Source organism: Qipengyuania algicola, assembly GCF_042492175.1.
Lineage (GTDB): Bacteria > Pseudomonadota > Alphaproteobacteria > Sphingomonadales > Sphingomonadaceae > CAJXSN01.
The window spans coordinates 1,877,095-1,989,781 of record NZ_CP170453.1 but is presented as its reverse complement, the minus strand read 5'-3'; the positions used below and the strand labels follow the sequence as shown (position 1 = coordinate 1,989,781).

General features: G+C 62.1%; 111 protein-coding genes and 3 tRNA genes (2 of these 114 running past the window's edge). 57 read left to right on the top strand and 57 right to left on the bottom strand.

From position 1 onward, the window contains the following. The 3 genes in view from edd to ppc are tightly spaced (each overlapping or abutting the next) and all read left to right on the top strand, a layout consistent with a single transcriptional unit that may run on beyond the window. Positions 1-96 carry the end of a phosphogluconate dehydratase gene (edd, locus tag ACFCW2_RS09430; protein ID WP_379548960.1) on the top strand. It extends 1,743 nt beyond the left edge of the window, so 96 of the gene's 1,839 nt are visible here — the last part of the coding sequence; its start codon lies off the left edge, out of view; its stop codon occupies positions 94-96. Next, positions 93-1,070: a glucokinase gene (locus tag ACFCW2_RS09425; RefSeq protein ID WP_379545900.1), complete on the top strand. Its 978-nt coding sequence runs from the start codon at positions 93-95 to the stop codon at positions 1,068-1,070. The genes edd and ACFCW2_RS09425 overlap by 4 nt, the downstream gene beginning before the upstream one ends. Next, the gene (gene ppc, locus ACFCW2_RS09420) at positions 1,067-3,748 is read left to right on the top strand and encodes a phosphoenolpyruvate carboxylase (RefSeq protein WP_379545898.1); all 2,682 of its coding nucleotides are present in this window, start codon (positions 1,067-1,069) and stop codon (positions 3,746-3,748) included. The genes ACFCW2_RS09425 and ppc overlap by 4 nt, the downstream gene beginning before the upstream one ends. Here ppc and ACFCW2_RS09415 read toward each other — a convergent pair. Beyond that, positions 3,745-3,981, bottom strand: a complete 237-nt coding sequence (locus ACFCW2_RS09415) for a DUF6356 family protein (protein ID WP_379545897.1) — start codon at positions 3,979-3,981, stop codon at positions 3,745-3,747. The two genes, ppc and ACFCW2_RS09415, sit on opposite strands and share 4 nt — an antisense overlap. 117 nt (positions 3,982-4,098) lie before the next feature. On the opposite strand from ACFCW2_RS09415, the gene ACFCW2_RS09410 reads away from it, so the two are divergent. Continuing rightward, positions 4,099-4,563, top strand: a complete 465-nt coding sequence (locus tag ACFCW2_RS09410; RefSeq protein WP_379545896.1) for an Lrp/AsnC family transcriptional regulator — start codon at positions 4,099-4,101, stop codon at positions 4,561-4,563. A 13-nt stretch (positions 4,564-4,576) separates the two neighbouring features. On the opposite strand, the gene ACFCW2_RS09405 is transcribed toward ACFCW2_RS09410, so the two are convergent. Further along, positions 4,577-5,641 carry a YeiH family protein gene (locus tag ACFCW2_RS09405; protein ID WP_379545895.1) on the bottom strand — a complete coding sequence of 355 codons (1,065 nt, stop codon included), beginning with the start codon at positions 5,639-5,641 and terminating at the stop codon, positions 4,577-4,579. Between the two features lie 96 nt (positions 5,642-5,737). Then, a tRNA-Ser gene (locus ACFCW2_RS09400) sits at positions 5,738-5,826 on the bottom strand. A 197-nt stretch (positions 5,827-6,023) separates the two neighbouring features. On the opposite strand from ACFCW2_RS09400, the gene hspQ reads away from it, so the two are divergent. Next, positions 6,024-6,404 (top strand): heat shock protein HspQ, encoded by a 381-nt coding sequence (gene hspQ, locus ACFCW2_RS09395; protein ID WP_379545894.1) that lies wholly within the window; start codon positions 6,024-6,026, stop codon positions 6,402-6,404. 28 nt (positions 6,405-6,432) lie between these two features. Here the strand turns inward: hspQ and ACFCW2_RS09390 are convergent, their stop codons facing one another. Further along, positions 6,433-7,284, bottom strand: a complete 852-nt coding sequence (locus tag ACFCW2_RS09390; RefSeq protein WP_379545893.1) for an ABC transporter permease — start codon at positions 7,282-7,284, stop codon at positions 6,433-6,435. 132 nt (positions 7,285-7,416) lie between these two features. Here ACFCW2_RS09390 and ACFCW2_RS09385 point away from each other — a divergent pair, with 132 nt between their 5' ends. Both ACFCW2_RS09385 and ACFCW2_RS09380 read left to right on the top strand, forming a co-directional pair. Continuing rightward, the gene (locus ACFCW2_RS09385) at positions 7,417-8,106 is read left to right on the top strand and encodes a GcrA family cell cycle regulator (protein WP_379545892.1); all 690 of its coding nucleotides are present in this window, start codon (positions 7,417-7,419) and stop codon (positions 8,104-8,106) included. A gap of 83 nt (positions 8,107-8,189) precedes the next feature. Then, entirely contained in the window at positions 8,190-8,711 is a 522-nt protein-coding gene (locus ACFCW2_RS09380; protein WP_379545891.1) for a DUF1993 domain-containing protein, read from the top strand. Here the strand turns inward: ACFCW2_RS09380 and ACFCW2_RS09375 are convergent. The 8 genes from ACFCW2_RS09375 to ACFCW2_RS09340 all read right to left on the bottom strand — a co-directional run bounded on the left by ACFCW2_RS09375 (position 8,708) and on the right by ACFCW2_RS09340 (position 19,981). Then, positions 8,708-9,391, bottom strand: coding sequence for a spermidine synthase (locus ACFCW2_RS09375; protein ID WP_379545890.1), 684 nt, complete (start codon positions 9,389-9,391; stop codon positions 8,708-8,710). The two genes, ACFCW2_RS09380 and ACFCW2_RS09375, sit on opposite strands and share 4 nt — an antisense overlap. Before the next feature lies 1 nt (position 9,392). Next, positions 9,393-10,469 carry a succinylglutamate desuccinylase/aspartoacylase family protein gene (locus ACFCW2_RS09370; protein ID WP_379545888.1) on the bottom strand — a complete coding sequence of 359 codons (1,077 nt, stop codon included), beginning with the start codon at positions 10,467-10,469 and terminating at the stop codon, positions 9,393-9,395. A gap of 92 nt (positions 10,470-10,561) precedes the next feature. Beyond that, positions 10,562-12,844, bottom strand: coding sequence for a polyribonucleotide nucleotidyltransferase (gene pnp, locus ACFCW2_RS09365; RefSeq protein ID WP_379545887.1), 2,283 nt, complete (start codon positions 12,842-12,844; stop codon positions 10,562-10,564). A 264-nt stretch (positions 12,845-13,108) separates the two neighbouring features. Then, positions 13,109-13,378, bottom strand: a complete 270-nt coding sequence (rpsO, locus tag ACFCW2_RS09360; protein WP_379545885.1) for a 30S ribosomal protein S15 — start codon at positions 13,376-13,378, stop codon at positions 13,109-13,111. Between the two features lie 12 nt (positions 13,379-13,390). Further along, positions 13,391-14,398, bottom strand: a complete 1,008-nt coding sequence (gene truB, locus ACFCW2_RS09355) for a tRNA pseudouridine(55) synthase TruB (RefSeq protein ID WP_379545883.1) — start codon at positions 14,396-14,398, stop codon at positions 13,391-13,393. Positions 14,399-14,403: 5 nt separating this feature from the next. Then, positions 14,404-15,864 (bottom strand): SLC5 family protein, encoded by a 1,461-nt coding sequence (locus ACFCW2_RS09350; protein WP_379545881.1) that lies wholly within the window; start codon positions 15,862-15,864, stop codon positions 14,404-14,406. Between the two features lie 251 nt (positions 15,865-16,115). Further along, positions 16,116-19,016, bottom strand: a complete 2,901-nt coding sequence (locus ACFCW2_RS09345) for a TonB-dependent receptor (protein ID WP_379545879.1) — start codon at positions 19,014-19,016, stop codon at positions 16,116-16,118. A gap of 248 nt (positions 19,017-19,264) precedes the next feature. After that, positions 19,265-19,981: an AraC family transcriptional regulator gene (locus ACFCW2_RS09340; protein WP_379545878.1), complete on the bottom strand. Its 717-nt coding sequence runs from the start codon at positions 19,979-19,981 to the stop codon at positions 19,265-19,267. A 297-nt stretch (positions 19,982-20,278) separates the two neighbouring features. Between ACFCW2_RS09340 and ACFCW2_RS09335 the strand changes: the two genes are divergently transcribed. From ACFCW2_RS09335 to galK, 4 genes are read left to right on the top strand one after another with little or no spacing between them, the layout of a single operon-like run. Beyond that, positions 20,279-22,507: an alpha-galactosidase gene (locus ACFCW2_RS09335; protein ID WP_379545877.1), complete on the top strand. Its 2,229-nt coding sequence runs from the start codon at positions 20,279-20,281 to the stop codon at positions 22,505-22,507. A gap of 2 nt (positions 22,508-22,509) precedes the next feature. Continuing rightward, positions 22,510-24,000 carry a glycerol-3-phosphate dehydrogenase gene (glpD, locus tag ACFCW2_RS09330; RefSeq protein WP_379545876.1) on the top strand — a complete coding sequence of 497 codons (1,491 nt, stop codon included), beginning with the start codon at positions 22,510-22,512 and terminating at the stop codon, positions 23,998-24,000. Further along, positions 24,000-25,079, top strand: a complete 1,080-nt coding sequence (locus ACFCW2_RS09325; RefSeq protein ID WP_379545875.1) for a galactose-1-phosphate uridylyltransferase — start codon at positions 24,000-24,002, stop codon at positions 25,077-25,079. The genes glpD and ACFCW2_RS09325 overlap by 1 nt, the downstream gene beginning before the upstream one ends. Continuing rightward, complete coding sequence (galK, locus tag ACFCW2_RS09320) at positions 25,072-26,115, top strand: galactokinase (protein ID WP_379545873.1); 1,044 nt, start codon at positions 25,072-25,074, stop codon at positions 26,113-26,115. The genes ACFCW2_RS09325 and galK overlap by 8 nt, the downstream gene beginning before the upstream one ends. Before the next feature lie 12 nt (positions 26,116-26,127). On the opposite strand, the gene ACFCW2_RS09315 is transcribed toward galK, so the two are convergent. Next, positions 26,128-26,808 carry a site-2 protease family protein gene (locus ACFCW2_RS09315; protein WP_379548959.1) on the bottom strand — a complete coding sequence of 227 codons (681 nt, stop codon included), beginning with the start codon at positions 26,806-26,808 and terminating at the stop codon, positions 26,128-26,130. An 8-nt stretch (positions 26,809-26,816) separates the two neighbouring features. Further along, positions 26,817-27,398 carry a thymidine kinase gene (locus tag ACFCW2_RS09310; protein ID WP_379545872.1) on the bottom strand — a complete coding sequence of 194 codons (582 nt, stop codon included), beginning with the start codon at positions 27,396-27,398 and terminating at the stop codon, positions 26,817-26,819. A gap of 119 nt (positions 27,399-27,517) precedes the next feature. On the opposite strand from ACFCW2_RS09310, the gene ACFCW2_RS09305 reads away from it, so the two are divergent. Both ACFCW2_RS09305 and ACFCW2_RS09300 read left to right on the top strand, forming a co-directional pair. After that, positions 27,518-29,125 carry an AbgT family transporter gene (locus ACFCW2_RS09305; protein WP_379545870.1) on the top strand — a complete coding sequence of 536 codons (1,608 nt, stop codon included), beginning with the start codon at positions 27,518-27,520 and terminating at the stop codon, positions 29,123-29,125. A 44-nt stretch (positions 29,126-29,169) separates the two neighbouring features. Then, positions 29,170-29,766 carry a YceI family protein gene (locus ACFCW2_RS09300; RefSeq protein ID WP_379545869.1) on the top strand — a complete coding sequence of 199 codons (597 nt, stop codon included), beginning with the start codon at positions 29,170-29,172 and terminating at the stop codon, positions 29,764-29,766. A 21-nt stretch (positions 29,767-29,787) separates the two neighbouring features. Here the strand turns inward: ACFCW2_RS09300 and rbfA are convergent, their stop codons facing one another. The 13 genes from rbfA to pspF form a co-directional block, all read right to left on the bottom strand. Next, positions 29,788-30,186, bottom strand: a complete 399-nt coding sequence (gene rbfA, locus ACFCW2_RS09295; protein WP_379545867.1) for a 30S ribosome-binding factor RbfA — start codon at positions 30,184-30,186, stop codon at positions 29,788-29,790. 7 nt (positions 30,187-30,193) lie between these two features. Further along, positions 30,194-30,739 (bottom strand): DUF1697 domain-containing protein, encoded by a 546-nt coding sequence (locus ACFCW2_RS09290; protein ID WP_379545866.1) that lies wholly within the window; start codon positions 30,737-30,739, stop codon positions 30,194-30,196. A gap of 5 nt (positions 30,740-30,744) precedes the next feature. Beyond that, a complete protein-coding gene (locus ACFCW2_RS09285) occupies positions 30,745-31,182 on the bottom strand; it encodes a PaaI family thioesterase (RefSeq protein ID WP_379545864.1) in 438 nt (145 codons plus the stop codon). Continuing rightward, the gene (locus ACFCW2_RS09280; RefSeq protein WP_379545862.1) at positions 31,179-31,604 is read right to left on the bottom strand and encodes a PaaI family thioesterase; all 426 of its coding nucleotides are present in this window, start codon (positions 31,602-31,604) and stop codon (positions 31,179-31,181) included. Before ACFCW2_RS09280 ends, ACFCW2_RS09285 begins: the two co-directional genes overlap by 4 nt. An 18-nt stretch (positions 31,605-31,622) precedes the next feature. Then, positions 31,623-34,172, bottom strand: coding sequence for a translation initiation factor IF-2 (gene infB / locus ACFCW2_RS09275; RefSeq protein ID WP_379545860.1), 2,550 nt, complete (start codon positions 34,170-34,172; stop codon positions 31,623-31,625). 78 nt (positions 34,173-34,250) lie between these two features. Beyond that, positions 34,251-34,973 carry a DUF448 domain-containing protein gene (locus ACFCW2_RS09270; RefSeq protein ID WP_379545858.1) on the bottom strand — a complete coding sequence of 241 codons (723 nt, stop codon included), beginning with the start codon at positions 34,971-34,973 and terminating at the stop codon, positions 34,251-34,253. Further along, positions 34,954-36,624: a transcription termination factor NusA gene (nusA, locus tag ACFCW2_RS09265; RefSeq protein ID WP_379545857.1), complete on the bottom strand. Its 1,671-nt coding sequence runs from the start codon at positions 36,622-36,624 to the stop codon at positions 34,954-34,956. The genes ACFCW2_RS09270 and nusA overlap by 20 nt, the downstream gene beginning before the upstream one ends. Further along, positions 36,624-37,193 (bottom strand): ribosome maturation protein RimP, encoded by a 570-nt coding sequence (rimP, locus tag ACFCW2_RS09260; RefSeq protein WP_379545855.1) that lies wholly within the window; start codon positions 37,191-37,193, stop codon positions 36,624-36,626. The genes nusA and rimP overlap by 1 nt, the downstream gene beginning before the upstream one ends. Positions 37,194-37,380: 187 nt before the next feature. Then, positions 37,381-38,493: a S8 family serine peptidase gene (locus ACFCW2_RS09255; RefSeq protein ID WP_379545854.1), complete on the bottom strand. Its 1,113-nt coding sequence runs from the start codon at positions 38,491-38,493 to the stop codon at positions 37,381-37,383. Between the two features lie 213 nt (positions 38,494-38,706). Beyond that, on the bottom strand, positions 38,707-40,134 hold the full coding sequence (locus tag ACFCW2_RS09250; RefSeq protein WP_379545853.1) for a type II secretion system protein GspD: 1,428 nt from the start codon (positions 40,132-40,134) through the stop codon (positions 38,707-38,709). A 255-nt stretch (positions 40,135-40,389) separates the two neighbouring features. Beyond that, entirely contained in the window at positions 40,390-40,998 is a 609-nt protein-coding gene (locus ACFCW2_RS09245) for an SOS response-associated peptidase (RefSeq protein WP_379545851.1), read from the bottom strand. Between the two features lie 66 nt (positions 40,999-41,064). After that, entirely contained in the window at positions 41,065-41,373 is a 309-nt protein-coding gene (locus ACFCW2_RS09240; RefSeq protein WP_379545850.1) for a hypothetical protein, read from the bottom strand. A 78-nt stretch (positions 41,374-41,451) separates the two neighbouring features. Further along, a complete protein-coding gene (pspF, locus tag ACFCW2_RS09235; RefSeq protein ID WP_379545849.1) occupies positions 41,452-42,507 on the bottom strand; it encodes a phage shock protein operon transcriptional activator in 1,056 nt (351 codons plus the stop codon). Positions 42,508-42,667: 160 nt separating this feature from the next. Here pspF and ACFCW2_RS09230 point away from each other — a divergent pair, with 160 nt between their 5' ends. The 14 genes from ACFCW2_RS09230 to ACFCW2_RS09165 all read left to right on the top strand — a co-directional run bounded on the left by ACFCW2_RS09230 (position 42,668) and on the right by ACFCW2_RS09165 (position 49,183). After that, the gene (locus tag ACFCW2_RS09230; protein WP_379545848.1) at positions 42,668-42,820 is read left to right on the top strand and encodes a hypothetical protein; all 153 of its coding nucleotides are present in this window, start codon (positions 42,668-42,670) and stop codon (positions 42,818-42,820) included. Further along, entirely contained in the window at positions 42,817-43,707 is an 891-nt protein-coding gene (pspA, locus tag ACFCW2_RS09225; protein WP_379545847.1) for a phage shock protein PspA, read from the top strand. The genes ACFCW2_RS09230 and pspA overlap by 4 nt, the downstream gene beginning before the upstream one ends. Before the next feature lie 3 nt (positions 43,708-43,710). After that, positions 43,711-44,013: an envelope stress response membrane protein PspB gene (pspB, locus tag ACFCW2_RS09220; protein ID WP_379545846.1), complete on the top strand. Its 303-nt coding sequence runs from the start codon at positions 43,711-43,713 to the stop codon at positions 44,011-44,013. After that, a complete protein-coding gene (gene pspC / locus ACFCW2_RS09215) occupies positions 44,010-44,387 on the top strand; it encodes an envelope stress response membrane protein PspC (protein WP_379545845.1) in 378 nt (125 codons plus the stop codon). The genes pspB and pspC overlap by 4 nt, the downstream gene beginning before the upstream one ends. A gap of 26 nt (positions 44,388-44,413) precedes the next feature. Beyond that, positions 44,414-44,719: a hypothetical protein gene (locus ACFCW2_RS09210; protein ID WP_379545843.1), complete on the top strand. Its 306-nt coding sequence runs from the start codon at positions 44,414-44,416 to the stop codon at positions 44,717-44,719. Continuing rightward, the gene (locus ACFCW2_RS09205; RefSeq protein ID WP_379545842.1) at positions 44,719-45,024 is read left to right on the top strand and encodes a hypothetical protein; all 306 of its coding nucleotides are present in this window, start codon (positions 44,719-44,721) and stop codon (positions 45,022-45,024) included. The genes ACFCW2_RS09210 and ACFCW2_RS09205 overlap by 1 nt, the downstream gene beginning before the upstream one ends. Beyond that, a complete protein-coding gene (locus ACFCW2_RS09200) occupies positions 45,024-45,377 on the top strand; it encodes a hypothetical protein (RefSeq protein WP_379545841.1) in 354 nt (117 codons plus the stop codon). Before ACFCW2_RS09205 ends, ACFCW2_RS09200 begins: the two co-directional genes overlap by 1 nt. Beyond that, on the top strand, positions 45,377-45,688 hold the full coding sequence (locus ACFCW2_RS09195; RefSeq protein ID WP_379545840.1) for a hypothetical protein: 312 nt from the start codon (positions 45,377-45,379) through the stop codon (positions 45,686-45,688). Before ACFCW2_RS09200 ends, ACFCW2_RS09195 begins: the two co-directional genes overlap by 1 nt. Further along, the gene (locus tag ACFCW2_RS09190; RefSeq protein WP_379545839.1) at positions 45,688-45,975 is read left to right on the top strand and encodes a hypothetical protein; all 288 of its coding nucleotides are present in this window, start codon (positions 45,688-45,690) and stop codon (positions 45,973-45,975) included. The genes ACFCW2_RS09195 and ACFCW2_RS09190 overlap by 1 nt, the downstream gene beginning before the upstream one ends. Then, positions 45,972-46,223, top strand: coding sequence for a hypothetical protein (locus ACFCW2_RS09185; protein WP_379545837.1), 252 nt, complete (start codon positions 45,972-45,974; stop codon positions 46,221-46,223). Before ACFCW2_RS09190 ends, ACFCW2_RS09185 begins: the two co-directional genes overlap by 4 nt. Positions 46,224-46,254: 31 nt before the next feature. After that, the gene (locus tag ACFCW2_RS09180) at positions 46,255-46,503 is read left to right on the top strand and encodes a hypothetical protein (protein ID WP_379545836.1); all 249 of its coding nucleotides are present in this window, start codon (positions 46,255-46,257) and stop codon (positions 46,501-46,503) included. Positions 46,504-46,527: 24 nt separating this feature from the next. Further along, on the top strand, positions 46,528-46,932 hold the full coding sequence (locus ACFCW2_RS09175; protein WP_379545835.1) for a SufE family protein: 405 nt from the start codon (positions 46,528-46,530) through the stop codon (positions 46,930-46,932). A gap of 55 nt (positions 46,933-46,987) precedes the next feature. Further along, on the top strand, positions 46,988-48,928 hold the full coding sequence (locus tag ACFCW2_RS09170; protein ID WP_379545833.1) for an acyltransferase family protein: 1,941 nt from the start codon (positions 46,988-46,990) through the stop codon (positions 48,926-48,928). 96 nt (positions 48,929-49,024) lie between these two features. After that, positions 49,025-49,183, top strand: coding sequence for a YqaE/Pmp3 family membrane protein (locus tag ACFCW2_RS09165; RefSeq protein ID WP_379545831.1), 159 nt, complete (start codon positions 49,025-49,027; stop codon positions 49,181-49,183). 17 nt (positions 49,184-49,200) lie between these two features. Here the strand turns inward: ACFCW2_RS09165 and ACFCW2_RS09160 are convergent, their stop codons facing one another. The 4 genes from ACFCW2_RS09160 to ACFCW2_RS09145 all read right to left on the bottom strand — a co-directional run bounded on the left by ACFCW2_RS09160 (position 49,201) and on the right by ACFCW2_RS09145 (position 51,354). Further along, complete coding sequence (locus tag ACFCW2_RS09160) at positions 49,201-49,599, bottom strand: hypothetical protein (protein WP_379545829.1); 399 nt, start codon at positions 49,597-49,599, stop codon at positions 49,201-49,203. Positions 49,600-49,609: 10 nt separating this feature from the next. Further along, positions 49,610-50,110 carry a sterol desaturase family protein gene (locus ACFCW2_RS09155; RefSeq protein WP_379545827.1) on the bottom strand — a complete coding sequence of 167 codons (501 nt, stop codon included), beginning with the start codon at positions 50,108-50,110 and terminating at the stop codon, positions 49,610-49,612. Then, positions 50,107-50,832, bottom strand: coding sequence for a fatty acid desaturase (locus tag ACFCW2_RS09150; protein WP_379545825.1), 726 nt, complete (start codon positions 50,830-50,832; stop codon positions 50,107-50,109). Before ACFCW2_RS09150 ends, ACFCW2_RS09155 begins: the two co-directional genes overlap by 4 nt. A gap of 102 nt (positions 50,833-50,934) precedes the next feature. Then, complete coding sequence (locus tag ACFCW2_RS09145) at positions 50,935-51,354, bottom strand: acyl-CoA thioesterase (protein WP_379545824.1); 420 nt, start codon at positions 51,352-51,354, stop codon at positions 50,935-50,937. Positions 51,355-51,458: 104 nt separating this feature from the next. Between ACFCW2_RS09145 and leuC the strand changes: the two genes are divergently transcribed. The 9 genes from leuC (at position 51,459) to ACFCW2_RS09100 (ending at position 57,548) form a co-directional block, all read left to right on the top strand. Then, the gene (gene leuC / locus ACFCW2_RS09140) at positions 51,459-52,889 is read left to right on the top strand and encodes a 3-isopropylmalate dehydratase large subunit (RefSeq protein WP_379548958.1); all 1,431 of its coding nucleotides are present in this window, start codon (positions 51,459-51,461) and stop codon (positions 52,887-52,889) included. Then, positions 52,890-53,483 (top strand): DUF2199 domain-containing protein, encoded by a 594-nt coding sequence (locus ACFCW2_RS09135; protein WP_379545822.1) that lies wholly within the window; start codon positions 52,890-52,892, stop codon positions 53,481-53,483. It begins immediately after the preceding gene. 123 nt (positions 53,484-53,606) lie between these two features. Beyond that, positions 53,607-53,780, top strand: coding sequence for an isopropylmalate isomerase (locus ACFCW2_RS09130; protein ID WP_379545820.1), 174 nt, complete (start codon positions 53,607-53,609; stop codon positions 53,778-53,780). Further along, positions 53,780-54,385, top strand: a complete 606-nt coding sequence (gene leuD, locus ACFCW2_RS09125; protein ID WP_379545818.1) for a 3-isopropylmalate dehydratase small subunit — start codon at positions 53,780-53,782, stop codon at positions 54,383-54,385. Before ACFCW2_RS09130 ends, leuD begins: the two co-directional genes overlap by 1 nt. Continuing rightward, positions 54,382-55,380 carry an NADPH:quinone oxidoreductase family protein gene (locus ACFCW2_RS09120; protein WP_379545817.1) on the top strand — a complete coding sequence of 333 codons (999 nt, stop codon included), beginning with the start codon at positions 54,382-54,384 and terminating at the stop codon, positions 55,378-55,380. Before leuD ends, ACFCW2_RS09120 begins: the two co-directional genes overlap by 4 nt. Before the next feature lie 81 nt (positions 55,381-55,461). Next, on the top strand, positions 55,462-55,785 hold the full coding sequence (locus ACFCW2_RS09115; protein ID WP_379545815.1) for a DUF1476 domain-containing protein: 324 nt from the start codon (positions 55,462-55,464) through the stop codon (positions 55,783-55,785). Positions 55,786-55,798: 13 nt separating this feature from the next. Continuing rightward, complete coding sequence (locus ACFCW2_RS09110) at positions 55,799-56,032, top strand: BolA family protein (RefSeq protein WP_379545813.1); 234 nt, start codon at positions 55,799-55,801, stop codon at positions 56,030-56,032. A gap of 45 nt (positions 56,033-56,077) precedes the next feature. Then, complete coding sequence (grxD, locus tag ACFCW2_RS09105) at positions 56,078-56,407, top strand: Grx4 family monothiol glutaredoxin (RefSeq protein WP_379545811.1); 330 nt, start codon at positions 56,078-56,080, stop codon at positions 56,405-56,407. A gap of 343 nt (positions 56,408-56,750) precedes the next feature. Next, entirely contained in the window at positions 56,751-57,548 is a 798-nt protein-coding gene (locus ACFCW2_RS09100; RefSeq protein WP_379548957.1) for an NUDIX hydrolase, read from the top strand. 412 nt (positions 57,549-57,960) lie between these two features. Here the strand turns inward: ACFCW2_RS09100 and ACFCW2_RS09095 are convergent. Continuing rightward, positions 57,961-58,037 (bottom strand) — tRNA-Arg (locus tag ACFCW2_RS09095). A 61-nt stretch (positions 58,038-58,098) separates the two neighbouring features. Here ACFCW2_RS09095 and ACFCW2_RS09090 point away from each other — a divergent pair. After that, complete coding sequence (locus ACFCW2_RS09090; protein WP_379545810.1) at positions 58,099-58,851, top strand: queuosine precursor transporter; 753 nt, start codon at positions 58,099-58,101, stop codon at positions 58,849-58,851. Here the strand turns inward: ACFCW2_RS09090 and ACFCW2_RS09085 are convergent. Both ACFCW2_RS09085 and ACFCW2_RS09080 read right to left on the bottom strand, forming a co-directional pair. Further along, positions 58,848-60,398 (bottom strand): Ppx/GppA family phosphatase, encoded by a 1,551-nt coding sequence (locus tag ACFCW2_RS09085; RefSeq protein WP_379545809.1) that lies wholly within the window; start codon positions 60,396-60,398, stop codon positions 58,848-58,850. The two genes, ACFCW2_RS09090 and ACFCW2_RS09085, sit on opposite strands and share 4 nt — an antisense overlap. Continuing rightward, the gene (locus ACFCW2_RS09080; RefSeq protein WP_379548956.1) at positions 60,395-62,548 is read right to left on the bottom strand and encodes an RNA degradosome polyphosphate kinase; all 2,154 of its coding nucleotides are present in this window, start codon (positions 62,546-62,548) and stop codon (positions 60,395-60,397) included. Before ACFCW2_RS09080 ends, ACFCW2_RS09085 begins: the two co-directional genes overlap by 4 nt. A 235-nt stretch (positions 62,549-62,783) precedes the next feature. Here ACFCW2_RS09080 and acs point away from each other — a divergent pair, with 235 nt between their 5' ends. Together acs and ACFCW2_RS09070 are read left to right on the top strand one after the other, a co-directional pair. After that, positions 62,784-64,670, top strand: coding sequence for an acetate--CoA ligase (gene acs / locus ACFCW2_RS09075; protein WP_379548955.1), 1,887 nt, complete (start codon positions 62,784-62,786; stop codon positions 64,668-64,670). After that, positions 64,667-65,869 carry a molybdopterin molybdotransferase MoeA gene (locus tag ACFCW2_RS09070; protein WP_379545808.1) on the top strand — a complete coding sequence of 401 codons (1,203 nt, stop codon included), beginning with the start codon at positions 64,667-64,669 and terminating at the stop codon, positions 65,867-65,869. Before acs ends, ACFCW2_RS09070 begins: the two co-directional genes overlap by 4 nt. 15 nt (positions 65,870-65,884) lie before the next feature. Here ACFCW2_RS09070 and ACFCW2_RS09065 read toward each other — a convergent pair whose 3' ends face one another. Then, positions 65,885-67,309 (bottom strand): aldehyde dehydrogenase family protein, encoded by a 1,425-nt coding sequence (locus ACFCW2_RS09065; protein ID WP_379545807.1) that lies wholly within the window; start codon positions 67,307-67,309, stop codon positions 65,885-65,887. Between the two features lie 200 nt (positions 67,310-67,509). Here ACFCW2_RS09065 and ACFCW2_RS09060 point away from each other — a divergent pair, with 200 nt between their 5' ends. After that, on the top strand, positions 67,510-68,214 hold the full coding sequence (locus tag ACFCW2_RS09060; protein ID WP_379545805.1) for a glutathione S-transferase family protein: 705 nt from the start codon (positions 67,510-67,512) through the stop codon (positions 68,212-68,214). Positions 68,215-68,244: 30 nt separating this feature from the next. Here the strand turns inward: ACFCW2_RS09060 and ACFCW2_RS09055 are convergent, their stop codons facing one another. The 6 genes from ACFCW2_RS09055 to ACFCW2_RS09030 form a co-directional block, all read right to left on the bottom strand. Next, positions 68,245-69,828: a sodium/sugar symporter gene (locus tag ACFCW2_RS09055; protein WP_379545804.1), complete on the bottom strand. Its 1,584-nt coding sequence runs from the start codon at positions 69,826-69,828 to the stop codon at positions 68,245-68,247. Positions 69,829-69,937: 109 nt separating this feature from the next. Continuing rightward, positions 69,938-72,262 carry a glycoside hydrolase family 3 protein gene (locus ACFCW2_RS09050; protein WP_379545802.1) on the bottom strand — a complete coding sequence of 775 codons (2,325 nt, stop codon included), beginning with the start codon at positions 72,260-72,262 and terminating at the stop codon, positions 69,938-69,940. A 194-nt stretch (positions 72,263-72,456) separates the two neighbouring features. Beyond that, positions 72,457-73,653 carry an MFS transporter gene (locus ACFCW2_RS09045; RefSeq protein WP_379545800.1) on the bottom strand — a complete coding sequence of 399 codons (1,197 nt, stop codon included), beginning with the start codon at positions 73,651-73,653 and terminating at the stop codon, positions 72,457-72,459. After that, a complete protein-coding gene (locus tag ACFCW2_RS09040) occupies positions 73,650-74,735 on the bottom strand; it encodes a LacI family DNA-binding transcriptional regulator (RefSeq protein WP_379545798.1) in 1,086 nt (361 codons plus the stop codon). The genes ACFCW2_RS09045 and ACFCW2_RS09040 overlap by 4 nt, the downstream gene beginning before the upstream one ends. A gap of 6 nt (positions 74,736-74,741) precedes the next feature. Further along, positions 74,742-75,761, bottom strand: coding sequence for a glycoside hydrolase family 16 protein (locus ACFCW2_RS09035; protein ID WP_379545796.1), 1,020 nt, complete (start codon positions 75,759-75,761; stop codon positions 74,742-74,744). 96 nt (positions 75,762-75,857) lie between these two features. After that, a complete protein-coding gene (locus tag ACFCW2_RS09030; protein WP_379545795.1) occupies positions 75,858-79,187 on the bottom strand; it encodes a TonB-dependent receptor in 3,330 nt (1,109 codons plus the stop codon). Positions 79,188-79,473: 286 nt separating this feature from the next. Between ACFCW2_RS09030 and ACFCW2_RS09025 the strand changes: the two genes are divergently transcribed. Beyond that, positions 79,474-80,985, top strand: a complete 1,512-nt coding sequence (locus ACFCW2_RS09025; protein ID WP_379545793.1) for a tryptophan halogenase family protein — start codon at positions 79,474-79,476, stop codon at positions 80,983-80,985. Between the two features lie 13 nt (positions 80,986-80,998). Here ACFCW2_RS09025 and ACFCW2_RS09020 read toward each other — a convergent pair whose 3' ends face one another. Next, a complete protein-coding gene (locus tag ACFCW2_RS09020) occupies positions 80,999-82,960 on the bottom strand; it encodes a sensor histidine kinase (protein WP_379545791.1) in 1,962 nt (653 codons plus the stop codon). Between the two features lie 50 nt (positions 82,961-83,010). Between ACFCW2_RS09020 and ACFCW2_RS09015 the strand changes: the two genes are divergently transcribed. Further along, complete coding sequence (locus tag ACFCW2_RS09015; protein WP_379545789.1) at positions 83,011-83,670, top strand: LuxR C-terminal-related transcriptional regulator; 660 nt, start codon at positions 83,011-83,013, stop codon at positions 83,668-83,670. Between the two features lie 129 nt (positions 83,671-83,799). On the opposite strand, the gene ACFCW2_RS09010 is transcribed toward ACFCW2_RS09015, so the two are convergent. Beyond that, entirely contained in the window at positions 83,800-85,299 is a 1,500-nt protein-coding gene (locus ACFCW2_RS09010; RefSeq protein WP_379545787.1) for a hypothetical protein, read from the bottom strand. A gap of 116 nt (positions 85,300-85,415) precedes the next feature. Beyond that, positions 85,416-85,997 (bottom strand): hypothetical protein, encoded by a 582-nt coding sequence (locus ACFCW2_RS09005; protein ID WP_379545785.1) that lies wholly within the window; start codon positions 85,995-85,997, stop codon positions 85,416-85,418. 193 nt (positions 85,998-86,190) lie between these two features. Here ACFCW2_RS09005 and ACFCW2_RS09000 point away from each other — a divergent pair, with 193 nt between their 5' ends. Together ACFCW2_RS09000 and ACFCW2_RS08995 are read left to right on the top strand one after the other, a co-directional pair. Further along, on the top strand, positions 86,191-87,018 hold the full coding sequence (locus ACFCW2_RS09000) for a hypothetical protein (RefSeq protein WP_379545784.1): 828 nt from the start codon (positions 86,191-86,193) through the stop codon (positions 87,016-87,018). A 54-nt stretch (positions 87,019-87,072) separates the two neighbouring features. After that, positions 87,073-87,888: a zinc-dependent peptidase gene (locus ACFCW2_RS08995; RefSeq protein ID WP_379545783.1), complete on the top strand. Its 816-nt coding sequence runs from the start codon at positions 87,073-87,075 to the stop codon at positions 87,886-87,888. Positions 87,889-87,901: 13 nt separating this feature from the next. Here the strand turns inward: ACFCW2_RS08995 and ACFCW2_RS08990 are convergent. Beyond that, positions 87,902-87,991: transfer RNA gene (locus ACFCW2_RS08990), tRNA-Ser, on the bottom strand. 113 nt (positions 87,992-88,104) lie between these two features. Between ACFCW2_RS08990 and ACFCW2_RS08985 the strand changes: the two genes are divergently transcribed. The 3 genes from ACFCW2_RS08985 (at position 88,105) to ACFCW2_RS08975 (ending at position 90,140) form a co-directional block, all read left to right on the top strand. Further along, entirely contained in the window at positions 88,105-88,506 is a 402-nt protein-coding gene (locus ACFCW2_RS08985; RefSeq protein ID WP_379545781.1) for a metallopeptidase family protein, read from the top strand. A 312-nt stretch (positions 88,507-88,818) separates the two neighbouring features. After that, on the top strand, positions 88,819-89,826 hold the full coding sequence (locus tag ACFCW2_RS08980; protein WP_379545779.1) for a peptidylprolyl isomerase: 1,008 nt from the start codon (positions 88,819-88,821) through the stop codon (positions 89,824-89,826). Then, positions 89,823-90,140: a DUF1905 domain-containing protein gene (locus ACFCW2_RS08975; protein ID WP_379545777.1), complete on the top strand. Its 318-nt coding sequence runs from the start codon at positions 89,823-89,825 to the stop codon at positions 90,138-90,140. Before ACFCW2_RS08980 ends, ACFCW2_RS08975 begins: the two co-directional genes overlap by 4 nt. 205 nt (positions 90,141-90,345) lie before the next feature. On the opposite strand, the gene ACFCW2_RS08970 is transcribed toward ACFCW2_RS08975, so the two are convergent. Continuing rightward, positions 90,346-90,705 (bottom strand): VOC family protein, encoded by a 360-nt coding sequence (locus tag ACFCW2_RS08970; protein ID WP_379545776.1) that lies wholly within the window; start codon positions 90,703-90,705, stop codon positions 90,346-90,348. Further along, positions 90,702-92,795 carry a RelA/SpoT family protein gene (locus ACFCW2_RS08965; protein ID WP_379545774.1) on the bottom strand — a complete coding sequence of 698 codons (2,094 nt, stop codon included), beginning with the start codon at positions 92,793-92,795 and terminating at the stop codon, positions 90,702-90,704. The genes ACFCW2_RS08970 and ACFCW2_RS08965 overlap by 4 nt, the downstream gene beginning before the upstream one ends. A 135-nt stretch (positions 92,796-92,930) precedes the next feature. Here ACFCW2_RS08965 and ACFCW2_RS08960 point away from each other — a divergent pair, with 135 nt between their 5' ends. Beyond that, entirely contained in the window at positions 92,931-94,565 is a 1,635-nt protein-coding gene (locus tag ACFCW2_RS08960) for a patatin-like phospholipase family protein (protein WP_379545773.1), read from the top strand. Positions 94,566-94,655: 90 nt separating this feature from the next. Then, positions 94,656-95,486 (top strand): hypothetical protein, encoded by an 831-nt coding sequence (locus ACFCW2_RS08955; protein WP_379545772.1) that lies wholly within the window; start codon positions 94,656-94,658, stop codon positions 95,484-95,486. A 43-nt stretch (positions 95,487-95,529) separates the two neighbouring features. On the opposite strand, the gene ACFCW2_RS08950 is transcribed toward ACFCW2_RS08955, so the two are convergent. Further along, entirely contained in the window at positions 95,530-96,399 is an 870-nt protein-coding gene (locus ACFCW2_RS08950) for a Rieske (2Fe-2S) protein (RefSeq protein WP_379545771.1), read from the bottom strand. A gap of 7 nt (positions 96,400-96,406) precedes the next feature. Beyond that, complete coding sequence (hemF, locus tag ACFCW2_RS08945) at positions 96,407-97,264, bottom strand: oxygen-dependent coproporphyrinogen oxidase (RefSeq protein ID WP_379545770.1); 858 nt, start codon at positions 97,262-97,264, stop codon at positions 96,407-96,409. 44 nt (positions 97,265-97,308) lie between these two features. On the opposite strand from hemF, the gene pdeM reads away from it, so the two are divergent. Both pdeM and infC read left to right on the top strand, forming a co-directional pair. Beyond that, on the top strand, positions 97,309-98,028 hold the full coding sequence (gene pdeM / locus ACFCW2_RS08940; protein WP_379545768.1) for a ligase-associated DNA damage response endonuclease PdeM: 720 nt from the start codon (positions 97,309-97,311) through the stop codon (positions 98,026-98,028). A 112-nt stretch (positions 98,029-98,140) separates the two neighbouring features. Next, complete coding sequence (gene infC / locus ACFCW2_RS08935; protein WP_379548954.1) at positions 98,141-98,659, top strand: translation initiation factor IF-3; 519 nt, start codon at positions 98,141-98,143, stop codon at positions 98,657-98,659. A gap of 259 nt (positions 98,660-98,918) precedes the next feature. On the opposite strand, the gene ACFCW2_RS08930 is transcribed toward infC, so the two are convergent. Further along, the gene (locus tag ACFCW2_RS08930; RefSeq protein ID WP_379545767.1) at positions 98,919-99,683 is read right to left on the bottom strand and encodes a hypothetical protein; all 765 of its coding nucleotides are present in this window, start codon (positions 99,681-99,683) and stop codon (positions 98,919-98,921) included. Between the two features lie 127 nt (positions 99,684-99,810). On the opposite strand from ACFCW2_RS08930, the gene ACFCW2_RS08925 reads away from it, so the two are divergent. The 4 genes from ACFCW2_RS08925 (at position 99,811) to purT (ending at position 104,629) form a co-directional block, all read left to right on the top strand. Beyond that, the gene (locus tag ACFCW2_RS08925) at positions 99,811-101,223 is read left to right on the top strand and encodes an SLC13 family permease (RefSeq protein ID WP_379545765.1); all 1,413 of its coding nucleotides are present in this window, start codon (positions 99,811-99,813) and stop codon (positions 101,221-101,223) included. A gap of 145 nt (positions 101,224-101,368) precedes the next feature. Next, on the top strand, positions 101,369-102,700 hold the full coding sequence (locus tag ACFCW2_RS08920; RefSeq protein ID WP_379545763.1) for a cystathionine gamma-synthase family protein: 1,332 nt from the start codon (positions 101,369-101,371) through the stop codon (positions 102,698-102,700). Position 102,701: 1 nt separating this feature from the next. Then, a complete protein-coding gene (locus ACFCW2_RS08915; protein ID WP_379545761.1) occupies positions 102,702-103,469 on the top strand; it encodes an SDR family NAD(P)-dependent oxidoreductase in 768 nt (255 codons plus the stop codon). After that, positions 103,469-104,629 (top strand): formate-dependent phosphoribosylglycinamide formyltransferase, encoded by a 1,161-nt coding sequence (gene purT / locus ACFCW2_RS08910; protein WP_379548953.1) that lies wholly within the window; start codon positions 103,469-103,471, stop codon positions 104,627-104,629. Before ACFCW2_RS08915 ends, purT begins: the two co-directional genes overlap by 1 nt. On the opposite strand, the gene ACFCW2_RS08905 is transcribed toward purT, so the two are convergent. Further along, the gene (locus ACFCW2_RS08905) at positions 104,626-105,684 is read right to left on the bottom strand and encodes a fatty acid desaturase (protein ID WP_379545760.1); all 1,059 of its coding nucleotides are present in this window, start codon (positions 105,682-105,684) and stop codon (positions 104,626-104,628) included. The genes purT and ACFCW2_RS08905 overlap by 4 nt on opposite strands. Positions 105,685-105,825: 141 nt before the next feature. Here ACFCW2_RS08905 and ACFCW2_RS08900 point away from each other — a divergent pair, with 141 nt between their 5' ends. Continuing rightward, complete coding sequence (locus tag ACFCW2_RS08900) at positions 105,826-107,670, top strand: DUF1963 domain-containing protein (protein WP_379545758.1); 1,845 nt, start codon at positions 105,826-105,828, stop codon at positions 107,668-107,670. A gap of 7 nt (positions 107,671-107,677) precedes the next feature. Here ACFCW2_RS08900 and ACFCW2_RS08895 read toward each other — a convergent pair whose 3' ends face one another. Further along, a complete protein-coding gene (locus tag ACFCW2_RS08895; protein ID WP_379545756.1) occupies positions 107,678-108,214 on the bottom strand; it encodes a J domain-containing protein in 537 nt (178 codons plus the stop codon). A gap of 124 nt (positions 108,215-108,338) precedes the next feature. On the opposite strand from ACFCW2_RS08895, the gene ACFCW2_RS08890 reads away from it, so the two are divergent. Then, on the top strand, positions 108,339-108,542 hold the full coding sequence (locus tag ACFCW2_RS08890) for a hypothetical protein (RefSeq protein ID WP_379545754.1): 204 nt from the start codon (positions 108,339-108,341) through the stop codon (positions 108,540-108,542). Positions 108,543-108,604: 62 nt separating this feature from the next. Here the strand turns inward: ACFCW2_RS08890 and pal are convergent, their stop codons facing one another. From pal to tolQ, 5 genes are all read right to left on the bottom strand, one after another. Then, on the bottom strand, positions 108,605-109,120 hold the full coding sequence (gene pal, locus ACFCW2_RS08885) for a peptidoglycan-associated lipoprotein Pal (RefSeq protein WP_379545753.1): 516 nt from the start codon (positions 109,118-109,120) through the stop codon (positions 108,605-108,607). 111 nt (positions 109,121-109,231) lie between these two features. Next, complete coding sequence (gene tolB, locus ACFCW2_RS08880; protein WP_379545752.1) at positions 109,232-110,656, bottom strand: Tol-Pal system beta propeller repeat protein TolB; 1,425 nt, start codon at positions 110,654-110,656, stop codon at positions 109,232-109,234. 4 nt (positions 110,657-110,660) lie between these two features. Beyond that, entirely contained in the window at positions 110,661-111,521 is an 861-nt protein-coding gene (locus ACFCW2_RS08875) for an energy transducer TonB (RefSeq protein ID WP_379545750.1), read from the bottom strand. A gap of 10 nt (positions 111,522-111,531) precedes the next feature. After that, positions 111,532-111,969 (bottom strand): ExbD/TolR family protein, encoded by a 438-nt coding sequence (locus tag ACFCW2_RS08870; protein ID WP_379545749.1) that lies wholly within the window; start codon positions 111,967-111,969, stop codon positions 111,532-111,534. Between the two features lie 202 nt (positions 111,970-112,171). Continuing rightward, a protein-coding gene (gene tolQ / locus ACFCW2_RS08865) for a protein TolQ (RefSeq protein WP_379545748.1) crosses the window boundary here: on the bottom strand, positions 112,172-112,687 show its 3' portion. 192 nt of this gene lie beyond the right edge of the window; 516 of the gene's 708 nt are visible here — the last part of the coding sequence; the start codon falls outside the window, past its right edge; the stop codon is at positions 112,172-112,174.

The window sequence follows — 112,687 nt, the reverse complement described above, 5'->3', positions numbered from 1 at the left end:
TGGGGCACTGGCCGCGAACTGTTCGCCATGATGCGCCGCCACAGCGACCCGGCAGAAATGGGCGGCAGCGCTATGCTGAAAGAGGCAGGACTTTGACCACGGATACGCTCGTCGCAGTCGATATTGGCGGGACCCACGCCCGCTTCGCCATCGCCACGCGTAGCGCGGACGGTGCCATCGAGCTGGACGAGCCGGTCACGCTGGCGACCGAGGACCATGCCAGTTTCCAGACCGCGTGGGAGGATTTCGAGCGGCGCCAAGGCGGCAGCCTGCCGGATGCCGTCAGCATGGCGGTGGCGGGGCCAGTGAAGCAGGACATCATCCGGTTCACCAACAACCCGTGGATCATCCGCCCGCCGCTGATCGCCGAGAAGTTGGGCTGCTCGAAATACAAGATCGTCAACGATTTCGAAGCTGTCGGCCACGCCGCAGCGCGCGCGCCAGAGGACCAGTTCCTGCATCTCGCAGGGCCCGATGCGCCCCTGCCCGCCAGCGGCACGGTCAGCGTTCTGGGACCCGGCACCGGCCTTGGCGTGACTCATTTCTGGCGCGATGGCTCAGGCGCATACCGGGTCCAGGCAACCGAGGGCGGGCACGGAGATTTTGCGCCGGTCGATGCGATTGAAGACGCGATCCTCGCGCGATTGCGGAAGCGGCATAACCGCGTGTCGGACGAACGAATCGTCTCGGGCCCGGCCATTGTCGACATCTACCAGACGCTCGCCGCGATGGAAAAACGCGCCGTCCCCGATGTGGATGATCGCACGCTTTGGCAAATGGGCACGAGCGGGGAAGACAGCCTGGCCGCCGCAGCTGTCGACCGGTTCTGCCTCGCACTGGGCAGCGTTGCAGGCGATATCGCCCTGATACAGGGCGCCAGCGGCGTGGTGGTGGCAGGCGGCCTCGGCTACCGCATCCGAGACACGCTGCTGGCCTCCGGCTTTGCCGACCGGTTCTGCGCCAAGGGGCGGTTCTCAGGGCTTATGGCCAGCCTTCCCGTCAAGCTTATCATTCACCCCCAGCCGGGCCTGTTCGGCGCCGCAGCGGCATTCTGGAACGACCAGCCATGAACGATACCTCCACACCGTCCCGCCCGGCTATCCAGCAAAACCCGGACATCCGCTATCTTGGCAAGCTGCTGGGCGACGTGATCCGCGAGCATGGCGGCGACGCGCTGTTCGAGCATACCGAGCGCATTCGCTCCGCCAGCGTAGAGCGGCACCGCGGCGAGAGCCCGCAGGACCTTGGCCTCGAGCAATTGGGCCTCGACGATACGCTGTCCTTCGTGCGCGGATTCGGCCTGTTCTCCATGCTCGCCAATCTGGCCGAGGACCGTGACGGAGTGATGGGCGATACCAAAGTGGATTTCGCCACGGCGGTCGCCGGTCTCAAAGAGCACGGCGTATCGTCCAAAGACATCCTTGCGATGCTCGACAATGCGCTGATCGCGCCTGTGCTGACAGCGCACCCGACGGAGGTCCGGCGCAAGAGCATCATCGATCACCGCGCCCGGATCGCGGACCTTATGGCCATGCGCGACACCGGCGCCACGACCACGCCCGAAGGCGACGATGTTGCCGAGGCCATCGTGCGTCAGATCGCTCTCCTTTGGCTTACCCGCACATTGCGGCGCGAAAAACTGGGCGTCACGGACGAAGTGGACAATGCGCTGGCTTTCATGCGCGATGTGTTCCTGCCCGTCCTGCCGGGGCTTTACGGGCAATGGGAACAGGCGCTGGGCGAGAGGCCACGCAGCTTTGTGAAGCTGGGCAGCTGGATCGGCGGCGACCGCGACGGCAACCCTTACGTGACAGACGCCTCGCTCCGCTATGCGCAAGGCCGGGCTGCTGAAACCGTTCTCAGCCATTATCTCGATGCCCTGCACCAGCTTGGCGGCGAGCTTTCGATCTCCAGCGAGCTCACCGATGTTGCGCCCGAAGTCGTGGCTCTGGCCGAGGCCAGCCAGGACCCTTCTCCCCACCGCGCGGACGAGCCCTACCGCCGGGCCATAATTGGCATCTACAACCGACTGGCCGCGACCTTCGAGCAGCTGGTCGGCCACAAACCCTCCCGCCCGGCGTTGGACGAAGGGGAGCCCTATGCAGGGCCGGACGCGTTCAATGCAGACCTGCGCACCGTAGCGCGCGCGCTTGCCGGCCTCGGCGGTGAAACGCTCGCCTCGCAAGGCGCATTGGGCCGTCTGATCCGCAGCGTGCGGACATTTGGCTTCCACCTCGCAACTCTCGACATGCGGCAGAACAGCGCCGTGCACGAACGCGTGGTGGCAGAGTTGCTCGCCTCCGTCGGGATTGAGAGCGATTACCTCGCATTGGATGAGGATGCCCGTATCTCGCTGCTGCGCAAGGAACTGTCCGGCGGGCGGCCGCTGCGCTCGCCGTGGAGCACCTATTCGGACGAAACCAACGGCGAGCTTGCCATTATCGATGCGGCGGCAGAAGCGCACCGCACCTTGGGGCCGGAGTGCATCACGCAATATGTCGTCTCGATGGCGGAAACCGTTTCGGACCTGCTGGAAGTGCACATCATGCTGCGCGAAGCGGGTCTCTACCGCGCGGGCGACGAACCCCACGCCGCGATCATGGCGGTTCCTCTGTTCGAAACCATCGGCGATCTGGAGAACGCACCCGGTGTCATGGCGGACTATTTCGCCCTGCCCGAAGTGGCCCATATCGCCCGGGCGCGCGGCCATCAGGAAGTAATGATCGGCTATTCCGACAGCAACAAGGATGGCGGATATCTGACCTCCTGCTGGAACCTCGCCAAGGCGAGCGAGGCGCTGGCCCCTGTTTTTGCCAAGGCCGGGGTCGGGATGCAGCTGTTCCATGGCCGCGGCGGTTCCGTGGGCCGCGGCGGCGGATCGGCCTTCGAAGCCATTCGCGGCCAACCGCCTGGCACTGTGCAGGGGCGCATCCGCATTACCGAGCAGGGCGAAGTCATCGCCGCGAAATTCGGCACGGCCGACAGCGCGAGCGCCAATCTGGAAGCCATGGCCACCGCCAGCATGCTCGCCACGCTAGAGCCGCAGCGACTGCCGGATGCACAGTACAAGGCGTTTTGCGCCACCATGGACGGGCTGTCTTCCGCCGCCTTCGATGCCTATCGCGGGATGGTCTACGGAACGGACGGCTTCGTTGATTTCTTCCGCCAGATGACTCCGATCGCGGAGATCGCCACGCTGAAGATCGGCTCGCGACCCGCGAGCCGTAAGGCGACCAACGCCATTGAGGATTTACGCGCCATTCCGTGGGTGTTTTCGTGGGCTCAGGCCCGTGTGATGCTGCCCGGCTGGTTCGGCGTAGGACAGGCGCTGACATCGCATTCCGACACAGCAGAGCTGAAGGACATGGCGCAAAGCTGGCCGTTCTTCGCCAACACGCTGGCCAATCTCGAAATGGTTCTCGCCAAATCGGACATGGCACTGGCCGCCAAATATGCAGGACTGGTCGAAGATCAGGCACTTGCCGGTCGCATCTTCCCGCAAATCCGCGACGGCTGGCACCGCACGCATGACGCCTTGCTGGAGGTGACGGGACAGTCGTACCTGCTCGAGAACTCGCCCAAGCTGGACGCCTCGATCCGCCTGCGCCTGCCCTATATCGAGCCGCTCAACCTGTTGCAGGTGGAGCTGCTCAAGCGCCACCGCGCGGGCGAGACGGACGAGCGGATTGCCGAGGGCATCAAGCTATCGATCAACGCGATCGCGACGGCCCTGAGGAACAGCGGCTAGATCACGAAATCGAGCGGCTGCGGCATCTTGCTGCGATTGACCACCATTTTGCCGTGCAGCGTTTCGATCTGCCTGCTGCCTGTTTTGACGAACAGGAACGGCAGGATACCATGCAGCACGCAGGCCATTCCGCCCAGCATCATGCGAAATCCGAAGCTGCTGGCATGGACCAGATGCTGGCCATAGCTCTCGCCGACAGAGGCGGGATGGCTGGTGAAAGCGTCGCGGATCATGAGGGTGCCCTTCGATTGGTGTAGGCACCTTCTACACCGATGGGAATGCAAAATTCTCCCAAAGATGATTGCATGTCGGGAAAATTCAGTCAATCTATCCCAATGAACAGCTCAGAATTGCAAATTGATTCCACCGACCACCGAATCCTCGGTGCATTACAGGAAGACGCCACACTCTCGGTACAGGCGATCGGAGACAAGGTCGGCTTGTCCGCCAATCCGTGTTGGCGCCGGATCAAGCGGCTGGAGGAGGCAGGCATCATTGCCGGGCGGGTTGCCATTGTGGACCCGCGCCGCGTCGGGCTGGCGACCACTGTCTTCGTCTCCATCCGCACGCGGCGCCACGATCCGGACTGGGTGGAGGCATTTTCGCAGGCTGTTGCCTCGCTGGACGAGATTACCGAATGCCACAGGATGGCGGGCGACGTGGATTATCTGGTTAAGGTGCGCGTGCGCGATATCGCGGATTATGACCGGATCTATCAGCGCCTGATCGCGCGCATTCCCGATCTGGCCGATGTCACCGCGACTTTCTCCATGGAGGAGATGAAATACACCACGGCATTGCCACTAAGAGCTTAAGTCAGAATCTGGCTCACGCGACAGCGACCCAAGCAATCGCCAGCGCCACGACGAATGACACCACGCTGGCTGCGCCCATCGGAACCAGCGCCCGCCATCCCGCATCGACCAGCAACCCCAATTGCGAACGCATGGCCGTGGCCACCACCGCCAGCAGCAGCAACGCCTTGGACAGAGCCAGAGCCGGGCCGGTCACGGCTTCGGGAAAGCTCATCAGGCTGTTGATAGCCAGCAGCACGAAGAACCCGGCAATAAACCAAGGCATCGCCACTTTACGCCATGCAGAGCCTGCACCGCCCTGCCCACGCCCCAGCCACAGGGCCACCAGCGCGACAATCGGCCCAAGCATGGCGACCCGTGCCAGCTTCACCACCGTCGCATCCGCGCCCGCTGCATCGGAATAGCTATAGGCTCCGCCAATCGCCTGCGCCGCGTCGTGGACCGAGGCACCGATCAGGAACCCCGCCTGTTTGTCGCTCATCCCGATAGCCTGAGCGATGGCCGGATAGGCCGACATGGCAATGGCGCTGGCCAGAGCCACGCCCACAAGCGCGACCGAAAAGCGCGCCTGATCCAGCCGGTCGCGCCCGATCACGCCATACAGAGCCAGCGCCGCGGAGGCCCCGCAGATGGCGGTTGCCCCGCCCGCCAGAATGCCGGATTCCTGCCCCTCGCCCACCCAGCGGGCCGCGAGAATGGCCGCAGCAAAGGCGCTGACCATCACCACAAGCAATCCGGCAAAGGCCAGCCAGCCCAGTGCAGCGACTTGCGCGAATGTCACTTGTAACCCAAGCAACACGATGCCTGCGCGCAGGAAATGGCGCGAGGCAAAGTCGAGGCCGGCTGCGGTGATTTCGATGGTCGAGACAAAACTCATTGCCAGCCCGATCAGCAGGCCCAGCAGGATGATCGGAAACCCGTAATGCTCTGCCAGCCATGCCGCCGCCAACGACGCAACGCCGCACACGATGAGACCGGGCAGATAATCCGCAAGCCGCGGCCTGACCGGCTCTGCATCCGCCTGATGCAGTTCCCCGAACAGATCGCCGGAGTAAAAACTGTCGCTTTGGCGGCTCATAGGCGGCGCATTCCCCTCTGCCACATCTGTAGCGGATAGGTGGGCTCAGGCAATGGCGAGGACACTAGGCAACCGGACCTTGCAGGCCCGGCCCCGTGGCGGAGAGGGTGGGATTCGAACCCACGGAACCCATAAGGCTCAACAGTTTTCGAGACTGCCCCGTTCGACCACTCCGGCACCTCTCCGCATCAGGGTATCGCTTGGACGCGTGAACGCCCCCGGTCGATTGGACGCGCGCCGGTTAGCCCAAGGCCTGCCCCTTGCCAAGCTCTTTTGCCCGCTATCGACAAGGTCGTTCGGAATAGCGGCAATCACGATAGCACGGTGGGCACAGCCCTATGGCGCATTGTCGCGGCGGCCTTGCACGCCTATATCGCGCGTCATGGACAACAGTGTTTATTTCTCCCAGACCGCCGGACGCGAAATCGAAGTACCGCGCGAGGCCAGCTCCAACTTCGCAATTGGCGATGTGGTGCGGCACAAGATGTTCGATTTTCGCGGTGTGATCTTCGATATCGATCCGGTGTTCGCGAATAGCGAGGAATGGTACGAGTCCATCCCCAAGGAAATCCGGCCGCGCCGCGACCAGCCCTTTTACCATCTGTTCGCCGAGAACGACGAGTCCAACTACGTCGCCTATGTCAGCCAGCAAAACCTGTTGCCCGATCCCGAAGGCGGCCCGGTGGAGCATCCCGAAGTGCGCCAGCTGTTCGATGCGTTCAGCCAGGGCCGCTACCGGATGCGCCGCAAGCTGACGCATTGATTGCGAGTGCCCGCTGGACCGGTCTGGATCAGTCCTTGATCTTCCAGCCCGATTTCAGAACGCGGTAGACGATCAATCCGCAGACCAGATTGAAAATGCCGAGGCCGATCGCGGCCTGCACCACGGCGCCCGCCCCCTCGCCGATATCGCTTTCACCGAGGAAACCATAGCGGAAGCCCGAAATCACGTAGAAAAACGGATTGGCGCGGCTGACCGTCTGGAAAATCGGGGCGAGATTGTCGATCACATAGAATGTGCCCGAAAGCAGGCTAAGCGGTGCGACCACGAAATTGGTGATCATCGCATTATGATCGAATTTCTCCGACCAGATCGAGGTCATCAGCCCCATCAGAGCAAGCAGCGTCGTGCCCATCAGGCCGAACCAGATGATTGCCCACGGTGCAGCGGGGCTGAGATCGACCCCCGGCCACAGCACCATCGCCAGCGCCACAGCGCAGCCGACCGCGACGCCGCGCGTGATGGCCGCGCCGATGATGCCTGCCATCATTTCGCCTTCAGACAAAGGCGGCATCAGCAGATCGATGATCGTGCCCTGAATCTTGCCCGACAGCAGGCTGAAACTGGAGTTGGCGAAGGAGTTTTGCATCATCCCCATCACGATCAGCCCCGGTGCGACGAAGCTGGCAAAGGGCACGCCCAGCACCTCGCGCCCACCGCGCCCCAGAGCCACGCTGAAGATGATCAGAAACAGCAGCGTGGTTACCGCCGGAGCCCACACCGTCTGCGTCTGCACCTTGAGAAAACGGCGCACTTCCTTTAAGTAAAGCGACCATAATCCGATGCGGTTGATACCGGTGATGACCGGTTGGCCACGCGGGGAAAATCGCTGGTTTCTGGATGGCGCTGCAGGGTCGTTCATGGCTCTGTCGCCTAGGCGCTGGGCACTACACGTGCAAGGGCTGGCCAAGCAGGGCTGGCAAACAGCGCTGCGCACACTATGTGCACACGTAGAAATTCCCGAATCCGGGCAAATGATAATGACAGGGTATCCATGAGCTGGACCGAAGAACGCACTGCCACGCTGAAAACGATGTGGGAGAAAGGCTCCACCGCGAGCCAGATTGCCGAGGAGCTGGGCGGTGTCAGCCGCAATGCCGTGATTGGCAAGGCGCACCGGCTGGGCCTGAAATCGCGCCCTTCCCCGGTGAAGTCCAACGACAAGAAGAAAGCGCCCGCGAAAGCAGCCGCCAAACCGGCTGCCAAGAAAGCGGCACCAGCGTCGAAGCCGGCTGCAAAGCCTGCTCCTGCCGCCGCCGCCAAACCCGCCCCGGCCCCCGCTACGGCGGCGCAGCCCAAGGCTGGCAGCAACCCGCAGACGCCGCTGCCGAACAAGCGCGAGGATCTGCCCAAGATCGTCTCGGTCGGCCCCGGCGGTTTCCTGCGACAGGGCCCCGGCGATCAGCAACCGCCGATCCCCCCTGCCCCGCCGCGCCGTCTGGTACCGCAAAAGCCGAGCCCGGAAATTGCCGGCAAGACCACACTGCTGGATCTGTCGGAGAAAGTGTGTCGCTGGCCGATGGGTCATCCCGGCGAAGCGGATTTCCATTTCTGCGGTGCGGATGTGAACCCGGGCTTCCCTTATTGCGTGGAACATTGTGGCCGGGCCTATCAGGCACAGCTGCCACGCGGTGCCCGCAGACCCCCTCCACCGCTGCCATTTGGCGGTCCGCGCGTCCGCTAAGCCAAACCATTTTCGAAGGCCCGGCAGTCACCCGATCGCCGGGCCTTTTTATTGCCGATAGATTGCCAAGAGAAAGCCCGACTATGCCCCTGTCCCTCCACGCCGCCTACATCCCCAGCGCCCTGCAGATGCTGGGCACCGCCCATCACCTGATCGACAAGGCCGAGGGGTGGGCCGCCGAGAAAAACCTCTCCGAAGGCGAGATGATCGGGGCGCGGATTATCGAGGACATGCTGCCCTTCACCTATCAGGTGAAATGCGTTGCCGAGCATACGCAAGGGTCGATCGAGGGCGTGCGCACCGGTGTGTATTCGCCGGACCTTAACCCGCCGCCTGCAGACTTTGCGGGTCTGCGCGCCAAGATCGACGGTGCAATCGCGTTCCTGAAGGGCGTGGACGAAGCAGAGATGGAAAGCTTCATCGGCCAGCCAATGCGGTTCGAGTTCAAGGATCGCGGCATGGATTTCACCGCCGACCAGTTCCTTCTCAGCTTCAGCCAGCCGAACTTCTATTTCCACGCGGCAACCGCTTACGACATCCTGCGGATGCAGGGCGTGTCAGTGGGCAAGATGGACTTTATGGGCCGGGTGCGGATCAAGACCTAAGGCTTACGCGCAAACCAGATCGTGTGGCGCGGCCCCTTATTATTGGGCCGCGCACGCACAGCCCGCACTTCCACATCGAAGCCTGCATCTTTCAGGCGCCCGGTGAATTTGAAGTCATCGGCAGCGGACCAGATGGCCAGAATACCGCCGGAGTTCAGCGCATCGCGTGATCGGGCAATGCCTGTGCGTGTGTACAGGCGCTCGTTCCCCTCACGCACGATGCCATCGGGGCCGTTGTCCACGTCCAGCAGGATAGCGTCGTAGCGCGGCGTGGTGTCGTCCACTGCATCGTCGATTAAAGCAGCGACATCGGCCAATACAACCTCTCCGCGCGGGTCGTCCAACGTGTCGCCGGTCAAATGCTTCAGCGGCCCCTTCGCCCATTCCAGAATGCCCGGCACCACCTCGGCCACCACCACCCTGCCGCTCGTTTCCGGCAAAGCCTCAAGCGCAGCCCTATAGGTAAAGCCCATGCCATAGCCGCCGATCAGGACCCGAGGACGCGGCACGGCGATCTGCTCCATGGTCAACTGCGCCAACTGCTCCTCGCTGAACTGCATGCGCGTGCCCATCAGCTCCTCGCGGCCCAGCATGATGATGAAGTCGCGGCCGTGGCTGACCAGAGTCAGCTCATCGCCCTGGGGTATTTGCGCGGTGGCTATGGTTTCTCGTGGTAGCATTTCACATGATCTCGTCTTCATCGAACAAGGGATCGTCCGCTGCGGCTTCTTCAATGGCGGTCAGACGGGCATCGGCAGTGCCAGGCACTTTCACCCGCGCGATGTGTGCCAGCGCATCGCCCTGATTGACCACCGGCATCACGCTGCGGCCGATGATCAGGCCTGTCAGGGGCGCGGTAACGGGGATATCGTGATCGCCAAAGGGGTCGCTGATCGATCCGATCTCTTCGCCCTCCTGAACCATGCTGCCGGTTGTCTTGTTGGCGCGGAAGATGCCGCCCTGCGCCGCGCGCACCCAGCGGCTGCCATCGCTGCGCACGGCTGGCGCGGCGGGTGCAGGCTGTTTGCGCACGCCCATCCCCAGATGCGACATGACCCGCAAGATACCGCGCACACCGACACGGATGGCAAATTCGTCGAACCGCAACGCCTCGCCCGATTCCATCAGTAACATGGTGCAGCCTGCTTCATCGGCTGTCTGACGCAGGGAACCAGCGCGCAAGGGCGATTCCACGATAGCCGGGGCACCGAAGATATCGGCCAGTTCCGACGCCTTGTCATTGCCCGGGCTGTAGCGGATCTGCGGCAGGTTCTCGCGATTGGTGCCTGCCGAATGCAGGTCGATCCCGTAATCGCTTCGGGCAATAATCTCCTCGGTGAAGACATTGGCCAATTGCGCCGCGAGCGATCCGCGCTCGCTGCCCGGAAACACCCGGTTGAGGTCGCGCCCATCAGGCAGATAGCGGCTGTGCGCAGTAAATCCGTAGGCGTTGACCACCGGCACACACAGCAGCGTGCCCGCCAGCCGTTTCACAGAGACGTTCTTCAAGAGCCGCCGGATCATCTCCACGCCGACAATCTCGTTGCCATGCACGGCGGCGCTGACAAACAACGTCGATCCCGGCTTGCTGCCATGCAGCACCCGGACCGGCATCGTGATCTCGGTGCGGGTGGAGAGACGGCTGATTGGCAGGTCGATGGTCGCCGACGTGCCAGCCTCCACGGTCTCACCGCCAAGCGCAAACGCCTCGCGTCCGGGCGCGCGTTTACGAGACGGTTTGGGTACGGCGTCGCTCATGGCGCGTCAGTTCCAGATTAGCGGGGATAGGACAAGAAAAAGGGCCGCAACGTCTCCGCTGCAGCCCTTTCCCTATTGGTTGGCGTGAAGGATTAGTCCTTCAGGAAGTCCGGCACGTGGGCTTCGCCGCCGCCGCCATCACGGTTTCCACCGCGACCGCCACCGCCGCCGCGTGGGCCGCGATCACGGCCACCACCGCCGCCACGGGGACGACGATCGCCGCCACCACCGCCGCTACGGGGCTTGTTTTCGCGCGGAGGACGGGTGTCTTCCAGCTCTTCACCAGTTTCCTGATCGACAACGCGCATCGACAGGCGGACCTTGCCGCGCTGATCGATCTCGAGAACCTTGACCTTAACTTCCTGTCCTTCGGACACGACGTCGGTCACCTTCTCGACCCGCTCGTTCTTCATTTCCGACACGTGGACGAGACCGTCCTTGCCGCCCATGAAGTTCACGAATGCACCGAAATCAACGATGTTGACGACCTTGCCTTCGTAGATTTTGCCGACTTCGGCCTCTTCGGTGATGCCTTCGATCCACTTGCGTGCAGCAGCGATCTGATCGGCGTCCGAGGAGCTGATCTTGATCGTGCCCTCGTCGTCGATGTCGACCTTGGCGCCGGTCTCTGCGACGATTTCGCGGATGACCTTGCCGCCCGTGCCGATAACGTCACGGATCTTCGACTTGTCGATCTGCATCGTTTCGATACGCGGAGCGTGCTTGGAAACCTCGCCGCGGGCATTGCCCAGCGCCTTGGTCATTTCACCCAGGATGTGCGTACGGCCGGCTTTCGCCTGTTCCATGGCCGTCTGCATGATTTCCTTGGTGATCCCGGCAACCTTGATGTCCATCTGCAGCGAGGTGATCCCGCTTTCCGAACCAGCTACCTTGAAGTCCATGTCGCCCAGGTGATCTTCGTCACCCAGAATGTCGGACAGCACGGTAAACTCATCGCCTTCGAGAATCAGACCCATGGCGATACCGGATACAGGGCGTTCGATCGGAACGCCTGCATCCATCATCGACAGGCAGCCACCGCAGACCGTTGCCATCGAGGACGAGCCGTTGGACTCGGTGATGTCGGACAGGATGCGGATGGTGTAGGGGAAGTCTTCCTTCGAGGGCAGCACAGGGTGCAGCGCGCGATAGGCCAGCTTACCATGGCCGGTTTCCCGGCGGCTGGTAAAGCCGAAACGACCAACTTCGCCAACCGAATATGGAGGGAAGTTATAGTGCAGCATGAAGTTGTTGTACGAGAGGCCTTCCAGCCCGTCGATCATCTGCTCTGCATCCTTCGTGCCCAGCGTGGTGGTGCAGATTGCCTGCGTTTCACCGCGCGTAAACAGGGCCGAACCGTGGGTCCGGGGCAGCAGGCCAACCATCGCCTCGATCGGGCGAACTTCGTCGGTCTTTCGTCCGTCGATCCGCTGGCCGTCCTTGAGGATGGCACCGCGAACGATTTCAGCTTCCAGCTTCTTGACCGCCTTGTTGGCAGTCATCTGCGTCTGGCCGTCTTCCTCGGCGTAGGCTTCCTTCGCCTTCGCACGGGCAGCGTTCAGCGCGTCGGAACGCTCGGACTTGTCGGTCAGCTTGTAAGCCGCCGCAATATCGTCGCCGACGATGCCGCGCAACTTTTCCTTGATCGCGCTGGTGTCGTCGCTGGTATCGATGACCCATGGATCCTTGGCAGCTTGCTCGGCCAGATCGATGATCGCGCCGATAACCTTGCGGCTCTCGTCATGCGCAAACATGATCGCGCCGAGCATTTCTTCCTCGGTCAGTTCCTTGGCTTCGGATTCGACCATCATCACAGCGTCGTTGGTTGCTGCAACGACCAGATCGAGGCGGCCTTCTTCGCCCAAGGCATCGGTGATGCTGGGGTTAAGGACGTATTCGCCATCGTTGAAGCCGACGCGTGCTGCGCCGATCGGACCCATGAAGGGCAGGCCGGAAATCGTCAGGGCAGCGGAGGCTGCAACCATCGCAACGATGTCGGGCTCGGTCTCGCCATCATAGGAAAGAACCTGGCATATAACGTTGATTTCGTTGTAGAAACCTTCGGGGAACAGCGGACGAACCGGACGGTCGATCAAACGGCTGGTCAGCGTTTCTTTTTCAGTGGCGCGGCCTTCGCGCTTGAAAAAGCCACCGGGGATACGGCCGGCGGAGGAGAATTTTTCCTGATAGTGGACGGTCAGCGGGAAGAAGTCCTGCCCTTCACGTACACTCTTGGCGGCGGTCACGGCGCACAGCACCACGGTTTCGCCATAGGTGGCCAGCACGGCGCCGTCGGCTTGACGGGCAATCTGACCGGTTTCGAGGGTGAGGGTCTTGCCGCCCCACTCCAGCGATACGGTTTTCTTGTCGAACATGTATTTTCCTTATGAACCCGCACCGCCACATTGCGCGTGCGGGGCCTCTTGTTTCCGGGAAATCCGCCCGGATCGGGTTGGGGCCTAGTTGCAGTCCCAGAGGGTTCACGCACCGAATTGTGAGGGAAACCCATTTCGTCATCCCAGCGAAAGCTGGGACCTTTTTCCGCCCGCCCGGAGCCAGTGGCCCGAGGTCCCAGCATTCGCTGGGATGACGGAAGATAGACAAAGGGGCGACCTGCTGGCCGCCCCTTTGAGAAACTCTTATTTACGAAGGCCCAGCTTCGCGATCAGGGCGTTATAGCGCTCGACGTCTTTCTTCTTGAGATAGGCGAGGAGGCTGCGACGCTTGTTGACCATGGCGAGCAGGCCGCGACGCGAGTGGTTATCTTTGTGATTGGCCTTGAAGTGGTCGGTCAGATTGCGGATGCGCTCCGTCAAGATCGCGACTTGTACTTCGGGGCTGCCCGTGTCGTTTTCTTCGCGGGCGTTCTCTTTGATAACTTCGGCTTTTTTCTCAGCGGTAATCGTCATGCTTAAACTCTTTCACTCAGCGACATCTGGCAGGTTAAAGCCCCGGACGACTTTCGCCGATCCACCATCGAGTTCCACCAGCGCCACCGGAACACCGCCCAGCGTCGCACAGTAAAGCCCATCAGGTTGGGGCAACCCCGAAATGATCCGGCCTTGGCGGGCCGCCTGCGCACTCTCGGGATTGAGGGAAAGAGCCGGGATGTCGTCCAGCCCTGCCTCCAGTGGCAAGATCCGATCTTGAAGGCCCGCGCCTTTACCGATTTCGTTCAAACTGTCCAGCGAAATCGCTTGGGATTCGGTGAACGGACCGGCCCTCGTACGCCTTAGATAGGTAACGTGCCCCACAGTGCCAAGCGCGCGTGCGATATCCCGTGCAAGGGAGCGGATATATGTCCCCTTGCTCACATGCGCGACCAGTGTGACGCTGTCTGCCAATTCCAGCGGCGCGGCGGGGTCATAGGGGTCGGGACGGCCCTTTGTGGTGGCGAAGGCGGATTGCGCTTCCTCGTCCACCAAGGCACCCGGAAATGTCAGCGAATGGATCGTCACCTCACGCGTTTTCATCTCGACCTGCTCACCAGCCCTCGCCCGGTCATAGGCGCGCTTGCCGTCGATCATCAGCGCAGAATACGCAGGCGGGACCTGCTCTATACTGCCGGTGAAGTACTCCAGTACAGCGGGGATCGCCGCCATGGGCGGTCTGTGGCTGGAGGTCTGCGTAACCTCTCCTTCCGTATCCAGCGTCGAGGTTTCTTCGCCGAACTGGATGGTGAACTCGTAAATCTTGGACGCATCCAGCATCCGCCCGGCCAGCTTGGTCGCCTCGCCCAGCGCAATCGGCAACACACCTTCAGCCAGCGGGTCCAGCGTGCCGCCATGCCCCACCTTGGTCTTGGCATAACTGCCCTCACGCAGATTGCGCTTCACCGCGCCCACCGCCTGCGTCGAGCCGAGTCCGCGCGGTTTGTCGAGTATCAGCCAGCCGGAAAGCGGGCGTTTGGGCCTGGAAGTGTCGGTCATAACCCCTAAGGGTGGGGTTCCCCGTCACCAATCGCAAGCTGCGCGCTCTGACCGAATACCAGTTTGTTTACCGCCAGCGACACGGCTATCGACAGCAACAGCGTTACCGCCATGCCGTGGATATAGTGCGCAGGCTCCCACACCATGCTCCAGAAGCCGTAGAAAATCACGCCGGCAACCACCCCGACCATCGCAGCCATCGCGCTGACATTGCGGAAGGCGAGACCGACGATGAAGGCCGATAGGATCGGCATGGAAAGCAGACCGTAAAGCTGCTGCACGGTGTTGATCAGGCTTTCCTGGCTGGCGAAAAACGGCACCAGAGCGAGCGCCAGCACGGACATCACGATGGAGACCATTGCCCCCAGCCGCCCGACGCTGCGTGTCTTGCCGATATACGCCTCGTGCAAATCGCACACATACAGCGCGGCAGAGGCGTTAAGAATCGAATTGAAGGTGGTCAGCACCGCTGCGAACAGCGCCGCAGCGAAAGCTCCGCTGAGCCATGTCGGCAGGATCTCCGCCACGATCATCCCATACGCGCCATCGGACGGCACATCGCCAAACAGTTTGTAGGCCACGATGCCGGGCACAACCACGATCACCGGAACGATCATCAGCCGGATCGCGGCGGCAGCCATCACGCCCTTCTGCGCCTCACGGATATTCGGCGATGCCATCGCCCGCTGGGTGATGGTCTGGTTGGTGGACCAGTAGAATGTCTGGATGAAGATCATTCCGGTCAGCAAAGTGTGCCAAGGAATATCGGAGTCATTATCCCCGATCAGAGTGAGCCGGTCTGCCGGTATGCCGCTGAAATCGAAATCGATCGCCTGCATCGCCAGAAACGCGACCAGCAATGCCAGCCCCAAGATCAGCACGCCGGAATAGGTGTCCGACACGGCAACCGCTCGCAGGCCGCCAAACACGGCATACCCCGCCCCGATGACAGCCAGAATGACAGAGCAGATCAGCAGGTTCTCGATCCCCCCGTCTATGCCCAGCATCGACAGGAAGAACCGCGAACCGCCGTAGAGAATGGCGGGCAGGAAGATGAACATATTGCCGGCGAGAAACAGAATGCTGATTAGCGCGCGGATATGTTTGTCGCCGTATTTCTTCTGCAGCAGCTCGGTCGTCGTGGTGCAGTTGTTCTTGTAGTAGATCGGCAGGAAAACGAAGGCGAGAATGAACAGGCCGAACACGGCGGCGAATTCCCACCATGCGATCAGCAGCATCTGGTTGCCATTCATGCTCACCAGCTGGTCGGTCGACAGGTTGGTCAGCGTGATGGAACCGGCCACGAAATACCACGACAGCCCGCCGTTTGCGAGGAAGTAGTCGCGTTCCTGCCCTTTGGCGTCCTGCGCTCCGGTTCCGCGCTTGCCGCGGCAATGCAGATAGGTCGCCAAGGCAATCAGCGACGTGATGAGCAAAAAGACTGCAACCTGAACCGGATCGGCCATCTAAAACTCCCTATTGCAGAACGCGCCCGGCGCGCCTGCCTTCCCCATTTGCGCTGCCTAGGGCGTGAAAGAGCCTTTGGCGAGAGGCGTTGAGCATGACCCCTGCGCACGCGCTCGTGCCGCTCCCCTGCCCATGCAGTGCTGTGCATGCCTGGCCGAGACAGCGCGAAAACAAATGGGGGCGGAAACCCTCATCAGGTTACCGCCCCCATAATGCCGATCCCCCCTTTATTTGACCCGGGGACCGTGCATCAGAACTTCGCCCGGACGCCTGCGGTGTAGCGGGCACCAGTGCGGGTGTAGGTCAGCAAACGGTTCGGGAAGCGCGAGAAGTCCCGCGTGTCTTCGCCCAGCACGTTCAGCCCTTCGACAAAGAACTGGAACTGGTCGTTGAACTCGTAGCTGGCCGAGAAATCGAGCTGGCCGAAGCTTTCCCGCTGGCGCGGCTCGGCGAATTCGGCCTGTCCCAGAACCAGGAACCCGTCGCGGTAATTGTAGCTGACCCGCGCCGAGATCGGCCCGTCTTCATAGAAACCGGTGACGTTGACCGTGTGCGGGGTGAAGCCGTTGAACCCCAGATCGCCAGCGGGCGCATTGTCCCGGCTGCTGGTGACATAGGTGTAATTGGCCGACGCGCCAAAACCGTTCTGGAACGTCTTCTGGAAAGCAATTTCCAGACCGCTGATGCTGCCTGACAGGCCGTTGCGCTGGCGCGTATCGTTAAAGACGACATCGTCAACCACATCGGGAATCGCCGGGTTCGGATTGATCAGACGGACTTGCCCCGGAATCTGGATCGTTTCGCTCTGAATGAAATTCCCCAGTTCCTTGTGGAAGCCGGCAATGCTGACATAGCTAAGCGGCTCGAAATACCATTCGAAGGAAATGTCGAAATTGTCGGCTTCAAACGCCCGTAGGTTCGGGTTGCCTCCTCCGCTCAAAGGCGCGTCGGAACGGCCGCCGAAGGTGTTGGCCACGCCAAGCGCCGTCAGCGTCGGGCGTGTTACCGTTTTTGCATAGCTCAGACGCACAACCGTGTCGGGGCTCGGCTCGATCTTGATGTTCGCCGACGGCAACCAGTTGGTGTAGCCATTGTCAACCGAGGTAGCGGTCAGCGGCCCGAATATCGGATCAAGCTGGCTGTCCGAAGTCGATGCGGTGAATTCGATCACCGGAGCATCGAACCCGCGCGAGACAACATCGGTGGATGCCACGCGCACGCCCAGATTGGCCGACCACGGGATATTGCCGCCGAATTCGCCTGCCCAGCTGGTATTGACGAAAGCCGAGAAGATTTCCTCGTCGACTTCAAAACTGCCGGTCGAATTGAATGTTGGCGTGTAGATGCCGAAGGTGGGATCGATGCCCGCACTCGTCGAATAGGCCACCAGAGCATCCGTGTTGCCGCCGGTACGGCTTGGATTCCGCAGGTTTGCCACATTGTTGAGTTCGCGGAATGCATCCGCGAAGCTCGCCGTAAGAATAGTGGACGGGATCGTGTCCGAACCATTCACGCCGGACAGGAAATTATCGAGCCCGAATTCGCTCAGAATGCTGGTGTCGAATGGCACCGTATATCCGCAATAGGCACAGAAAATGTCAGACGCCGAAAGCGGTCCTGCTCCGTCCGGATCGGCAAAATTGTCGAACAGGTCGCGCGTTTTTGTCCGGTCGGTGTAGAGCACGCCTGCCGAGATTGTTTCGAGCGGACCTGCAAAGACATCCAGCTCTCCGTTAAGACGGAATTCCTTCACCTCGTCTTCCACCCGCGTGCGGGCAACATTGACGAAGTGCAGGCGCTGGATGCTGGTGTCGGTCAGTCCTGACAGATTGGTGATGGTCGACAAACCGTCTTCGCGAGTGCTGTCGATGAAGGGCGAAGTTGGTGCGAGTGCGCCGAGAACAACAAACGGGTTCGTGCCGTCGCGCGTTGCTTTCGACCACGAGATATCCGCATCGAAGCGCAGTGCATCACTCGCTTCGAACTGTATGTTGCCGCCGAATGCAAAAGTCTCTGCCTCACGATTGTTCGAGGTCAGAACATTGTCGTTCTGGGAGAACCCGACATCGGTGTCGTTGGGATCCGCTGTCAATTCGGAATCGCCTACGGCCAATTGCGGGTTGCGCGCACGGAATGCCGCGCTCGGGCGGAAGAAGGAAACGACCGTCCCGTTCGCATCCAGCTGCGGATTGATGAACGGCGGGCTGAAGAAGCCGGAGAACTGCTGGTCGAATGAGTCGATCTCGAATTTCGAGTACAGTCCGTCGACCGTGAAAGTGAACCGGTCGGTCGGGGCAAACTGTAACGCTCCGTTCAGCGTCAGACGCTCACGATCCTGAATGTCGCGGCTGAAGATTACCTGCTGCTGCACGCGCGCGCCTGCAGGCAGAGCGCCGATATCGGTCGCGTCCAGACCGCTGGCACCTTCGTCCACAAACAACGCGGCATCGCCTTGCCGCAGCGCAAAGCCGTTGGTCAGGTTGCGGTCAATCTGAGCGTTACGCTTGTTGTAAGACACGCCGAGCAGAGCGCCGACAACGCCATTGGACCACGATGCAACGCCGCCGATATCAGTGCCGATTTCCCCGCTCAGTTCTTCGTAGATGCCGGCAGCCGAAACGCTGGCGTTAAAGCCCATCCGGTCCAGCGGCTTGGCTGTGGTGATGTTGACCACCGCGCCAATCCCGCCCGATTGCAGGCTGGGTGCTGCGGATTTGTAGACCTCTGCTGTCTGAATGATGTCGGAGGACAGCACGTCGAATGAAAACTCGCGGCCGTCATTGTCTGTGGCAATTGTCCGCCCGTTGAGAAGCACCGCGTTGAATTCCGGGCCGAGGCCGCGAACGGTGATGAACTGCCCTTCGCCGCCCGAACGGTCGATGGCGACGCCGGTGATGCGCTGGAGCGATTCTGCGACGTTGTTGTCGGGGAACTTGCCCACATCTTCGGCGGAGACAGCATCGACGATAACAGCGGAATCGCGTTTGAGATCGATCGATTCCCTCAGGCTGGCGCGGATACCGGTGACCACGATCACATCGTCGGGAGTGGCTGCTTCTGCGCCGTCGGCATCCTGCGCAAAGGCAGGCTGCGCGGCAACCATGGCGGCAAGACCAGCAGATGCAGTGAGCATCACACGGAAGTTCTTCATAAATTACTCCTCTCCAGAGCCGGATTGCGCTCCTGCGAGGCAGTGTTTCTACCTTCGCCACCCCACAATGAGGGCGCATCCGAACACACCGAAAAGACCCGCTAAGGCCCAATCAAATCCATGGGTGGATTGGCGGAGGATGTGTTTTTTGGGAAATCGAGGGCTAATCAGAGTGCGATATGTCACTTTTGCAACACTAATCGAGGCCGGCAAAGCAGCGCTGCGGTTTCGCGGAAGTTTCGCCGGGTCTACCGCATCCGTGACCGATACTCACTGGGGGACCAGCCTATGGTTTTGCTGAATTGCCTGCTGAAATGGTACTCGTCGCAGAATCCCAACGCGTCGGAGATATCGCGCATCAGCAGATCGGTCTCCGTCAGCATCGCGCAGGCCTGTTCCATCACCAGAGTGGATCTATACTTGCCCGGTGAGAGTCCGGACAACCGCTTGAATTTTTTACGGAATGCCTCGTAGGATTGTTGCATCGCGCGTGCTGCGTCATGCACGTCCATGGCCTTGCGAAGGGCGGACTGTGCATCTTCCAGCCAGACGATATCGCTTTCGACATCCTCGTGCAGCGCCTGCTGGATATCGGCCAACAGCAGCTGAACCCGCACTGCCTCATGCAGCAAGCCATCCTCGGTCTTTTCCTCGCCGGATCCGACAGCTTGCATGATCTTGTCGCGCCAGAATTCCTGTGGATGCAGGCTGACGACCGGTTTGGCCGTGTCGATGCATCCTGACTGACGCCACACGTCGAATACCGGGCCTTCGAATACCAAATAGATCTCGTCCCAGCTTTCGCCGGAGGGCGGCCCATACCAGTGTTCGATACCCGGCATGACCAGAATGGCATCGCCGGCGGAAACCGGGCAGCTCACACCGTTGGCATCGCGGTACTCTCCGCCCCCGCGCACGACATAGACCAGTGTAAAATGGGGCAGAACCCGGCGGGAGGTGAGCACACCGATCCCGTTTTTTACGAAGCAGGCGATTCGAATACCGCCGAGCGGAGATGTTTGCATATTGCGCTTGAAAAACCGCTCTTCCCACATGCTCTTGCCCCCTCAGCGCACGCCCATTACCCCGAGTGCATTACCAAAAAGCACATCGCTTGCCAAAAGCGCACTTCACATATCCCCCTGCAATGACAGAAACAGCTGTCTATTGGATCGGCAAAGGCCGCGCCCCGTGCTTGTGCCGGCCATGACAGGTCGCCAATAAGTTCTGCGGGCGAGACCGCATCGGGAAAGCTGGACTGGATGTCAGATTACGAAGCAATGCCGCATTCGGGCGCAGCCGTGACTGGCCACCCGGACGAATGCGCGACCGGGCCCGGCGATCCCTCCTTCGCACAGCTGAAAAGCGCTGGTCTCGATGCGCACGCCGTCTCGCTGATTGTAGAGACGACGATCGGCGCGCGGCCCCGCATTGTGCATTGGGGCGAGAGCCTGCCCGGTTCGACTCCCGAAGAGCTGTCTCTGTTGGCATTTGCGCAATCGCCGCTGGGGTCGGCCACGCGGCTGATCCACGGTTCGCTTTCCAACGAGCCGGGCACCGGTATCGCCACCGCGCCGGGGCTTCTGGTCCAACGCGAAGGCACTGCGTGGACAGTCGACCTGAGAGTCCATTCGGTCGCCAAAGAAGGACAGGCGACGCTGGTCATCACTTGTACCGATCCACGCTGCGGCATCACTGCCACCTATCGCTTTACGCTGTGTCCGGTCACTGGCGTCCTTTCTGCGCAGACAGTTCTGGAGAACACCGGCGAAAGCGATCTCGCTGTCGAGTGGTGCGCCGCGCCGGTTCTGCCAGTGGACCGGCGGCTGGAGCAGGTCACAGGGTTTTCGGGCCGCTGGGCCGGCGAATTCCAGCAGGAAACCACCGAACGCTTCCGCGGGACCTATATGCGCGAAAACCGCGCAGGCCGTACCAGCCATGATATGTTTCCCGCCATCCTGCTGAGCGGGCCCTGCACATCCGAGACCCACGGACCAGCGAGCGCTGTACATCTGGCATGGAGCGGCAACGCACGCCTGAGGATCGACACCGCGCAGGACGGACGTGCATTTCTGCAGGCCGGGGAATTGCTGCTCCCCGGCGAGATCGCCCTTCAGCCGGGCGAGAGCTATGCCAGTCCCCTGCTGGTTGCGGCCACGAGCGAAGGCGGGGTCGGCACGACCAGCCACGCGCTCCACGCACATGTCCGCCGCAATATTCTGGACCCGCGAACGAACGACAAGCCCCGCCCCGTCCATTACAATACCTGGGAAGCAGTCTATTTCGATCATGACGAGGCGCGCCTGAAAGATTTGGCGAACCGCGCAGCCGAGGTCGGCGCGGAACGTTTTGTGCTGGACGATGGCTGGTTCGGTTCGCGTCGCAGCGATGCGGCAGGTCTGGGCGACTGGTTCGTATCGAAGGATATCTATCCCGGCGGCCTGCGACCGCTGGCCGATCATGTCCGGTCGCTGGGCATGGAATTCGGGCTTTGGTTCGAACCGGAGATGGTCAATCCGGACAGCGATCTGTTCCGCGCGCACCCGGACTGGGTTCTTGGCGCCGAAGGGATCGAGCACGTGCCCTTCCGCAACCAGTTGACGCTCGATCTGACCAAGCCCGAAGTCACCGATTATCTCTACCGCTGCATCGCGGACATCGTGGAAGAGGCGCAGGTCGATTACATCAAGTGGGACATGAACCGAGACACGGTGCATCCCGCCAGCGGCGAACGCGGGGCCATGCACCGGCAGACCCATGCCGTTTACGCGTTGATCGATGCGCTGAGAGAGCGCTTCCCCGATCTGGAAATCGAAAGCTGCGCCTCAGGCGGCGCGCGCGCCGATTACGGGGTCCTCCAGCATACCGACCGGGTCTGGACATCGGACAATAACGATGCGCTCGACCGGCAGGCGATCCAGCGCAGCGCCAGCCATTTCCTGCCGCTTTCGATCATGGGCAGCCATGTCGGCCCGCGCCGGTGTCATATTACCGGGCGCGTTCTGTCGATGGATATGCGGGTGGCCAGTGCCATCATCGGTCATATGGGTATGGAGCTGGATCTCGAAGACGAGACAGCGGAAGATCGCGCCACGCTGGCTGCCGGGATCGCGCTTTACAAGCAGCATCGCGGCCTGCTCCATTCGGGCCGCTTTCACCGGATCGCCATGCCTCATCCCTTTAATGCCGTATCTGTCTCGGCGGTTGACGGGGATGAAGCCATCGTCTCGTGCGCCATGCTTGGATCACTCCCCACCAGCCTGCCTCCGCGCTTGCCGATACCGGCTCTCTTACCGGATCGCAGGTACCGGGTAAAACTGGTCTGGCCGCAAGCGCCCGAATTTCCCGGCACACGGTCGATTTACGAGGAGGCCGACCTTGCGGGCGAGGGATTGCAGGTGCAAGGCGCTGCTCTGGGCAGGCTTGGCATCCAGCTTCCCCTGATGCACCCCGAAACCTGCATACTCCTGCATTGCAAGGCCGAATACTGACGATGAACGACACCTACGACCTGCTTGTCATTGGCGGCGGCATCAATGGCGCGGGGATTGCGCGAGACGCGGCGGGGCGCGGCTTGTCCGTCCTGCTGGTGGAGAAGGAGGATCTGGCGCAGGCGACCTCCAGTGCCAGCACCAAGCTGGTCCATGGGGGCCTGCGCTATCTGGAGCATTATGAATTCCGGCTGGTCCGCGAAAGCCTGAAAGAGCGCGAGGTTCTGCTGAAGAACGCCCCGCATATCATCTGGCCGCTGCGCTTTGTTTTGCCGCATGACACCGGCCTGCGTCCGGCGTGGCTGCTGCGGCTGGGGCTGTTCCTTTACGACCATATCGGGGGCCGCAAACTGTTGCCTGCCACCAAGCGGGTCGATCTGCGCAAGCCCCCGCATGCCGGCGTGCTGGAGCCGCGGCTGACCAAGGGATTTGAATATTCCGATTGCTGGGTCGAGGATTCGCGGCTGGTCGTCCTCAACGCGGTGGATGCGAGGGAGCGCGGGGCCGATGTCCTGACCCGCACCGCCTGCACCGAGCTGGAGCGCAAGGAGGACCACTGGGCAGCGACCCTTTCCGATGGCCAGACGGTCACGGCCAAGGCTGTGGTCAATGCCGCCGGCCCGTGGGTCGATGATGTGCTGGGCCGCGCCCTTCCCGGCGAAGCGCACGAAAACCTGCGTCTGGTGAAAGGCAGCCATCTCGTCGTCCCGAAACTGTATGACGGCGAGCATTGCTACATTTTCCAGAATGGCGACGGACGCATTGTCTTTGCGATTCCCTATGAGCGTGACTTCACCCTGCTGGGCACCACCGATGTCAGCTATGAGGGCGACCCCGATCAGGTGGCGATCGACGAAGACGAGCGTGCCTATATCTGCGACGCAGTGAACGAATATCTGAGCGCGGATATCGAGCCGGAAGACGCGGTCTGGAGCTATTCCGGCGTGCGCCCGCTCTATGACGACAAGGCGTCGAGCAATTCCACCGTCACCCGGGACTATATGTTTGAACTGGATGGGGGCGGCGACACCCCGCCGATCCTCTCCATCTTCGGCGGCAAGATCACCACTTACCGCAAATTGGCGGAGCACGCGCTGCAAAGGCTGGAGCAAACGGGGCTGAGCATGGGCGGCGCGTGGACCCGCGATGCGCATTTGCCCGGCGGGCGGATGGACCCTGCCTATGTCGATGACTTCATGCGCGAATGGGAGCAGCGCCTGCCCGGCTTCCCGCAAGCAGGCATCGCCCGCATGGTTCGCGCCTACGGGACACGGATAGAACGCATTCTGGGCGGCAAGGGCGGCGTGGGCGATTGCGGAGCGCATCTGGGCGGCGATCTGTATGCCGCAGAACTCGCCTATCTGGTGGAGCATGAGTTTGCCCGCAGTGCCGAAGATGTCCTGTGGCGGCGTAGCAAGCTGGGCCTGCATCTGGACGAGGCGGGGCGGCAGGCGGTGGCCGACTGGTTCGCGCGCAACCGGATCGCCGCCTGATGGATGAGTTGGCCACTCTTGGTAACACCGTCCAAGGCGCAGCGGTGCATCGCCGCAGCTTTCGCAAGGCAGACGGACGCATGCTGCATCTCTACGGACTCTCGGCCCATGACGAAGCCCCGCAGCCGCAGGACACAGACGCTATTGCCAAGGGCGGCGAGTTGCGATTTCACCCGCTGCGCCAGGAATGGAATGTCTATGCCGCGCATCGCCAGAACCGGACCTTCAAACCAGCTGCCAGCGACGATCCGCTGAGCCCCACAATGCCGCGCGGCCCCGCGACCGAAATCCCCTTCACCGATTTCGAAGTGGCGGTGTTCGACAACAAATTTGCCGCCTTCCATCCTGATGCGCCCAAGCCTCCTGAGCTGCAGGGCCTCGACACGCAGCCCGCTACCGGTGCGTGCGAGGTGGTGGTCTACACGTCCGAGGCGACAGGCAATCTCCACAGCATCGGGCAGGAGCGCCGCTGCGTGCTGCTGGCAACGTGGATCGACCGGTATGCGGCGCTGCATGATGCAGGCTGCGCCTATGTGATGCCGTTTGAAAACCGGGGCGATGCGGTGGGTGTCACCCTGCCCCACCCGCACGGCCAGATTTACGGCTTTACCGAAGTGCCACGCGTTCAAAAGCGTGCCGCAGAAGCCTTCGCCGCAGGGTATGATCTGTCCGCGGAAATCGCAGCTTGTGAAGCCGAGTATGGGATCGCAGACGCGGGCGGGATGCTCGCATTCGCGCCGCGTTTTGCCCGCTTCCCTTACGAATTATGGATTGCCCCGCGCACATTGCGCCATGGCCCGTGGGATCTGACAAAGGAAGAGGCTGACGGCTTCGCTCATCTGCTGGGCGATGTGACCCGCCGCTACGACACGATGTTCGGCGAACCTACACCTTATATGATGGCGCTTCATGCGGCTCCGGGCGGAGAGGCCAAAGGCTGGCACTTCACCGCGCAATTCTATCCGCTGATGCGCTCGCCCGGACGGATCAAGTATCTCGCCTCGGTGGAACAGCATTCGGGCGTGTTCACCGTGGATGTGATGCCCGAGGATGCCGCGAAGACCCTGCGCGATGTCTGACACGGTATTTGCTGCGCGCGCTCCCGGACGGGTCAATTTGATTGGCGAGCACACCGATTATAATGGCGGCTGGGTGCTGCCTGCCGCGCTTTCCGTCGGCCTCGAAGTGGAACTGAAACCGCGCAGCGACGACACCGCCAGTATCGCCACGGACGGATTTGACGGTCCTGTCACCCGGTCGCTGGATGAGGCCGCGTGCGATCACTGGTCCGACACGGCTCTGGGCGCTTTGCGGGAGGCGCGCTCGATGGGCCTGCTGCAAGGCGGCGATCTGTCGGTACACTCCACCATTCCCGCCGGGGCCGGTCTGTCATCGTCTGCGGCGATCAGCGTCGCGATCCTGAAGGCAGCGCGCGATGCAGCGGGCGCTGCCTTCAGCGACACCGAAATCGCGGTCGCCGCGCGCCGGGTGGAGACCGATTATATCGGGGTGCCTGTGGGCATCATGGACCAGATGGCCGTGGCCATCGCCCGGCCCGGGCAAGCCATCGCGCTCGATACGCAGTCGCTGGATTATACAGTGGTGAAGCTGCCCGCCGGATACTCGGTCGAAATTATCCATTCGGGTGTCGTGCGGCAATTGTCCGAAGGGCGCTATCGCATCCGCAAGGAAGAATGCGACGCAGCGCGTGAGGCATTTGGCCAAGACGCGCTGTGCCTGCTGGACCCACAGGCCATCGAGTCAAAACCGGATTTGGACGACACAATCCGCCGCCGCGCCCGTCACTGCGCCACCGAGCATCGGCGCGTGCTCGCTGCTGTGGACGCTCTGGCAGCGGGCGATGCCCCCGCGCTAGGCGTGCTGATGCAGGATAGCCACGTTTCCATGCGCGATGATTTCGCAATGTCGGTGCCCGCTATCGATGCTCTGGTGGCCGATGCGATGGAACTGGGCGCTACCGGCGCGCGGCTGACGGGCGGCGGCTTTGGCGGGTGCATTGTTGCGCTGGTGCCCGAGGAGCATCGCGCCGACTGGCTAGCCAAGCTGCTGAAACGCCAAGCCGATGCGTGGTTCGTCGACCGTATCGCGGGCTAAGCGAACCTGCGCCTAGCCTGCAATCCCCTGCGCAAGACCGATATATTGATCCATCGCCCAGTTCACCGGCGGACCAATCGTGTTTTCCAGCACGCCCAGATCGGGCGCGAACCACGTGAGCGCGATCAGGCCGAAAAACAGCAGCATCCCCAGAGGGCGCAACTTGTCATAGGCGCGTGCCATGCTGGGCGGCAGCAGTCCTTCCAGAATATGCGAGCCGTCGAAAGGCGGGATCGGCAGCATGTTGAAAGTCGCCAGGAACACATTGATCAGGATAAAATAGAACAGTCCCGTGGTCAGCAGCCCCTGCTCCTCTCCCGCAACGGCCAGACCTGCCGCCGCCGCAATGCCAAGCAGTACGGCGCCTATGGCGGCCAGTATCAGATTGGTGCCCGGCCCTGCCGCCGCCACCGCCATCATGCCGAAACGAGGATTGTTCAGCCGGTCCTTGCGCACCGGCACGGGCTTCGCCCAGCCGAACACCGGACCACCGGCCAGCGCCAGCATGCCCGGCACCAGCAATGTGCCTACCGGATCGACATGGCGAATAGGATTGAGGCTCAGCCGGTTCAGTTCCTTCGCGGTCGGATCGCCCAGCATTAGCGCGGTCCAGCCATGCGCGACCTCGTGGAACACAATTGCCACGATCAGCGCGGGGACAAGCACCACCGCCAGCATCAGGGTTTCGCTCATTTCGCCCATCAGGTTTTTCCGATCGCTTCACGGAAATGCCGACGGCACAGCGCGACATAACGCTCGTTCCCGCCGATTTCGGTCTGCGCGCCCTCGGCCACGGGATTGCCCGCGCCATCAACCCGCAGATTCATGCTCGCCTTGCGCCCGCAATGGCACACTGCTTTGAGTTCCACCAGCGCGTCGGCAATGCCCAGCAGCGCCGCAGATCCGGCGAAGAGCTCGCCCTGAAAATCCGTGCGCAGGCCGTAGCACAGCACTGGAATACCCGCCTGATCCGCCAGCCGCGCGCATTGCCAAACCTGTTCCTTGGTCAGGAACTGCGCCTCGTCGATCAGAATGCAATCGAGCGGAGTGTCGGCATGGGCCCGCGAAACCTCGGCCCACAAATCGGTCGCCGCGTCGAAGCGATGCGCCTCGGCCTCAAGCCCGATCCGGCTGGCAATCGGCTTGCCCACAGCGCGATCATCCAGCGCGGCCGTCCACAGCATCGTGCGCATGCCCCGCTCGCGGTAGTTGAAATCGGCCTGCAGAAGCGTGGTCGATTTGCCCGCATTCATGCTGGCATAGTAGAAATAGAGCTTGGCCATCGCACCGGGACGCTAGCCGCAGCCGTGCGCCGATACCAGCATTCATCCCTGCGACACGAACCGGTTGCAATGCTGGCCCCAATCGATACCAACCAGCCTGCAATATTTACGGGGCAAAGATGACTTCAGCGACCACCGCAAGCGAGCAATCAGGCATTTTGGGCTGGATCGAGAGGAGCGGCAACAAGCTGCCCGATCCAGTTTTCCTGTTCTTCTGGCTGATCGCCATTCTTGTGGTCATTTCGATTGTCGCGAGCATGGCGGGCCTCTCCGCCGCGCATCCGACGGAGATTGACGAAGCGACCGGCGCGGCGCGAATCATTACGGCGGAAAGCCTGCTCTCAGCAGACAATATCCGCCAGTTGTGGGTCGATATGCCCAAGACATTCACCCACTTCCACCCGCTGGGATACGTGTTGGTTGTGATGCTGGGCGCAGGCGTGGCCGAGCGAGCAGGCCTGTTCGGCACCGCGATGCGCGCCGGCGTGCGCAATGCGCCCAAGGCGCTGCTGACACCTATCGTCGTGCTGGTCGGCATGCTCGGCAATCTGGCGGCGGATGCTGCCTATGTGGTGCTGATCCCGCTGGCAGGGATAATCTTCCACGCCGCTGGTCGTCACCCGATTGCGGGCATTGCCGCCGCTTTCGCGGGCGTTTCGGGCGGCTTTTCGGCGAACCTGCTGCCCGGCCAGCTGGATGCCCTGCTGTTCGGCATCACCGAGGCTGCGGTCGAAACGGTGTTCGGTGATTTCACCGCCAACATAGCGGGCAACTGGTTCTTCATCGTCGCGATGACCTTCGTCTTCTTGCCGGTGATCTGGTTCGTGACCGACAAGATGATCGAGCCGCGTCTGGGCACATGGGATCCGGCGAAGGCAGGCAATGCCACTGCGGAGGAACAGACCGACCGCGAGCTTTCAGGCGAGGAGAAGAAGGGCCTGCGCTGGGCCGGGTTGGCCGTGCTGTTCGTGATCGGCCTGTGGCTCGCCTTCACCTTCGGCCCCGGCACGCCGCTGATCGACGAGGAAGCCTCGGCTGAGGCGCAGTTGACCCCGTTCTACCAAAGCCTTGTTGCAGGGTTCTTCATCCTCTTTTTGCTGGCGGGCTGGGCTTACGGCAAAGCCGCCGGAACCATCGGCGATCACCGCGATCTGGTGAAGATGATGGCAGGCGCGATGGAGGATCTGGCCTATTATCTGGTGCTGGCCTTTGCCGCTGCGCATTTCGTGGCGATGTTCGCATGGTCCAATTTGGGACTAATCCTCGCCGTTCAAGGCGCGGATTTCCTTGGCGGATCGGGCCTGCCCGCTTGGGCGCTGCTGGTCGCCATCGTTCTGGTGTCGGCTTTGCTGAACATTTTCGTCGGCTCGGCCAGCGCTAAATGGGCGCTCCTTGCCCCGGTGCTGGTTCCGATGCTGATGCTGTTGGGCATCACGCCGGAAATGGCCACCGCAGCCTACCGTGTGGGTGACGGGGCAACCAATATCATCACGCCGCTGATGGTCTATTTCCCGCTGATCCTGATTTTCTGCCAGCGTTGGCAAGAGGATTTCGGGCTGGGCAGTCTGGCCGCAACGATGCTGCCCTATTCCATCGGTTTGCTGCTGGCGGGTCTGGTGATGACGGGCGCATGGGTCGCACTCGATCTCCCGCTTGGGCCGGGTGCCGGCGTGTTTATGGAGGTGCCGACCGCTGCCGATCCGACAGCTCCGGCGAGTGCACAATAGGGCCTTTTGCCGGAACCGAAGGCAGGATGGGCAGTAAACAGTCTATGCTTACAGCCCTCTCTCGCTTGCGCGGCATTCGAATTGGCGTAGTCGCGCTTGGCGCATTGCTGTTGGGCGCGGCAAGTCCTTCCGGCACTGCTTATGCGATCGACGATGCGGGCAGCAGTGTCTCCGCCAAGGTCAGCTTTCTCGGCATCGGCAAGCGCACTGCCGGCTTCCCGCAAGTATCCGGCACTGTCCGGCTCTCGCCCGACCGGCCCGACAGCATTGCACTGGACGTGAAGCTCGATGCCCGCGCTCTGACGGCGTCGGATGGCCTCACCAGAGACCGGTTGCGCGGCGAGGATTTCTTCTGGGTAGCGAAATATCCGGTCGTGCGGTTTCGCGGCGATCAACTGACCATGCGCAGCGCCACTTCGGGCACGGTTCGCGGTCAATTGCAGGCTCGGGGCGTTTCCCGGCCCGTGGTGCTGAATGTCACGTTCGACAAGGCCCCGGCGAATCTGGCACCCGATGAAAGCGTCACACTATCGGGATCGACAACCATCAACCGGCGCGATTTCGGCATGACGGCCTATTCGCTGATTGTCGGCAAGAACGTGACGATCGACCTGACGGCAAAACTTCGCCCGCGCAGATAGTCAGGCCAACGGGCCAGCCGGTCAGTCGCCGCCTTCCAGATCCCGCGCCACTTTAGGATCGTCCAGGAGCTTCTCGATCCGCTCCGCCTCGTCGAAGCTTTCGTCGGGCTTGAATTTCAGTTTGGGCGCGAATTTCAGGCCCAGTCGCTTGGCGACCTCGCGCTGGAGATAGGCGGTGTTCTTGCGCAGCGCCGCGATCACTTGATCTTCGTCCGTGCCCAGCAGCGGCTTCACATAGGCAGTCGCATTGCGCAGATCGGGGGTCATGCGCACTTCTGTCACCGCGATATTGGCCGCCGACACAATCTCGTCATGCACTTCCTGCCGCGCGAGCAGCTCGGACAGGATATGCCGCACCCGCTCGCCCACTTTCAGGACGCGGACCGATTGCTGTTCGGCGGTAAATTGCTGGCGGGCCATTGTCTGATCAGTCCATCTTGGAGAGAATATTCTTGAGCGAATTCATGTTGCGCGCGGTTCCCTTGCAGCCAAGCCGCCGTTCCAGAACCTTGTTCGACAGGTCGGACACGCCGACACCGTGCACATAGTCCAGAAACAGCACGCGGTCACCCAGCGCCAGCCGCTCGCTGCCTTTGCTGCGGTGTTCCTCGATCAACGCATCCACCGCAGCGGTGTTCGGTTGCTGGCTCAGAAAGATCGAATGCACCATCTTGTCCGACCCATGCTCCGGCCCAGTGCCGTGGAACGGGTTATCGTCGATTGCCGCGCGCACGTCCTCGCGGCTGCGCACCATGGCGCAGGATTTAAAGCCGAACGCGTTTTGTACCGCGCTTTCGAGCTGGATTTCCAGCATGGCCGGGTCGCTCGCGCTGTCCAGAATGACATTCCCGCTGGCCGCGACGGTCTGAACTTCGCCTAAGCCCGCCCCGGCAAGAGCGTCCTTCAGATCGACCATCTTGATCCGGTTGCCACCAACATTGATGCTGCCCAGCAGGGCAAGATAGCGGGTCATCGGCTTCAGCCTTCCGGCCGTGTTTCTGGCTGCGGCTTGGGCGTGGGGATTGCCGTGGAGGAGGAGCGTGCCAGCAGCCGCCCTTCCTCGTCATGCAACTCGCCTTCGAGGAAGATCACCCGCCGCCCGGCCTTCACCACGCGGCCCGTGCCGGTGATCACCGCACCAGCCGGGACCAGCCGAATGAGCGACATCGACAGGTCGAGGTTGAGCGGCGCTTCCTTGCCATCGGTCGCGGCAACATAGGCATAGCCCATCACATCATCGAGATAGCCGGCCACCAGTCCGCCCTGCACGCCTCCACGCCAGGTGCACATCTGCTCCTGAACGGTAAACCGCATAGTCGCGGTCTGCGTTGCTTCATCCCAGCCCACAAACTCCGAAGCGAGCAGGGCGGAATGCGGCGAGGCCGTTTCGTGGCCGAAATATTTGTCGGTGGTCATGCACGGGGCTCCGGCAGATCTGTCGGCAGCGCAGTTGAAGTCGCGCGGGCCAGCAAACGCCCTTCCTCATCAAACAGCTCGCCTTCCAAGAACGCAACCCGGCGACCATGCTTCACCACCCTCCCTTTCGCGATGATGGGCGCGAGCGGCACCATCGCAACGAAGGTCATTGTCATATCGAGGTTCAGCGGCAATTTCTGGCCATGCTCCGATCCCTCGGTAACGGCCAACAAAGCTCCGCCCATCACCTCGTCGAGGAAACCGGCGATCAATCCGCCCTGCACGGCCCCGCGCGGGGACGCAAAGCTGGGTGGGGGATTGAACCGTGTGGTCAACTCCCCCCGCTCGGCATCGAAGGCAACGAATTCGCTGCCCATCAGCACCGCAGAGGGTGAGCGCCGGCCCTCGTAAATTCTCGGCATGCGCTACCCCCTTGTCGACTACAATGTGCGTTCTTTTTCCTCGATTTCGAAGACTTCCAGACTGTCGCCCGGCTGCACATCGTTGGTGTCTTCCAGCACGACACCGCATTCGAGACCGGTGCGCACCTCGTCGACATCGTCCTTGAACCGGCGCAGCGAGGCGATGGTGGTCGCGGACACAATGACATCGTCGCGCGTGAGGCGTGCGAACAGCCCCTTGCGGATGACGCCTTCGGTGACCAGCAGACCGGCGGCCTTGTCCTTCTTGCCCGATTTGAAGACTTCCTTCACCTCGGCACGGCCCAGCACGTTCTCGACCTTGAGCGGGCCAAGCTCGCCGATCATCTCTTTCGAGATTTCGTCGGTCAGGTGATAGATGACGTCGAAATACTTCATCTCCACGCCGTCGCGCTTGATCAGGTCGCGGGCCTTTGCATTCGGGCGGACATTGAAACCGATGATCGGAGCGCCAGAGGCGGCGGCCAATGTTACGTCGCTTTCCGTAATCGCGCCGACGCCAGCGTGCAGCACACGAACCTTAATATCGTCGTTCGACAGGTTGTGTAGTGCGGTGTTGATCGCCTCCACAGAGCCCTGCACGTCGGCTTTCACCAGCAGCGGGAACTCGACCACGTCGGCCTGCAGATTGTTGAACATCGTATCGAAGCTGGTCGGGGCGAGCGCCGTGCGCTTCTCCGTTGCTTTCTCCTGACGATATTCGGCGACCTCGCGCGCGCGGGCTTCGTTTTCGACCACGGTCAGCTTGTCACCCGACATCGGCACACCGCCAAGGCCCAGAACCTCGACCGGCATGGACGGGCCGGCTTCCTTGATCTGCTTGCCCTGATCATTGACCACAGCCCGAACCTTGCCGCTTTCGGTGCCGACCACGAACACATCGCCGCGTTTCAGCGTACCGCGCGTCACCAGCACTGTGGCAACCGGGCCGCGGCCCTTGTCCAGCTGCGCTTCAATCACGGTCGCGTCTGCTGCACGGTCCGGGTTGGCTTTCAGTTCGAGCAGCTCTGCCTGAAGCGCGATCTTCTCGAGCAATTCGTCGAGATTGGTTCCTTCCTTGGCGGAAATTTCGACATCCTGCACATCACCCGACATCGCTTCCACGATGACTTCGTGTTCGAGCAGCCTTTCGCGGATTTTCTGCGCATTGGCTTCCGGCTTATCGATCTTGTTGATCGCCACGATCATCGGAACGCCCGATGCCTTGGTGTGCTTAATCGCCTCGATCGTCTGCGGCATGATGCCATCATCGGCAGCAACCACCAAGACGACAATATCTGTCACATTCGCGCCGCGCTGGCGCATCTCGGTAAACGCGGCGTGGCCGGGCGTATCGAGGAAGGTGATCGTCTGCTTGTCTTTTGTTTTGACCTGATAGCTGCCGATATGCTGGGTGATGCCGCCGGCCTCCCCCTTCACCACATTGGCACCGCGCAGGGCATCCAGCAGACTGGTCTTGCCGTGATCGACATGGCCCATGATCGTCACCACCGGGGGACGCGGCTTCAGCGTTTCCTCGGGATCCTTGTCTTCCTCGACATTGATCTCGACATCATCGGCCGAGACGCGCTCCACATTGTGGCCAAATTCTTCGACCAGCAATTCGGCAGTATCGGCGTCGATGGTCTGGTTGACGGTGACCATCATATCCATCTGGAACAGGGCCTTGACCAGCTCTGCGCCCTTTTCGCCCATCCGCTTGGCCAGTTCGCCAACCGTGATAGCCTCGGGCACCACGACGTCGCGGATTTGCTTCTCGCGCGGCTTGGAGCTGCCTCCGCCCTGCGCACGCTTCTCGCGCTCGCGTGCGCGTTTCAGCGCGGCGAGGCTGCGGGCGCGGCGGCCCTCGTCCTCGTTCAGCGCCTTTGTAACCGTCAGCTTCCCGCCACGGCGCTTGTCCGGGCGTTCGGTAGTGCGGGCTTTCTTCTCTTCCTTCTTCGCAGGACGCTTGGGCTCCGGACGGGCGACCGGCGTGAACTTACGTGCAACGGGCGCGTTCTTGCCAGCGGCGGGCGCCTCATCGGTAGCAGGTTCCTGAGCCGCAACAGCTTCGGCTTCCTCTGCCGCTGCTGCATTGGCCGCATCCTTGGCGTCCAGCTCGGCCTGTTTGGCGGCTTCGGCCTCGGCCTTGCGGTTTTCCTCGGCGCGCTTCTTCTCGTCGGCAGCGGCTTCCTTGGATTTCTTTTCCTCACGCTTGCGCGCGTCTTCGGCCATTTTCAGCCGCTCTTCCTCGGCCTCACGCTGGAGGCGGGCGACGCGCTCCTGCGGAGTTTCCCCGGCAGGCGCTTTGGGCGCAGGCTTCTTTGCTTCCGGGGCAGGCGCCGGTGCGGGCGCTGGTGCCGGAGCGGGCGCGGCCTCTGGCGCAGCTTCGGGTGCAGGCGTTTCCGCCCCCTTTTCTCCCGGTTTCACCAGCTTGCGGCGACGCTTTACCTCGACCGCGACCTTGTTGGTCCGGCCGTGGCTGAATGTCTGTTTGACCTCGCCCGCATCCACGCTGCGCTTGAGGCCAAGCGGTTTGCGGGTCCGGGGTGTGTCGTCGTTCTCGGCCATAAAAAGCGTATCTTCCTAAAAAATCTTGTCGTCGTCTGTGCGGTGCGTCCGGCGGGCGTTCTCGCCCGTCAGCCGCTGCTAGGGCGCGCCGCCAAGCGCGCCAGAATAATGGAGTAAGCGCCGCACGGCTGTGCCCACCCGTGCGGCTGCTCCGCCTCCATATTTTGCATCGGATCCGCGACTGCTTACGCCCAGATGAACGACATTGTCGCGGCCCAATGCCACAGACAGAGCCGCGCGGTCCAGTGGCAAGCGGATGCCCCGCATGCCCGATCCTTCGTTCTCGCTGCCAACGCGCCATGCCTGATCCAGCTTGGACGCGCCGCCCTCGCTGGCATCGGCGGCATGCAGCAGCACAGCGATCGTGCCGGCGCGTGCCTGCTCGGCAATGCGATCAGAGCCCAAGATAATGGTTCCGCTGCGCATTTCGAGGCCCAACCGGTCCAGCAGCGTGCGGGTCAGCGCATCCTCGATCCGCTGGGGCAAGTCTTCTGGCACATTCAGCGCCGCGCTCTTGTAGGCCCGTGCCAATGCGCCGCGTAGCCGGCCCTTGGACATTGCCTCTTCCAGTTGCGCCCGCGTGACACCCAGCCATGCGCCCCGTCCGGGGGCCTTGGCATGCGGATCGGGCAGCACATCGCATGATCCATCGGCATGGGCAGGCGAAATCGCCAGCCGCACCAGCATATCACGCGCGCCATGCTCCCCTGACAGGATACATTTACGCTCCGGCGCAGGTTTCCCTGCACCAGGCGCCTCAGCAATGTCGGACGTCAGGCGCTCATTGGGTGGAGTCCGCATCGGCGGCCTCCTGTGTTTCGGACGCAGCAGGCGCTGCATCATCTTCGTCTTCAAACCAATGCGCGCGGGCAGCCATGATGATCTCGTTGCCCTGCTCTTCGCTCAACCCGAACGCGCCCAGCACGCCGCCCTTGTCTTCCGGCTTCGTCGGACGATCGCTCTTCATCCGCGGGCCAGCCATCGGATCGGTCGGCGACGGACGGCGACGCGGTGCTTCGCGCTTCTTGGCGATCAGCTCGTCGGTGGCCAGATCGGCCAGATCGTCCAGCGTCTTGATATCGGCCTTGCCCAGCACGACCAGCATTTGCTCGGTCAGATGCGGCATTTCGGCCAGATCATCCTCGACACCCAGCGCCTGACGTTCCTTGCGCGCAGTCGCCTCGTGGCGCTCCAGCGCTTCGGTCGCGCGGCTCTGCAATTCTTCTGCCAGCTCCTCGTCGAAGCCTTCGATGCTCGCCAGTTCGGCCAGCTCGACATAAGCGACTTCTTCCAGCTCGGCGAAACCTTCGGCCACCAGCAGTTGCGACAACGTTTCGTCGACGTCGAGCTCTTCCTCGAACATCTTGGAGCGCTCGGCGAATTCCTTGCTGCGCTTCTCGGATGCCTCTTCCTCGGTCATGATGTCGATCTGGTGACCGGTCAGCTGGCTGGCGAGACGGACATTCTGCCCGCGGCGGCCAATGGCCAGGCTCAGCTGGTCATCGGGAACCACCACTTCGATGCGCGGCTCGTCCTCGTCCAGCACAACGCGGCTGACGGTTGCGGGCTGCAGCGCGTTCACGACAAAAGTCGCGATGTCGTCGCTCCACGGGATGATGTCGATCTTCTCGCCCTGCAATTCCTGCACGACGGCCTGAACGCGGCTGCCCTTCATCCCGACACAGGCACCGACGGGGTCGATGCTGCTGTCATGGCTGATGACGCCGATCTTGGCACGGCTGCCCGGATCGCGGGCGGCGGCCTTGATCTCGATGATGCCGTCGTAGATTTCCGGCACTTCCTGCGCGAACAGCTTGCGCATGAAATCGGGCGCGGCGCGGCTCAGGAAAATCTGCGGCCCGCGATTGTTGCGTTCCACCTTGGTGATCAGCGCACGGACACGCTCGCCCACACGGGCGGCTTCGCGCGGGATCTGCTGGTCGCGGCGGATAACACCCTCGGCGCGGCCGAGATTTACAATCACATGGCCGAATTCGACCGATTTGATCACTCCGGTGATCACTTCATTGGCGCGGTCCTGGAATTCCGCGAACTGACGCTCGCGCTCTGCATCGCGGACCTTCTGGAAGATAACCTGCTTGGCGCTCTGCGCATCGATGCGGCCCAGATCGACAGGGGGGAGCGGATCGACGATGAAGTCGCCAACGCTTGCGCCCTTTTCCAGCTTCTGCGCGGCCTTCAGATCGACCTGCTTGAAGTAATCCTCGACTTCCTCGACCACCTCGACGACGCGCCACAGGCGCAGATCGCCGGTCTGCGGGTCCAGCTTTGCGCGAATGTCGTTTTCCGCGCCATAGCGGTTGCGGGCGCTCTTCTGGATCGCCTCTTCCATCGCCTCGATGACGATTTCCTTGTCGATCATTTTCTCGCTGGCAACCGCATTCGCAATCGCGAGGAGTTCAGCCTTGTTGGCGGAAATTGCACTGGCCATCAGTCGTCAGCCTTCTCTTCTTCGTCTTCAAAAACTTCCTCGGCACCATCGGTGTCGAGCGGTTGCGTCGCGGCAATCAGCGCGTCTGTCAGAACAAGCTTCGCCGCATGAATGAGTTCGCGCGGGAAAGAAACCTCCCCCGCCTTCTTATCGTCGATCGTGACAAGGCCCGCATCGTCGATGCCGACCAGACTGCCCCTGAGATTGCGATGACCGTGGACTTTCTCGGTCAACGAGACTTTCGCCTCGTGCCCCGCCCAGTCGGTGAAATCCTTTACCCGTGTCAGCGGGCGGTCGATGCCTGGGCTGCTGACTTCGAGATGGTAGGCGCCCGGCACAAGCACAGTGCCCGCCTCCTCCAGCGCGTCCAGCCGTTCCGAAACACGGCGGCTGAGCGCGGCGCACTGGTCGATCACCAGTTGCCCGGTCGCCGGGTCTTCCGCCATGATCTGCAAGGCCTCGCCCCCGTCTCCGGCTTCGGAAGGCACCATCTTCACGCGCACCAGATCGAAACCCAGAGCGGCTGCTTCGGGTTCGATCACTTCAACAAGGCGTGCCAGATCGGCCATCGGTTCTCCAATTCAGAACATCGGTTATGGCAAAGCGGTTCGGTGCCGGCCCCTCTCGGCGCCAGCCAGACTTTGCATTCACAATGTCGGTATGGGTGGGGAGATAGGCGGGCGGCTGGGTTATTGCAATGAAAAAGGGGCCCGGCGCAAACCGGGCCCCTCCAATCGTGGCAAAAAGTGCTAGCGCTTACGGAACAACTCCGATCACATCGGGGTTGCCGTCGGGATCGCCGTTCACGCGCCCGCCATTGGCCACATTGCCCTGCAGCATGACGCCAGCGATATGCGGCGTGGCCATCGATGTGCCGGAGATGGTGTTATAACCACTCCCGGTCCAGGTCGACTTGATGGCCGAACCCGGTCCGGCGAAGTCGATCGGCGGATTGCCGAAGTTCGAGAAGCTGGACCAATTGTCGCCAATGGCGAAGCTCGACACGGTGAACACATTCGGGCCGTTGGCACGGGCCGGCGAGTGGTTGTTGGCGTTGTCACGCTCGTTACCTGCAGCAAGCACGAAGCGCACGCCGCCAGCGGCCGCCGCAACCACAGCGTTATCAAGCGCTTGGCTGACACCGCCGCCAAGGCTCATATTGGCGACGTCACCGGGACGGCCAAATTGCGCGACATAATCCACACCGGCAATCACGCCGGAATTCGAACCCGAACCACGACGATCAAGCACACGAACTGCAACGACAGGAGCGCCGGGCGCCACGCCGATTACGCCAATCGAGTTGTCAATCGCTGCAATAGTGCCTGCAACGTGCGTACCGTGCCCGTTCTGATCGCCTGCATCGCCGCGCACGAAGCTGCGCGAGCGAGCGACATCCACATTCAGATCGGGGTGGTCGAGCTGGACGCCGCTGTCGATGACCCATGCTGTTGCGAAGTTTCCGGCGCCCCCGCCATTGACGCGTGCGATACCCCAAGGGGTTTCCTGCGCAGGCTGACTCCCGCCACCGCCGCCCTTGGGCTTCTTGCCGCGCTGGATGGCCGTGACGACCTGATCCTGCTCGCAATAAGCGATGTTAGCGTTGTTCTTCTGCATATTCGCAATTGCCTGCGGCGCGGCGTTGACGGCAAAACCGCGGAGCGCGACGCTGTAGACGTGCTTGAGCTGCGCCTGCGATGCCTGCGCAGCGCGATTGGCTTCCGCCTTCGCATTGCCACGCGAAACATTCTTGTTGAATACGCAGATATAGCTTCCGGCGATCTTGTCGCCCGCCTTCTGTGCTTGCGCAGGCGTTGCCAGCGCAATCATGGGTAGTGCCGCGATTGCAGCAACCAGCTTGATTTTCATTCATCCCTCCGGATTATTTTATGGTCCAGCCACTCGTGACCCGAGACCGGCTGATGGGTGGACCTTAGTCGGCAAAAACCGACTGTCCAGAGTAAAAAAGCACTTAATACCCCATTTACCCCGAGAGCTGAATATTTCTCTGCATACAATGGGTTAAGCGCGCAGAAACCTTGCCCGAAGTCGCCACGAGAAGATTTCCGGAAAATTCTATAATCAAGGAGCTGCAGGCAATTCATCCGGCGTGTCGGTTTCTTCACGCGTCAAACGGCGGTGCCGAACTATTCGCGGAGTAATGACAATGAAAAGATCAGTCTTTGTACTTGTAGAGCGCTCGTTTCGGAAAGCCTGACCGATAATCGGAATATCGCCCAAAATCGGCACTTTCGATTTGGTCGTCAGAACATTTTCCTGCGTCAGCCCGCCGATAACAAATGTCTCGCCGTCCCGGACCGACGCGCTTGTTTCCGCCTCGCGCTGGCTGATTGTCGGAAAGCCCTGAGAAAACCCGGTGACGCTGGAAACCACGCCGTAGATTTTCGAAGTGATGTAGCCGTCGCTGCTGACTCTTGGAGCGATCTGCAATGTAACTCCGACATTTACATACTGGACCTGCTGCGACACGCCATTGACGCCTGATAGCTGGATCGATGTCAGGATCGGCAGGGCATCGCCGGTAATGATCTTGGCCGTCGACCCGCTTTGCGCCGCAATACGCGGGCGGGATACGATGCGCCCCTCCCCTTTCTGGATCTGCGCATAAATGGCCGCCTGCAGCTGGCCGGAAGGCAGAACATCGTTGGGATCAAGCCCGAACGGCAGGAACGAGCCGGTCGTAAGATTGCCTGCACCGATTGCCCCGTTCTGGTTGGTGAAATCAACGCCGAGATTGCGCGCCCCGGTTTCGGTCAGCTCGACGAACTGCGTCTCCAGAATCACGCTGTCGACCGGCACGTCGATCAGCTCGATCTGCCGCCTCACCCGCTCGATCCGCTCCGGCGTTCCGGTGACCCAGATAGCGTTGAGGCGCCGGTCTATCGCCAATCCGTTGCCGAAATTCTGGCCCAGCGGCACTTCTTCGCGCTGCGCTTGCTGGGGCGCGCCGATGAACGTCGATTGCTGGCTCGCTCCGGGAGATCCGAAGCCGGGTTCGCGCAGGATGAACACATCGTTGGGCGCAATCTCGACACCTTCGACCAGCAGGCCGATCACTTCCGAAACATCGGCGTATTTAAGCATGATGAGTTCGTAGGAATCGCCCGGGTTCCAGGTATCTACGGGGCCGGTCGCCTCCTGCTGTGGAAACAGGTCTTCCCCGGCAGAGCCTATGGGCCGGCTGCCCAGCACCTCCTCTTCGCTGACCCGCTCGACGCGGATCTCGACCGTCGAATTGCCCAGCGGCCGCGACTCTACGGTCGAAGGCAGCGCCGTGTCGAAAGCGAGAACGAGACTGCTTCCTTGGGTGGAAAAAGTCAGCGAGCGGACCAGCCCGCGATATTGCTGGCGCTGACGCACACGGCCGGTCTTGAGGGTCGTCGCCATAACGACTTCCGGCTTGCTGGGATTGCGCTCGACCGTGGCGATGCGCGGTTCGCGCGGACTGAACCGCAGGGCGAAAACCGCCGATCCCTCGTCCTGTGTCACGAGGCGCATTTCTTCCAGCACAGATGGGACGACCTGCGCCAAAGCAGCGGACGCGGGCAGCAATGCCGCGCACAACACCGCAAGCGATGTCCATAGCCATCGAATCAAACTGGAAATCAAAGCGACCCTCTCGTCACACCGTAGGAGTGACATCCCTGCGACCGACCCTAGGCCAGTCGGGGCTGAATGCAAGCCCGACGCACCAGCTTCTCACAGACGTGGCCTGAACCGCTGCGGGATCAAGGACCCACAGCCTCAGGATCGCCTGCGAAACCATGGATCATCGGTTCGGTCTATTTGCAGCTCACCCGCAAATGGCGTGCACAGGTCGAATGCCTCGTGCGGCGTGCCTGTCAGCCAAGGCGTCCATTTTTCGCGGGTCACGATGACCGGCATCCGGTTATGCACCGGAGCGACCTGCGCGTTAGCCTCGGTCATGATCATAGAGCTCGCCTCGCCCCATTCATCGGAATTGCGCCAGATACCGGCCACGGCAAAGAGAGGCTCACCGGGCATGGAAAACCATGTGCGGGTCATCTTGCCTTTCTCCCCCTCGGCTTCGGCAAAGCGAGAAACCGGGATCAGACAGCGGCGATTCTCGAACGAATCCCGCCAGAAGAAGCTTTTGAGCTTGTCGGTCCGCGCATTGTTGACCGGCTTGGGTTTCAGCGGCTGGCCCTTTGCGCCCTTGCGCTGGAGCGGGGAGCCCCAGACCATCGGGCGGACTTTGCCCTCTGCAAGCACCGCAGCGGGATAGCCGGGATACACCTCGTCTGCCGCGTTGCTGCCGAAATCCTGCGCAATCGCATCGAAGAAATCGGCGATCTCGGTTTGCGAGGATTTGATCTGGTAGAGATTGCACATGGCGCGCGACCATAGCGCCCCGGAGCAATCACCACAAAGCCCAGATCTCCTGTCCGCCGAAACGGATCAGTTGGCGCAATAGGTCGCCTTCTGGCGGTCAAGATCGTCCAGCTTGATCTGGTCACGGTCCGTCGTGCCCTGCTCCAACGAGCGGTCCCATGCTTCGTTGGCGAGAGCGGTGAAGCGGGCGCATTGATCGGCGCGGACGCGGTCGGCCGTCTCTTTCATCTCTTCATTGATTGAATTGCCGTCCAGTGCAGCCATCGGCTGGTTCATCGCGTTTTCGACATTGCGGGGGGCCGAAACCGAATAGGCGACCCAGCCTGCAATAAAGGCGGTCGCGATCAGGCCCAGCGCTGCTTTAACGAAATCCATCTTTTCCACCTCCGACAATCCGGAAGCAAAGATGTAAACCGGCGTCCCTAAAGGGAAGTTAACGGGCCTGAAGCACCGTCAATCCGTCTCCTGCATCAGCCCGTGCTTTTTAATGCAATGCCGCAGCTGGTCGTAGCTCAGGCCCAAAGCCTTGGCCGTCTGGCGCTGGTTCCAGCGGTGTTTGCCCAGCGCGTGCTCGACAATGGCCCGCTCATGCGCATCGACCGCGCCGCGCAGATCGTCGATATTGTCGATTTCCTGTGTCGGGCGCGCCGTCGCCGTGACGGCATTGGTGAAGTCGGTCGAGTTTGCAGCCGCCGAGCCACCGGGCCGTTTGGCAATTTCGCTTTCCAGCGGCTCCCACGGGCTCTCGAACGGATCGAATTGCACGTGGCCGATCTCTTCTGCCGGATTGCCCCAGCGGTAGACCGCCCGCTCCACCACATTGCGCAGCTCCCGGACATTGCCCGGCCAGCTGTATTCTTCCAGCTCCCGCTGAACATGGGAGGCAAAGCCGGGCCAGGTCTCCCAATCCAGCTCTGCGGCCATGCGCCTTGCAAAATATTCGGCCAGCACGCCGACATCCCCTTCGCGCACACGCAGCGGAGGCAGCGTGATGACTTCAAAGCTCAATCGGTCGAGCAGGTCAGCTCGGAACGTGCCCTCCTTGGCCAGACGGGGTAAATCTTCGTTCGTGGCGGCCACGATCCGCACATCAACCCGGACCGGGCGGCTGGACCCGATGCGGGTCACTTCGCCATACTCCACCGCGCGCAGCAGGCGTTCCTGCGCCGCCATGCTCAGCGTGCCCAGTTCGTCGAGAAATAGCGTCCCTTTGTCGGCTTCCTCGAACCTCCCCTCACGCGCTCTGGTAGCACCGGTGAAGGCGCCCGCCTCATGGCCAAACAATTCGGCCTCGATCAGTGTTTCGGGCAGCGCGGCACAGTTCATGGTGACGAGGTTTTCGTCCCATCGGTCGGAGAGGCGATGCAGACGTTCGGCAATCAGTTCCTTGCCCGTGCCGCGTTCGCCGATCACCAGCACTGGACGGCGCAAAGGCGCCGCACGGCTGGCCCGTTCCACAGCGTCAAGGAAGGCACCCGACTGGCCGATAAACTGATTATCCCGCTCCATGCCCAACCTATAGGGAAATTTCCCAAGCCTTGGCAATATACGCCGATCGGTCTTTTTCACCGCTTTGTCGAAAGCCTTGGATTCTCCCGTTTTTCCAGTTTGGCACACCCTTTGCAGAGTTGGGGGCAACACACAGACACCTCTCAACGGGAGCCACACCATGTACGACCGTCAATTCTTCCGCACCCGCCTCGGCCAGGCCGCCATGGTCTCCATCATCACGATGACGGCCTTTGTGGCGCTGAGCACGCAGCTGCAGGTCGAGCCCGCCTATGCGACCACGATCGCGGCAGAGCAGGTCGAGCTCGCATGAGCAAACCGAATGACCCCCTAGGGCCGGAGCGCATCGCTTCCCCCGACGCAGACCGCGCTTCGGCCCGCACTTCTCGCCTGTCGCGTCTGGACGAGGAAATCGAGCGCGTTCGCCGCAGCCCGACCCCGACCCAGAGCCGCAGCGGCGAGACACAAAACGACCCGTTCAACCTTGGAGTACCGTTCATGGGAATTTTCTCCCGCACCCGCGATATCATCGCAGCCAATTTCAACGATATGCTCGATCAGGCAGACGATCCGGCGAAGATGATCCGCATGATCATCCTCGAGATGGAGGAAACGCTGGTCGAAGTTCGCGCCAGCGCCGCGCGGACCATCGCCGACCAGAAGGAAATGCACCGCCACACGGTCAAGCTGGACAAGCTTCAGGCCGATTGGGGCGAGAAAGCCCAGCTCGCGCTGTCGAAAGACCGCGAAGATCTGGCCCGTGCCGCTCTGGTCGAGAAGAAGAAGGCCAGCGACATGTCGGACCAGCTGAAGCAGGAAATTGCGGTGCTGGACGATGCCCTGCGCGCTTACGAGCAGGACATCCAGAAATTGCAGAACCGCCTGCGCGAGGCGCGCAGCCGCCAGACGGCCATCGCCGCCCGGCTGGAAAGCGCCGAGAACCGCGTCAAGCTGCGCAGCCTGATGACCAACGAACGGGTCGATGATGCGCTGGGCCGGTTCGACCAGCTGGAACGCCGGGTCGATTACGCCGAAGGCCGCGCCGATGCGCTGTCCATCGCCGATGGCAGCGACGGCAAGCCGAACCTGTCGGACGAGATCGCTGCGCTGGCCGGAGCGGACAAGGTCGACGAAGAACTCGAAGAAATGAAACGCGCGCTGGGCAAAGGTTCCGGCGGCGAAGACAAGAAGGACGCCTAAGCCATGGATCTCGACGCCATCATCATCGTCCCCACAATCGTGATCGGCCTGCCATGGCTCATCATGCATTACATCACGAAGTGGAAAACCGCCGCGACCATCACCAGCGACGACGAAGTCTTGCTGGAAGAAATGTACAGTCTGGCCAAGCGCCTGGACCAACGGATGGACACGGTCGAACGACTGGTCGCGAGCGATCACGAGGATTTCCGCCCCGCCCGCCTCACCGCGAATTCCGAACAAGACAATGCCCAGCTGACCGAACTGGAACAGCTGCTGGCCGAGAAGAAGGGAGCTGCACAGTGAATACGACCCACACCACGCTTTACCGCGACAAGCAAAACGCCAAGTTGATGGGCGTTTGCGCCGGAATCGCAGATTACACCGGGGTCAATTCCCTGTGGGTTCGTTTGGGCTTCCTGATCCTGCTGTTCACTGTCGCCCCTATCCTCTTGCCCGCATATTTCGTCGCCGGTGTGCTGCTCAACAAAAAGCCGCCGCATCTCTACAAGGATGTGGACGAGCAGAAATACTGGCAGCGTGTGCGTCAGTCGCCGCGCCGCACGGCCCGCGAAGTGCGTGGCCAGCTCCGCGATATCGACCGCCGTCTGGCCGAGGTGGAAACGTATTACGTCTCCAGCAACCCGCGCCTGAACGCCGAAATCGAGCGCCTGCGCTAAGCCACTAACCTAGTTGGGGAAATTTCATGGACCTCGGAGTTCTCATACCTCTCGCCCCGTTCATTATGGTGGCCTTCATTGTCTGGACCGTGAGTCAGCGCAAGCTCGCTGAAAAACAGATACAGGCAACAGCTGGCGAGAGCGCCGAGAAGGCCGCGCAATATGTCAGCCATATCAAGGATCTGGAGGACCGGGTGCAGGTGCTGGAACGCATCGTCACCGATCGCGGATACGACGTCGCCACCCAGATCGAAGCGCTGCGCGATACCCGCAAGGTCGAGGAAGCCGATAGCGGTGTGCAGCTCAATATCTCCAAGGGGGAGCGCGTCTGATGGAAGACCTTCTCGAATTCCTGCTCTTTGCAGTCCCTATTGCAGGCGGGCTCGGGCTGGGATGGTATCTCGTCCGCAAGAAAATCACCGACCTGCGGCTGGAACTTGCCAGGCAAGCCGGCAGGGCCGAGCGCCCCGATCCGGAAAAGGCCGAGCTGGAAGAACGCGTGCGGGTGCTGGAGCGGATCGTCACGGATCGTGGATACAGCGTCGCCGAAGAGATCGAAGCGCTGCGCGATACCGGCAAGGTCGAGACAGCCGATAGCGGTGTCCCGCTCAATATCGCCCGCAAGGAGAAAGCATAATGAACTGGGGGAGCCCCGAATTCGTGATCGCGATTATTGCGATCAGCACTGTCGGCTGGATCGTCAACAACTGGATCCGTGCGAAACACGGCTACGAGCTGGAAGACGAATGGGGCGGCAAGACGAAGCCGAAGGACAGCGGCGAAACGCAACGCCTGAAGGCAGAGAACGCAGCGCTTCATGACAAGTTGGACTCCATGCAGGACCGGATGGTCAATCTGGAGCGGATCGTGACCGACAAGGGCTATTCGCTTTCCGACGAGATCGAGGCCCTGCGCGACCGTCCCTCCCCCGCACCGACTTCCACCGATAGCGGCACGCCGCTCAATCTGCGCCAGAAGGAAACGCGATAATGGAATTTTTCACCGAAACAGCAATCATAGCCGGCGTGGCCATCATGACCGGCGGCTGGGTCGTGACCACCTGGCTGCGCATCAAGAATGGCTATCCGCTGGAAAACAGCTGGGGCAAGGCCGTCTATCCCAAGAACGACGAAGCAGTGGAGCGGGTCAAGCTGCTCACCGGCGAAAACGCCGAACTGCGTGCCGAGCTGGGCTCGATGAAAGATCGCCTCGCCAATGTCGAACGCATCGTCACTGACGAAGGCTACGGCCTGACGCAGCAGATTGAAAACCTGCGCGACAAGCAACAGGAGATGAACTGATGGATATGGACCTTGTCGTCATTTTCGCCTTCATCCTGATTGCGGCAACGATGGTGTTCCGTTTTGCCACCGCCACCCACAAGCGCGCAGTCGCGCATGAAGAACGGCGTCTTGAACTGAAAGCCCGCAAAGCCGAAGCCGAAAACGGCCAGAGCGGCAGCGATCATCGCAAGCTTGAGGAGCGGGTCCGCGTTCTGGAACGCATCGCAACCGACAGCAACCATGCGCTGGCATCGCAAATCGAAGAATTGCGCGCGCTCGACCGGATCGAGGAGAAAACGCCGTGAGCTTCTGGAGCGCCATTGTCCTCGGCCTCATCATCCTGTGCGTCACGGCCCTCCTTATGCAGCGGGCCGAGAACCGCAGCGATGCGAAGAAAGCGTCCGGCGGCGAACGCGAACGCGAGCTGGAAAGCGAACGCGACGCCGCACGCGGAGAACTCGCCGATCTGCGCGAACGGGTCAAAGTACTGGAAAAAATCGCCACCGATCCGGCCCGCCGGACCGCCGAAGAAATCGAAAAGCTGCGCGACTGACGCGCACGATATTTGCAGGGAGGATGCCCCAATGGAACCTGTAACGATTATTGCTGCCACGGCCTTCGCCGGATTGCTTGTCACCGTCGCCGGTCTGCTGCGCGGCTGGCAGGGGTGGCTGCGGCTGAAGGAAAGCGAGCTGGAGCGGCGCGCCGCTGCGAAGGACCTGCCGAAGGAACTGGAAGGCGGTTCTCCCGAAGGGGCTGCGAGAATCGAGATCGCCGATCTGAAAGAGCGCATCCGCAAGCTGGAGGCCATCGCCAACGGGGTGGAATTATAGGGGCGTGCCACTAGATGGCACACCATGCGCACACTCGATGACATCCGCGAAGAATATGAATTTCTCGAAGGCGACGAACGCTATCGTCTGCTGATCGAGCTGGGCCGCGATCTGGAGGAGATGCCGGGCGCCCTGAAAACAGACGCGACTTTGGTGAGGGGCTGCTCGGCTAGCGTCTGGGTCTACCCCACGGCAGAGGGCGAGGCACTGCATTTTCTGGCCGACAGCAATGCCGCGATCACCAAGGGCATCGTCGCATTGGTTATCGCCGCTGTTCAGGACAAGCCGGCGAGCGAGGTCGCTGCAATGGACGTGAAGGCCGCGCTTGCCCCCTTCGCCCTCGAAAACCAGCTTAGCTCCAACCGCACACAGGGTATCCCCAATATGATCGCGCTGGTTCAGGAACATGCGGCGCGCATTGCAGGGTGAGGCCAGCCTGGCGTAACGGGGCCCCGACTGGGGGACCTTAGGCATCGCGGCAGACTTGAAATACCGGCCTGAAGTGGACGGATTGCGTGCAGTCGCAGTCCTGTCTGTCATGGTCTATCACGCGGCCCCCGGCCTTCTGCCGGGCGGGTTCCTCGGCGTCGATGTGTTCTTTGTGATCAGCGGCTATCTGATTACCGGTATCCTTGTCTCGTCAGACGAACCGCTGGGCGCCGCGCTTAAGACGTTCTGGGTCCGCCGGATAAGGCGCATTCTGCCCGCTTTGCTGGCCTGCATCATCGGCACGCTTCTGCTGGGCATGGCGATCCTGCCGCCGGATCCGTTCCAGACATTGGCCCGCAGCGCGATTGCCGCTGTCTTCTCCGTCTCGAACATCTTTTTCTGGCGGCAGCCGCGCGGCTATTTCCAAGGGGCCGTCGAAGACAATCCGCTGGTACACACATGGAGCCTGGGCGTGGAGGAGCAGTTCTATCTGCTTTATCCGATCCTGCTCCTGATCATCGCGCGGTGGCGCAGGCTCTGGCTGGTGCCAGCCATCGCGAAAGGCACGGTTCTCTCGTTTGCGTTCGCCCTTTGGCTCAAGACGCAGGACCCGGCGGCCGCCTTCTACCTGCTGCCTTCCCACGCGTGGGAACTCGGGATCGGTGCCCTGACATGGTTTGCCGCGCAGCATTTGGCAGGCAGGCGCGTGCGCCCGTGGGCTGCGGATTGGCTGGGCTTTGTGGCACTGATCGCCCTTGCCGGCAGCTTCGTCCTTCTCAACGGGAGGACCGGATCGGTCGGCTGGGGCGCATTGCCGGCGGTTCTGGGCGCGGCGCTGCTAATCCTGTGCGCCGCGCCGGAGCGGGGGATCGGGCGGCTGCTTTCGCTGAAGTTTGTCGTTGGGATCGGACTGATCTCCTACAGCCTATATCTGTGGCATCAGCCCTTGCTTGCACTTTCGCGAGTGGCTTTCGCCGATTTCGAAAGTTTGCGGACGACGATTGCCCCGCTGGCTCTTTTGGCCAGCGTCCCGCTGGCCTGGGCAAGTTGGCGCTTTATCGAGCAGCCGCTCCGTAGCGCCACCTGCACTCCTGCCAAGGCGCTGGGCGGAATTGCGCTGGCGGCAGGCACGGCGTGTGCCATGGCCCTCGTCATTATCGCCAATGCAGGGATTCCCGCTCGTTTCGCCCCCGAGGTGCAGCGCGTGATAGAGCTGCAAAGCAGAGAGGATCGCGAGAGGGTCGAGCGTGGCCAATGCGCTCTCAGAAATGAGGGCTGGCGTTCACCCCCCGGTACATGCCTCGTTCCCGCAGGTGGAGCGCCGAAGATTGCCGTGATCGGTGATTCCCATGCCTCTGCTCTTTTTCCCGTAATCTCGAAAGAAGCCGAACGACGCGGGCAATCGGCCGTTTTGGCGTTTGCCGGGCGCTGCCGTCCGATCGACAATGGAAACGACCCGAATACAGACCGAAAACGCTGTGCAAGCTATTCCCGCCAAGTTGTCGAATATCTCGACGCAACCCCTTCGGTGGAGACAGTGGTTCTGGCCTATCACTGGAACGCTCTGGTCGATCCCGCCGCCCCGATACTGCCCAGAGAAGGCGCCGCCGGGGAAGTTGTTGCATTGATCGCAGCCCTCGCCGGCAATGATCGGCGCGTGCTCGTGATGGACCCGGTGCCCATGGCGAAAGTCCCCGGTATCCCAGCGATCTATGCCGCGAATCTCGGTGGCAGAGCGATCCCCGCTGGCGAAACTTATCAGGAGTATCGCGAGCGGACCGCTCCAGTACGCGCGATGCTGGATGCCGTACAGGTCGAGCGCATGCAGAGATTCGATCCCGGCCCGCTGCTGTGCGATCTTGAAAATGGCGCTTGCGAGCTCACGAAGAACGACAGAATCTTGCTGCGCGACAACCATCATCTGACTACAGAAGGGGCAGAGATAGCCCTTCGCTCAGGGCTGCTCGAGGCAGCTCTGGCCGGCCCCGAAAACTAGGCGCAGGTCTAGCGCAGCACCGCCAGCTCGGAACTTCTCGCTGTCTGGGTGGTTAGTTTGGCATACCCGAAAGGGACAACAAACTGGAGAATACACGTGCCAATTCTGATACTTATCGCCACTATCCTGCTGCCCCCATTGGGCGTCGCGGCCAAGCATGGTCTGGGTACGACCACGCTGGTCAACCTCGTGCTGACGATCTTGGGGATCATCCCCGGCATCATCCATGGGCTGTATGTGAACTACGCCCGCTAAGCCGGCAGCAGACTGGTTTAGGAGGCCGGCACCGCGTTTGCGTTGTCGGCCTCTGCCATTTCGGGGACAGCCCGGTCGCGGTGCATCTCGAACGCACCGCGCGTGCCGGCAAGTGTCCACGAGCCTACAATTGACAGCCCGGCCTGCGAAAGCTGCCCGACATAGCGCACTGGCAGATCATAACCGGTGGGAGCGCCAACATAGAGCTTGCTGAATTCGACCGCCCCGCCCGCTCGCCGCCCGACAATCATCGCGACAAGGGTCTCACGGGTGCCGTGATACGCATCGGGCTCGGTGATCGAGCCAGACAGCGATCCCGCGCTGTCGATCAGATCGGCCAGAAATGGTGTGACCGGTCCCCTGGCCCCCTGATAGGAATAGGTGCCGTCCCACGCTCCGGTCAGTGCGTGAGGCAAACCGATGGCGTCAGGCTCCGGCGCTGTCGCGGACCACGGCCACGCCTGCTTCGCGCTGTTGTTTCAGTTCCGCTTTCAACTTGGCCGGATCGCGGGCGAAGACGAAGCCGAAGCTGACCCCGCCCTCCTTGCCGACTGTGGCGTGGTGGAGCCTGTGCGCCTGCACCAGCCGTTTGGCGTAACCGCGCCTGGGCGTCCATTTCCAGTAGCGCTGATGGACCAACCCGTCATGCACCAGCGTGTAGATCACGCCGTACAGCGTAATGCCGAAGGCGGTCCACCACAGCGCGTCGGACACGTAATATCCCACCAGAAACATGACGAAGACGATGCTGCCGAACACCACCGCGAACAGGTCGTTTTTCTCCAGCACCTTGTCATGCGGCTCGTGATGGTCGCGGTGCCAGCCCCAGCCCCAGCCATGCATAATATATTTGTGCGCGACCCACGCGAACAGCTCCATACCGATTACGGAGGCGAGGACAATGCCGAGAATCTGCCACCAGGTCATGCGTTCGCCTTACCCGCTTTTGCGGATCTTCGCCATGCCGGCAGGCCCCACCAGGGCACATTGGGCGCGAGATGATGTTCGTGATGATAGCCGAAGTGAAAGCACGTCATCAGGCTGGCCAGCGTGCCGAAGTTTTCGCTGCGGGCATTGTGATGATCGGGGAATCCCGCATCATCATGGCGATGCGTCCGGAAGGTGCCGAAGTAGAACAGCTGTAGCGAACTGGCGATGGCGGGCGCGCCATACAGGAAGGTCAGCTGCACCATCGGCACATCGAAAACGAGCCAGTAGACTGTAACTACCGTGGACACGAAGGCGACCGATTGCCAGCCGAAATAACGGCGAAAGAATGTCGCATACCAGCGCGCGAAATTGCGCGGGTTGTCGGCATCGAAATCGGGATCGCCGCGCGTGCCGACATGCTTGTGATGCTCGAAATGGGCATCACGCATCTTGCGCCAGCCAAAGCCTGCGTAAAGGAACAGAAGCGTCGCCCCGATTGCGCTATTCAGTTTCGGCCACCCTGGAGCGAGGGAGCCATGCATCGCATCATGGCTGACAATGAACACGCCCACCGAGAGCCAGCACAGAGCCGCTGCCATCAGCGCCGCCACCGGAGCGCTAGCCCACGTCAGCTCGAACACGAACAGAGCATAAAAATGCAGCCCCAGCCAGCCGCCGGTTACGACCAGCGCTAGAGCAAGGCCAATCACAGCCTGCATGCTGCGTGGCTTCGTGTCAGTCCGGATTGCGCTGGGAATGTTGCTCGGGTCTGGCATCGGAGCGCCTGATATAGAAGCGAAAGCTAGTCGACAAAAGGCCGCCTATCGTCCGCCCTCGGAGCTCTCTTCGCGCAAGCGGAAGTAGGAGATAATCTCCTCCCCGATGCGCGCGGGCTTCAGGCTTTCCGCGTCGATGCAGCACCAGCTCGATTTAACCTCGGCCAGCACTTCCTCGCCACGCTCAATCACCGTGGAATAAAATGCCCGTGCGCCGCGGGTGCTTTCGAGCACAGTGCGTGCAATCACGTCATCCTCCAGAAAGGCTGGCTTGCGGTAGGTGATCTCGTGCTTGAGCGCCACCCATGCGCGGCTGGCCACTGCGTCCTCCGGCGCGAATTTGCGCCAATGCGCCAGCACCGCATCCTGCACCCAGCCGAGATAACGGGCATTATTCACATGCCCCATGAAATCGATATCGGCGGGCAGGATTTTGATCGGAAATGCGAAGGGCTTTGTTGACATGCGTGTCAGTTAGCCATGCAAAGCTTTCTTTTCCATGACACCGCAATTGCTACGCGCAAGGAATCTTGCGCCTGTTGCCGAATGGTCGCAATAGTTTGCCCATGATGGCCAGCAAACCGCGCACACTTTCCGAGAAAATCTGGGATGCCCATGTGGTGGAACGGCGCGATGACGGCACGGCGCTGATCTATATCGACCGGCATCTCGTCCATGAAGTGACCAGCCCGCAGGCGTTCGAGGCGCTGCGCATGGCGGGCCGACCGGTGCGCCGCCCCGATCTGACGCTGGCCGTCCCCGACCATAATGTCGCCACCACCCCGCGCGTCGGGGCTGACGGTGTGCCCTTCCCCATCGCCGATCCTCTCAGCGCGCAGCAACTGGCGGCGCTGAAGAAGAACACAGCCGATTTCGGCGTGCCCTATATCGATGCGAATGCCGCCGAGCAGGGAATCGTCCATGTGGTCGGGCCGGAGCAGGGTTTCTCCCTCCCCGGCGCAACCATCGTCTGCGGGGATTCGCATACGGCAGCGCATGGCGGGATCGGCGCGATGGCCTTCGGCATCGGCACCAGCGAGGTCGAGCATGTGCTAGCCACGCAGACACTGCTGCTGCCGCAATCGAAAACCATGGAAGTGCGTGTCGAGGGGCAATTGGGCCCCGGCATCACGGCCAAGGACTTGATTCTGCATGTTATCGGAGTGATCGGCACGGCGGGCGGCACGGGCCATGTGATCGAATATCGCGGCGCGGTGTTCGAGGGGATGTCGGTCGAGAGCCGCCTGACCGTCTGCAATATGAGCATCGAAGGCGGCGCACGCGCTGGCCTTATCGCGCCCGACGATACCGTCTTTGAATATCTGAAAGGACGCCCCTACGCGCCCACAGGCAAGGCGTGGGACGATGCGGTTGCGTGGTGGCGCTCCCTTGCGACCGATACAGGCGCTGTGTTCGACAAGAGCGTGGTAATCGACGCTGCCGATGTCGAACCGACGATTACATGGGGCACCAGCCCGGAAGACACCGCCCCCATAGGCGGCGCGGTGCCCGATCCGGCCAGTTATGCCGATGCCTCCAAGCGCACTGCGGTGGAGCGCAGCCTCGCCTATATGGGGCTGACACCCGGGCAGAAACTGACCGAAGTGCCGGTCGAAAACATCTTCATCGGCAGCTGCACCAATAGCCGGATCGAGGATTTTCGAAGCGCCGCCGAGGTGCTGCGCGGCCGGACCAAGGCGGACGGCGTGAAATGGGCGATTGCTGTGCCCGGGTCGGGTCTGGTCAAGCGGCAGGCCGAAGCCGAGGGACTGGACAAGGTCTTCACCGACGCAGGCTTCGAATGGCGCGAACCGGGCTGCTCCGCCTGTCTGGCGATGAACCCTGACAAGGTCCCGCCGGGCGAACGCTGCGCCTCCACCTCTAACCGCAATTTTGTTGGGCGTCAGGGACCGGGCGCGCGGACGCATCTCATGAGCCCCGCCATGGCCGCCGCTGCGGCGGTCACGGGCAGGCTTTCCGATGTGCGGGAGCTGGCCTGAATGGTCTGGCCTTTCTCTGGCAAGGGAAAGGCCGCCGACGCGCTGACCACGCTCAGCGCACCAAGCTGGCACTGTGCATCCTGCGGGGGCGAGCATCACGGACTGATCGATCTTGCCAGCCGCGCCCCCGATTACTGGCCGAGCCACGACCCTTACGAACCCAATGACGCTTTGCCCGCCGCGCTGGCGGAAGAGCGCAATTTCCTGAGCGAGGATTTCTGCGTCATCGCAGGCAAGCACTTCTTTGTCCGCAGCGTGCTGGAGATCCCGGTGCGCGGGCTCGATCAGGTGTTTGCCTTTGGCTGCTGGGGTACCCTCTCGCGCGATCATTTCGATGCCTATGCAGCGCGTTTCGACAGCGGCGATTATGGCGAGGAGGGGCCTTGGTACAGCTGGCTGTCCAACATCCTGCGGCCCTATGTCGCGGACCTACCGCTGGGCTGCGCCATGCATTTGCGCAGTGGCCGCCAGCGCCCGCGCCTGCGAGTGGAAGACGATCATCACCCACTGGCCATCGCGCAGGAAGTGGGGATTTCGCCGGAAGAGATGCTCGCGATTTACGACACCTACGGCCATCGCCCGGAGCCTCTTTGATCTCCGGCATGCATTCATCGCACACCCCCTCGCCTTCCCTGAGAACCGGCGGAATTCTGGCGAATTGGGTTGCGCGTGGTGCAGCGCGGCCCCATGTGCAGTGCCTGTATCTGAGGGAAAACAATGACCGAAAAACCCGCTGGAAAATTTACCGGCAAGACCGCCGCGTCGGTTGGCGCGGCCATCGGCTCTGCCGCAATTGCCGCTGCCCTGCTCTACGCGAACAAGCGCAGGGCGAAGAACAAACAAGAGCAGCCTGGTCCGATCCCATCGGGCGAGAAACCGGAGACGGATTGATGCAGCCTGTTCGTTCAGTCGAAGGGCGGGCCATTCCGTTCGGCGCAGCCAATGTCGATACGGATATCATTATCCCCGCCCATTGGCTCAAAACCATCACCCGAGAGGGCCTGGGGCGCGGCGCGTTCGAGGCTTTGCGCGAGGACCCGGACAACATCTTCGACAGCGAGGAGTTTGCCGGTAGCCCAATTCTGATCGCGGGCGACAATTTCGGCTGCGGGTCCAGCCGCGAACACGCCGCCTGGGCACTGCGCGACATGGGTATCAGCGCCGTGATTGCTCCCAGCTTCTCGGATATATTCGCCAGCAATGCCTTCAAGAACGGCATCGTCACGGTGGCCCTGCCGCAAGCGGCAATCGACCGGCTGATGGAAGTCGCGGCGAGTGATCCCATCACCATCGATCTGGAAAATCAGGTCGTCACCACACCGTTTCAGGATCGCTTCGCCTTCGAAGTCGATCCGTTCCGCAAACAATGCCTGATGGAAGGGCTGGACGAGGTCGGGCTGACGCTCTCCCGCGATGCCTCCATCCGCACCTACGAAGATCGCCAGACCGCGCATATGCCGTGGTTGGCCAAACCCAATGGAGAGATAGCCGCATGAAAGCCCTGCTGAGCAAAGAGACAGGTGGACCCGAAACGCTGGTGGTCGAGGAAGTGGACGATCCGGTAGCGGGCAAAGGACAGGTCGTCGTCAAAATCGCCGCCTGCGCAATCAACTACCCCGACGCGCTGATCATCCGCGACATGTACCAGTTCAAACCCGAACGCCCCTTCTCCCCCGGTGGAGAGATTTCCGGCACGATTGAAAGCATCGGCGAAGGCGTGACCGGCTGGGCCGTGGGCGACCGCGTTCTGGCGGGCGTGGGCAATGGCGGTCTGCGCGAGAAGATGGCGGTCGATGCGGTCAAGCTGTTCGCCGTTCCCGATGGCGTCGAGCTGGTCGATGCCAGCGCTCTGCTGATGACTTACGGCACCACCATCCACGGGCTGAAGGATCGCGGCGGAATCAAAGAAGGCGAGACGGTTCTGGTTCTGGGCGCTGCGGGCGGCGTGGGCCTGTCCGGTGTCGAACTGGCCAAGGCTTACGGTGCGCGCGTGGTCGCCGCAGTCTCGACCGAGGAGAAAGCCGAAGTCGCCAAGAAGGCGGGCGCGGACGAGACGGTGATCTATCCCCGCGCGCCCTTCAACAAGGACACGTCCAAGGAACTGGCTGGCGCTTTCAAGGCAGCTGTGGGGCCAAATGGCGCGGACATCGTCTATGACATCGTCGGTGGCGATTACTCCGAGCCCGCGCTGCGCTCCATCGCATGGGAAGGCCGCTTTCTGGTGGTCGGCTTCCCCGCCGGGATCGCCAAAATGCCGCTCAACCTGACGCTGCTGAAAAGCTGCGACATTCGCGGCGTGTTCTGGGGCGCCTATGCCGCACGCGAGCCGGAGGCCAATGCCGCCAATATTGCCGAGTTGTTCGACCTTTGGAAAGCCGGCAAGATCAGCCCGATGGTCAGCGAGACCTATCCTCTCGAGCGCGCACACGAGGCCATCGCCAAGCTGGAAAATCGCGGCGCAATCGGCAAGCTGGTCGTGACGATGGATTAGAGCCCGATTTCGGACCTGCGCTTGCCCGTTGCATAGCGCAGGCCTATCTTTGATCCAACACTTCCATCCGGAGAACCGACAATGACCGATTTCAAAGACCGCCAGAAAGGCGAAGAAAGCAAATTCGCGATGGACGGGGAGACCGCCTTCAAGGTCGCCGCCCGCCGCAACCGTCTGCTGGGCGAATGGGCCGCTGGCCTGATGGGCCTGACCGACGAGGAAACCGACGGCTATAAGAAGGCTGTCGTTCAGGCTGACTTCGAGGAAGCCGGTGACGAAGACGTGATCCGCAAGGTTCTGGGCGATCTGACCGCCGCCGATTGCGACGTCTCCGAAGACGATATCCGCGCCAAGCTGGAAGAATGCGCAGTCGAAGCGCGTCGCCAGCTGATGAGCGACAGCTAAGGCCCCCGCTGCGATGCCCATGTCAGCCGAAGAAATTACCGGTATGATTACCGCCGCTATGCCCGATGCAGAGGTGACGATGCGCGATCTGGCAGGTGATAACGACCATTGGGCGGCGCATGTCGTCTCGCCCGCTTTTGTGGGCAAGAGCCGGGTGGCGCAGCACAAGATGGTCTATGACGCGCTGGGCGGGAAGATGGGCGGCGTGCTGCATGCCTTGCAACTCACCACTGCGACCCCAGATTAGTCGCACACACGCAAACACATTCCAGTAACTGGCGGGCCCAACCCCATGACCGATACCCAAACACGCATTTCCGGCATTGTTGGCGACAATGATGTCGTCCTGTTCATGAAGGGCACGCCCCTGTTCCCGCAATGCGGCTTTTCCAGCCGGGCTGTCGCCATTCTCGACCATTGCGGGGTTGCCTATGAAAGCGTGGACGTTCTGCAGGACATGGAAATCCGCTCCGGGATCAAGGAATATTCCGACTGGCCGACCATTCCGCAGCTCTATGTGAAGGGCGAATTTCTTGGCGGCAGCGACATCATGATGGAGATGTTCGAGGCTGGCGAGCTGCAGCAGACGATGGACGACAAAGGCGTGAAAAAGGCGACCTGATCGACCAACTCCTTGTTTCCCCCCGAAAACGAAAAAGGCCCGCGTATTTGCGGGCCTTTTCATATGTGCTTCGGGGAGGCGTTTCTTCGGGGAGGCGGGGCCGGGAGACCAGGGGTGGCCCCGCCTCTTTAGTCGAAGACCATTCGGGGTATCACTGGTGATGCAGGGCGCGTGCCAGTTTTGCGAAACCGCAGAAGGCTGCGCGAGACAGTGGTTAAATCGGAGTTACCTTTGCGGCCCTGTGTAAATTCATCCGACACCCTCCTTTTCCCGCAACGGCGAAACTTCGCTCTGAAGAAATGGGCGCTTGGCAGTACGCACAACGCGCGTCACAGTGCCGCGCATGTCAGATGAACAGAACACCGTAAGCCCGTCAGCAAAAGCCGAGGGCATTCCTGCCGCTACCGTCATAATTTTCCGCAACGGACCGGATGGCCAACCGCCCGAAATCCTGATGACCGTGCGCTCGCGCAATATGACCTTCGCGGGCGGAATGGCGGTGTTCCCCGGCGGGCGGGTCGATCCGGCCGACTTCGCGCTGGGCAAAGCCTTGTCGGGCGATATCGAGCCAGAGGAAGCGGCGCACCAGATCGCCGTCGTGCGCGAAACGCTGGAAGAAACCGGTCTCGCCATCGGGCTTGCCGGAGACATCGATGCCGCCAAGGCCCGCACGGCCCGCGATATGCTGATGCAGACCGAAGCGCTCGCTCCGGTGCTGGACGAATTCAACTGGTCGCTCGATCTGGCACAATTGACGCCCTTCGCCCGCTGGTTCCCCCTCAACGAGAAAATCCCGCGCGTTTACGACACCCGCTTCTATCTCGCCAATCTGGGCACCGGCGCAGTCGATATCGAAGTCGACCAGACGGAAAACACCCGGCTGTTCTGGGTCAGCGCGAAGGGCGCATTGGACATGGCGGAAACCGGCGAGATCAAGCTGATCTTTCCGACACGCCGCAACCTCGAGCGCCTTGCCCTGTTTAGCAGCTACGAAGAGACAAGGGCGCACGCGCAGGCAACGCCCGTGAAAACCATAATCCCCCAGATCGACACGAGCGGCGACAAGCCGATGCTCCGCATCATGGAAGACGCAGGCTACCCGATTACCGCAGAGCTGCTGGAAAGTGTCGCGCGAGGTTAAGCGGAACGCGCCTTTGTGGTTCCGGATCGGCATCCGCCGATCCATCCTCGGTGCTGTTCCCTTCGCCAGACTTCGTCCGGCTGCGGGGCACCTGCGGGCGCACCGTCGCGCTTGCGGGCGTGAAGCCCGAACCAGCGCTGATTGCAGCCGCATGTCAGCCGAAGGCTGACCAAAGGCCCGACCGGGCCGCCCGCAGCGATGCGGCCGTCAGGTCGCGTGAGCGAGGAAAGCCTAAGGGGCCGGATGGCCCCGCCGGCGTCTGAGGCGAAAACGAAAATGGCGCGCCCGGCAGGACTACTCCGCCGCGTCGCGGCTCCGTCATCTCCGGCGGTTGCACCGCCTCCGATTCCGAACGGGTCCGGTCCTTTATGGCCCCACCAATTATCCCCACCCCTTCCGGGGCGGGGATAATTGGCGCGCCCGGCAGGACTCGAACCTGCTGCCTCAAGATTAGAAGTCTCGCGCTCTATCCAGATGAGCTACGGGCGCGCGCCGGTGGGGGCGATAGCGTGCTTTCCACATCGGTAAAACCGCGATAGGCATTGCGCGCATGGAAAAAAGTGTTTCGCCGCCCGCGATACAGCAACACGATGGCTCCACCGGAGCGATCCGCTTCCGCTATTACGATTTCGTGATGGCGGCGTTCGTCACCATCCTGCTGCTCTCCAACCTGATCGGGGCGTCAAAACCAAGTTACGTCACGCTGCCCGGGGGCGAGACATGGTCGTTCGGCGCGGGCGTGCTGTTTTTCCCCGTCAGCTACATCATCGGCGACATCCTGACCGAAGTGTACGGCTATGCCCGCGCGCGGCGTGTGATCTGGACAGGCTTTGCTGCGCTGGTCTTCATGGCGTTCATGGCGTGGGCCGTGGTGTCCCTGCCCGCTGCCGAGGGGTGGGACGGACAGGAAGCTTACGAAAAGGTCTTCGGCAACACATGGCGGATTGTGATCGCTTCGATGGTGGCGTTCTGGGCCGGAGAATTCGCCAACTCGCTGGTGCTAGCGAAGATGAAAATCTGGACGCAGGGCCGCGCGCTCTGGGCCCGCACCATCGGATCGACTGTGGTCGGTCAGGGGCTCGACAGCCTGATATTCTATCCGCTGGCGTTCTGGGGCATCGCCGGGTGGCCGCCCGAATTGCTGTGGCAGGTTGTGCTGTCGCAATGGCTGATCAAGACCGCGTGGGAAGCGCTGCTTACGCCCTTCACCTATCTCGTGATCAATTGGCTGAAGAAGCGCGAGGGGATCGATGTCTATGACACCGGAACCAATTTCTCGCCCTTCGCCAAACAGACGGACTAGCCGACGATCGGTATTCCGTTATCGCCCGAGACCGGAGTGATATCCTCCAGATGTTCGACGACTTCCATCCGCGCATCCAGCTTCAGGCGGTCGGCCAGCAGACCTAGGTCTTTCTCGTTTGGCACCCCGAACAGGGCCGCGTGGCTTGTCAGCAATCGCAAGATCAGCGTTCCGTCTTCCACCAGTAGCTGGCTTGATTCAAACGATTTGCGGGACCGCCCGCCCAGCCGCCGGCACAGGCGCGTCGCATAGCCCCAGCAGATCGCCTCTTCCAAAGCATCGTCACCGGCGATGGCATGAAGTTCGTCGGGCAGATCGAGATTATTGCCATTGGCGCAGATTGCCGCCGCCATCATCGCGCGGCCGACCGGATCAACCGCCAGCCAGCGCTTGTGGAGCGCCCATTCCACGCCCTGCCGGATGCGCAGATTGGGCTCTATCTGCATCGCCGCGAGTGAGAGCATGGTCGCAGCCAGCCGCAAACGTTCGCTGCCCTGCACGTTCTTGGCCACCGCGCCCACGGTCCAGCCCGCTACCCGTGTCGCCAGTAGTGGAGGCGCTCCGCGCTGGGCCGCGAAATGGGCGACACCCGCCAGCAGGGGGTCCTGCCGGCGCGCATGATCGGGCAACCGGCTGAACAGCAGCCCTTCGCGAAGGCCCCATGCCGAAATGATCACCCGGTCCGGCTTCAGATGTTTGAGCAAGGTCAGGATCAGCACTGCAGCATCGGGTAGCATCCCTGCGCGCATGGAAGAGATCCGAGGCTCGGCTTGCAGATCATCGCTTGACGTCGCGGCCAGCTCCTTGGCCACCTTGATCGCCTCGTCATAGGGCAGGCTGAGGCCATGCGGATCAGTCAACGGCGTGCCTGCGCGCTGCATGGCAAACACCGCCATCGCGCGGAACGTGCCGCCCACCAGATAGAGCGAACCATCGGTTTTCACGATGTCCGCCTTGCGCAGCTTTTTCTCCAGCGCTTTTTTCAGCCCGGCGTGATCGTCTGCCATCTCGGGCAGACGCAGCGTTCCAATGGGCAGGCTGATCGCATCGGACGGCGCGCCGCCGGTGACGTTCACCAGCTCCAGGCTGCCACCACCCAGATCGGCCACCATGCCGCGCGCTTTGGGGAAAGCACCGATGACCCCCCATGCGCTGGTGCAGGCTTCGTCCACCCCGCTGAGCACTTTGGGCGCAAAGCCCAAGGCGCGCAGCTGGCCGAGAAAATCCTCGCCATTGGCCGCTTCTCGAACAGCAGCCGTGGCGACAACCTCGATGTCGGTTATTCCCAGATCGCCGAGGACCAGCGCGTAGCGTTCCATCCCCCTGAGCGCGAGATCGACCGCCTCCTGCGCGAGTTCGCCGCTGCTAGCGATATCGCGCCCCAGCCTTGCGGCGACTTTCTCGTTCAGCAGCACTTTGGGCGCGCGCATCGAAGCGCCGTAAAGAACCAGCCGCACGGTGTTGGAACCGATATCGATGATCGCCCGCTCGGCCTTCTCGCCGGAGAACAGCCCTTCTCGGTCGGACTTGCGGGAACGCAAGCTCAACGCTTCTTTGCCTTCTTGGCAGGCGGCTCTTCCGATTGCGTTTTGCGCAGAGCCAGCTTGGGCACGCCGCCCGCCTCCAGCGCGCCGCCGCGGCCCGATAGCGACGGGTTGGTCATGAAATAGCGGTGGCAATTGAACGGCTTGTCGCCTTCCGGGACCCGCTCATACTGGCCATCGGGCAACAGCTCCCAGCTTTGCTCGGTGTCCAGCAGATTGGCGAGCAGGACTTGCTGCAAAATCTGGTTGTGCACGGTCGGGTTCTCGATCGGCACCAATTGCTCCACCCGCCGATCCAGATTTCGGCCCATCAGATCAGCAGACGAGATGAACACCAATGCTTCCGCGCTGGGGATCGGATGGCCGTTACCGAAGGCGTAAATCCGGCTGTGCTCTAGAAAGCGGCCGATGATCGATTTGACCCGAATGTTCTCGGATAGTCCTTCTACGCCCGGGCGCAGATTGCAGATGCCGCGCACCACCAGCTGAATTTCCACACCAGCCTCGCTCGCAGCATAGAGCCGGTCGATCATGCCGCTGTCGCTCAGCTGGTTCATCTTCATCCAGATATTGGCCGGGCGGCCCGCTCTGGCGTGCGCCATCTCCGCATCGATCCGGGCGTAGAGCTCCTCGCGCAGATCAATTGGCGATACCGAGAGCATCTCCATCCGGCGCGGCTCGACATAACCCGTGACGAAGTTGAACAGCTTCGCCGCATCGCGTCCCAGACGCGGGTCGGCGGTGAAGTAGCTGAGATCGGTGTAAATCTTGGCCGTGACCGGGTGATAATTCCCGGTCCCGAAATGGCAGTAGGTGCGAAAACCGCTTTCCTCGCGCCGCACCACCATCGCAACCTTGGCGTGGGTCTTCCAATCAACGAAGCCGTAGATCACCTGCACGCCTGCCCGCTCCAGCTGGCTGGCCCAGTATAGGTTCTGCTCCTCGTCAAAACGCGCTTTCAGTTCAACCACAGCGGTGACCGATTTGCCGTTCTCAGCCGCTTCAACCAGCGCCTCAATCACTTTCGACTGGGTGCCGGCGCGGTAGAGTGCCTGTTTGATCGCCACCACATTCGGATCGCGCGCGGCCTGCCGGATGAAGTCGACCACCACGTCGAAACTCTCATAGGGGTGGTGGATGACGATGTCTTTTTCGCTGATGGCCGAGAACAGATTGCCGTCGTGCTCCAGCACCCGTTCGGGGTAACGCGGCGAATATTGCGCGAATTTCAGATCGGGCCGGTCTTCGTCGACGATGCCGGACAAGCCTTCGATTCCCAGCATGCCTTCGGTCTTGATGATGGTAGCGCCCGGCGTGTCGAGCCGCTCGCGCAGCAGCACTTCGGAAATCGGGCAGAAATCATCTTCCAGTTCCAGCTGGATCACCTGTCCACGCCGCCGCCGCTGAATCGCCGTGCGGAAGGTGCGCACCAGATCCTCGGCTTCTTCCTCGATTTCAATGTCGCTGTCGCGCAGCACGCGAAATGCGCCATCGCCGACAATATCGAAGCCGGGAAACAGGTGATGTGCAAAGCGGGTAATCAGGCTTTCGATGCTGATATACAGCGCATCGTCGCCCGGCTGGGTGCTTGGCACGCGAACAAAACGCGGCATGGCGGTCGGGATCAGGATCATCTCGACCAGTTCCTGCACACCGCCGCCAGAATTCCGGTTCAGCCTGAACAGCAGGCCCAGTCCTTCGTTCTGGACAAACGGGAACGGGTGCGCCGGGTCCAGCGCCTGCGGCGTGATAACCGGGGCAATCTCGTCGAGGAAATAGCGCTTCAACCAGCCATAAGCTTCCTCGTCGATCCGTTCCTCGTCGGTGATGTGGATGCCCGCATCGGCCAGTTGCCCGCGCAGCGTCCGCCACGTTTCCTGCTGCTTCGCATTCAGCTGTTCGAGCCGGTCGCGCACGTCGGACAGTTGCTGCGCCGGAGAGCGGCCATCATCCGAAGCGCGTTCGATCCCGCGCTGCACCTGCCCGACCAGACCCGCCACGCGGATCATCAGAAATTCGTCCAGATTGCTGCCGGATATCGACAGGAATCGCAGCCGTTCCAGCAAGGGATAGGACGGGTTGCGGGCTTCTTCCAGAACGCGGTCGTTGAACGCCAGCCAGCTCAATTCGCGATTGAAATAGGTCTCGCCCATATCCACAGCGACGGGTGCGCCGTGATCGACGACGTCGGGAAGATCATCATTGCTCGCCCGTCTGGCCATAGCAGTCTCTTAGCCGCCCCCTTGTTGAGATTGGGTTTCTCTATGCAAATCCATCGGCGGCGGCAATGTGCCCGATTTGCCGGAACGACCGACAATTCTGATGCTTGACCGCGCAGGGACCCAGCGTGCACCAAGCCGGGCGCAACATTGAATGGATAAAAGCACCATGGTCGAACGCACATTGGCGGGAATGCAGGCCACTCTGGCAAAGGGCAGCGAAACGCATTGGCTGGAGCAGGCCAAGCGGCTGGATTGGGAACGGTTTCCCACGCGCGCCGATGAAAGCTCCTTCGACAAAGCTGATTTCGGCATCAAATGGTTCGCCGACGGCCAGCTCAATGTCAGCGTCAATTGCCTCGACCGCCATCTGGAAGCACGCGGCGACCAGACCGCGATCGTGTTCGAGGGCGATGAGCCGGGTGAAGGCCGCGCGCTGACTTACCGTGAAGTGCACGAGGAAGTCTGCCGCTTCGCCAATGTGCTGAAGTCGCGCGGCATCGCGAGGGGCGACCGGGTCATCATCTATATGCCCAATATCCCCGAGGCCGCCTTTGCCATGCTCGCTTGCGCGCGCATCGGGGCGGTGCATTCGGTGGTGTTTGGCGGGTTCTCGCCAGACAGTCTCGCCGACCGCATCCTCGATTGCGAGGCGGTCGCGCTGATCACCGCCGACGAGGGCGTGCGCGGGGGCAAGCGCATTCCCCTGAAAGCCAACAGCGACGCCGCGCTGCAGCGCTGCCTAGGCGTGCACACAGTGCTGATGATCGAGCGAACCGGCGGCGATGTCGCATTCGTGGAGGGCCGCGATGTCTGGTGGCACGAGGCGCGCGCCACGGTGGAGCCGGACTGCGCGGCGGAAGTCATGGACGCCGAGGACCCGCTGTTCATCCTCTATACCAGCGGATCGACTGGCAAGCCGAAGGGCGTGCTGCACACGACCGGCGGCTATCTCCTGTGGGTCACGCTGACCTTCGATCTGATCTTCGGCGCTAGCGAAGACGATCTGTTCTGGTGCACCGCCGATGTCGGCTGGATTACCGGGCACAGCTATCTGGTCTACGGCCCGCTTGCCAATGGCGCGAAGACCGTGATGTTCGACGGGGTGCCCAATTATCCCGATCCGGGCCGTTTCTGGGAGACCTGCGAGCGACTGGGCGTGACCATCTTCTACACCGCCCCCACCGCGATCCGCGCCCTGATGCGGGAGGGCGAGGAGTGGGTGGCGAAACACGACCTCTCCAAAATCCGCCTGCTGGGCACGGTGGGCGAGCCGATCAATCCGGAGGCGTGGAACTGGTATCACCGCGTGGTGGGCGGCGGCCGATGCGAGATTGTCGATACGTGGTGGCAGACCGAAACAGGCGGCGCGCTGATCGCGCCAGTGCCGGGCGTTATCGAAACCAAACCCGGCAGCGCGACGAAGCCCCTGCCCGGCGTACATCCGCTGCTGGTGGATGCCGAAGGCGCAGTGCTGGAGGGCGCGACGGACGGCAATCTGTGCCTCACCCAAAGCTGGCCAGGCCAGATGCGCAGCGTCTATGGCGATCACCAGCGCTTCTTCGACACCTATTTCAGCACCTATCCGGGCCGCTATTTCACCGGCGACGGATGTCGGCGGGACGATGACGGCTATTACTGGATCACCGGCCGGGTCGACGATGTGATCAACGTGTCGGGCCACCGCATGGGCACCGCCGAGGTCGAGAGCGCGCTGGTGGCGCATGAAAGCGTCGCGGAGGCCGCCGTCGTCGGCATGCCGCACGATATCAAGGGACAGGGCATCTACGCCTTCGTCACGCTGATCGCGGGTGTGGAGGACAGCGGGGAGCTGCGCGGCGAACTGCGCCAATGGGTGCGCAAGGAAATCGGCTCCATCGCCACGCCCGATGCGCTGCAGTTTGCCCCCGCCCTGCCCAAGACCCGCAGCGGCAAGATCATGCGGCGCATCCTGAGGAAGATTGCGGAAGGCCAGCCCGATCAGGTGGGCGACACTTCCACGCTGGCCGATCCCGCCGTAGTCGAGGACCTGGTCGCCAACCGCATCGCGCCATGATCGGTCTCACCGAAGCGCGTGGCCTGATCGCTGCGGCCTGTCCGGCACTGGAGGCCGAAGACGTGCCGCTGGCGCAGGCGCTGGGGCGCGTTTCGGCGCAGGACGTCACCGCGCTGGTCGCCCATCCTCCGGCGGACCAGTCGGCGATGGATGGCTATGCCGTGCGCCATGCCGATTGCGCGGTGGGATCGGTGCTGGAGATCATCGGCGAGAGCCGGGCCGGTGCGCCCTTTGACGGGCAGATCGGTGCGGGGCAGGCGACGCTGGTTTCCACCGGAGCGCATATGCCCGCCGGGACCGACCATGTCCTGATCCTCGAAGACGCGGCCCGCGAGGGCGAGCGGGTCAAGGTGGAGGACGACCAGCCCGAAGCGCGGCATATAAGGCGCGCAGGGATCGACTTTTCGGCGGGCGAGGTGCTGGTGCGTGCTGGCGAACCGCTGACCCCGGCCCGTCTGGCGCTGGCCGCTGCGGCGGGGCTCGGCGCCATTGCCGCCACGCGCCAGCCGACCGTCGCCGTGATGACCAATGGCGACGAACTGCTCGACCCCGGCACGCCGCCCGATGGCCCGACCGTATTCGACAGCAATTCCGTCGCCCTTGCCGCCCAGTTCACCCGCTTCGGAGCAAACGCACGCTGGCTGGGCCGCGCGGGAGACGAGGCATCGGACGTCGAAGCGAAACTGGCCAGCGGCGACGGCGCGGACCTGATCGTCATTGCGGGCGGCGCGTCGGTCGGCCCGCACGATCTGGTCAAGGGCGCGTTTGCAGCGCTGGGCGGAGAGCTGGTCTTCAGCAAGGTCGCCCTGCGCCCCGGCAAGCCGGTCTGGTTCGGCACGCTGCCATCGGGCACGCGTGTGCTCGGCCTGCCGGGCAATCCGGCGTCGAGCTATGTCACCGCGTTGCTGTTCGGCAAACTCGCCGTCGAGCGGTTGTCGGGCCGCGACACCCCCGCCGATATCGCCGCCGCCATGCGAACCGCCATCGCGGCGCAGGACCTCACCGCCAACGGCCCACGCGACACCTTCCAGCGCGCCGCTCTGACCCATGGCGAGGATGGCACCACAAGCATAGCGCTGACCGGATCGCAGGATTCCAGCCTGCTCCGCCCGCTCGCCGCCGCCGATGCGCTGCTCTTCCGAAACGCAAACGCCCCGGCGGTTCAGGCCGGGGCGCTCGTTTCGTATCTGCCGATTTAGGGCATCAGCCGGTTTTTAAACCGGTGCGTTTTTCTTCAGCATGATGACCTGCGGGTAGGTGAACTCCAGCAGGCCTTCCTTGCCGTATTCCGCGCCGAAGCCCGATTGCTTGTGCCCGGCAAAGGGCGTGTGCGGCGTGAGCTTCAGGAATTGGTTGATCCAGACCGTGCCGGTTTCCAGCTTCTCGGCGATTTCGACGCCCTTTTCCTCGTCCTTGGTCCAGACCGCGCCGGCCAGGCCGTAGTCGGAATTGTTCGCCCGCTCGATCACCTCGTCCTCGGTCGAGAACTTCATCAGCGGCATGACCGGGCCGAACTGTTCCTCGGCCACGATGCGCGCGTCTTCGGGCGGGTTGTCGAGGATGGTCAGCGGCACGAAATAGCCGGTGCCCGACGGATCGACATCGCCGCCGATCAGGAACTTGTAGCCATTGTCCTTGGCGTCTTGGATCAGCTCCTTGACGCGCTCGAACTGCTTCTTGTTCTGGATCGGACCGACGCCGGTGCCCTGCTGCGACCCGTCACCGACGGTCACACCCTTGGCATATTCGGCAATCGCAGCGCTCAGATCGTCGTAGATATCTTCATGGATATAGACGCGCTTGGCCGCGATGCAGATCTGGCCTGCATTCATGAAGCTGGCCCAGAACAGCTGCTCTGCCACCTTCTCCACATCGGCGTCGGGCATCACGATGCTGGCATCGTTGCCGCCCAGTTCCAGCGTAATCCGCTTCAGGTCGCCAGCGGCGCCTTCCATGATCTTCTTGCCGGTCGCGGTGGAGCCGGTGAAGGTGATCTTGTCGATATCGGCATGCTCGGTGATGAGCGGGCCGAGGCTGTCTTCACCAGTAATGATGTTGACGACGCCTGCAGGCACCTTGTCCGCAATCAGTTCGGCCAGCTTCAGCGTGGTCAGCGGCGTGAAAGGCGATGGCTTGAGCACAATGGTGCAGCCCGACAGCATGGCGGGAACGATCTTCTGGATCGCCATCGAGACGGGGAAGTTCCACGGCACGATGCCGCCGACCACGCCCACCGGCACGCGGCGGGTGCGGATCGATTCCTTCTCGTCGTCCTGAACCATCTCGTCTTCGAGATCGAGCGAGGCCTGCGTGGAGGCCATATAGGCCGCGCCCATGATCTCGCCCTTGGCCTGCTCGTGCGGCTTGCCCTGCTCTGCCGTCAGTAGGCGGTAAAGCTCTTCGGAATTTTCATTGATGGCCCCGGCAATCGCCATGATTGCGGCGCGGCGCTCGTCCATTGAGGTTTTGCGCCACGTCTTGAAGGCGGCACGCGCGGCGGCAACGGCAGTGTCGAGCTCTTCGGCTCCGCAGGCGGGCACCAGACCGATGACTTCCTCGGTCGCCGGGTTCAGCACTTCGAGCGTCTTGTCGGTGCTGACCATCTCGCCATTGATCAGGTTTTTGTATTGGGTAGCCATTATCTTGCCTCTCCTGTTGTTTCGTTGTCCGCTAAATGGGCACTCGGCCCCGTCCGCGCAATCGGATCTCGGTGAAATATCGCTCAAGCGAATAGCGGCTGCGGCGAAGCGGCGCGCCTATCCATTGCGCTATGCAACCTATCCTCCTGTAGCGCGATCCGCTAGCTCTTTAGGCACAGCAATAGCACCGGAGAAAACACATGACCGACACACCACCCGATCTCGTCATCTATGGCAGCCCCGTTTCCCCCTTCGTGCGCAAGGTGGCGGCTGTATGTATCGAGAAAGACGTGCCCTTCGAAATCGATGCTGTCGATGTCTTCAATCCGCCCGAATGGTTCCGTGCCATCAGTCCTCTGAAGCGTATTCCCGTGCTGCGCGACCGGTCGATTGCCGCCGAGGGGGTGGACGGAACAATCGCCGATTCCAGCGCGATCTGCGCCTATATCGAGCGCAAGGTACCCGGCCCCGCTATCTATCCGGCAGAGGCCTATCCCTATGGACGCGCGCTGTTCATCGAGGAATATGCCGACTCGCATCTGGCCGCGACCGGAGGCCTCGGCATCTTCCGCCCGGCCTTCTTCGCCGTCACTCAGGGGAAGGAGCCCGATCTGGAAACGATGCAAGGCAGCTGGACTGGCAAGATGCCTTCGATCCTGAGCTATCTGGACAGCGCGCTGGGCGATGGCGATTTCTACGTCGGCGACGGCGTGACGATTGCCGACATCACGGTCACGACCTGCCTGATGCAGATCATGCTGGTGGCCGACGTGGACCTTTCCGCGTGGCCGGCGCTGGCCGCCCATCAGGTCCGTATGCGTGAGCGCCCCTCGATTGACAGGCCTTACGCGCAGGCGGAGCGCTTTATTCGCAAGGCGATGCCGGAGCGGATCAAGCTGGGCTAAAAACCCGGCCCCCGCTCCGGCAAGGCATCCTCACCACAGAACGATATAGAGCCCCGCAAGGATCGCGACGGTCAGCATGGCGAGCCCGTTGAACAGTGCGGTCGTGCCGAAGCCGATATCGCTCAGATTCACGGTACGCTCTTCGTCAGGCGCGCCGGTCATCCGGGACACCACAATCGCGGCGATCAGCCCGACTACAAAGACGATCCAGATGCGCACCACGAAGGGCAATTCGGGGAACACGGCATTGACGACGATATTCAGCACCACCGAACCGATCAGCGCGGTGAACGCGCCTGCCGTGTTGGCCTTCTTGTCGAAGAAACCGAGCAGGAAGACGATCACCACGCCCGGCGCGATATAGCCGGTGTATTCCTGTACGGTCTGGAACGCGCTTTCGAGGCCGCCGAGGAACGGGCGGGCCAGCACCAGCGCAATTGCCATGGCCGCAAAAGCCGTGATCCGGCCGACCAGAACATAGTGCCTCTCGTCCTGCTCAGGCTTCCAGCTGCGATACAGATCCATCGTGAAGATGGTCGAGATCGAGTTCATCATCGACGCCAGCGAAGACACCACCGCCGCAATCAGTGCGGCAAAAACCAGACCGCGCAAGCCCGCAGGCGCAAAGCCCATCAGCTCGCCATAGGTCCGGTCGGATGCCTCGTTGAGGGCCGACTGGTTGAGCATGCCCTGCTGCGCGAGAATGACCGCTGCGATGCCGGGAATAACCACGATGAAAGGCACCAGCAGCTTCAGGAACGCGGCAAAGGCGAGGCCCTTCTGCGCTTCACCCAGATTCTCCGCCCCTAGTGCGCGCTGGATGATGTACTGGTTGAACCCCCAATAGCTGAAATGCAGCACCCACAGCCCGCCCAGCAGCGTCCAGATGCCTGGCAGCTTGTCATAACCGTTATCGCCTTCATCGAGGATCATCTCGAAGTGACCGGGCATTTCCTGCATCAGATAGCCGAAGCCCGCGATGGCTCCGTCGGCTGGAAGTGCATCCAGCGCAAACCACGTAATCGCAAACCCGCCAATGATCAGGATCACCACTTGAATGATGTCGGTAAGGGCGACCGCTTTCAGCCCGCCATAAAGCGAATACAGCACCGCAAAGCCTGCCAGCGCGATCATCGAGGTCATCACGCCCCAGCCGGTTAGCGTGTCGATGGCGAGGCCGCCCAGCCACAGAACGGCGGTGAGATTGACTGCAGTGTAAAGCGCCACCCAGAACACGCTCATCAAGTTCTTCACGCCAGAGCCATACCGCTGCTCGAGGAACTGCGGCATCGTGTAGATCTTGCGCTTCAGGAAGATCGGCAGGAAGTATTTCGCCACGATCAGCAGGACGATGGCGGCCTGCCATTCATAGGCGGCGATCGCGATCCCGATGGCAAAGCCCTCGCCCGACTGGCCGATGATCTGCTCGGCCGAAATGTTCGACGCAATCAACGAAGCACCGATGGCCCACCACGGCAGGGCGCGCCCGGCGAGGAAGTAATCCTCCGTATTCTTCGCATGGCCCGCAGGCTCTCGCGAGACATACAGGGCGATGCCCAGCAACCCGAAAGCATAGACTGCGATGATCACCAGATCGATCGTTGCGAGCGTCATCAAACTTCTCCCCCATGCGCCGGATCGTTCCGGTCGCAAACCCTCGATGTGTGACTAGCGGTGCGTTGCCCCTAGTCCAGTTGTATACGTAAGCATTAAGTCGCTCAGCTCAGAAAGAGCATTCCGTATCCGGTGCTGCTTCTTCCCGCTTCACGCTAGCGATGCGGAAGGTCACTTCCCCGTCGGATTCAAACGCAATCCGCTTGCCCAGATCGGCGACGCAGGCTTCGCTGATCACCATCTCGCGCCAGCCCTTGCTGTAGGCCAGCTCGAATTGCGGGGTGATATCGAGCGTATTTTCCTCGCCATCAGCGCTGCTTGCCCGCAGGCGAACGGCACCGGTCGGGCGAGTCACAACCGCATATTCGATCCGGTAGACACCGCCCGTATCGTTAGACTGCTCCAGCCCGAAATACGAACCCGCCTTCATGCTGATTTCGCGCGAGTCCTCTTGGGCATCCCGGTCATATCCGCGCGAGGTCACGCCGGAGCCGTTCATGTCGCCGCGCATTTGCGGCATCAGCTCTTCGAAGCCTGCCCCGTCGAGCCGCCCGACAAAGGCGCTGACGCCAGTGCCCAGCCGCCCGCTGCCGAACATCTCCGCGCCCTCGACAATCGTCAGCGGCGCGCAATCTTCGCTCAATTCACCAAGCGGGGCGGATTGCGTCAGCGACAGTCCATAGCCAAATGCGAACAAGGCCCCGTCGGCGCTGTTCAGCGGACGGCCCTCGCAGGTTGCGGGCCAGGAAAAGGACAAGCGGCCGGTCGCCTCGCGAGCGCCGGTCAGGACATCGGCCACACCGGCGCCCTCGCTTCCCGGCAACCATGATGCGACAAATGCGTCGGCCGCGTTCAATTCCCGGTTCATCCACATCGGACGCCCGGAAAGGAACAGGGCAACGGTCGGGATGCCCTGTGCCTTGAAACTCTTGAGGAGCTTCAGCCCTTCCTCGTCACGGAACACCAGATCGCGCTGATCGCCGGCAAATTCCGCATAGGGTTTTTCACCGAAGACGACGATCGCAGTATCGGGCCGCGTGTCGAACGATCCGTCTTCCGACAGCACCGCACTGCCGCCATTAGCGGCGACATTCGCTTTCAAACCGTCCCAGATCGTGGTCGCTTTGGGAAAGCGATCGCGCGGCAATTGATCCTTGCGCCCGCCCTGCCATTCCAGCGTCCAGCCGCCCGACGCCTGACCCACATCATCGGCGGCGGTGCCGGCAACCAGCACATTGGCACCGGCCTTGATCGGCAGCACCCCATTGTTCTTGAGCAGCACCTGCGAGCGCGCGACGGCTTCGCGGGCTAGTGCGCGGTGTTCCGGCGATGCCAGCATTTCGTAACGCCCGGCATATCCGCGCTCGGAAGGACGCTGGGCACCTTCACCCAGAAGGCCCGCGCGCTGTTTGACGCGCAACACGCGGGTGACCGCTTCGTCGATCCGCGACATGGGGATCGTGCCGTCCTTAACCTGCGCGATCAGGCTGTCCATCAGCGCCTTCCAATCGTCCGGCACCATGTAGATATCGAGGCCCGCCATCAGCGATTGCGGGCAATCGGTCACGGTGCAGCCTTTGACCTGGCCGTGACCGTTCCAGTCGCCGACGACCAATCCGTCAAAGCCCATCTGGCCGCGAAGCACCTCGGTCAGCAGCGCCTCGTTGCCGTGCATTTTCCGGCCATTGATGGAATTGAAGCTGGCCATGATGGTTTCGACACCGGCATCGATGGCTGCGGGATAGGGGCGGCCATGCAGCGCCAGCAGCGCGTCGATATCGCCGTTCACATCCCCTTGGTCGACACCTTGCTCGGTACCGCCATCGCCGAAGAAATGTTTCGCTGTTGCAATCACGCGGCCCGCGCCGAGATAGCCTTCGCTACCCTTCACGCCTTGCTGCCCTTCGATCAGAGCCGCGCCCAGCTTGGCGACAAGGTCGGGATTTTCGGAATAGCTTTCATAGGTCCGGCCCCAGCGATCATCGCGCGCCACGGCCACGGTCGGGGAGAAATTCCAGTCAATGCCGGTCACCTCAATCTCGATTGCCGTCGCATGGCCGATCCGGCGGACAAGATCCGCGTCATTGGCCGCGCCCAGCGCGATATTGTGCGGAAACAGGGTTGCGCCGACAATGTTGGAATGGCCGTGCACCGCATCGGTACCCCACATGACCGGGATCGCAGGCTCACCTCCGGGCAGCGGCTGGACCGATGCATCATACATCTCGTCTGCCAGACGCAGCCATTCCGAAGGCGGCGCGAATTCATCGCCGTAGGGCCCGCCATTGCCGCCATTGAGATAGCTGCCGAAGCGGTAGGTTTTCATATCCTCCGCAGTGAAGGAATTGATCTGCGGCTGTATGAGCTGGGCGATTTTACGCTCGAGGCTCATGCGCGCGACGAGGGATGCGATCTCCGCGTCGTCGGCACTCATCGCGGCAGCAGCTACTGCCTCCACAGACTCCGCAGGAGCAGGTCCGGCAGATTCCACCGCAACCTGACTACAGCCAGCAACCAACACGGCACTCAGTGCCGCAATACCCCGATTCAACATCCCGCCCTCGGTCTCTTTGTGAACGTTCTCATGACCTGACTGCCATGCCCCCGCGGCATTATCAAGCGGCCAAATCACGCTTGGCCCAAATCTTGTCGCACGCCTGCGAGGAAAAGCGCCGATACGAACGCCAAGCCAGCCAGAGCAAAGAACATTCCCTGAAAACCGAACACGGGGATAAGGGCCAAAGCGATGCCAGGCATGACCAGCGATGGAACGGTGTTGGTGAGATTGAAAATGCCCAGATCGCGCCCGCGCGTTTCGGGCCGCGGAAGCACGCGAAGGGTCTGAGCCGAATGCAGGGACAGGAACACTGCGCCGGAGACACCAAACAAAATATAACCCGCCACTGCCACCGTGCTATCTTGCGCTAAAGCCATCACGAGAAGCCCCAGCGCGGCAATCGCGGCGCTGGCACGCAACGGCAAAATCGGGCGCTCATGCCGGTCAGCCCAGCGCCCTGCAATCAGTGACACAGGGATCGCAATGACCAGCACCAAGCCGAACAGTCGGGCAACATCCGCATCGGTTATGCTTGTACTGATTGTCTTTAGCCAGATCAGAAGAAACGCGAACAGTGCCGCCTCGCTTATCTGCAAAAGCAGACGCGCCAGCCACATCTTGATCACGGCGCGGCGTTGATTGCCGGTGACGACAGGCTCTTCCTGTTCCTCCATCGCCATGAGATGAGGGAAATGCTTTGGCTTCCCCAGCACCAGCACCGGGACAACGCAAGCCGCAACCATGGCTGCGATGGCCCAAAGCCGCATCCCTTCTTCGGCGAGACCCGGCCACGTCACCAGAGCCCCGGCCACGGCTCCCATCGCGGGGGCGAGTGACAACAGGCCGCCCAGCCGCCCCTTTTGATAATCAGGCACGTGATCCCCGGCCCACGCTGCCAGCGGTGAAAGCATCATGTTGAGGGCGACTTGCCAAAATACGATGACCGCGATGATCTGGTAAAGCGTCTGCGCCTGACCGAGCAACGGCAAGGCTGCGCTCGACGCCATCAGTCCGGCTCCAATCCACAATCGCCGATTGCCGGTCCAGTCACTAAGCCAGCCAAAACCGATATTCGCGAGGCTTGCGGATATGGCCCCACAAAACGCAATCGCCGATAGCCAGCTGACGGCGTCATCGCCTGCAAGCGTTATGACTTTCAGGGGCAGTATCAGCGTCAGAAGCGGGGTATAGGCTATCGCGCCGCCAGCCCATGCCAGTGCGTAAAGTGCGAGAAACCGAGGCGACTGGCCGCGCGGCCCGTCTGTCATGATCCCTCGGCTGCAGGGGGTGCGGGGCGCGCGGGACAGGGAAGCGCAACCGATTGCCGTTCCACCAACCGGGCTTGCACAATGTGCGAGCTGGCGTTCGAATCTTCCCCGCGATTGGCTTCGATAATCGCTTGCGCTGCAACCGAGGCTGTCTCCGCGATCGGTTGGTCGATGGCAGTCAATGGCGGCTGCGCGAATTTGACCAGCGGCGAATTATCAAAGCTAATGAGCGACAAATCACTCGGCACATCAAGGCTCATCTCCCGAGCGACCTTTAGCGCGCCCAGCGCCATCTGGTCATTGCTGGCGATGATCGCGGTCGGGGGTTCGGCGCAGCCGAGCAGGGCACGCGCCGCGACCGATCCCGATTGCTCGCTGAAATCGCCCGCTTGCGAGAGCCCCGCCGTGCCCAGTCCGGCCTTGGCCATTGCACCGCGCCAGCCATCCTCGCGCCATCCGCTTAGCTCGTAGTCAGGCGGGCCGGCAATGAAACCGATGCGCTTGTGGCCATAGGCGAGAAGGTGCTCTGTCGCTTTGCGTGCCGACCCGGCATCGTCCATCGAAATGGCGATGCCGGGTCCGCGCGATTGGGATCCGATCCGCGCAAAGGGCAGCCCTGCATCGGCGAACAGCTTCACGATCAACGGGTTGTCGGAGTGCGGCGGGGTCAGCATCACCCCATCGGGGCGAAGCGAAGAAAGTACCGCCTGGAGTTCCTTCTCGACATGGTCGTTATGCGTGTCGACCAGCTCGATAATCATGCGGTAACCGTGCTCGGCGCAGGTCAACATCCCGCCCAGCAGCATCTGGTCGACCCAGTCATTGCCCTCCCGCGCGCGCCAGCTCTCCACGGTCCTTTCGCGGTCGTTCAGCGCGAGGATGAGATAGGATTTCGACCCGCTCATCCGCTGGGCGGCAATCGAGGGCACATAGCCCAGCTTGTCGATCGACGCCTGCACCCGCTCCTGCATTTTGGGGCGGACATTGGGTTCGTTGTTGATGACGCGGCTGACCGTTTGCAGGGATACCCCTGCATCGGCGGCTACATGCTTGATTGTAACGGATTGACGCCGTCTCGCCATAAAATTTCAGTCCCCGGTCCACGCGCAGCTGCCGGGTTCATCCGCTTGCGAATTGCATTCCCAAACCCGGACCCAGTCCACTTCCATCCGCTTTGGAAATCCCTCTTCTGACACGCCCATCAGGCCGCGCTTTTCCGGCAGTCCTCCACCGATAGCGAGATTGAGGATAAGGTGAAACGGTTTATCGAACGGAGCGTTGGCCTCGTCTGTGGCCGTGGTGAACCAGTCTTCGCTACGCTTCTCAGCGAAAACACGCCCGTCAACGGTCCAGACCATCCGGCCCGGTTGCCAGACGATGCCGAAGGTATGAAAACCGTCCAGCACCGCAGGATACGAGATTTCCGTGCTGTTGAGCGAATTGTCCGGCCACAGTCCGCCGAAGTGGAGCGTGCCCAGAATAGTGCTTTCCTGTCCGTTCGGGCATTCCTCACAGGGGACGCCCAGATTGACCGCTTCCATAATATCGATCTCGCCCGATGCGGCCCATGTGCCATAGGCTTCGTCTTCCGGCAGCATCCAGATGGCGGGCCAGGTGCCTTGCCCCTGCGGCAATTTGGCGCGCACTTCGATCCGGCCATATTGCCACGCGGCATTGCCCTGGGTGACGAGCCGGGCGGAGGTGAAAGGCTTGGTTGCCTGCGCGTCGGGATCGTCTGCGCCCTCGCGCATATGCGGCGGAAGCGCGGGTCCGGAATACTCTTCCTTGCGCGCCGTGATCACCAGCTTGCCGTCTTCCAGCGAAGCATTCTCTGCCCGGTCGGTGTAGCATTGGCGCTCTTCATTGCCGCCGCCCCAGCAATCGATATTGAAGCTCCACTTGCCGTCGTCGATCGCGTTCCCGTCAAACTCGTCGGACCACACCAGGTCCCAGCCCGACTGGCTGTCCGGCCCGCTGTCCTCTGCACCCAGCGAGCCTTCGTTGATGACCTCGCTTTTGGTTGAAGCAGGCGCCTCCGATGTTGACCCGCAAGCCGCCAAAAGCAGCGAAGCGCATACGGTGGTAATGCTATTGCGAATGGCCGCCATGGCCCTCTCCCATAATCGATCAGCCGAAACGCATACGGCCCCCGCTCCCAAGAAGGAACGAGGGCCGCCATGCGTCACGTATCGCGAAGTGCCTCGTTAAAAATCGAAGCGCGCGAGGAAGGTGAAGCGCCGGTCGTTCCGGAAGGCGGAGCGCGGTACGCGCAGCCCTTCGAAATTCACGACCTGCGATGTGCGGGTAACTTCGTCCAGCAGGTTCACCGCCTGAATGCCCAGCTTGATGCCATCATTCAGAGTGTAGAACAGCGAGGCGTCCAACTGACCCGTTGATTCCTGCCAGATGGGCGAGAACGGGAAAATGTCATCACGCGGCGTGACCAAGAAAGCCGAGCGCCAATTATAGGCAGCACGTGCGGCAATCGGGCCTTTCTCGTAGAACACAGTCGCGTTGATCGTATGCTTCGACAGTCCGGCAAGCGGCTGCAGGAAGGCAAACGAACCACCACCGAGATCATTTTCCGCAGAAGATGCAATCGACGCCTGTCCCGGATTGGCCAGGTTCGGGTTCGAGAAATCGTCCCCATCGACATAGGTGTAGGTTACCTGTGTCCCCAAGCCACTGAGCAGGCCGGGTAGGAAGTCGTAGGTTTGCTGATGGGTAATTTCGAAACCCTTCAGCGTGCCGCCCTGATCGTTGATCGGGCCTTCCACCTGAACATCAGTCGAAACACCGCCGGGGCTGGTGTAATTGACCGTTTCGAAGCCCGTGTTCACGATCCCCTGAATGTCCTTCAGGAAGACCGAGAAGGTAAGCGAGCCGACCGTGTCGAAATACCACTCTGCCGAAAGATCATAGTTCCACGAGGTCACCGGCAACAGGTTCCGATTGCCCGTCTGCAATGCAAACAGAGGTCCGGTTTCCAGAGTGCCCGCCAATTCCAGAGCGTTGGTGTTGTCGCCAATACCGCCGCCTGCGCGGAACAATTGCAAGTCGGGACGCGACAGGCCCTTCGACACGGCAGCACGGAACAGGAGCCCATCACCGACATCCAGTTTCGCATTGAAGCTGGGCAACCAGTTGTCGAAAGTAATATCCCGGTCGTCGATCAGGATTTCCCCGGTATGCGCGGCGGCAAATTCTGCCGTACGCTCAGGGGAAAGACTGCAATAGCCACGGGCGATGCCGGGCACATCCGGGGTCGCACAAGCAGCATTGATTTCCGATACCTGCACGATGCCATCGCCGTTGGCGAACCCGTTATCGGGGTTATCGAAACGAGCCGCATCGGGGAAACCGATCCGTCCGCCGCTGCTCACCTTGGTCTCGACATAACGCAAGCCGAAGTTACCGGTCAGATCCCAGCCATTGTCGAATGTGGTGCCGTAATCGACCCGGGCGTAGGCCGCCTTCGTGATTTCGGTGACAGTGGAGACTTCACCGGGGCAATACACACCTTCGATGTCACACGGGACGATTTCCCCGGTGATCGGATCGGGGCGCGAACGCCCGTTCACACCGTAGTTGAAACGCTCCGGCGACTGGCCGAATTCCTGAATCTCGGCGAACTGCGCGTCGGTCAGGCCGTCGAGATATTCGCCAAGGAAATCATCCCCGCCGAAATACCACGCCGATCCATTCTCGATCGGCAGAGGCGTGTTGCCGCGCTGGAAGCCGTTGTTGAACGGGTCGCGGTAGGACGAATAATCAGGGAACTCGTCGGTGAACGCGCCGCCCGCGATGGCGAATTCCTGCCCGGGCAAGCCGGTGTACAGGCGTCCGGGAATGAAGCCGTTGCCGAACGGGCCAGGGCCGCTTGCACCGCAGCCGGAGCCTTCACCCCACGGGGCACAGCCAGCGCGGCCAGCCCACGGCGCGGAAAGGTTGCCCCAGGTGCTGAAATTGGTGTTGCGAGTCGTGCGATCACGCTCCGCCCAGCGCGCGCCGAACCGCGCAGTCTTGAAGAAGCCTTCGTCGCTGATGTCGTAATCGACGTCGAAGCGCAGGCTGTTCAGTTCGGCTTCGTTCTTCTCGCGGCTGTCCAATCCGAACCAATAGTAGGTCGTTTCGCCAGAGGAGAAGTAATCCGCTGGCGATCCCGGAGGCGCAAGGAACTGAACCTGAGGCGTCTTGCCGGTGAGATCGAGATCAACCTCCGCCCAAGTGCTGAGCGCGCCAAAGACCGAGTCGCGGGCAAGGTCGGACGTGACATGCTGCGCTTCGAAATTGAAACGCAGACGGTCGGTCGCCTCATACTGCATGTCGAAGGAGAAATCTTCGGTCTTGGAATCCGCCCCGCGAAGGAAGCGCAACGAATCCACGGGAATACCGCCGCGACCAAACGGCGTGGCATAGGCATCGCCCGGGCGCTGCGTCAGGACACCACTCTGGAAGACACCGTTCTCGTCGAATTGCCACGTGCTGCCAGCCGCAGGGACCGGGAAAAGACCTTCGTCATCGACGCGCGAGATCAGCGCGAATTCTTCAGTATCGAAACTGGTATCGGAGCGCAGCCACTCGAACGTAGCGGCGAAGCGCCCATCCACGCTCTCATACTGACCGACAAAGGAAAACGCCTCGCGGTCGCGGTCCAGATCGGTCGTCCGCACACCTGCCCCCTTGGGCACCACCAGAGAATTGGCAGGGGGGAAGTTGGAGGCATCGAAGTTCGGATCGCCGACAAAGCCGCCCGAGCCGACCGAGACTGCGCGGATACAAGGCGCGTCAAACGTGTCGGCGCGGTAGCAGGGATCAGCAACCTGCGATGCGTCCGTCCGGCTCTTCAATTCGGAATAGGCATAGCCGAACTGGACCCCGAAAGAGCCAGCATCGGTGTCCCAGCTGTTCGAAATGAGGCCGGATATCTCAGGCGACCACTCTTCGCGGAGATCGCCGTAGTTCGCACCGATCGTGCCGGCGATCTTAAGACCACTGGTGTCGAGCGGCTTGCGCGTGACCAAATTGACCGTACCGGCAATCGCACCCTCAACCAGGTCGGCGGTGGCGTTCTTGTATACCTCGACACGGCCCAGAAGCTCTGGCGACACGTCGTTGAAGCTCAGAACACGGCCACCGGTGGCGGAGAAAATCTCGCGGCCGTTCAGTTCGGAACGCACATAAGGCAGGCCGCGGATGATGACGCCGGTGCCTTCAACCGAGAAACGGTCAGGGTCGGTGGTTTTCTCGAACCGGCCGATGTTCACGCCGGGAACGCGCTGCAGCGCCTCTGCGACAGAACGGTCAGGCAGTGCGCCGATGTCTTCAGCAGAAATCGCGTCGACAAATGTGTCAGCGTTGCGCTTCACATTCTGCGCGTTCTCAAGCGAGGCGCGGAAACCGCTGACGATGATGACACCATCCGCATCGACCACGCCTTCCGAAGCAGCCTCCGCCTCATCGGCATCCTGAGCGAACGCCGCGCTGGGCAATGACAAGCCAAGAGCGATTCCCGAGACAGTCGCAAGCGACATGATTCGTTTGGTTGCCGGACGTGCCGACGGCGTATTTCTGCGGATCACTGGTTTCCCTCCCTAGTGCAATCCGGGCGGTTTTCGCCCTTGATCTGACCTTGCCCTAGCCTGAATTGTGAGCGTTCAAAAGCTTAAAATGAACGTTCACAATTTTTTTCCACGGTGGTACGTGCTAGCAACACTTTGCCGGGCGCGTTCACCAGCGCAATAAGGCGCAAAGCCCATATAGGGGGCAAGCCAAGGCTGGAATAAGGCCGCTTAGATATTGGCGCATAGGGAGCAGGACATGGCCATCGAACGCATTGTGATTGTGGGTGGAGGCACCGCAGGCTGGATGGCCGCGGCCGCTCTGTCACGCCTCAAAAAAGGCCATGACGTTGCAATCACCCTGATCGAATCCGAACAGATCGGCACGGTCGGTGTGGGCGAGGCGACGATCCCGCCTTTTGTCGATTTCAACCGAATGCTGGAAATCGACGAGGCCGAAATGCTTGCCGAAGTGCGCGGTACGTTCAAGCTGGGGATCCAGTTCGGCAATTGGGGCGATGTCGGCGAAAGCTATATCCATCCCTTCGGCAATTACGGCTATGACATGGGCGGAATTGCGTTTCATCAGGTATGGCGCAAGCGGCAGGCCGCGGGCGACAGGCGCCCCATCCAGGTGTTCAATCTGGAAACCATGGCCGCCTATTTCGGCAAGTTCGCGCGGACAGAGGATTACCAGCGCGACGATCTGCCGCCGATGAACTACGCCTATCACATCGACGCGACCCGCTACGCCCGATATCTGCGCTCTTATGCGGAAACGCGCGGCGTCGTCCGGCGCGAAGGACGCGTCGGGGATGTTACACTGCGGTCCGAAGATGGTTTCGTACAGTCTGTCAGCATGGATGATGGCGCAGTGATCGAGGGCGATCTGTTCATCGATTGCTCCGGCTTTCGCGGGCTGCTAATCGAGCAGGCGCTGGAGACCGGCTACGAAGACTGGACGCACTATTTGCCGTGCGACCGGGCGGTCGCCCTGCCCTGCAACCGCGACGATGGCAGCCCGCCCCCGCCCTTTACCAAGGCCACCGCCCATGCGGCGGGCTGGCAATGGCAGGTCCCACTGCAAAACCGCAACGGCAATGGCCACGTCTATTGCAGCGCCTATATGGAAGACGACGAGGCGCACGATATTCTGGTCGCGAATATGGCCGGCAAACCGATGGCCGATCCCAATTTCCTGCGCTTCACCACTGGTCGCCGGAAGAAGTTCTGGAACAAAAATGTCGTCGCGCTGGGGCTGGCTGCCGGGTTCATGGAGCCGCTTGAGTCCACTTCAATCCACCTGATCAACACCGGCATCAACAAACTGATCGCGGTCGCATCGATGGACGGGATCACGCAGGCGCAGGAAGACGCATTCAACCGCCTGACGATCAAGGAGTACGAGCGCATCCGCGATTTTCTGGTGCTGCATTACAACGCCACCCAGCGCACCGACACGGATTTCTGGAAACACTGCCGCACCATGGCCGTGCCCGATAGCCTGACCGAAAAGATGGAGCTGTTCCGCCTGAACGGACAGATCTTCCGCGAGGAGGACGAGCTGTTCACCGAGACCAGCTGGGCGGCAGTGATGATGGGTCAAGGCATCAGCATGGAAGGCCACAACCCCATGGCCGACACCATCGGCTCGCCCAAGGTGGATGCAGAGTTCGACGAGATCGAGAAATCGATCCGCTATCTGGTCCAGCACATGCCCAGCCATCCGGACTATCTGGCGAAGTATTGCCCGGCCGACATGGTGGCCTGACGGGCACCAGCAGTTATTTGGGCATGGGCGAGCCGGGCAGCACGATTGCTGCCCGCGTGCCCTCGCCCACTTCCGATGTCAGTTCCAGCGATAGCCCGTGGCGCGCGGCCAGCTCGCCGATAATGGCGAGACCCAGACCATCGCCGGTCGACCCCGCACCTTTCTCTCCAGCGGTCTGCAGCCGGTCGATATCCTCCGGCGCGATGCCGCATCCATCGTCCTCGACGATTATTGCCAGTGGCGAATTCGGGTCCACCGCGATCCGCAGCTTCGACGCGCCGGAATGCCGAAGCGCGTTGGCCACCAGATTGCTGGTCGCCCGGATCAGCGCCAGCGCCGGGACCCGGGTCATAGCATCGGTCGGCTCGACTTCCATCGCGATGCCCGCTGCTTCGGCTTCGGAGCGGAACATATCGTCTACTGTCCGCAAGATCAGGCCGAGCGAATAGGCCTCTTCATCACGGTCCAGCTTTTCCCCTGTGGCGGGCGCGCGTTCGCCATATTCCTCCGTCAGGCGCTCAAGATAATCGATGGCCTCGCCGAGGCGCGACTGGAGCGGCGTGGAAAGATTTGCCGACTCGCTGGCCAGTGCTTGGCGCAGACCCACCAAAGGCTGGCGGATATCGTGACTGGCCGCCGCGAGCTGGCGCTTTGTGCGGGTCGCCGCGTCGCGGGCGCGGACATATTCGCGCTCTGTCTGAAGGAGGCGTCGATCGGTTTCCGCCTGCGACCGGAGAGCGGCGACCCGTTCTTCCGTCATCCGGTCACGCTCTTGCCGGGTGCGGCGCAAGTCGACAAGAACCATGAACAGGATCCCCATCGCCGCCAGCAGCCGCAACCCGTCGCGCAGATATTCGATGGTAAGATCCGGCAGGTAGCGACCAAGATAGAATGGCTCCACCAGCACCGCTCCCACCGAACAGGCGACCATGATTGCCCCGGCGATCTTCCGCAGACGCGGGTCGATATCGAAGCGGAAGCCGATCACACAGCTGAACAGCAGCAGGCTGAAATAATAGGCCCAGATAATGTCGGTGGTGACATCGGAGACGATTGCCACCCAGATCAGCGGTAGCGGCAGGAGCGCGACAATGCCGGTCAGCAGCGGATACTGGCGCAGACGCAGGCTCTCCCGAAACGCGTAGAGAAACGCGTAGTACAAGAAGAAGGTCGCGGTCAGCGTCAGCGCCTCCCATATTTGGCGCCCTTGCTGGGGCGTGTCGGCATAGGTGGTGGTGTAAAGCGACGCATCCACCTGAATCATCACCAGCGAATACCCGATCGCGATCAGCAGCCCGATCCGCCTATCCGTCACCAGCGCAATCACCGCCAGCACGATGCCGATAATCAGCAGCGTGAAGGTAAAACCCGCCTTGATTAGGGTCGCGACGATTTGGTTGCGCCCCAACTCGCCCTCGCGGAACACCCCGATGGTGGGCCTGTCGGCCAGCGTGGTGTTGATCAGGATCAGCCGCTCGCTTTCCGGCGGCAAGTCGAAGCTCGCCGTGCGGACATAGGTCAGATAACGCGGGACCAATTCGCCGTCGTCGGTGGCCCGCGTTGCGAGGATTTCCTCAGCAGAGCCGCCGTCCTCCACTAGAAAGACCTTAGGCAGCACCACGAAAATTCCGCCCAGACCGATGACGCGGCGGGAGAGGCCGCTTTCGCCTTGCGCTGCCGTCCGGATCGGAACAGCGATCCACAATTCCTGAGTGAAGGCGTCGATCCCGCTGGTCGGCGGAAAATCTCGCCCGAATTCGCCCGCCCGGTAAGCTGTCAAAGCTTGCTCCAGCGACGGGGTCTCCCCCGTGCCCGCGAAGTAATACAGCGCTTCTGTGTCTATCCGCTCTACCGATGCAGCCAAGGGCACGTCCACCGCCACGCTCGCCTGCAGAGTGGCTGCTGGCCAAGCCGCTGCCAGCACGACCAGCAGGCCGAGAAGCAAGGTTCGCGCTTTTGCCAGTGCCTCGCCCATCTTTTTTGCTACATCACCTTTTGGCTGAAGGGCGGAGTGGCTTTGCACGTATGACATTGGGGCGCAGCTATTCAACGGTAATAGCCGATGACCATGCCATCATCCGGCAGGCGCTGTCGGGCGCGCTGAGCGATCCCGATGCTGTGGAAGGCTTCACTATCGAAGTCTGCGAGGAAGTCGGCAACGGGATCGAAGCCATCGGAGCCATGCGCAAACATCGGCCTGATCTGTTGATGCTGGATGTCTCCATGCCCCATGCAGGCGGCACCGAAGTCTTGCTGGAAGCGCGCCGATGGTCGCCCGATACGAAGGTGATTGTCTTCACCGGCATTGCTGCGACCGGAAAGATCGCCGAAATTGTCGATGCCGGAGCCGATGGTGTCTTCTGCAAGTCCGACGATCTGGCAGAACTGACCCGCGCAGTCCCCCGCATTCTGCAAGGCGCACGGATCATCTGCGCGCGCTACCTGGCATTGCTGGATGAAGCCATCGATGTTGCCCCGCTGACGGACCGGGAGCGGCAGGTTCTCAATCTGGTCGTGGCAGGCCGGACCAATCGCGAGATTGCCGAAACGCTGGGAATCAGCGCCAAAACCGTCGACCGACACCGCACCAATATGATGGCCAAGACCGGCGCACATTCGGCGACCGAGCTGGTCGCCTTTGCCTTGAGAGAGGGCCTGATCGATCCTCTTGGCAGTCAGGCCTGAGGCAGCGGACAGCATCTCGGTTGCCTCGATAGTCGCTTCAGGATTCTCCATCGTCGCCGCTCCTGATCGCCTTTGAAGTCAAAAGAATGGAGCCGCCCGGCGACATACACCGGGCGGCTCGTTGCTTGCTCAGAGATCGGGGAACGGGAAGACCGAGCCGTTCTTGTAAACCGCTCCGCCTACACCGAGGCCTCCGCCCACACCGAAGCTGACGCCGTCGAATTCCAGCGTGTTGCCGACGAAGGCAATGCCGCCCGATACGCCCACCTTCAGGTGACCGGAGATCACTGCCGAGGTTCCATGATCGAAGCCAAAGGCACCCGTCGGAATATCGGCCCGCGACAGAGCGACGGTGACATCGCCGACAATCTCCGCCTTGGGTCCGCCGCCAATCCCGCCGGTGAAATACCAGCGTCCGTTGGGCCTGCTGACCAGTTCGATGACATAGCCAGCCGAACCGGTCCCGGCGATCCAAGCGGCACCGCTGGCCCCTGCGGTGATGTGCAGGGTTTTGAAGAAGCCATCGGGGTTTCCGCTTTCGCCGGGTACTGACGAAGGCGCGTTAAGTGCCGGGATCGTGCCCATGCTTGCAAGCTCCGAAATGCTGGCATCGCATTCCGTCAGCAGGGTGGAAATCCCGTTGCGATCACGGTCGGACATTGCGTCGCGAAGCCGGGCCAGTTTGGCAGGCTGAGCAAGGCACTCCGAAAGACGTGTCAGCGGATTGTTGTCGCCGATATCCTGCAGGACGGTCTTTGCCACATCCAGACGGTCCGCATTGGTCACGCCCTTGATGCAGATGTTGCGGCCCGGTTGCCTTTTCTGGACCAGTCCGCTGTCGCACCATTTCGCAGGATTGGCGCTGATGCAGCTGACCTGACCCAGGCCTCCGCAGGTTTCGTCTTTCTCGACCAGATCCTGCGGACGAACACAGATATTGCGGCCATAGAGGGCTTGCTCGACGAGGCCCGCTTCGCAGCGCCTAGCAGGGATCACATTGATGCAGGTCTTCTGATTCAAACCGCCGCAATTGCGCTCTTTCGGGCCAACTTCGCCCTCGGGCACACAGATATTGCGGCCACTGCGACGCTGCTCGGCAAGGCCGGCGTCGCACCGGCGGGCCGGATTGATGTTGATGCAGGTCTTCTGGTTAAGGCCACCGCAGCTTGCGGGCTTGGGCTGCAATTGCTCCGGGCGCACACAGATATTGCGGCCCGACTGGCGCTGCTCGACCAGTCCGCTGTCGCAGCGGCGAGCGGGGTTGATGTTGATGCAGGTCTTCTGACCCAGACTGCCGCAGACCGCAGGCTTCGGCTTTACCTGGGCCGGACGCACACAGATATTGCGGCCGCTCTGGCGCTGTTCGACCAGCCCGCTATTGCAGCGGCGCGCCGGATTGATGCTGATGCAGGTCTTCTGGTTGAGAGCGCCGCAAGCCGCTGCTGCCGGCGCTGGTTTCGGCGTGGACTGGGAGGGCCGTACGCAGATGTTGCGGCCCGACTGGCGCTGCTCGACCAAGCCGGCTTGGCACCGTTTTGCCTTGTTGATGCTGATACAGGTTTTCTGGTTCAACCCGCCGCAGCTCGCCGCAGCTTGTGCAGGCGTGGTAGGGATTGCGATCGATACCATGAGGGCTAGCCCCCATGCCACCGTCGTACTCACGATTGCTTTCCACATTTTGCTATCCTTCCGGTTTGATCTGAATTCTCTGAAAAGTTCGGCGCGCTGCCGCGATGGCTCTTGGCTCAGCTGTCGGGCTCGGCGGGGAACCAGCTCTCGTCGCTGTCATTGGGGGCCGCGCCGGTGTCTCCCGGCGTATCGTCGGAAGAATACCAGTCGCCATTGCCGCTATCTGCGGGATCGAAGGCTTCTTCAGAGCTACCGGGTTGCAGGCCACTGCCCGGCTCCACCAGCTCGAGATGATAGGTTACAGGGATCAGCCCATGTGCGGTTACGCGGATGGTGTAATCGTCGATCGGGACCATGGTCACCGCCGCCATCAGAGGCAGATCGCGCCCGGCAATGCGGCCATCGCCAAGCTCTCGCAGATCGTCGAGCACGATATGGCGGGGCATGACCCGCCAGATCAGCGCGTGGACCCAGCCTTCAACCGCATAGCCATGGCCCCGGTCGATCACGATCAGCTTGTCGATTTCGCGGATACGCCAAATGCCGTCGATCGCCATGGGTTCGAGCGGCTCGACCGTGCCGATATAAGGCAGCAGGGCCGGGATCTGCGCCTGCGCCGGGGCGGCAACACCGCCCGCCAGCGCAAGTGCCAGAGCCGGGATCGTCAGCAGCCTCTTGATGCTCGTTTGCTTTTGCATTGCCTTATCCTCATCCGATTGCGGGATTGCCTGAATTTCGAAGAGGAGAATGAACCGCGAGACCGGAAAAGGGGATGGGGTGCATCCCCCATGTTGGGCGCCGTTATTGGGGTATGCACCCCATGGCTGAAGCTTGCAGTGGCAGCCAAGACCGGGCCAAACCCCAACCGCACGAGCTTGCAAAGGAGCACCCATGACCAGCAAATGGACCGCAGGATTGATCGCCCTATCGTGCCTCGCCGCGCATAGTCAGGCGCACGCCAAACACACCGATATCCGCAGCATCTGCGTGTCCCTCGACCAGCAGACAGAGCAGCAGGCGCTCAAAGTGGAGGCCATGACACGGTGCCTTGGTTCCGGCGCGCGCACGGCAGACAACACATTGGCGCTATCGGTCGACCAGAACAGCGCGACCATTCAGCTGACAGGCGATCTCGAAGTCACTTACAGCAGCCGGGTCGGCAGTGCCGACTGCATGGGGTCGCGTACCCTCGCCTTCGAAGCAGCCGATACGCAGCCACGGCGCTACTCGGTGGTGTTCGGCGATCAGTTCCTTGGCTTTGCCGATTTCACTAGTGATGTCGGGGCACGGCATTGCTTCGACGCCGGACAACACTTGCCTCCGGCCCTGAGCGCGCGCCAGTTTTCCGACTGGACCAGCGGCGGCGCGCCCGATTGGGAGAGCTGGCGGGCAGACAGCCCGGCGCAACTGGTAGCGCAGCTGATGGCGGGATTTCCCGAAACGCTGGAAGGCCGCCCGGAGGTTTCCCTGACCATGGAGAAGACGTTCTGGCAGCCCTCGATCGTGCCGAAGCCCGGCCCGATCAGGACACAGCGAACAGAGGTCATCGCCATTCGCCTCACAATGCTTGGCCTGCCCGACGACGCAGTGGCCGGGCAGCGCTTTATTGCGCTCGCCGCCCAAGGCGCTGACGGCTGGTTTGTGAAGCAAATGTTCTCGCAGAGCATGTGCAGTCGGGGCACTGCGGCGGGACAATGGCAAGCCGGTCTGTGCCCCTGAACGGCTGGCGCATAACCCTACAATACTGGCGCGGGCGATCTTATGTGATGCGGCATGACGCTCTTGCCGCTCGCTCTTGTCGTTTTGCTCGCCGCGCTGCTGTGGTGGTATCGCCGCTGGAAGCAGCAGCAAAACCGCGCGCGGCTGCTGGCCACTCCGCTAACAGAGCAGCAGCGCGCGGTGACGATGCGACTGGTCCCCATCCTGCGCCGATTGCCCGCATCATTGCGCCCTGCACTGGAAGGCAGGATAAACCTGTTCCTCGATCAGGTGACCTTCCACGGCAATAACGGTCTGGAGGTAAGCGAGGAGATGAAGCTCTCCATCGCCGCGCAGGCCTGTCTGCTCGTCGTCAACAGCCCGGCCTGGTACGAAACGCTGCGCACGGTGCTGGTCTATCCGTCTGCGTTCCAGACCCATCGCGGCAATCATGACGGGTTTGTCGTGCACGAGAACCGGCATACTCTGCTGGGCGAGAGCTGGGCGCGCGGGCCGGTCGTGCTGTCATGGGCCGATGCGCTGCATGGCGGGCTGGATGACAGCGACGGCCACAATGTCGTGATCCATGAATTCGCGCACCAGCTGGACGCGCTGACCGGCCATACGGATGGCATCCCGATCCTTCGCAAGGGCCAAGCCTATGCGGGCTGGGAAGCGGCGATGCTGGACGCTTTCAATGTGCATCTGGAAAGGGTTCAGAGCGGGCGCGAAACGCTGATCGACCCCTATGGCGCAACGGGGCACGAAGAGTTCTTCGCCGAGGCCATCGTCACATTCTTCGAGAAACCGCAGGCGCTACGCGAACAGGAACCCGCGCTGTATGACCAGCTGTCAGAGCTGCTGGCGCTCGATCCGGCGCGCTGGACCTGAAGGGCTGGGTAAATGGCGGAGACGGTGGGATTCGAACCCACGAAAGAGTTGCCCCTTTACACACTTTCCAGGCGTGCGCCTTCGACCACTCGGCCACGTCTCCGCATTCCAGTCTGCACGGCCCCCGGCACAGCGGCGAAGGGCGTTCGTCATGGAAGGCGCGCGCTTAGCGGTGATGGCATTGCACTGCAAGCCTCGCGCATCTAGCTGAACATAATGAGCCGCACCATCGGGACCCCCTGCACTCTGGCCGAAATGGAGCGCATGGGCCGCGCCGCGATGGCCCGCCTGCCACAGGTGTTCCGCGAGCAGATGCACGACGTGGTGTTCAAGGTGGAAGACTTTGCCGCGCAGGAGGTGCTGGACGATCTCGGGATCGACAATCCCTTCGCTCTGACGGGCCTGTATGAAGGCGAGGCACTGACGGAGCGCAGCATAGAACAATCGGGCCGGATGCCGCCCACCGTATATCTCTATCGCCGCCCGATCCTCGACGAATGGGCCGAGCGCGGGGACGAGACGCTGGAGCATCTGGTAGCGCATGTGGTGATCCACGAAATCGGCCACCATTTCGGGCTGAGCGACGAGGACATGCATGCGCTGGAGGATGGGGTTTAGTTTGCTTTTCGAACCGACCTTCGTCGGTTCGTCCTCGGTGCTGTTTCGACGCTTCGCGTCGAGCACCTGCGGGCGGGCGGTCGCCCTTGCGGTCGGCTAGACGCCGACCGAGCTCCGCAGCGAGACTGATGGCCTGAAATGTCGCGAAACCGATAGGTTTCGCAAGGCCGACCGGCCGCCCGCAGCGACGCGCCCGTCAGGGCGCATGAGCGAGGAAGCAAGGGGCGCGGACGCGCCCCGCCCGCAGGCCGAAGACAAAAACTCCTTCCTCACCCCTAGGCGCGGCGTTGCTACCGTGACAAAAAGCCGCACATGAAACGTCTTCTCGCCGCCCCCCTCGCCCTCGCCCTGACTATACCCGCGTCGGCCCAAGACGATCCCGCGCCATCCCCGAACCAGATCGTCGAGAGCGCAAAAGCCTCCGACTGGGTCGCGATCCCGGCGGAGGACCTGCTGGTGATGACCCTCGCCCCGGACGTGCAAGGCAACGAGCGCCAAGTCGTAATCCAACTCATGCCGCCGCCTTTCAGCCAAGGCTGGGTCGAGAACATCCGCACCCTCGTCCGCACAGGCTGGTATGACGGCATCAGCATCAACCGCGTGCAGGACAATTACGTCGTCCAGTGGGGCGATCCCAATGTCGACAACCCGGAAGCGGAGGGTGAGGCGAAGCCGCTGCCGGAGGGGCTGAAAAATACCCGCAGTTCGGATTATGTCGAAGACAAGAACCGGGACCAGCATTCTATCGGCGGCAACCGGCTATACGGCTACACCGCAATGCCAAGAGTGAGGGTTGATTGGGGTCTGCACGAGATTCGTTCCGAGGACGCGTATGCACCCGACGCAGGTTTTGTTGCAGGATGGCCGGTCGCTTCCGACAGCGACGAGATATGGCCTGTCCACTGTTACGGCACAGTTGGAGTCGGGCGCGGCTATTCTCCGGATGCTGGGTCCGGCGCGGAACTTTACACGGTCATTGGCCATGCGCCGAGGCATCTTGACCGCAATATCGGAGTAGTTGGCAGAGTGGTTGAAGGTATCGAGCACCTATCTTCTCTTCCACGAGGGAAAGGAGCCTTAGGCTTCTATGCGGATGTGACAAAGCGCGTCCCGGTTCGATGGGTGAGGCTAGCCAGTGACCTCCCGATTGCAGAACAGCCAAGGCTTGAGTTTTTGTCCACTAAGAAGCGAGCTTTTCGTAAATACGCCGATGCCCGCGCGAACCGACGCGACCCGTGGTTTATCGAGCCAGCAGGTGGCGCGGATATCTGCAACATCCCGGTGCCTGTCCGGCGGGTTGCCGCCCCGGTCGCCGAATGAGCGAAACGCTTAGCGCCACCCTGCCCCTCACCCGTTGGCAGGGGGAGCGGGGGACCTATCACCTGGTCACGCTGACCGGCGATGTGGCGGAGCAAGTGGCGATGCACGCGCGGATCGAGCGGCTGGAGACCGGCGCGCGGCGGGGATTCGGTTCGGTGAAGGTGTTTGCGCGGATTGGCGGGACACGGTGGAAGACTTCGGTGTTTCCGCAGGCCAAACAAGCCGAGTGGGTGCTGCTGGTCAGCAAGAAGGTCATGCGCGCCGAGGATTTGGCGGAAGGCGATGCGGTCGTGGTGGAGTTGGAATTGCTTTGAGAGAGCCCTTCTGAATTCCCAACAATCCTCGTCACCCCGGACTTGATCCGGGGCCCAGCTTTTCTTGCGCTGCGCCCGAAGTAAGCTGGGCCCCGGCTTGGGGGGCCGGGGTGACGATAGGTTAGGGGCCAGGGTCACACTACGTTTGTGCGCAGCGCCCAACCATCAGAGACTGCGCCGTATCCGCAACCAATTCCGCCGATCTTTACACCTTCTGCATCAGCTCGATCCGGTTGCCGAACGGATCGCTGGTGAAGAAGCGCTCATACCCCTCCACCGGCTTGTCATCGCGCGTTTCGCAGCCCGCCGCCTCCAGCCGCTCACGCAGGGCAGCCAGATCATCGACCAGAAACGCTGGGTGCGCCTTGGTCGCCGGGCGAAAGTCCGTATCGACACCGATATGCAAAGCCACCGCGCCGCTGGTCAGCCAGCAGCCGCTGGGCGAGAGATTGGCCGGCTTGGGCACTTCCGCAAAGCCTAGCAGCCCGCAAAAGAACTCCCGCGCAGTACTCTCGCCACCCTCGGGAATGGCCAACTGCACATGATCGATACCAATTACACTCACCCGCGATCCGCCTGCGCCACAGCATCACTCGCCCGCAGCGCGCTGAGAATACGCGTCAGATGCGCCAGATCCTGCACTTCCAGCTCGATCTCGTAGCTGGTGAAAGGATGGTCCAGCTGGGTCTGCTGCAGGCTGCGGACATTCACGTGGTTCTTGGCAAAGATGCCCGCCATTTCAGCCAGCGTCCCCATCCGGTCATACAGAGTGACCCGCAGCATGCCGTAGGCGCCCTGACTGTCCTTGTCCCATTGCAGATCGAGCCAGTCATTATCGATCCCGCTGGCCAGCGTCAGGCAATCGATGGCGTGCACTTCCACACTGTCATTCGGGCGGCGCAGGCCGACAATCCGGTCGCCCGGCACGGGGTGGCAGCATTCCGCCAGTTTGAACCCGACCCCCGGCGTCAGGCCGCGGATCGAGATCGCCCGGTCGCGCCGAGTCCATTCGGCGTCGCCTTCCTCGATGCTCTCGGTGCAGCCCGGCACCAGCGCCTCCATCACCGCGCGGTCCTCGATCTTGGCCGCACCGATGGCGTGCATCAGATCGTCCTCGTCCTCCATCTCCAGCCGCTTGACCGCCGCGCGCAGAGCCTTCTTGCCAATCTTGGCCGGCACACGGTCGGCGATATCCTCGAACAGTTTGCGGCCCAGCGCGGCAATTTCCTCGCGCTCTTTCAGACGCACGGCCCGGCGGATCGCAGCGCGCGCCTTGCCCGTCACCACATGCCCCAGCCACGCCATTTGCGGCTCGGCAGCGTCAGCTTTCAGAATCTCCACCACGTCGCCATTGTTGAGCACGGTGCGCAGCGGCATGTGCCGTCCGTTGATTTTGGCCCCCACCGTCTGCGCACCCAGATCGGTATGCACGGCAAAGGCGAAATCAACTGGCGTCGCGCCCTTGGGCAACTGGAACAGCGCCCCCTTGGGCGTGAAGGCGAAGATGCGATCCTGATAGATCGCCATCCGCGTGTGCTCGAGCAGCTCCTCTGCATCATGGCTGGCATCGACGATCTCGATCAGATCGCGCAGCCACGCCACCTGCCCGTCATGATCGTCGGCTTGTTTGTAGGCCCAGTGCGCAGCCAGTCCGAACCCGTTGGTCCGGTGCATTTCTTGGCTGCGTATCTGCACCTCGACACGCATCGATTTGTCGAAGATCAGCGAGGTGTGGAGCGATTTGTAGCCGTTGTTTTTCGGCGTGGAGATGTAGTCCTTGAACCGCCCGGGAATGAACTGCCACGTGGTGTGCAATATGCCCATCGCGCGGTAGCAATCCTCCTGGCTTTCGGTCAGCACGCGGAAGGCGAAAATGTCCGTGATGGCATCGAAATGGACATGCCGCTCAGCCATTTTCTTCCAGATGGAATAGGGCTGTTTCTCGCGCCCGTGCACTTCCACTTGTAGCCCTGCCTCAGCCAGCGCCTGCTTGATCGCCAGCGCAATGGAATCGACCTGTGCTCCGTCCTGCTCGCGGATTTGTCCCAGCCGCCCGGTGATTGTCGCATGCGCCTCCGGCTCCAGATGCTCGAACGCCAGCGCCTGCATTTCGCGCATATATTCATACATGCCGATCCGCTCCGCCAGCGGAGCATAGATATCCAGCGTCTCGCGCGCGATCCGCTGACGTTTCTCCTCCTTCTTGATGAAGTGCAGCGTGCGCATGTTGTGCAGCCGGTCGCCCAGCTTCACCAGCAGCACGCGGATGTCTTCCGACATGGCGAGCAGGAACTTGCGCAGGTTCTCCGCCGCGCGCTCGTTCTCCGGCATCTGCTCGATCTTGCTGAGCTTGGTCACGCCATCGACCAGCCGCGCCACATCGGCCCCGAAATTCTTCTCGATATCCTCAATGGTCGCCAGCGTGTCTTCGACCGTGTCGTGCAGCAGCGCGGTCATCACGGTGGCCTGATCCAGCTTCAGATCGGTCATCAGCCCGGCGACCTCTACCGGATGGCTGAAATACGGATCGCCGCTGGCGCGTTTCTGAGTGCCGTGTTTCTGCACCGTATAGACATAGGCACGGTTGAGCATCGCCTCATCGGCGTCGGGGTCGTAATCCTTGACCCGCTCGACAAGTTCGTACTGGCGCAACATCCTGTTTTCATGATGTGACCGCGTAGCGCAAATTTGCAATGCAAAAAGCGCCCGCGGCGATTGTGCAGCAGTAACAAGACGGGTACGCGCAAAAGAAAAACGGGTCGCCCGAACCACTTCAGGGGAAAGCGATCGATGCAAGCATTTCGCAAATGGGGCCGATCCTTCGGCGTGGCTGTACTCGCGGGTGTGGGCCTTGGTGCGTGCAGCCAGACATCACAGTTTACAGACAATTCGCAATTCTGCGGCTTCGACACGGTGAAGCTGGCAACGGCACCGCCGGGCCCGGGCACTCCGGTTCTGGCAAGCAATATGCCCCCGGCCCCAGCACCACCCTCAGCACCACCGCCAGCCCCGGCGCCCGTGCCGGTCGAAGGCGTCCGGTCCCCCGATGCGCCCGCCGCCGCACCTGTTGTCCGCGCAAGACCTGTGCAAGCAGTGCAGGAAGAGCCAGTATCGGAACTGGCCCGCCTGATCGAAGGTTCGCTCAGCACACCAGCGCCCCAGCCCGCGCCGGCCCCGCCTCCACCAACAGTCATGCCGACGCCGCCGGTCACCGGCGAGCCGGGCGATGGCGCACATGCTCCTGCCCCGGTGATGGCTCCGCCCGAACCGGCTCCCGTGCCCAGAGTGATGCGCCGCGCACCCGACGTCTTGCTGGCGCTGTCCGGCGGCAGCGAGAATGGCGCATTCGGGGCCGGCATTCTGGCAGGCTGGGACGGCCCGCTACCCGAATTCCGCACCGTCACCGGCGTCAGCACCGGAGCGATCCTGGCCAGCTTCGCCTTCGCAGGAAGCAAAGAGTCCGCAAAGGCAGGCTATACGATCGAGGCTGAGGAACAGCTGCTCACCCCCTTCGTCACCCCGACCGACGGGCGCATCACCAGCAAGAACTTCCCCACCCTGTTGCGGCGCGGTTCCTTTGCCGATCTGGTACCCCTGCGCGGGCGGCTAAAGCATTTTCTGTCCGATCCGATCATGGAGCGGATTGCGATGGGCCACGGGCAAGGCCGCCGCCTGTATGTCGGCGCGACCGATGTGGACACCGGTGAAGGCGTCGCGTTCGATCTGGGCAACATGGCCATGCGCTATGTCGCGGCGACCGATCCGGTGCAGAAGGCGCGGTGGAAGGATTGCTATGTCGAGGCCATCGTAGCCTCCTCCTCCACCCCCATGGCCGCGCCACCGGTATTCATCGACAATGCCATGTATATCGACGGGGGCAGCCGGTTCGGCATGTTCTCCAGCGCGATGATGGAGGTGCGCCGCAAGCGGGCCACCACGCCGGGCGGGCAGGACTATCGCAGCTATTCCGCGCCGCCGCCAACCATCTACGCCATCGTCAACGGCACGCTTAATATGGCCCCGGCCAAATGCCCTAAGGAAGACCCCAAACTGTGTGAAGCCTTCCCACCCCATGGCGGCCCCGGCGGAAAGCACAAGAACTGGAACATTCTGGAACTGGCGCTGGGGTCGGAGAAGATCCTCGTCAATCAGGTCTATCGCTTCTCGGCACAGGAGGTGGGGCAATCGACCTGCGATGAAGCGGGATGTCTCCACTTCATGCGGATCGACCGGGACGTGGCCGAGTTCACCCACACCCTGCCCAATCCGGAGAAAGACGGCGCCCCCGAAGCCCTGACCTGCAGCCAGTGGCGCGACGTGGATAACCGCGTGGATAACCCGGTACAGTTCCACAAACGCTTCATGCGCTGCCTGATCGCCTACGGAGAATACCGCGCGCAGAACGCCGGATGGGGTGGAAGCTAAGCCCTTCCGAAACGTCATCAGCCAAGGTTGACACGGTAAGCGAAATTGCCCGAGCAATGGGGCGGGATCGACTGACGGGGTTCGCTTGCAATGTTGATGGAGCAGATAAATTCTTCGCTGCTGGCCCAAGTCGTTTCATTTATCGGCTTGGGTGCATTTCTCGATCAAGTCGCGCCCCGCCCTCTTAGAGACAAAGTCGGCGACTTCATCATGCTGGACCGTGCTTTGTCGACCAGAGAATTCGAATCGGCCGTAATCACATCCATCGTGCAGATATTCACCTGTCGGGATGACATTGATCGTATTTCGATACCCAAAGTGGCTGCATATTCCGTAATTATGTCGGCACTGCTCTACTGGCTCTACATTGATAGCGGATTACGTGTCCTGGTCCAACAGGTTCCACCTACAGCTGAAAATATTCCGGGATATGCTATTTTCATCATTTTATCGGTCATCATTCTCATTTCAAGTGACTACTTTTCAATATACGTTACAAAAAGGCTATTCTATTTTCAAAGTCTAACACGCTTGCAGTTCGTCGCGCGGCTCTTGCTCGATTTCGTCCTCTCATTGCTGCCCCCGCTCTTTTTCTTCGCTGCTACCTTTACATTTGTTAGCATGCAGGGGGACGCAGGGCTTGCAAGCCTCGGCGATACCCATTTCCTAGGCTTGCCTATCTTAGGGTACGTTTTCGTTGCCATGTATGGGACCGTGAACAATGCCGCGACGTCGATATTCCTGACGATCCTGCAGATATTGATCGTAGCGTCCGGTCTGATCCTATCGCTTCTCAACCGCTACCTGAGCTGGAACGAAGTTCAGATCGAACGGCTGCGGAATGTTCCGTTCACTCTGTGCATGACCCTAATTGCGCTGATTGAGCTCGCGACGGGCGGCGTAATCGCGATATTCGCTTAGGCTGGCAGCGTCAGACGCTATCTGATCGGGTCGCATCGGGCCTTCATCTTCGTGAGATGCGCAATTCTCCCTCGACAATCGCGACGACGGCAGAAGCCGCCAGCGTACAAGGCTTGCCATCCACCTCGCGGCCACCTTCCACTGGGAAGCAGTAGCCGTGCCATGGGCAGGTCAGCACGCCGTCCTTGATCGGGGCATCGGCCAGCGGCCCCAGCAAATGCGGGCACACGGCGGCGTGGGCGATCCATGCGCCCTCGTGGAAGCGCACGGCCACATCGCCTGGCGCCAGCGCGACGCGGTGCGTCTTCGATTTGTCCAGCGCACTCGCTGCTCCCAGCGTGACCGTGTCGGGCAAACCCCGGTCACTCGCAAGATCGCGCGTCTTGTCGAGCGCCTCTTGTCGCGCCACCATCAGCGCCTCGTCCTGATCGTACAGCCCGGCATATTGCGCTTGCAGATAGCCGAGGATCATTGCGGATTGCTCGTCGGTTTCGGGGGCCTGCGGCAGATAGAACCGGACATCGACTTCGATTTCTTCGGCGGCCCCGGCGCCGTCTGTCACATCGCGCGCCTGCGTGTGAATCTGGGTGCCCTGCCCCAGGCCCTCCACCACAGTCGTCGCCCAGTAACCCGCAGCCGGATCGACCAGCAACTCGATCAGCTGCGTGCCACCGCCGGTCTCTGCGGGCAAACCCACCTCGGCCCGCCAGCCCCAGCGCCCTTCCTCGGCAATCGCGATGGACGAAAACGCCTGCGGATGGACGAAGGGCAAATGCTCCCAGTCATAGGCGTTCTCCATCATCCGCTTCAGATTGGTCGGCATCCGGCGAACATAATTGCCCAGATAATGCAGCGCGCGGGTCTGCTCGCGGTCAATGGCAGTAGCGCGCCCGGCAAAGCCTGCTGCGGTCACGGGCGGATCAACTCCACTCGGCGCGCGGAGGGAGGCTCATCAGGATCGCGTCGATATTGCCGCCGGTCTTCAGGCCGAACAACGTGCCGCGGTCGTAGACCAGATTGAACTCCGCGTAGCGCCCGCGATATTCCAGCTGGGCGGTTTCGTCTTCGGGAGTAAAATCGGCGTCCATTCGGCGACGCACCAGTTGCGGGTAAATATCCAGAAACGCCTCGCCCACATCGCGGGTGAAGGCGAAATGCCGGTCGAACTCGGCTTCATCGGCGCATTCCAGATGGTCGTAGAAAATCCCGCCGACGCCGCGATGCACCTCGCGGTGGGGGATATAGAAATACTCGTCCGCCCATTTCTTGTAGCGGTCGTAATAGGTCGGGTTGTGCGCCGCACAGGCCGCGCGCATCCGGGCGTGGAAATCAGCGGTGTCTTCCTCATAGGGAATAGGCGGATTGAGATCGGCTCCGCCGCCGAACCACGCCTTGCCCGTCACAAGGAACCGCGTGTTCATATGGACGGCGGGCACATGCGGATTGGCCATGTGCGCGACCAGGCTGATGCCGGTCGCGGTGAAGGTCGGATTGTCGGGGTCGACCCCGTTCATCGTCTTGGCAAATTCGGGCGCGAACCGGCCATGGACGGTGGAGACATTCACCCCGGCCTTCTCGAACACCTTGCCCTTGATCAGGCCGCGCGTGCCGCCGCCGGGATTCTCGTTGCCTTCCTCTTCCCGCTGCCACGGCGTGTATTCGAACGCAGCGTCGGAGCCTGCCTCGCGCTCGATTTCTTCGAAGCTGGCGCAGATGCGGTCGCGCAGGCTTTCAAACCATTCACGGGCGCGGGCGGAGTTGTCGGTCCAATCGGTCATAAGGCCCTCTTGCCAAGCGTTGAGGGCTTCGGCAATAGCGGCCCATGGTTCCCCTTTCGTTCGCCGATACAGAATTGATGCTGACGCCCGGCCGCGCGCTTTACTGGCCGCGCGAGGAAGCCTTGCTGGTGGCGGACTTGCATCTGGAAAAGGCCAGCTTTTACGCGCAGCACGGGCAAATGCTGCCGCCTTATGACAGCCGCGAGACGCTGGAGCGGGTGGTGGCAGAAGTGCGCTCGACCGGCGCGCAGCAGGTGATTACCCTAGGCGACAATTTTCACGATGCCGACGGCGCGGCGCGGATGGACGAGCAGGCTTGCGCGATGCTGGGCGAAATGACCTCCGCACTCGACTGGATCTGGATCACCGGCAATCATGACACGCGCAAGGACGGCAGCGTGGCAGAGGCGACCTGTGGCGGGCGCATGGTCGAGGAACTGGAACTGGGCGGCATCATCCTGCGGCACGAGGCACAGCGCGGAGAGACCCGGCCCGAAATCTCCGGCCATTATCACCCCAAGCTGAAAGTCACCGTGCGGGGACGGCGGATTGCCCGCCCCTGCGCCGTGATTGCCGAAACCGGCGGCGAGGCACACCGGATGATCGCCCCCGCCTTCGGCACGCTGACCGGCGGCATGCCCGCAGGCGATCCGGCCATCCTGAAAGCGTTGCAGCCCGCCGGCGCGATCAACGCCGTGGTCCCGGCAAAGGGCCGTCTGGCGCGCTTCCCGCTGTGGCGCGCAGGCAGCAGGGTCGCGGCATAGGGAAACAAACCCCGATACGGACCTAGCAAGGACCGCATTTTCGCACTACATAGGCGGTTCAACTTAAGCAAAATAAAGGAATCGCCCCATAGCTCGTCCACCCCGTCGTTCCCTGCAGCCGCCGACAAAGAGCGGCCCACGCTACGACCAGTTCATCCAGTCCGAGAAAGTCCGCGTCATCGACGGTGAAGGCGAAAATCTCGGCGTTATGTTTACCAATGAAGCGATCGAGCAGGCGGCAGCCGCCGGCCTGAATCTGGTCGAGGTTTCGCCCAATGCGAACCCGCCAGTGTGCAAGTTCCTCGACGTGGGCAAGCATCGCTATGAGGCTCAGAAAAAGGCCAATCTGGCGCGCAAGACCCAGAAAACGCAAGACATCAAAGAAGTGAAGATGCGTCCGAATATCGACGTGCACGACTACGATGTGAAAATGCGCAACGTGAACAAGTTCATCGACAATGGTGACAAGGTGAAGGTGACGCTGCGGTTCCGCGGGCGCGAAATGGCCCACCAGAATCTCGGCATGGACCTGCTCAACCGCGTTCGTGACGATATGGAAGAAACGGCCAAGGTCGAAGCCTTCCCGCGCCTCGAAGGCCGCCAGATGCTTATGGTGCTGGCGCCGAAATGAGGGGCCGGGATTGAGCGGGCCGGAGACTTATCGAAAGCCCCTGATCAGGACGCGCACGCGGAGCGAAGGGGGCTGGTTCGCCAAATTCGACCGCTGGCTCGGTCGTGATGCCGCAAGGAAGAAGCCACCCGAAGAGCCTCTGCCCCCCGGCAGCGGCATGCCTGCCGACCCGCCCGGACCCAAGGGTCCGCCCCTTTCGGGTGGAGCCGAGGCCACGCTCGATTACGACGCGCCGCCAAAAGGGCGGTAGCGCTCAGTCTTATTCCAGGCGGAAATCCAGCAGAGTGAAACGCGCAGGCCCGGTGGCGTAGACCCCGTGCCCGCGCCCGCCTTTGCCACCGAAGGTGAAGCCGATCCGCCCGGCATTGGCTAGCGCGCGGCGGAACTCGTCCGGCGCGGTCTCGCGGCTGAACGCGACTACGGCGATCCAGTTCTCGTCCATGTCGATGCTGACCGTGTGGGTACCGGGCTCCAGCCGCATCACCTTGTCCCATGGCGCATACCAGCGGGCGAAGCGGTATTGGTCCCGCGCCGTCCAGTTGTCCCCGCGCACCTGGAAATAGAGCGACATCGTGCCCGGCGTGCCGGGATATTCCTGCGGATGAAACTGCGTGCCGGGTGCTGCATCGATCCGGTAAGTCATTGTAATCTTGCGTGCTTCATCCAGTGGACCAACGGGCATGGTAATGTAATGCACATGGCCTGCGCGGGGTGCGGGATAAGGAATGTCGAAGCTCCACGCCCCGGCGCTGGCATCAGGCAGAGGAGTCGGCCTTAGCGGCATTCCGGGCGAACGGCTGCGCCCGCGGATGATCGGCCCGATTTCCCAGTTCGCCGCATTGGCAGCCGGGCCTGAGAAGTTTTGCCGCGCAGGCTCCGCCGCCGGCCGGGGCGCCGCCGCTGGAGGCATCACCACCGGAGTCCCAACACCGGGATAGGGCCGCGCCGCAGGATAGCCCTGTGCGCTCGCGGCAACGGCAAGTACGGCGAGGCCTACTGCGGGCAGAGATAGAGCGCGTTTCATATACAACTCCCATGCAATAACATTCGATCGGTGAGCAATCGCTGATCACACGGTTCACCATGTGGAAAGCGGCCTTTCACATCGGCGCAAGCTGTGGTTGAAGCACGGGTGGGGAGAGGCGCTGAAAATGACTGCAAAAACCATCGGCCTGATTGTTGGCGCGCTTGCTCTGGCGCTGGGTTGCCTTGCACCGACGCCGGAGGGACTGAGCCGCGAAGGGCTGATTGTGGCGGGCCTTGTTGTGCTGATGGCGGCATGGTGGATGACCGAGGCGATCCCGCTGACAGCCACGGCGCTGATGCCGTTCCTCGTCCTGCCCTTTGCCGGGGTGAGCGATGCGCGGACCACGGCGAGCACCTATTATTCGCCGATCCTGTTCCTTCTGCTGGGCGGAGCGTTTCTGGCATTGGCGATCGAGCGCACCGGGCTGCACAAAAGGCTGGCGGTTGGAATTCTGACAGCGCTTGGCGGGCGCGGTGGGCAGGCGGGGCTGCTGGTGGCCTTCATGGCCAGCGCGGCGATCCTGTCGATGCTGATTTCCAACACCTCCACCTCGCTCATCATGATGCCGATGGCGCTGGCGGTTCTCGCCGGAGGCGGCACCGATACGGAAACGACAGAGGGATTGTACGGCGCGCTGCCGATGGGCATTGCCTTCGCCGCCAGCATTGGCGGCCTTGGCACGCTGGTCGGCTCCCCCACCAACGCCATTGCGGTCGGCCTGCTGGAGACCACCATCGGCGTGCAGATCAGCTTTGCCGAGTGGATGCTCTACGGCCTGCCCATCGTGATCGTCGGCGTGCCGGTTGCGGCCTTCATTATTGCCAGGGTCCAGAAGGTCGCCGCCCACCCCTTCGACGTGGCTGCGGCGCGCGCAACGATTACGGACGCCGCCCCGCTTGGCACCCCGCAGAAACGCGTGCTCGCGGTGGTGGCCGTCACCTTCCTCGCATGGATGACGCGCCTGCTGGTCGCGCCTTACATGCCCGCTGGCAGCTGGACCGACGGGACCATCGCCATCATCGCCAGCCTCGCGCTGTTCCTGATCCCCGACGGCACCGGCCGCCCGCTGCTGATCTGGAAAGAGGCCGACCGCGCGCCGTGGGGCGTCATCATGATGTTCGGCGGAGGGCTGGCGCTGGCCGCCGGCATGGGCGCAAGCGGGCTCGCAGAATGGCTCGGCAATGCGCTGCTGGTGCTGGAGACCGTGCCGTTGGTGCTCGTCGCCCTCGCCCTTGTCGCCATGGTGATCCTGATCACTGAATTCGCCAGCAATGTCGCCACCGCCAGCGCGATTATTCCGGTGGTGGCAAGCCTTGTCGTCGCATTGGGCGCAGACCCGATCCTGCTGGCCATGCCCGCCGCACTCGCGGCCAGCTGGGGCTTCATGCTCCCCGCCGGGACCGGCCCCAACGCCATCGCGTGGTCAACCGGCAGGATCAAGATCCAGCGCATGGTCGGGGCCGGCTTCATCCTCGACATCATCGGCATCGGCCTGATTGTCGCAGGCGTGTGGATGGTTGCGGCTCTGGTCGCTTGAACCGCCGCCGCTGACGCGATAATTGCCCGTCATCACAGCGCGCCCGGTGGAGATGCGCTCCTGCGGAGGTTAGGAGCGGGATGCCCCTGCGGTGCGATCAGCAGCTCCTGCCTTCCTGGGAGCACGAGACACAGGAAGCATTCCCATGACCGACACACCGACCACCGCCGATTCCGCGCCCGAACAGCCGACCCCGCGCCGCAATCCCAAGCCAGAAGTGACCACAATCGGCGGCCGCGAATTGAAGCCCTCCACGCTTATGATGGGCCACGGCTTCGACCCGGCCCTGTCCGAAGGCTCGCTCAAAAGCCCGGTGTTTCTCACCAGCACCTTCGCCTTTGAAAGCGCGGCTGCGGGCAAGCGGCATTTCGAAGGCATCACCGGTCAGCGCCCCGGCGGCGCGGACGGGCTGGTCTATTCCCGCTTCAACGGGCCCAATCAGGAAATCCTCGAAGATCGCCTCGCCATCTGGGACGGCGCGGAAGAGGCGCTCAGCTTCTCCAGCGGCATGACCGCCATCGCCATCCTGATGCTGGCCGCGTGCAAGGCGGGCGATGTGATCGTCCATTCCGGCCCGCTTTACGCCGCATCGGAAGGCTTTGTCGCCAAGACCATGGCGAAATACGGCGTGACTTATATCGACTTCCCCGCTGGTGCGAGCCGCGAGGAGCTGGACGCGGTGATGGTCAAGGCCAAGGCGCAGGCCGAGGCGCAGGGCGGCGAGGTGCCGCTGATCTATCTCGAAAGCCCGGGCAACCCGACCAACGCGCTGGTCGATATCGAGGCCGTGCGCGATGCGCGCGATGCGCATTTCGACGCCGACCATTGCCCGATCGCGATCGACAACACTTTCCTTGGCCCCCTGTGGCAGCGTCCGCTGGAGCATGGCGCAGACCTCGTGGTTTACAGCCTGACCAAATATGTCGGCGGGCATTCCGACCTCGTCGCGGGCAGCGTCGCCGGGCCCAAGCGGTTCATCGATGCCATCCGCGCGCTGCGCAACACGATGGGCGGCATCGCCGATCCCAACACCGCTTGGATGCTGTGCCGCAGCCTCGAAACCGTCGAACTGCGGATGCAGCGCGCGGGCGAGAACGCGGCGAAGGTCTGCGACTTCCTCGCCAAACATCCGAAGGTCGACGGGCTCGGCTATCTCGGCATGATCAAGGACGCGCGTCAGCAGGACATCTACGACCGGCATTGCCTCGGCGCAGGCAGCACCTTCTCGCTGTTCCTGAAAGGCGGCGAGGAGGAATGCTTCCGCTTCCTCGACAATCTGAAAGTCGCCAAGCTGGCCGTGAGCCTCGGCGGGACCGAAACCCTCGCCAGCCACCCGGCCAGCATGACGCACCTCTCGGTCGCGCATGGCCGCCGGCAGGAACTCGGCATCACCGACGCGCTGGTGCGGATCAGCATCGGCATCGAAGACCCCGACGACCTGATCGCCGATTTCGAGCAGGCGCTGGAGGCGGTTTGACGTGAGCGTGCCGGGCAAGCCCGTCTTCCTAGTCATCGGAGCGGGTGCCGGAATCGGCGCGAACTGTGCGGTGCGCTTTGCGGCGGGTGGCTACCATTCGGTGATGGCGCGGCGGTCCGACAAGGAGGGCTTGCAGCGCTGGATCGACCATATCGAGGACGCAGGCGGCAGCGCGACCGGCACGCTGATGAACGCCGCCGAAGACGGCTCCATCGAGGCGCTGGTCGAGCAAACGGAAGCGGAGATCGGGCCGATTGAATGCGCGCTCTATAATCTCGGCGCGCAGATCGGGGACCGCCGGTTGGAGGACACGCCGCACAAGACCTTCGAGCTGGGCTGGCGGCTGGGCACCTATGGCCTCTTCCGGCTGGCCAAGGTGCTGATGCCCAAGATGCAGGAGCGCGGTAAGGGCACGCTGTTGGTCACCAGCGCAACCTCCGCCATGCGCGGCAATGCGGGGCAGCACAGCCACGCGGCGGCGATGGGCGGGCGGCGGATGCTGTGCCAGTCGCTTAATGCGCAATACGCGCCGCTGGGCATTCACGTTGCGCATATCCTGATCGACGGGCCGGTCGATGCACCCGACACGCTGGGCAAAATCCTCGCCGACAAATACGCCGAGTACAAATCCACGCGCGGGCCGGACGGGATGATGGACCCGGCTGCCCTCGCCGACACCTATTACCACGTGGCGCACCAGCCGAAGAATGCTTGGACGCACGAGCTGGATCTGCGGCCCTATAACGACCGCGCATGGTGGAACCACTAATGGCGTTTACCGCGAAAATCCTGCTGCTCGGCTCGGGCGAACTGGGCCGCGAGTTTGTGATCTCGGCCAAGCGGCTGGGCGCTTACGTGGTGGCCTGCGACAGCTATGCCGCCGCGCCTGCGATGCAGGTGGCAGACGAAGCGGAAGTCTTCTCCATGCTCGACGGTGAGGCCCTGCGCGCCGTGATCGAGCGGCACGGGCCCGATTATGTGGTGCCCGAGGTCGAGGCGATCCGCACCGAAGTGCTGGCCGAACTGGAAGCGTCTGGCGTCAATGTGGTGCCATCCGCGCGCGCCACGCAGATGACCATGAACCGCGACGCCATCCGCGATCTGGCGGCGCAGGATCTGAGCGTACGGACCAGCACCTATCGCTACGCCGAGAGTCTGGACGAAGTGCGCGCCGCTGCCGAAGTCACCGGCCTGCCTTGCGTCATCAAGCCGGTCATGTCCTCCAGCGGCAAGGGCCAGAGCACGGTTCGCTCAGCCGATGAGCTGGAAGCCGCGTGGGACTATGCCTGCGCCGGAATGCGCGGCGACCGGGCGCGGGTGATCGTCGAGGGGTTTATCGACTTCGACTACGAAATCACCCTGCTGACTGTGCGCCACAAGGACGGCGTCACCTTCTGCCCGCCCATCGGCCACCGGCAGGAACGCGGCGATTACCGAGAGAGCTGGCAGCCTACCCCGATGTCCGGCACCGCCATCGCGCAGGCGCAGGACATGGCCCGCAAGGTGGTCGACAATCTGGGTGGGTATGGCCTTTTCGGGGTCGAGTTCTTCGTAAAAGGCGAGGAGGTGATCTTCTCAGAACTCAGCCCGCGCCCGCACGATACCGGCATGGTCACGCTGGTCAGCCAGAACCTCAATGAATTCGACCTGCACGCCCGCGCGATTCTGGGCCTTCCGGTGCCCGATCATATCCGTGCCCGGCCCGCCGCCAGCGCTGTCATTCTGGCGGACCGGGACAGCGAGGCATTCGGCTTCTCCGGACTGGCCGAGGCCATGGCAGAAGGCGCGGATGTGCGGATATTCGGCAAGCCGGTGACCCGCCCGTATCGCCGCATGGGTGTCGCGCTGGCCACGGCTGGCGATACCGATGCCGCGCGCGAGGCAGCCGCAAAAGCCGCCGAAACGGTATCGATCACTTACGGCGACTAAGCTGCCGCCATCTGTGCGCGGCGCAGCTTGGCCTCGCGGAAGGTCACCAGACGCCGCTCTTCCTCATCCCACAGCGCCAGACGCAGCGCGCGGAAGCTCTGGCGCACGCGGAACCGGTTCACTTCGCTAAGGCCCGGATGCTCCCGCATCACTTCGGTCAGGCGGTAGAACGGAATAGTGCTGGCCAGATGGTGCACATGATGCACACCGATATTGCCGGTGAACCAGCGCAGCGGCTGCGGCAGATGCAGGTATGAACTGCCGCCAAGCGCCGCCTCGTGATACGACCAGTCGGCCTTGCGCTCCCACTTGGCCCCGTCAAACTGGTGCTGGATGTAGAACAGATACACGCCCACGGTGGCCGCCGTCAGGATCACGGGGAAGAACACCGCCGCCACCACGGCGACACCGAACGCATAGATCAGGCCGGTGGCAATCCCGGCAATAGCAGCATTGGTGGCCATCGCGCTGACCCAGTATCGCGCACCCTCTTTCATCAGCCCGATCGGCAGTCGGTGGCGCAGAAGGAACAGATAGGCCGGGCCCAGCCCCAGCAGGATCAGCGGGTGGCGGTAGATGCGATAGAGCAGGCGGCCCGTCGCGCTTTTCTGGTCAAATTCTTCCACCGTCAGCGTGTCGACATCGCCAAAGCCGCGCCGGTCCAGATTGCCCGTCGCGGAATGGTGGATGGCGTGGGACTGTCGCCAGCAATCATAGGGCGTGAAGGTCAGCACGCCGAGCGAGCGCCCGATCCAGTCGTTCCACGCCTTGCTGGGCAAAAACGATCCGTGGCCGCAATCGTGCTGGATGATAAACAGCCGCAGCAGCAGCATCCCGGCCACCGGTGTGCCGATCAGTGCCCACCAGTACCCCGCGCCCACTGCGAACAGCAATATTGTAAACAGCGCCAGAAAAGCCGCCAGTGTTGAGCCAAGTTCCCAAGTGCCGCGACCGGTGCGCGGCGTCATGAAATGTTTCAGATCGCGGGCCAATTGGCGCGGATCGGGCGAAGCGGGGGTTTGCTCGTTCATGCTGTCTGCGGAGGTACGCGCCATGGGTTAACTTGTCACCCATTGCCCTGCGCGCGTTCGACCAAGCGCAGGATTTTCTCCACAATTGACCATTCTTTAGCGCCTTTTGGCTAGTCCTGCGCGCGACATGCGGCGTTTGTGCGTGTGCCTACGGAGACAAATGACGTGGCAAAAACCCTTCCTATCCTGTTGCTGTTCGGCATTCTTGCGATCAGCGCGCTGCTCGATTTTCCAGCCGGTTTTTACGATGGATATGACGAACCGATGGGCCGAGGGACCCGCATTCTCGGCTCCGTAGTTGCAGTGGGTACAGGGCCGTTCGGACAGTTTGGCGGGGCAGCGCTTTTTGCGCTGATCGGGCTGGGACTTTCGCTGTTTGTCTTCGTGCGAGATGCGAAAGCCAGCGCCGCCGCCGAACCACAAAGCGATCCCCTTCTCCCGACTTCGGTCGATGCAGTGCGCCGCCGCCCGCTGGTTAGAGCGGCTGACAACGGCGCAACGCAAGAAAACAATGCACCGGTCGTCAGCGCGTTTGCCGCCGGTGCCGCTGCGGCCGTCGCTGGGTTAGCATCAGGATCGAAAATCAAACCGGCAACGCCTTCGCAGTCGGATGAACTCGACATGATTTCAGCGATCATCGAGGCTAACATGCCGCCCCCGCCATCGGGCGAGCCGCTGCCGCCTGTATTGGACAACGCGCGCAAGAAAACCATCCTGTTCCGCCAGTCGCTTCCCGGCGGGCCGGAGGACGGCCTGTCCTATTATGGCGGTAAGCCCTTTGGCCCCACGGATTTCGTCTGGCCGCGCGGACGTGGCAGCGAAGGTCCGCCGCTCACTTTTGTCATGCAGTGGGATTGCGCCCAGCTTGCTCCGCTCGATGCGACCGGCCTGATGCCGAAAGACGGCGTGCTCTACTGCTTCCTCAATCTCGACTGGGGCAACCACGAGGATTTCATCGAGGGCCACCATTTTGTGCATCATGCCGGGCCGACCGATGGCTGGGCACCGGTCGAACCGCCCGAGGATCTCGGCCCGCTGTTCGGCAAAGAAGGCGCATGGCAGATCGCCTACACGACGAACAATGTGGACGACGCCGACCGCTATGTCCCGCGCCTGATGCCCCGCTTCCCCTTCACTCCGGTTGCCATCGATTACCCCATGCCGGAACTCGATCCGGAAGAAGCCGACCGCCTGTTCTGGGCGGAAAAATGGATCGCCGACGCGCAGTTCGCCGCGCAGCATCCCGGCGCGCAGGATGGTCCGGTTCGCGATATTGACGCGCCACATGCCGAATTTGGCCGCCCCTTCGCTGCCTTCCCGCACGATTTCGGCGCGATCCGGATCTTGGCGGCGAGCATGCTTAAGGAGACCCGACCCGGCAAACGCTTCAACACCTACCTCTTCAAGGATCTGTCCGAGGAGGAAAAGAAGGCGAAATTGGACGCGTGGTATGAAGAGGCAAAGGAGCTCTACCTCTTCGCCTGCAGTTATCCGATTGGCGGAAAGGTGCCGCAAGACCTCGCCGACCAAGTCTGGGAATGGCAGGATGAGCGCAAGGATTTCATCCGTCTCGGGTTCGACAAGACGGTCGAGACCTGCGTCGATCTCAGCCTCGGCGTCAGCAGCGAAGGCCTCTCTTCCGTTCCGCAGGAGTGGGTCGACAAGGCGATGGAACGCCATGTCTTCGCCAGCGACTACATGCATGACGAATATCACGACGCGGCCAAGCACGGGACGCGAGACGATTGGATGAAGATGAAGGAGGCAGGCAAGCTAGAGCGTGTTCGCACCATCCACGCGCCCACGCCCAACCACATGTTCGGCCCGCCCAGCTTCGTGCAGGGCTATGTCGAGGAATATCTCGACACCCACGTCCTGCTGCTGGAGCTGACCGGCTATGACGGGCCGGAGCACCATTTCGGCGAAGGCGTGCTGCAATATCTGATTACGCCGGAGGACCTGGAAGCAGGCCGGTTCGACAAGGTGGTTTCTGTGCTGAGCGGGTACTAAGCGGCGATCAGGAGCCCTTCCAGCTGCGCCGTTCTTCGCCTGCTTTCAGCACTTCGTAGGCGACCTGGATCTTCTGGAATTCCTTGGCCGCTTCCTCGTCATTCGGCTTCACATCGGGGTGGACGGATTTCGCCTTCACCCGGAACGCACGTTTGATCGTTTCGAAGTCGGTGTCGGGTTCCAGCTCCAGCACTTCCAGTGCGATCAGCTCGTCGGCTGACCATGTCCCATCGCCGCTGCCGGCCCAGCCGTAATGCGATGCCTCGGTATAGGCATTGGCGTCGCGCTGCTCGGTCCGCTTGCGCTCGGCGGCCTGTTCCTTGTCCAGACCTTCGAAATAGTCCCAGCCCTTGTTGTATTCCGCCGCGTGCTTCTGGCAGAAATACCACCGGTCGGGGCTGTTGGGAGATTTGGGCGCGGGGCACAGGCCCGCCTCGCTGCATCCATGCCGGTCGCATTCGCGCTGGGCCACAGTTTCGCGGCTCGACCCATAGGGGCGCCAGCGGGGAAAACCCCAGTCATTGGAGCGGCCACCCTTAGCCAAGGGCCGTCTCGTATGCTGTTGGTCGGGAAATCATTGCGTCCGATCTAGGAGAATTTGCCTTTCGTGGGAACCCATGGGAACCAGTTGCAAGTTGAAATGTTGCATTGCAACGATACGTTCACTGATGGGCGCTATCGCGACGATCGAAATCAAGCCCAACACCAGTGATGGCGAGAAGCCCATTATGAGTAAGCAATTGTCCGTTTCTGCCTTCGCCAGCATCGCCGCCATGGCGCTGTTCGCGCTGACATCGGGCATTGGTGCGCCTGCCCCGAACAGCGCGCCAGCGGGCATGGTCTTTCCCGCCCCGACCATTCTGGTCGACTGAACGAAAAAGGCCCCGCCGCAATGGCAGGGCCTTTCCGCTGTCCTCAATCTTGTGACCGGTGATCAGTTCACCACAATCGTCACCGCGCGGCGGTTCTGCGCCCATGCTTCCGGTGTCGATGCCAGTGCCGAGGGGCGTTCCTCGCCATAGCTGACAGTCGAGACGCGGCTCGCCGCGATGCCGAGCGATGTCAGGTAATTCTTCGCCGCATTCGCGCGCCGCTCACCCAGTGCGAGGTTGTATTCGCGTGTCCCGCGTTCGTCGGCATGGCCTTCGATCGTGACGGTTACGCTGGGATACTGGCTCAGATACTGCGCCTGCGTCTGCAGGGCGGCGGCATCGGCGCTGTCGATATTGTAGCGGTCGGTGTCGAAGAAGATGATGTTCTGGCCGTTCACGCCGGCAACGAAATGCTCGTTGGTGCCCACACCGGGTACAGCGGGACCGGTATCGACAGACCCGCCACCCGTATTCGGATTGACCGGCGGCGGCGGCAGATCTTCGGGGGCCTGCTTCGCACACGCGCCAAGCGCGAGCGATCCGGCAAGCAGGAAGGCGGAGGCAGTTCGCAGTGTCATAGATAGCTCCTCACTTTAACAAACGTCTATTACGCGACCTTCTTGGGACTGTGCGCATTATCCTCGCGCCTGTTCCATTTTGGGCTTCGCGGCCCCTTTCAAAGAACGCACTCAGGGCAGGATGGGTCCCCATGCCGGGTCGGAGGCGTTCACGGGGGTCGGCAAACGGCGCTCGTTCTCGCCGGTCAGATCGACCTGGTAGATCGAGGTTTTACCCGAATTGCGCTCTGTCCGGAAGAACTGGATAATCCGGCCATTGGGCGACCATGTCGGGGCTTCGTCCTGCCACGCATTGGTCAGCTTGCGGAAATTGCGGCCATTGGGGCTCATCACCGCAATGTTGAAGTCGCCCGGGATGTAAGTGAACGCGATCTGGTCGCCGCGCGGGCTCCATTCCGGCGTGGCCGCCCGGCCGCCGAAGAAAGACAGGCGGCGCTGATCGGTGCCGTTGGCGTCCATCACATAAATCTGCTGGCTGCCAGAACGGTCGCTTTCGAACACGATCCGGCTGCCATCGGGGGAATAGGACCCGCCGATATCAATGCCGGGAGCATCGGTCAGCCGCACACTCGGCCCGCCGCTGCTGGAGACGCGGTAAATGTCCGTGTTGCCGTTCACCGCCATGGAATACAGGATCCAGCGGCCATCGGGCGACCAGCGCGGCGCGAAGGTCGGATTGCTGCTCTGCGTCACCAATTGCTGGCGGCCTGAATCGATGTCGTAAATGTAGATCCGCGGATTGCCATCGACATAGCTGAGATAGAGCAACTGCCGGTAATTGGGCGAATATTTGGGCGTCAGCGCGGTGGAGCTGCCCAGCGTCAGGAAGCGGTGATTGGCTCCGTCGCTGTCCATCACCGCCAGCCGCTTGACGCGGTTCCCCTTGGGGCCGGTCTCCGCAATGTAGGCGATGCGGCTGTCGAAGAACGGATCCTCGCCGGTCAGGCGCGAATAGACGAGGTCGGAGCATTTGTGCGCCGCGCGCCGCCAGTCACCCGGCTGCACGATCCAGCCGGAGCGATCCAGTTCGTCCCGCAGCGCCATGTCATAAAGATAGCAACCGACCACCAGCCGCCCGTCCGGCTGCGCGCGCACATAACCGTGGACCAGCATTTCGGCGCCGCGGTTTTCCCAAGTCGACCACGCCGGATCGGTGATTTGCGCATAGGTCGGACGCGGCAGAGCGTCAGGGCCGGTCGGCTCGAACAATCCGTTATTGCGCAGATTCGCAGTGATGACGCGGGCCAGCTCCACACCCAAAGCCGCCGTGCCGCCGGAATTGGCCGCCGTCGGCACATCGCGGTCGGCGGCGAAGGCGGGAATCGCAATGCCCAGATCGTCCCAGCTCGATTCGTCGGTGACGCTGCCCGAGAGGCCGCCTCCGGTATCGGCGCCTGTATCGCCGTCCGCATCATCACCCTCGATGGAGATATCTTCCACCGCTGCCTGAGAGACAGGGGCAGGCTGCGCAAGGTCCTGCGCGATTGCGGGCGCACCCAGCACAAGCAAAGGAGCAAAGAGGAGAGCAATCTTCATCGGTTCAGAGCCTTCTGTCGAAGCGCCAATCGCTTATGCGTTTCCATTGATCGTAGAATTCGTCGGGCAGGTTGAAAGGCGCAGCCAATTGTACCGCCCGGATGGCAACCTCGGCATGGCGACCGGCCTGCGCACGGTTGGCGTCGGTAATGCCCAATTGGCGCACCACGCGGGGCCGCCCGCGCAGCGATCCATCGGAATTGAGTTCCCATGTCAGCACCGTCACCAATTGCTCCGCATCAAGTCCCTGGGGCACTTTGCCCTGCCAATGCGGTTTCAGCTGCCGATTGATGGCCGACACAAGCGCAGAGCGCTCGGACGCCCCAAAAGTGCGAGCGGGCGTTCTGGTTTCCGTGCTGGTCGTGCTGGTGCCAGCGCCCGGCAGGAAGTCGCTGCCAATGCGGCTACCGCCTGTGCGGGCAGGTGCCTGCGTCGGGCGCGGGCGCGGTGCGGCGGCGCGGGTGGGCGCTGGCGCGGGACGCGAGGCGCGGGTCGGGCGCGGTCTGGGGGCCTCAGTGCGCGCCGGACGAGGCCTTGGCTGCGCGCGCGGCGGAGATGGCGTCTGCACAGTTGGCGTGGTGGGCCGGGTCAATTCCGGCAGAGCGGTGGGCACAGGCGGTGCCGGACGATCCGCCAGGGTCGGGGCCTGGGCAGCCCGGCTGACCGGAACCGGGTTAGGCGCGGTGGAGGTCATGCCGACCTCTTCGGCCAAATTGACCACCACGCGCTCTGGCTCCGGCGGCGGCGTGCGTTCTTCGGGCTGCAGCAGCAACACGGCAATCAGGGCCGCATGCAGCACCCCTGCCCCGATCAGCGCTCCGGCTTCGTCACCGCGCAGAGGAAAGGAAGAGGCAGATGTACCCATGTGTAAACTGCTATGGCTGCTCGACTGAACCGTTGGTGACCAGCGAAATGGAGTTGAAGCCGGCGCGGTTCAGCTCTCCCATCACGCCCATCACCAGCCCGTAATCGAGCGTGCGGTCGGCGCGCAGTGTCACTTCCGGGCGGTCACCCTCCACGCCCAGCGCCGCCAGAGCATTGGCAAAGGTTCCAGGCACCAGCGGGTCTTCATCGAGATAGATCGTCCCGTCGGGCAGGATCGACACAGTCACCTGCTCGCTTTCCTGCGGCAGGGCATTGGCCCGGCTGTCCGGCAGATCGACCGGCACACCGGCGGTCAGCAGCGGCGCGGTGACCATGAAAATAATCAGCAGAACCAACATGACATCGACGAACGGCGTCACGTTGATTTCGGACATCGGCGCACGGCGCGAATTGCGGCCGCGGCGGCTTGATTGCAGACCCATAGCCATCAGCGTGTTCCCGCTTGGCTGCGGCTGAGATTATTGGCGCTCACAGAGGCACAGAGGCACAGAGAAGTTGCGTCTGCGGCGAAGCCGCCATCAAATTGCGACAGAAGCGAGCGAAGAAAGGTTTGGCGGTTTGGAGCCGCCTGTCGGCGGAGAGACACCCCCTCTGTGCCTCTGTGCCTCTGTGAGCGCAAAAACACCCCCATCACACCCGCTCCAGCTCGCGGCTGAGATTGGCGTGGAACCGGTCTGCGAAGCGCTGCAACCGCGCCTCGAACGTATTCACCGAGCCCGAGAAGCGGTTGTAGGCAATCACTGCGGGAATGGCCGCGAACAGGCCGATGGCGGTGGCGAATAGAGCCTCGGAAATACCCGGCGCGACCACGGCGAGCGAGGAGCTTTCCTGCGCGCCGATCTGGAAGAAGCTGTTCATGATGCCCCAAACCGTGCCGAACAGCCCTACAAACGGCGCAACCGAACCGGTTGTCGCCAGAAAGCCGAGCCGGTCCGCCAGATCATCGGCCTCGGTCGCCACCTGGCTTTCCATCGCGCTGGCGATCCGCTGGCGCGCGCCGTCACGGTCTTTGAGGCCGCCCTTGGTCGAGCGTTTCCATTCCAGCATCGCCGCGCTGGCCACCCGCGCGCTGGGGATGTCCTTGCCCTTATTGCCCCTCATCACGCTGTCGAAATCGTCGGCCTTCCAGAACTCGGCCTCGAATTT

Excerpts from the sequence above, each read along its gene's own strand:
- ppc (WP_379545898.1), top strand. The coding sequence starts at position 1,067 with ATGAACGATACCTCCACACCGTCCCGCCCGGCTATCCAGCAAAACCCG.
- ACFCW2_RS09415 (WP_379545897.1), bottom strand. The coding sequence starts at position 3,981 with ATGATCCGCGACGCTTTCACCAGCCATCCCGCCTCTGTCGGCGAGAGC.
- ACFCW2_RS09405 (WP_379545895.1), bottom strand. The coding sequence starts at position 5,641 with ATGAGCCGCCAAAGCGACAGTTTTTACTCCGGCGATCTGTTCGGGGAA.
- hspQ (WP_379545894.1), top strand. The coding sequence starts at position 6,024 with ATGGACAACAGTGTTTATTTCTCCCAGACCGCCGGACGCGAAATCGAA.
- ACFCW2_RS09390 (WP_379545893.1), bottom strand. The coding sequence starts at position 7,284 with ATGAACGACCCTGCAGCGCCATCCAGAAACCAGCGATTTTCCCCGCGT.
- ACFCW2_RS09385 (WP_379545892.1), top strand. The coding sequence starts at position 7,417 with ATGAGCTGGACCGAAGAACGCACTGCCACGCTGAAAACGATGTGGGAG.
- ACFCW2_RS09380 (WP_379545891.1), top strand. The coding sequence starts at position 8,190 with ATGCCCCTGTCCCTCCACGCCGCCTACATCCCCAGCGCCCTGCAGATG.
- ACFCW2_RS09375 (WP_379545890.1), bottom strand. The coding sequence starts at position 9,391 with ATGCTACCACGAGAAACCATAGCCACCGCGCAAATACCCCAGGGCGAT.
- ACFCW2_RS09370 (WP_379545888.1), bottom strand. The coding sequence starts at position 10,469 with ATGAGCGACGCCGTACCCAAACCGTCTCGTAAACGCGCGCCCGGACGC.
- pnp (WP_379545887.1), bottom strand. The coding sequence starts at position 12,844 with ATGTTCGACAAGAAAACCGTATCGCTGGAGTGGGGCGGCAAGACCCTC.
- rpsO (WP_379545885.1), bottom strand. The coding sequence starts at position 13,378 with ATGACGATTACCGCTGAGAAAAAAGCCGAAGTTATCAAAGAGAACGCC.
- truB (WP_379545883.1), bottom strand. The coding sequence starts at position 14,398 with ATGACCGACACTTCCAGGCCCAAACGCCCGCTTTCCGGCTGGCTGATA.
- ACFCW2_RS09350 (WP_379545881.1), bottom strand. The coding sequence starts at position 15,864 with ATGGCCGATCCGGTTCAGGTTGCAGTCTTTTTGCTCATCACGTCGCTG.
- ACFCW2_RS09345 (WP_379545879.1), bottom strand. The coding sequence starts at position 19,016 with ATGAAGAACTTCCGTGTGATGCTCACTGCATCTGCTGGTCTTGCCGCC.
- ACFCW2_RS09335 (WP_379545877.1), top strand. The coding sequence starts at position 20,279 with ATGTCAGATTACGAAGCAATGCCGCATTCGGGCGCAGCCGTGACTGGC.
- glpD (WP_379545876.1), top strand. The coding sequence starts at position 22,510 with ATGAACGACACCTACGACCTGCTTGTCATTGGCGGCGGCATCAATGGC.
- ACFCW2_RS09325 (WP_379545875.1), top strand. The coding sequence starts at position 24,000 with ATGGATGAGTTGGCCACTCTTGGTAACACCGTCCAAGGCGCAGCGGTG.
- galK (WP_379545873.1), top strand. The coding sequence starts at position 25,072 with ATGTCTGACACGGTATTTGCTGCGCGCGCTCCCGGACGGGTCAATTTG.
- ACFCW2_RS09315 (WP_379548959.1), bottom strand. The coding sequence starts at position 26,808 with ATGAGCGAAACCCTGATGCTGGCGGTGGTGCTTGTCCCCGCGCTGATC.
- ACFCW2_RS09310 (WP_379545872.1), bottom strand. The coding sequence starts at position 27,398 with ATGGCCAAGCTCTATTTCTACTATGCCAGCATGAATGCGGGCAAATCG.
- ACFCW2_RS09305 (WP_379545870.1), top strand. The coding sequence starts at position 27,518 with ATGACTTCAGCGACCACCGCAAGCGAGCAATCAGGCATTTTGGGCTGG.
- ACFCW2_RS09300 (WP_379545869.1), top strand. The coding sequence starts at position 29,170 with ATGCTTACAGCCCTCTCTCGCTTGCGCGGCATTCGAATTGGCGTAGTC.
- rbfA (WP_379545867.1), bottom strand. The coding sequence starts at position 30,186 with ATGGCCCGCCAGCAATTTACCGCCGAACAGCAATCGGTCCGCGTCCTG.
- ACFCW2_RS09290 (WP_379545866.1), bottom strand. The coding sequence starts at position 30,739 with ATGACCCGCTATCTTGCCCTGCTGGGCAGCATCAATGTTGGTGGCAAC.
- ACFCW2_RS09285 (WP_379545864.1), bottom strand. The coding sequence starts at position 31,182 with ATGACCACCGACAAATATTTCGGCCACGAAACGGCCTCGCCGCATTCC.
- ACFCW2_RS09280 (WP_379545862.1), bottom strand. The coding sequence starts at position 31,604 with ATGCCGAGAATTTACGAGGGCCGGCGCTCACCCTCTGCGGTGCTGATG.
- infB (WP_379545860.1), bottom strand. The coding sequence starts at position 34,172 with ATGGCCGAGAACGACGACACACCCCGGACCCGCAAACCGCTTGGCCTC.
- ACFCW2_RS09270 (WP_379545858.1), bottom strand. The coding sequence starts at position 34,973 with ATGCGGACTCCACCCAATGAGCGCCTGACGTCCGACATTGCTGAGGCG.
- nusA (WP_379545857.1), bottom strand. The coding sequence starts at position 36,624 with ATGGCCAGTGCAATTTCCGCCAACAAGGCTGAACTCCTCGCGATTGCG.
- rimP (WP_379545855.1), bottom strand. The coding sequence starts at position 37,193 with ATGGCCGATCTGGCACGCCTTGTTGAAGTGATCGAACCCGAAGCAGCC.
- ACFCW2_RS09255 (WP_379545854.1), bottom strand. The coding sequence starts at position 38,493 with ATGAAAATCAAGCTGGTTGCTGCAATCGCGGCACTACCCATGATTGCG.
- ACFCW2_RS09245 (WP_379545851.1), bottom strand. The coding sequence starts at position 40,998 with ATGTGCAATCTCTACCAGATCAAATCCTCGCAAACCGAGATCGCCGAT.
- ACFCW2_RS09240 (WP_379545850.1), bottom strand. The coding sequence starts at position 41,373 with ATGGATTTCGTTAAAGCAGCGCTGGGCCTGATCGCGACCGCCTTTATT.
- pspF (WP_379545849.1), bottom strand. The coding sequence starts at position 42,507 with ATGGAGCGGGATAATCAGTTTATCGGCCAGTCGGGTGCCTTCCTTGAC.
- ACFCW2_RS09230 (WP_379545848.1), top strand. The coding sequence starts at position 42,668 with ATGTACGACCGTCAATTCTTCCGCACCCGCCTCGGCCAGGCCGCCATG.
- pspA (WP_379545847.1), top strand. The coding sequence starts at position 42,817 with ATGAGCAAACCGAATGACCCCCTAGGGCCGGAGCGCATCGCTTCCCCC.
- pspB (WP_379545846.1), top strand. The coding sequence starts at position 43,711 with ATGGATCTCGACGCCATCATCATCGTCCCCACAATCGTGATCGGCCTG.
- ACFCW2_RS09210 (WP_379545843.1), top strand. The coding sequence starts at position 44,414 with ATGGACCTCGGAGTTCTCATACCTCTCGCCCCGTTCATTATGGTGGCC.
- ACFCW2_RS09205 (WP_379545842.1), top strand. The coding sequence starts at position 44,719 with ATGGAAGACCTTCTCGAATTCCTGCTCTTTGCAGTCCCTATTGCAGGC.
- ACFCW2_RS09200 (WP_379545841.1), top strand. The coding sequence starts at position 45,024 with ATGAACTGGGGGAGCCCCGAATTCGTGATCGCGATTATTGCGATCAGC.
- ACFCW2_RS09195 (WP_379545840.1), top strand. The coding sequence starts at position 45,377 with ATGGAATTTTTCACCGAAACAGCAATCATAGCCGGCGTGGCCATCATG.
- ACFCW2_RS09190 (WP_379545839.1), top strand. The coding sequence starts at position 45,688 with ATGGATATGGACCTTGTCGTCATTTTCGCCTTCATCCTGATTGCGGCA.
- ACFCW2_RS09180 (WP_379545836.1), top strand. The coding sequence starts at position 46,255 with ATGGAACCTGTAACGATTATTGCTGCCACGGCCTTCGCCGGATTGCTT.
- ACFCW2_RS09175 (WP_379545835.1), top strand. The coding sequence starts at position 46,528 with ATGCGCACACTCGATGACATCCGCGAAGAATATGAATTTCTCGAAGGC.
- ACFCW2_RS09155 (WP_379545827.1), bottom strand. The coding sequence starts at position 50,110 with ATGACCTGGTGGCAGATTCTCGGCATTGTCCTCGCCTCCGTAATCGGT.
- ACFCW2_RS09150 (WP_379545825.1), bottom strand. The coding sequence starts at position 50,832 with ATGCAGGCTGTGATTGGCCTTGCTCTAGCGCTGGTCGTAACCGGCGGC.
- ACFCW2_RS09145 (WP_379545824.1), bottom strand. The coding sequence starts at position 51,354 with ATGTCAACAAAGCCCTTCGCATTTCCGATCAAAATCCTGCCCGCCGAT.
- leuC (WP_379548958.1), top strand. The coding sequence starts at position 51,459 with ATGGCCAGCAAACCGCGCACACTTTCCGAGAAAATCTGGGATGCCCAT.
- ACFCW2_RS09135 (WP_379545822.1), top strand. The coding sequence starts at position 52,890 with ATGGTCTGGCCTTTCTCTGGCAAGGGAAAGGCCGCCGACGCGCTGACC.
- ACFCW2_RS09130 (WP_379545820.1), top strand. The coding sequence starts at position 53,607 with ATGACCGAAAAACCCGCTGGAAAATTTACCGGCAAGACCGCCGCGTCG.
- leuD (WP_379545818.1), top strand. The coding sequence starts at position 53,780 with ATGCAGCCTGTTCGTTCAGTCGAAGGGCGGGCCATTCCGTTCGGCGCA.
- ACFCW2_RS09120 (WP_379545817.1), top strand. The coding sequence starts at position 54,382 with ATGAAAGCCCTGCTGAGCAAAGAGACAGGTGGACCCGAAACGCTGGTG.
- ACFCW2_RS09115 (WP_379545815.1), top strand. The coding sequence starts at position 55,462 with ATGACCGATTTCAAAGACCGCCAGAAAGGCGAAGAAAGCAAATTCGCG.
- ACFCW2_RS09110 (WP_379545813.1), top strand. The coding sequence starts at position 55,799 with ATGCCCATGTCAGCCGAAGAAATTACCGGTATGATTACCGCCGCTATG.
- grxD (WP_379545811.1), top strand. The coding sequence starts at position 56,078 with ATGACCGATACCCAAACACGCATTTCCGGCATTGTTGGCGACAATGAT.
- ACFCW2_RS09100 (WP_379548957.1), top strand. The coding sequence starts at position 56,751 with ATGTCAGATGAACAGAACACCGTAAGCCCGTCAGCAAAAGCCGAGGGC.
- ACFCW2_RS09090 (WP_379545810.1), top strand. The coding sequence starts at position 58,099 with ATGGAAAAAAGTGTTTCGCCGCCCGCGATACAGCAACACGATGGCTCC.
- ACFCW2_RS09080 (WP_379548956.1), bottom strand. The coding sequence starts at position 62,548 with ATGGGCGAGACCTATTTCAATCGCGAATTGAGCTGGCTGGCGTTCAAC.
- acs (WP_379548955.1), top strand. The coding sequence starts at position 62,784 with ATGGTCGAACGCACATTGGCGGGAATGCAGGCCACTCTGGCAAAGGGC.
- ACFCW2_RS09070 (WP_379545808.1), top strand. The coding sequence starts at position 64,667 with ATGATCGGTCTCACCGAAGCGCGTGGCCTGATCGCTGCGGCCTGTCCG.
- ACFCW2_RS09065 (WP_379545807.1), bottom strand. The coding sequence starts at position 67,309 with ATGGCTACCCAATACAAAAACCTGATCAATGGCGAGATGGTCAGCACC.
- ACFCW2_RS09060 (WP_379545805.1), top strand. The coding sequence starts at position 67,510 with ATGACCGACACACCACCCGATCTCGTCATCTATGGCAGCCCCGTTTCC.
- ACFCW2_RS09055 (WP_379545804.1), bottom strand. The coding sequence starts at position 69,828 with ATGACGCTCGCAACGATCGATCTGGTGATCATCGCAGTCTATGCTTTC.
- ACFCW2_RS09050 (WP_379545802.1), bottom strand. The coding sequence starts at position 72,262 with ATGAGTGCCGACGACGCGGAGATCGCATCCCTCGTCGCGCGCATGAGC.
- ACFCW2_RS09045 (WP_379545800.1), bottom strand. The coding sequence starts at position 73,653 with ATGACAGACGGGCCGCGCGGCCAGTCGCCTCGGTTTCTCGCACTTTAC.
- ACFCW2_RS09040 (WP_379545798.1), bottom strand. The coding sequence starts at position 74,735 with ATGGCGAGACGGCGTCAATCCGTTACAATCAAGCATGTAGCCGCCGAT.
- ACFCW2_RS09035 (WP_379545796.1), bottom strand. The coding sequence starts at position 75,761 with ATGGCGGCCATTCGCAATAGCATTACCACCGTATGCGCTTCGCTGCTT.
- ACFCW2_RS09030 (WP_379545795.1), bottom strand. The coding sequence starts at position 79,187 with ATGTCGCTTGCGACTGTCTCGGGAATCGCTCTTGGCTTGTCATTGCCC.
- ACFCW2_RS09025 (WP_379545793.1), top strand. The coding sequence starts at position 79,474 with ATGGCCATCGAACGCATTGTGATTGTGGGTGGAGGCACCGCAGGCTGG.
- ACFCW2_RS09020 (WP_379545791.1), bottom strand. The coding sequence starts at position 82,960 with ATGGGCGAGGCACTGGCAAAAGCGCGAACCTTGCTTCTCGGCCTGCTG.
- ACFCW2_RS09015 (WP_379545789.1), top strand. The coding sequence starts at position 83,011 with ATGACATTGGGGCGCAGCTATTCAACGGTAATAGCCGATGACCATGCC.
- ACFCW2_RS09010 (WP_379545787.1), bottom strand. The coding sequence starts at position 85,299 with ATGGTATCGATCGCAATCCCTACCACGCCTGCACAAGCTGCGGCGAGC.
- ACFCW2_RS09005 (WP_379545785.1), bottom strand. The coding sequence starts at position 85,997 with ATGCAAAAGCAAACGAGCATCAAGAGGCTGCTGACGATCCCGGCTCTG.
- ACFCW2_RS09000 (WP_379545784.1), top strand. The coding sequence starts at position 86,191 with ATGACCAGCAAATGGACCGCAGGATTGATCGCCCTATCGTGCCTCGCC.
- ACFCW2_RS08995 (WP_379545783.1), top strand. The coding sequence starts at position 87,073 with ATGACGCTCTTGCCGCTCGCTCTTGTCGTTTTGCTCGCCGCGCTGCTG.
- ACFCW2_RS08985 (WP_379545781.1), top strand. The coding sequence starts at position 88,105 with ATGAGCCGCACCATCGGGACCCCCTGCACTCTGGCCGAAATGGAGCGC.
- ACFCW2_RS08980 (WP_379545779.1), top strand. The coding sequence starts at position 88,819 with ATGAAACGTCTTCTCGCCGCCCCCCTCGCCCTCGCCCTGACTATACCC.
- ACFCW2_RS08975 (WP_379545777.1), top strand. The coding sequence starts at position 89,823 with ATGAGCGAAACGCTTAGCGCCACCCTGCCCCTCACCCGTTGGCAGGGG.
- ACFCW2_RS08965 (WP_379545774.1), bottom strand. The coding sequence starts at position 92,795 with ATGTTGCGCCAGTACGAACTTGTCGAGCGGGTCAAGGATTACGACCCC.
- ACFCW2_RS08960 (WP_379545773.1), top strand. The coding sequence starts at position 92,931 with ATGCAAGCATTTCGCAAATGGGGCCGATCCTTCGGCGTGGCTGTACTC.
- ACFCW2_RS08955 (WP_379545772.1), top strand. The coding sequence starts at position 94,656 with ATGTTGATGGAGCAGATAAATTCTTCGCTGCTGGCCCAAGTCGTTTCA.
- hemF (WP_379545770.1), bottom strand. The coding sequence starts at position 97,264 with ATGACCGATTGGACCGACAACTCCGCCCGCGCCCGTGAATGGTTTGAA.
- pdeM (WP_379545768.1), top strand. The coding sequence starts at position 97,309 with ATGGTTCCCCTTTCGTTCGCCGATACAGAATTGATGCTGACGCCCGGC.
- ACFCW2_RS08930 (WP_379545767.1), bottom strand. The coding sequence starts at position 99,683 with ATGAAACGCGCTCTATCTCTGCCCGCAGTAGGCCTCGCCGTACTTGCC.
- ACFCW2_RS08925 (WP_379545765.1), top strand. The coding sequence starts at position 99,811 with ATGACTGCAAAAACCATCGGCCTGATTGTTGGCGCGCTTGCTCTGGCG.
- ACFCW2_RS08920 (WP_379545763.1), top strand. The coding sequence starts at position 101,369 with ATGACCGACACACCGACCACCGCCGATTCCGCGCCCGAACAGCCGACC.
- purT (WP_379548953.1), top strand. The coding sequence starts at position 103,469 with ATGGCGTTTACCGCGAAAATCCTGCTGCTCGGCTCGGGCGAACTGGGC.
- ACFCW2_RS08905 (WP_379545760.1), bottom strand. The coding sequence starts at position 105,684 with ATGGCGCGTACCTCCGCAGACAGCATGAACGAGCAAACCCCCGCTTCG.
- ACFCW2_RS08890 (WP_379545754.1), top strand. The coding sequence starts at position 108,339 with ATGGGCGCTATCGCGACGATCGAAATCAAGCCCAACACCAGTGATGGC.
- pal (WP_379545753.1), bottom strand. The coding sequence starts at position 109,120 with ATGACACTGCGAACTGCCTCCGCCTTCCTGCTTGCCGGATCGCTCGCG.
- tolB (WP_379545752.1), bottom strand. The coding sequence starts at position 110,656 with ATGAAGATTGCTCTCCTCTTTGCTCCTTTGCTTGTGCTGGGTGCGCCC.
- ACFCW2_RS08875 (WP_379545750.1), bottom strand. The coding sequence starts at position 111,521 with ATGGGTACATCTGCCTCTTCCTTTCCTCTGCGCGGTGACGAAGCCGGA.
- ACFCW2_RS08870 (WP_379545749.1), bottom strand. The coding sequence starts at position 111,969 with ATGGCTATGGGTCTGCAATCAAGCCGCCGCGGCCGCAATTCGCGCCGT.